This window comes from Neorhizobium petrolearium (genome assembly GCF_017873175.1).
Lineage (GTDB): Bacteria > Pseudomonadota > Alphaproteobacteria > Rhizobiales > Rhizobiaceae > Neorhizobium > Neorhizobium petrolearium.
The window spans coordinates 283098-398112 of sequence record NZ_JAGGJW010000005.1 but is presented as its reverse complement, the minus strand read 5'-3'; the positions used below and the strand labels follow the sequence as shown (position 1 = coordinate 398112).

105 protein-coding genes and 3 pseudogenes (2 of these 108 only partly in view) are annotated in these 115015 nt (G+C 60.8%); 72 read left to right on the top strand and 36 right to left on the bottom strand.

The features are described from left to right. A protein-coding gene (locus J2046_RS12350) for an anaerobic sulfatase maturase (RefSeq protein ID WP_210052113.1) crosses the window boundary here: on the bottom strand, window positions 1–519 show its 5' portion. Its footprint begins 852 nt before the window's first position; the window shows 519 of its 1371 coding nt (coding positions 1–519); the start codon lies at window positions 517–519; the stop codon falls past the left edge of the window. 68 nt (window positions 520–587) lie between these two features. Here J2046_RS12350 and J2046_RS12345 point away from each other — a divergent pair, with 68 nt between their 5' ends. Both J2046_RS12345 and J2046_RS12340 read left to right on the top strand, forming a co-directional pair. Then, on the top strand, window positions 588–818 hold the full coding sequence (locus tag J2046_RS12345; protein ID WP_210052110.1) for a hypothetical protein: 231 nt from the start codon (window positions 588–590) through the stop codon (window positions 816–818). Then, on the top strand, window positions 815–1768 hold the full coding sequence (locus J2046_RS12340) for a formylglycine-generating enzyme family protein (protein ID WP_210052108.1): 954 nt from the start codon (window positions 815–817) through the stop codon (window positions 1766–1768). Before J2046_RS12345 ends, J2046_RS12340 begins: the two co-directional genes overlap by 4 nt. A 34-nt stretch (window positions 1769–1802) precedes the next feature. Here the strand turns inward: J2046_RS12340 and J2046_RS12335 are convergent, their stop codons facing one another. Both J2046_RS12335 and J2046_RS12330 read right to left on the bottom strand, forming a co-directional pair. Beyond that, window positions 1803–3464, bottom strand: a complete 1662-nt coding sequence (locus J2046_RS12335) for a glycoside hydrolase family 3 protein (RefSeq protein WP_210052106.1) — start codon at window positions 3462–3464, stop codon at window positions 1803–1805. Window positions 3465–3516: 52 nt separating this feature from the next. Further along, complete coding sequence (locus J2046_RS12330) at window positions 3517–5346, bottom strand: sulfatase-like hydrolase/transferase (RefSeq protein ID WP_210052104.1); 1830 nt, start codon at window positions 5344–5346, stop codon at window positions 3517–3519. A gap of 245 nt (window positions 5347–5591) precedes the next feature. On the opposite strand from J2046_RS12330, the gene J2046_RS12325 reads away from it, so the two are divergent. Beyond that, window positions 5592–7100, top strand: coding sequence for an ABC transporter substrate-binding protein (locus tag J2046_RS12325; protein WP_210052102.1), 1509 nt, complete (start codon window positions 5592–5594; stop codon window positions 7098–7100). Between the two features lie 89 nt (window positions 7101–7189). Here J2046_RS12325 and J2046_RS12320 read toward each other — a convergent pair whose 3' ends face one another. Continuing rightward, entirely contained in the window at window positions 7190–8116 is a 927-nt protein-coding gene (locus J2046_RS12320) for a LysR family transcriptional regulator (RefSeq protein WP_210052100.1), read from the bottom strand. A gap of 203 nt (window positions 8117–8319) precedes the next feature. Between J2046_RS12320 and J2046_RS12315 the strand changes: the two genes are divergently transcribed. Genes J2046_RS12315 through J2046_RS12295 form a run of 5 tightly spaced genes read left to right on the top strand, consistent with a single transcriptional unit; the run spans window position 8320 to window position 15192 of the window. Then, window positions 8320–9258 carry an ABC transporter permease gene (locus tag J2046_RS12315; RefSeq protein ID WP_210052098.1) on the top strand — a complete coding sequence of 313 codons (939 nt, stop codon included), beginning with the start codon at window positions 8320–8322 and terminating at the stop codon, window positions 9256–9258. Further along, complete coding sequence (locus J2046_RS12310; RefSeq protein ID WP_210052096.1) at window positions 9258–11024, top strand: dipeptide/oligopeptide/nickel ABC transporter permease/ATP-binding protein; 1767 nt, start codon at window positions 9258–9260, stop codon at window positions 11022–11024. The genes J2046_RS12315 and J2046_RS12310 overlap by 1 nt, the downstream gene beginning before the upstream one ends. After that, on the top strand, window positions 11021–11836 hold the full coding sequence (locus tag J2046_RS12305) for an ATP-binding cassette domain-containing protein (protein ID WP_210052094.1): 816 nt from the start codon (window positions 11021–11023) through the stop codon (window positions 11834–11836). Before J2046_RS12310 ends, J2046_RS12305 begins: the two co-directional genes overlap by 4 nt. A 3-nt stretch (window positions 11837–11839) precedes the next feature. After that, window positions 11840–13621, top strand: coding sequence for a sulfatase (locus tag J2046_RS12300; RefSeq protein ID WP_210052092.1), 1782 nt, complete (start codon window positions 11840–11842; stop codon window positions 13619–13621). 26 nt (window positions 13622–13647) lie between these two features. Further along, window positions 13648–15192 (top strand): sulfatase family protein, encoded by a 1545-nt coding sequence (locus tag J2046_RS12295; protein WP_210052090.1) that lies wholly within the window; start codon window positions 13648–13650, stop codon window positions 15190–15192. A gap of 81 nt (window positions 15193–15273) precedes the next feature. Here J2046_RS12295 and J2046_RS12290 read toward each other — a convergent pair whose 3' ends face one another. Together J2046_RS12290 and J2046_RS12285 are read right to left on the bottom strand one after the other, a co-directional pair. Further along, a complete protein-coding gene (locus J2046_RS12290; protein WP_210052088.1) occupies window positions 15274–16272 on the bottom strand; it encodes an MDR family oxidoreductase in 999 nt (332 codons plus the stop codon). 29 nt (window positions 16273–16301) lie between these two features. Continuing rightward, on the bottom strand, window positions 16302–17057 hold the full coding sequence (locus J2046_RS12285) for a FadR/GntR family transcriptional regulator (RefSeq protein WP_210052086.1): 756 nt from the start codon (window positions 17055–17057) through the stop codon (window positions 16302–16304). Between the two features lie 327 nt (window positions 17058–17384). Between J2046_RS12285 and J2046_RS12280 the strand changes: the two genes are divergently transcribed. Together J2046_RS12280 and J2046_RS12275 are read left to right on the top strand one after the other, a co-directional pair. Beyond that, window positions 17385–20864, top strand: a complete 3480-nt coding sequence (locus tag J2046_RS12280; RefSeq protein WP_210052085.1) for an indolepyruvate ferredoxin oxidoreductase family protein — start codon at window positions 17385–17387, stop codon at window positions 20862–20864. 30 nt (window positions 20865–20894) lie between these two features. Then, a complete protein-coding gene (locus J2046_RS12275; protein WP_210052083.1) occupies window positions 20895–21872 on the top strand; it encodes a nucleoside hydrolase in 978 nt (325 codons plus the stop codon). Here the strand turns inward: J2046_RS12275 and J2046_RS12270 are convergent, their stop codons facing one another. From J2046_RS12270 to J2046_RS12255, 4 genes are read right to left on the bottom strand one after another with little or no spacing between them, the layout of a single operon-like run. Continuing rightward, on the bottom strand, window positions 21873–23978 hold the full coding sequence (locus J2046_RS12270; RefSeq protein ID WP_210052081.1) for an acetate--CoA ligase family protein: 2106 nt from the start codon (window positions 23976–23978) through the stop codon (window positions 21873–21875). A 10-nt stretch (window positions 23979–23988) separates the two neighbouring features. Further along, a complete protein-coding gene (locus J2046_RS12265) occupies window positions 23989–24798 on the bottom strand; it encodes an enoyl-CoA hydratase/isomerase family protein (protein WP_210052079.1) in 810 nt (269 codons plus the stop codon). Window positions 24799–24820: 22 nt separating this feature from the next. Beyond that, window positions 24821–25750, bottom strand: coding sequence for a pseudouridine-5'-phosphate glycosidase (locus tag J2046_RS12260; RefSeq protein ID WP_210052078.1), 930 nt, complete (start codon window positions 25748–25750; stop codon window positions 24821–24823). A gap of 37 nt (window positions 25751–25787) precedes the next feature. Further along, window positions 25788–26897 carry a carbohydrate kinase gene (locus J2046_RS12255; RefSeq protein WP_210052077.1) on the bottom strand — a complete coding sequence of 370 codons (1110 nt, stop codon included), beginning with the start codon at window positions 26895–26897 and terminating at the stop codon, window positions 25788–25790. A gap of 115 nt (window positions 26898–27012) precedes the next feature. Between J2046_RS12255 and J2046_RS12250 the strand changes: the two genes are divergently transcribed. The 10 genes from J2046_RS12250 (at window position 27013) to J2046_RS12205 (ending at window position 37858) form a co-directional block, all read left to right on the top strand. Continuing rightward, window positions 27013–27987 (top strand): isopenicillin N synthase family dioxygenase, encoded by a 975-nt coding sequence (locus J2046_RS12250; RefSeq protein ID WP_210052075.1) that lies wholly within the window; start codon window positions 27013–27015, stop codon window positions 27985–27987. Window positions 27988–28075: 88 nt separating this feature from the next. Continuing rightward, complete coding sequence (locus tag J2046_RS12245; protein ID WP_233469716.1) at window positions 28076–29104, top strand: ABC transporter substrate-binding protein; 1029 nt, start codon at window positions 28076–28078, stop codon at window positions 29102–29104. Window positions 29105–29191: 87 nt separating this feature from the next. Continuing rightward, entirely contained in the window at window positions 29192–30247 is a 1056-nt protein-coding gene (locus J2046_RS12240) for an ABC transporter ATP-binding protein (RefSeq protein ID WP_210052071.1), read from the top strand. Continuing rightward, entirely contained in the window at window positions 30244–31101 is an 858-nt protein-coding gene (locus tag J2046_RS12235; RefSeq protein ID WP_210052069.1) for an ABC transporter permease, read from the top strand. The genes J2046_RS12240 and J2046_RS12235 overlap by 4 nt, the downstream gene beginning before the upstream one ends. Before the next feature lie 4 nt (window positions 31102–31105). Continuing rightward, the gene (locus J2046_RS12230; protein ID WP_210052067.1) at window positions 31106–31888 is read left to right on the top strand and encodes an ABC transporter permease; all 783 of its coding nucleotides are present in this window, start codon (window positions 31106–31108) and stop codon (window positions 31886–31888) included. Between the two features lie 283 nt (window positions 31889–32171). Beyond that, window positions 32172–33188 (top strand): ABC transporter ATP-binding protein, encoded by a 1017-nt coding sequence (locus J2046_RS12225; protein WP_210052066.1) that lies wholly within the window; start codon window positions 32172–32174, stop codon window positions 33186–33188. Continuing rightward, window positions 33185–34252 (top strand): ABC transporter ATP-binding protein, encoded by a 1068-nt coding sequence (locus J2046_RS12220; protein ID WP_210052064.1) that lies wholly within the window; start codon window positions 33185–33187, stop codon window positions 34250–34252. The genes J2046_RS12225 and J2046_RS12220 overlap by 4 nt, the downstream gene beginning before the upstream one ends. Before the next feature lie 56 nt (window positions 34253–34308). Next, complete coding sequence (locus J2046_RS12215; RefSeq protein ID WP_210052061.1) at window positions 34309–35874, top strand: ABC transporter substrate-binding protein; 1566 nt, start codon at window positions 34309–34311, stop codon at window positions 35872–35874. A gap of 116 nt (window positions 35875–35990) precedes the next feature. Continuing rightward, window positions 35991–36950: an ABC transporter permease gene (locus tag J2046_RS12210; RefSeq protein ID WP_210052060.1), complete on the top strand. Its 960-nt coding sequence runs from the start codon at window positions 35991–35993 to the stop codon at window positions 36948–36950. A gap of 11 nt (window positions 36951–36961) precedes the next feature. Beyond that, window positions 36962–37858: an ABC transporter permease gene (locus J2046_RS12205; RefSeq protein WP_233469715.1), complete on the top strand. Its 897-nt coding sequence runs from the start codon at window positions 36962–36964 to the stop codon at window positions 37856–37858. 82 nt (window positions 37859–37940) lie between these two features. Here the strand turns inward: J2046_RS12205 and J2046_RS12200 are convergent, their stop codons facing one another. After that, window positions 37941–39530 (bottom strand): ABC transporter substrate-binding protein, encoded by a 1590-nt coding sequence (locus J2046_RS12200; protein WP_210052057.1) that lies wholly within the window; start codon window positions 39528–39530, stop codon window positions 37941–37943. A gap of 265 nt (window positions 39531–39795) precedes the next feature. Between J2046_RS12200 and J2046_RS12195 the strand changes: the two genes are divergently transcribed. The 10 genes and pseudogenes from J2046_RS12195 to J2046_RS12150 all read left to right on the top strand — a co-directional run bounded on the left by J2046_RS12195 (window position 39796) and on the right by J2046_RS12150 (window position 51456). After that, on the top strand, window positions 39796–41424 hold the full coding sequence (locus J2046_RS12195) for a GMC family oxidoreductase (protein WP_210052055.1): 1629 nt from the start codon (window positions 39796–39798) through the stop codon (window positions 41422–41424). Continuing rightward, window positions 41421–42479, top strand: coding sequence for an amidohydrolase family protein (locus tag J2046_RS12190; RefSeq protein ID WP_233469714.1), 1059 nt, complete (start codon window positions 41421–41423; stop codon window positions 42477–42479). The genes J2046_RS12195 and J2046_RS12190 overlap by 4 nt, the downstream gene beginning before the upstream one ends. 2 nt (window positions 42480–42481) lie before the next feature. After that, complete coding sequence (locus tag J2046_RS12185) at window positions 42482–43585, top strand: amidohydrolase family protein (protein ID WP_210052053.1); 1104 nt, start codon at window positions 42482–42484, stop codon at window positions 43583–43585. Window positions 43586–44256: 671 nt separating this feature from the next. Continuing rightward, a complete protein-coding gene (locus tag J2046_RS12180) occupies window positions 44257–45603 on the top strand; it encodes an extracellular solute-binding protein (RefSeq protein WP_210052052.1) in 1347 nt (448 codons plus the stop codon). Between the two features lie 70 nt (window positions 45604–45673). Further along, window positions 45674–46975 (top strand): carbohydrate ABC transporter permease, encoded by a 1302-nt coding sequence (locus tag J2046_RS12175; RefSeq protein WP_210052050.1) that lies wholly within the window; start codon window positions 45674–45676, stop codon window positions 46973–46975. Window positions 46976–46977: 2 nt separating this feature from the next. Beyond that, a complete protein-coding gene (locus tag J2046_RS12170) occupies window positions 46978–47820 on the top strand; it encodes a carbohydrate ABC transporter permease (protein WP_210052048.1) in 843 nt (280 codons plus the stop codon). Then, window positions 47820–48875 (top strand): ABC transporter ATP-binding protein, encoded by a 1056-nt coding sequence (locus tag J2046_RS12165; RefSeq protein WP_210052045.1) that lies wholly within the window; start codon window positions 47820–47822, stop codon window positions 48873–48875. Before J2046_RS12170 ends, J2046_RS12165 begins: the two co-directional genes overlap by 1 nt. Further along, a pseudogene (locus J2046_RS12160) lies at window positions 48875–49621 on the top strand (glycerophosphodiester phosphodiesterase); the annotation flags it as partial. The gene J2046_RS12165 and the pseudogene J2046_RS12160, both read left to right, overlap by 1 nt. Beyond that, the gene (locus J2046_RS12155) at window positions 49604–50617 is read left to right on the top strand and encodes a LacI family DNA-binding transcriptional regulator (RefSeq protein WP_210052192.1); all 1014 of its coding nucleotides are present in this window, start codon (window positions 49604–49606) and stop codon (window positions 50615–50617) included. The pseudogene J2046_RS12160 and the gene J2046_RS12155, both read left to right, overlap by 18 nt. Window positions 50618–50619: 2 nt before the next feature. Continuing rightward, window positions 50620–51456 carry an inositol monophosphatase family protein gene (locus tag J2046_RS12150; protein ID WP_210052043.1) on the top strand — a complete coding sequence of 279 codons (837 nt, stop codon included), beginning with the start codon at window positions 50620–50622 and terminating at the stop codon, window positions 51454–51456. Here J2046_RS12150 and J2046_RS12145 read toward each other — a convergent pair whose 3' ends face one another. After that, entirely contained in the window at window positions 51457–51753 is a 297-nt protein-coding gene (locus tag J2046_RS12145) for a DUF2218 domain-containing protein (RefSeq protein ID WP_210052040.1), read from the bottom strand. A 170-nt stretch (window positions 51754–51923) separates the two neighbouring features. On the opposite strand from J2046_RS12145, the gene J2046_RS12140 reads away from it, so the two are divergent. The 7 genes from J2046_RS12140 (at window position 51924) to J2046_RS12110 (ending at window position 57375) form a co-directional block, all read left to right on the top strand. Continuing rightward, window positions 51924–52958: a LacI family DNA-binding transcriptional regulator gene (locus tag J2046_RS12140; RefSeq protein WP_210052039.1), complete on the top strand. Its 1035-nt coding sequence runs from the start codon at window positions 51924–51926 to the stop codon at window positions 52956–52958. A 111-nt stretch (window positions 52959–53069) separates the two neighbouring features. Continuing rightward, the gene (locus J2046_RS12135) at window positions 53070–53738 is read left to right on the top strand and encodes an amino acid ABC transporter permease (RefSeq protein ID WP_210052037.1); all 669 of its coding nucleotides are present in this window, start codon (window positions 53070–53072) and stop codon (window positions 53736–53738) included. 12 nt (window positions 53739–53750) lie between these two features. After that, complete coding sequence (locus J2046_RS12130; RefSeq protein WP_210052190.1) at window positions 53751–54407, top strand: amino acid ABC transporter permease; 657 nt, start codon at window positions 53751–53753, stop codon at window positions 54405–54407. Window positions 54408–54458: 51 nt separating this feature from the next. Beyond that, window positions 54459–55262 (top strand): transporter substrate-binding domain-containing protein, encoded by an 804-nt coding sequence (locus J2046_RS12125; RefSeq protein WP_210052035.1) that lies wholly within the window; start codon window positions 54459–54461, stop codon window positions 55260–55262. A gap of 28 nt (window positions 55263–55290) precedes the next feature. Continuing rightward, complete coding sequence (locus tag J2046_RS12120) at window positions 55291–56070, top strand: amino acid ABC transporter ATP-binding protein (RefSeq protein ID WP_210052033.1); 780 nt, start codon at window positions 55291–55293, stop codon at window positions 56068–56070. A gap of 62 nt (window positions 56071–56132) precedes the next feature. After that, window positions 56133–57038: a 2-hydroxyacid dehydrogenase gene (locus J2046_RS12115; RefSeq protein WP_210052188.1), complete on the top strand. Its 906-nt coding sequence runs from the start codon at window positions 56133–56135 to the stop codon at window positions 57036–57038. 13 nt (window positions 57039–57051) lie between these two features. Further along, a complete protein-coding gene (locus J2046_RS12110; RefSeq protein ID WP_210052032.1) occupies window positions 57052–57375 on the top strand; it encodes a hypothetical protein in 324 nt (107 codons plus the stop codon). Window positions 57376–57445: 70 nt separating this feature from the next. Here the strand turns inward: J2046_RS12110 and kynA are convergent, their stop codons facing one another. Beyond that, complete coding sequence (kynA, locus tag J2046_RS12105; protein WP_210052030.1) at window positions 57446–58285, bottom strand: tryptophan 2,3-dioxygenase; 840 nt, start codon at window positions 58283–58285, stop codon at window positions 57446–57448. A gap of 220 nt (window positions 58286–58505) precedes the next feature. On the opposite strand from kynA, the gene J2046_RS12100 reads away from it, so the two are divergent. Genes J2046_RS12100 through J2046_RS12065 form a run of 8 tightly spaced genes read left to right on the top strand, consistent with a single transcriptional unit; the run spans window position 58506 to window position 66910 of the window. After that, complete coding sequence (locus J2046_RS12100; RefSeq protein ID WP_210052028.1) at window positions 58506–59540, top strand: ABC transporter substrate-binding protein; 1035 nt, start codon at window positions 58506–58508, stop codon at window positions 59538–59540. 1 nt (window position 59541) lies between these two features. Then, window positions 59542–60402, top strand: coding sequence for an ABC transporter permease (locus tag J2046_RS12095; protein ID WP_233469713.1), 861 nt, complete (start codon window positions 59542–59544; stop codon window positions 60400–60402). Further along, window positions 60399–61190, top strand: coding sequence for an ABC transporter permease (locus tag J2046_RS12090; protein ID WP_210052024.1), 792 nt, complete (start codon window positions 60399–60401; stop codon window positions 61188–61190). The genes J2046_RS12095 and J2046_RS12090 overlap by 4 nt, the downstream gene beginning before the upstream one ends. 8 nt (window positions 61191–61198) lie before the next feature. Then, window positions 61199–62266, top strand: a complete 1068-nt coding sequence (locus J2046_RS12085) for an ABC transporter ATP-binding protein (RefSeq protein WP_210052022.1) — start codon at window positions 61199–61201, stop codon at window positions 62264–62266. Window positions 62267–62268: 2 nt separating this feature from the next. Beyond that, the gene (locus J2046_RS12080) at window positions 62269–63216 is read left to right on the top strand and encodes an N-carbamoyl-D-amino-acid hydrolase (protein WP_210052020.1); all 948 of its coding nucleotides are present in this window, start codon (window positions 62269–62271) and stop codon (window positions 63214–63216) included. A 22-nt stretch (window positions 63217–63238) separates the two neighbouring features. Then, window positions 63239–63877 (top strand): helix-turn-helix domain-containing protein, encoded by a 639-nt coding sequence (locus tag J2046_RS12075; RefSeq protein WP_210052018.1) that lies wholly within the window; start codon window positions 63239–63241, stop codon window positions 63875–63877. Further along, a complete protein-coding gene (locus tag J2046_RS12070) occupies window positions 63874–65715 on the top strand; it encodes an adenine deaminase (protein ID WP_210052016.1) in 1842 nt (613 codons plus the stop codon). The genes J2046_RS12075 and J2046_RS12070 overlap by 4 nt, the downstream gene beginning before the upstream one ends. A 10-nt stretch (window positions 65716–65725) precedes the next feature. Continuing rightward, window positions 65726–66910, top strand: coding sequence for an alanine racemase (locus J2046_RS12065; RefSeq protein WP_210052014.1), 1185 nt, complete (start codon window positions 65726–65728; stop codon window positions 66908–66910). 125 nt (window positions 66911–67035) lie between these two features. Here J2046_RS12065 and J2046_RS12060 read toward each other — a convergent pair whose 3' ends face one another. The 6 genes from J2046_RS12060 to J2046_RS12035 form a co-directional block, all read right to left on the bottom strand. Next, the gene (locus tag J2046_RS12060) at window positions 67036–68934 is read right to left on the bottom strand and encodes a nitric oxide reductase activation protein NorD (RefSeq protein ID WP_210052012.1); all 1899 of its coding nucleotides are present in this window, start codon (window positions 68932–68934) and stop codon (window positions 67036–67038) included. A gap of 10 nt (window positions 68935–68944) precedes the next feature. After that, window positions 68945–69757 (bottom strand): CbbQ/NirQ/NorQ/GpvN family protein, encoded by an 813-nt coding sequence (locus J2046_RS12055; protein ID WP_210052010.1) that lies wholly within the window; start codon window positions 69755–69757, stop codon window positions 68945–68947. Between the two features lie 60 nt (window positions 69758–69817). After that, window positions 69818–71164 carry a nitric-oxide reductase large subunit gene (locus J2046_RS12050; RefSeq protein WP_210052008.1) on the bottom strand — a complete coding sequence of 449 codons (1347 nt, stop codon included), beginning with the start codon at window positions 71162–71164 and terminating at the stop codon, window positions 69818–69820. Between the two features lie 21 nt (window positions 71165–71185). Then, the gene (locus J2046_RS12045; RefSeq protein WP_210052006.1) at window positions 71186–71638 is read right to left on the bottom strand and encodes a c-type cytochrome; all 453 of its coding nucleotides are present in this window, start codon (window positions 71636–71638) and stop codon (window positions 71186–71188) included. A gap of 256 nt (window positions 71639–71894) precedes the next feature. Next, window positions 71895–72167 (bottom strand): cytochrome C oxidase subunit IV family protein, encoded by a 273-nt coding sequence (locus J2046_RS12040; RefSeq protein ID WP_210052005.1) that lies wholly within the window; start codon window positions 72165–72167, stop codon window positions 71895–71897. Between the two features lie 15 nt (window positions 72168–72182). After that, window positions 72183–72734, bottom strand: coding sequence for a cytochrome c oxidase subunit 3 (locus J2046_RS12035; RefSeq protein ID WP_210052003.1), 552 nt, complete (start codon window positions 72732–72734; stop codon window positions 72183–72185). A gap of 114 nt (window positions 72735–72848) precedes the next feature. Between J2046_RS12035 and J2046_RS12030 the strand changes: the two genes are divergently transcribed. Next, the gene (locus tag J2046_RS12030; protein WP_200883902.1) at window positions 72849–73004 is read left to right on the top strand and encodes a hypothetical protein; all 156 of its coding nucleotides are present in this window, start codon (window positions 72849–72851) and stop codon (window positions 73002–73004) included. 10 nt (window positions 73005–73014) lie between these two features. Next, window positions 73015–73698, top strand: coding sequence for an NnrU family protein (locus J2046_RS12025; RefSeq protein ID WP_210052001.1), 684 nt, complete (start codon window positions 73015–73017; stop codon window positions 73696–73698). A 65-nt stretch (window positions 73699–73763) separates the two neighbouring features. On the opposite strand, the gene ubiV is transcribed toward J2046_RS12025, so the two are convergent. The 7 genes from ubiV to J2046_RS11990 form a co-directional block, all read right to left on the bottom strand. Next, a complete protein-coding gene (gene ubiV, locus J2046_RS12020) occupies window positions 73764–74705 on the bottom strand; it encodes a ubiquinone anaerobic biosynthesis protein UbiV (RefSeq protein WP_210051999.1) in 942 nt (313 codons plus the stop codon). Between the two features lie 2 nt (window positions 74706–74707). Further along, window positions 74708–75685 (bottom strand): ubiquinone anaerobic biosynthesis protein UbiU, encoded by a 978-nt coding sequence (ubiU, locus tag J2046_RS12015; RefSeq protein WP_210051997.1) that lies wholly within the window; start codon window positions 75683–75685, stop codon window positions 74708–74710. Beyond that, window positions 75676–76185, bottom strand: a complete 510-nt coding sequence (gene ubiT, locus J2046_RS12010; protein WP_210051995.1) for a ubiquinone anaerobic biosynthesis accessory factor UbiT — start codon at window positions 76183–76185, stop codon at window positions 75676–75678. The genes ubiU and ubiT overlap by 10 nt, the downstream gene beginning before the upstream one ends. 318 nt (window positions 76186–76503) lie before the next feature. Beyond that, entirely contained in the window at window positions 76504–76977 is a 474-nt protein-coding gene (locus J2046_RS12005) for a hemerythrin domain-containing protein (RefSeq protein WP_210051993.1), read from the bottom strand. A 44-nt stretch (window positions 76978–77021) separates the two neighbouring features. Next, window positions 77022–77297 (bottom strand): DUF6522 family protein, encoded by a 276-nt coding sequence (locus tag J2046_RS12000; protein ID WP_210051990.1) that lies wholly within the window; start codon window positions 77295–77297, stop codon window positions 77022–77024. Window positions 77298–77357: 60 nt separating this feature from the next. Further along, window positions 77358–78020 (bottom strand): iron-sulfur cluster repair di-iron protein, encoded by a 663-nt coding sequence (gene ric / locus J2046_RS11995; protein WP_210051988.1) that lies wholly within the window; start codon window positions 78018–78020, stop codon window positions 77358–77360. A gap of 94 nt (window positions 78021–78114) precedes the next feature. Continuing rightward, a complete protein-coding gene (locus tag J2046_RS11990) occupies window positions 78115–79539 on the bottom strand; it encodes a UbiD family decarboxylase (protein ID WP_325169753.1) in 1425 nt (474 codons plus the stop codon). Here J2046_RS11990 and J2046_RS33810 point away from each other — a divergent pair. From J2046_RS33810 to J2046_RS11965, 6 genes are all read left to right on the top strand, one after another. Then, window positions 79495–79767 carry a hypothetical protein gene (locus tag J2046_RS33810; RefSeq protein ID WP_233469735.1) on the top strand — a complete coding sequence of 91 codons (273 nt, stop codon included), beginning with the start codon at window positions 79495–79497 and terminating at the stop codon, window positions 79765–79767. The two genes, J2046_RS11990 and J2046_RS33810, sit on opposite strands and share 45 nt — an antisense overlap. 48 nt (window positions 79768–79815) lie before the next feature. Then, window positions 79816–80007 (top strand): periplasmic nitrate reductase, NapE protein, encoded by a 192-nt coding sequence (gene napE, locus J2046_RS11985; protein WP_052182575.1) that lies wholly within the window; start codon window positions 79816–79818, stop codon window positions 80005–80007. 282 nt (window positions 80008–80289) lie between these two features. Further along, a complete protein-coding gene (locus J2046_RS11980) occupies window positions 80290–80577 on the top strand; it encodes a chaperone NapD (RefSeq protein WP_210051984.1) in 288 nt (95 codons plus the stop codon). Next, complete coding sequence (napA, locus tag J2046_RS11975) at window positions 80552–83056, top strand: periplasmic nitrate reductase subunit alpha (protein ID WP_210051982.1); 2505 nt, start codon at window positions 80552–80554, stop codon at window positions 83054–83056. Before J2046_RS11980 ends, napA begins: the two co-directional genes overlap by 26 nt. Next, the gene (locus J2046_RS11970) at window positions 83026–83517 is read left to right on the top strand and encodes a nitrate reductase cytochrome c-type subunit (RefSeq protein ID WP_210051980.1); all 492 of its coding nucleotides are present in this window, start codon (window positions 83026–83028) and stop codon (window positions 83515–83517) included. The genes napA and J2046_RS11970 overlap by 31 nt, the downstream gene beginning before the upstream one ends. Before the next feature lie 4 nt (window positions 83518–83521). Then, a complete protein-coding gene (locus tag J2046_RS11965; RefSeq protein ID WP_210051978.1) occupies window positions 83522–84226 on the top strand; it encodes a NapC/NirT family cytochrome c in 705 nt (234 codons plus the stop codon). Window positions 84227–84337: 111 nt separating this feature from the next. Here the strand turns inward: J2046_RS11965 and J2046_RS11960 are convergent, their stop codons facing one another. The 5 genes from J2046_RS11960 to J2046_RS11940 form a co-directional block, all read right to left on the bottom strand. Then, window positions 84338–86017, bottom strand: a complete 1680-nt coding sequence (locus J2046_RS11960) for an FAD-dependent oxidoreductase (RefSeq protein ID WP_210051975.1) — start codon at window positions 86015–86017, stop codon at window positions 84338–84340. A gap of 54 nt (window positions 86018–86071) precedes the next feature. After that, a complete protein-coding gene (locus J2046_RS11955) occupies window positions 86072–86377 on the bottom strand; it encodes a UBP-type zinc finger domain-containing protein (RefSeq protein ID WP_210051973.1) in 306 nt (101 codons plus the stop codon). A gap of 31 nt (window positions 86378–86408) precedes the next feature. Further along, window positions 86409–86780, bottom strand: coding sequence for a response regulator transcription factor (locus J2046_RS11950; protein ID WP_210051971.1), 372 nt, complete (start codon window positions 86778–86780; stop codon window positions 86409–86411). Between the two features lie 91 nt (window positions 86781–86871). Beyond that, window positions 86872–87513 carry a response regulator transcription factor gene (locus J2046_RS11945; protein ID WP_210051969.1) on the bottom strand — a complete coding sequence of 214 codons (642 nt, stop codon included), beginning with the start codon at window positions 87511–87513 and terminating at the stop codon, window positions 86872–86874. Next, complete coding sequence (locus J2046_RS11940) at window positions 87506–89116, bottom strand: sensor histidine kinase (protein ID WP_233469712.1); 1611 nt, start codon at window positions 89114–89116, stop codon at window positions 87506–87508. The genes J2046_RS11945 and J2046_RS11940 overlap by 8 nt, the downstream gene beginning before the upstream one ends. 341 nt (window positions 89117–89457) lie before the next feature. Between J2046_RS11940 and J2046_RS11935 the strand changes: the two genes are divergently transcribed. After that, window positions 89458–89976: a Dps family protein gene (locus J2046_RS11935; protein WP_210051967.1), complete on the top strand. Its 519-nt coding sequence runs from the start codon at window positions 89458–89460 to the stop codon at window positions 89974–89976. A 68-nt stretch (window positions 89977–90044) separates the two neighbouring features. Then, window positions 90045–91016 (top strand): alpha/beta fold hydrolase, encoded by a 972-nt coding sequence (locus tag J2046_RS11930; RefSeq protein ID WP_210051965.1) that lies wholly within the window; start codon window positions 90045–90047, stop codon window positions 91014–91016. A gap of 124 nt (window positions 91017–91140) precedes the next feature. Here J2046_RS11930 and J2046_RS11925 read toward each other — a convergent pair whose 3' ends face one another. Next, window positions 91141–92040 (bottom strand): LysR family transcriptional regulator, encoded by a 900-nt coding sequence (locus J2046_RS11925; protein WP_210051963.1) that lies wholly within the window; start codon window positions 92038–92040, stop codon window positions 91141–91143. 120 nt (window positions 92041–92160) lie between these two features. On the opposite strand from J2046_RS11925, the gene J2046_RS11920 reads away from it, so the two are divergent. The 6 genes and pseudogenes from J2046_RS11920 (at window position 92161) to J2046_RS11895 (ending at window position 98490) form a co-directional block, all read left to right on the top strand. Beyond that, window positions 92161–93093, top strand: a complete 933-nt coding sequence (locus J2046_RS11920) for a VOC family protein (protein WP_210051961.1) — start codon at window positions 92161–92163, stop codon at window positions 93091–93093. A 135-nt stretch (window positions 93094–93228) separates the two neighbouring features. Further along, a complete protein-coding gene (locus J2046_RS11915) occupies window positions 93229–93918 on the top strand; it encodes a hydrolase (RefSeq protein ID WP_210051960.1) in 690 nt (229 codons plus the stop codon). Between the two features lie 65 nt (window positions 93919–93983). Continuing rightward, the gene (locus J2046_RS11910) at window positions 93984–94271 is read left to right on the top strand and encodes a XapX domain-containing protein (protein ID WP_210051958.1); all 288 of its coding nucleotides are present in this window, start codon (window positions 93984–93986) and stop codon (window positions 94269–94271) included. Then, window positions 94271–96251 (top strand): annotated as a pseudogene (locus J2046_RS11905) (amidohydrolase). Before J2046_RS11910 ends, J2046_RS11905 begins: the two are co-directional and overlap by 1 nt. Before the next feature lie 200 nt (window positions 96252–96451). After that, window positions 96452–96895: a DoxX family protein gene (locus tag J2046_RS11900; RefSeq protein WP_210051956.1), complete on the top strand. Its 444-nt coding sequence runs from the start codon at window positions 96452–96454 to the stop codon at window positions 96893–96895. Continuing rightward, complete coding sequence (locus tag J2046_RS11895; RefSeq protein ID WP_210051953.1) at window positions 96892–98490, top strand: MFS transporter; 1599 nt, start codon at window positions 96892–96894, stop codon at window positions 98488–98490. The genes J2046_RS11900 and J2046_RS11895 overlap by 4 nt, the downstream gene beginning before the upstream one ends. Before the next feature lie 328 nt (window positions 98491–98818). Here J2046_RS11895 and J2046_RS11890 read toward each other — a convergent pair whose 3' ends face one another. Continuing rightward, entirely contained in the window at window positions 98819–99565 is a 747-nt protein-coding gene (locus J2046_RS11890) for a hypothetical protein (RefSeq protein ID WP_210052185.1), read from the bottom strand. Between the two features lie 569 nt (window positions 99566–100134). On the opposite strand from J2046_RS11890, the gene J2046_RS11885 reads away from it, so the two are divergent. The 9 genes from J2046_RS11885 to J2046_RS11845 all read left to right on the top strand — a co-directional run bounded on the left by J2046_RS11885 (window position 100135) and on the right by J2046_RS11845 (window position 110041). Continuing rightward, window positions 100135–100956, top strand: coding sequence for a DUF2092 domain-containing protein (locus J2046_RS11885; RefSeq protein WP_210051951.1), 822 nt, complete (start codon window positions 100135–100137; stop codon window positions 100954–100956). Continuing rightward, window positions 100953–101279: a hypothetical protein gene (locus tag J2046_RS11880; RefSeq protein ID WP_210051949.1), complete on the top strand. Its 327-nt coding sequence runs from the start codon at window positions 100953–100955 to the stop codon at window positions 101277–101279. The genes J2046_RS11885 and J2046_RS11880 overlap by 4 nt, the downstream gene beginning before the upstream one ends. A 280-nt stretch (window positions 101280–101559) precedes the next feature. Beyond that, window positions 101560–103506: a DUF3604 domain-containing protein gene (locus J2046_RS11875; RefSeq protein ID WP_210051947.1), complete on the top strand. Its 1947-nt coding sequence runs from the start codon at window positions 101560–101562 to the stop codon at window positions 103504–103506. Between the two features lie 144 nt (window positions 103507–103650). Further along, window positions 103651–103962 (top strand): hypothetical protein, encoded by a 312-nt coding sequence (locus J2046_RS11870; RefSeq protein WP_210051945.1) that lies wholly within the window; start codon window positions 103651–103653, stop codon window positions 103960–103962. After that, window positions 103956–104810: a peptidyl-prolyl cis-trans isomerase gene (locus J2046_RS11865; RefSeq protein ID WP_233469710.1), complete on the top strand. Its 855-nt coding sequence runs from the start codon at window positions 103956–103958 to the stop codon at window positions 104808–104810. Before J2046_RS11870 ends, J2046_RS11865 begins: the two co-directional genes overlap by 7 nt. Continuing rightward, window positions 104807–105796 carry a HupE/UreJ family protein gene (locus J2046_RS11860; RefSeq protein WP_210051943.1) on the top strand — a complete coding sequence of 330 codons (990 nt, stop codon included), beginning with the start codon at window positions 104807–104809 and terminating at the stop codon, window positions 105794–105796. Before J2046_RS11865 ends, J2046_RS11860 begins: the two co-directional genes overlap by 4 nt. A gap of 136 nt (window positions 105797–105932) precedes the next feature. Next, a complete protein-coding gene (locus J2046_RS11855) occupies window positions 105933–106706 on the top strand; it encodes a transporter (RefSeq protein WP_233469727.1) in 774 nt (257 codons plus the stop codon). Window positions 106707–106865: 159 nt separating this feature from the next. Beyond that, window positions 106866–108716: a mechanosensitive ion channel family protein gene (locus J2046_RS11850; RefSeq protein ID WP_210051939.1), complete on the top strand. Its 1851-nt coding sequence runs from the start codon at window positions 106866–106868 to the stop codon at window positions 108714–108716. A 182-nt stretch (window positions 108717–108898) separates the two neighbouring features. Further along, complete coding sequence (locus J2046_RS11845; RefSeq protein ID WP_210051938.1) at window positions 108899–110041, top strand: alpha/beta hydrolase; 1143 nt, start codon at window positions 108899–108901, stop codon at window positions 110039–110041. A 161-nt stretch (window positions 110042–110202) separates the two neighbouring features. On the opposite strand, the gene J2046_RS11840 is transcribed toward J2046_RS11845, so the two are convergent. Then, entirely contained in the window at window positions 110203–112005 is a 1803-nt protein-coding gene (locus tag J2046_RS11840) for a hypothetical protein (RefSeq protein WP_210051936.1), read from the bottom strand. A 960-nt stretch (window positions 112006–112965) separates the two neighbouring features. On the opposite strand from J2046_RS11840, the gene J2046_RS34235 reads away from it, so the two are divergent. Beyond that, window positions 112966–113190, top strand: coding sequence for an alkaline phosphatase family protein (locus J2046_RS34235; protein WP_325169750.1), 225 nt, complete (start codon window positions 112966–112968; stop codon window positions 113188–113190). 6 nt (window positions 113191–113196) lie between these two features. After that, on the top strand, window positions 113197–113829 hold the full coding sequence (locus J2046_RS34230) for a sulfatase-like hydrolase/transferase (RefSeq protein ID WP_325169749.1): 633 nt from the start codon (window positions 113197–113199) through the stop codon (window positions 113827–113829). Between the two features lie 14 nt (window positions 113830–113843). On the opposite strand, the gene J2046_RS11830 is transcribed toward J2046_RS34230, so the two are convergent. Both J2046_RS11830 and tnpC read right to left on the bottom strand, forming a co-directional pair. Then, on the bottom strand, window positions 113844–114140 hold the full coding sequence (locus tag J2046_RS11830; protein ID WP_210051934.1) for a hypothetical protein: 297 nt from the start codon (window positions 114138–114140) through the stop codon (window positions 113844–113846). Next, window positions 114140–115015, bottom strand: a pseudogene (gene tnpC / locus J2046_RS11825) (IS66 family transposase) (it continues 746 nt past the right edge of the window). The gene J2046_RS11830 and the pseudogene tnpC overlap by 1 nt, the downstream one beginning before the upstream one ends.

Sequence of the window (115015 nt, the reverse complement as noted above, 5' to 3'; positions counted from 1 at the left end):
ACTCAAGCCAACCAGGAACCTTTCCTGACGCAGGAATTGCCCCCAATCCGCATCCAGCAGCGTTCCATTCGTCTGCAAGGCGTTCGCGATGGTTCGGCCGGGAGGGCAGTGCTTCCTTTGCAGCGCAACGATGGTCCTGAAGTAGTCCAGCCCGAGAAGGGTCGGCTCTCCGCCTTGCCAGGCGAACCATATCTCCTTTTGTCCGATGCTGCTTTGGCTGGCAATGTAGTCACGGATGAAGGTTTCCAGAATATCCGGCGACATCCGAAACCGGCGTTCGCCGGGGTACAGGGCTTCCTTCTCCAGGTAATAGCAATAGGTGCAATCGAGGTTGCATTTGGGGCCGATGGGTTTGGCCATGACGTGAAACGCATGAGACATCGCGGGGCCTCGCGGATTAGGGGAGTTCCAGCTAGGGTTCCTCGCGAGGCCGGCTATCCGCCTATATCGAACGAGCCGTTTTTCGTCCTTGTCATTGCGCAAGTCCGAGCGAAATTTGGAGCGCGCGATTACCTCCATCGGACATATTCACCTGGCTTTTACGTTACGGGCGTTCATTTCAATGGACCGGGATAGGCTGGGGCGGCATGCCTTTCCTGCAGACCTTGTGCAATGCCCACGATGGGATAAACGTGTTCTGCATCGAACCTGCGACCCATGACCGCCTGCCGCGGAAGGAGTTGCGTGAGACGGGAACCCTGGCGTCAACGCCACGCGGCGGCTCGCACATGTTCCATCTCGAAAGCTTTTCCACCGCGGCAGGTAGTTTACTGAAAGTGCAGTTCGCCGGGATGGAAAAGTTCGGAAAGATACAATGAGCGGATGCTGTTCGGCCGTCAGCCGAAACAATGGAAACGAAGGATCGGGCGAAGCGCCGAAGGTTTCGTCGCGGGGCAAGGCGGGGGGGGTGATCGCAGTCAAGGGCGGCGAGACCTTCGTCGGTACCAACAACCCTGTCATCGCCGTCGACGGCGAGGGGCCGGAACGCAGGGTCACCATCAACGATTTCTTTCTCGAGGCCGAAACCGTTACCGTCGCGCGCTTTGCCGAATTCGTTGAGGCGACTGGCTACGTCACCGAAGCGGAGAAATTCGGCTGCGCCGCGGTGTTCATGGGATTGCTGAACGATCGGGAACTTGCAGCCAATAATGTCGCGGGCACGCCGTGGTGGGGGCGGGTGGACGGGGCGATCTGGAAGGCTCCGGAAGGGCCGGGCAGTTCGATCGAGAACAGGATGGATCATCCGGTGACGCAAGTGTCGTGGAATGACGCCATGGCGTTTGCGCACTGGGTCGGCGGGCGCCTTCCCACGGAAGCGGAATGGGAACATGCGGCACGGGGCGGCAATCGTCGCCGCCGTTATCCCTGGGGCGACGAAGAGCCGACGGACGCGAAAGTCTTCTGCAATATCTGGCAGGGCCGGTTTCCGCACCAGAACACGCTGGCGGATGGATTTTTCGGCACCGCGCCGGCGCGCAGCTTCACACCGACCGAGGACGGCTTCTACAATCTCGCCGGCAACATATGGGAATGGACGAGCGATCCGTTCCGCGTGCGATCGCTCACGCGCCAGGCGAAAATTCGCAATGAACAGGCAAAAAAGAGTGCCGACAAGCTGCTGAAGGGCGGTTCGTTTCTGTGCCACAAGAGCTACTGCTATCGATACAGGATCGCCGCCCGCATGGGCCTGTCACCCGACAGCGCGTCAAGCAATACCGGCTTCCGCATCGCCTATGATGTTCGGCCCGGTGAGCGTCGAGCAGGTTGATATCGCGGAAATCCCGCAGGGCGGTCGCATCCGCCTAGAACCTGGCATCCGGAGCGCCAGAAAAGGGATCGATGGGATTCTTCCGGTTCCACGGGCGTCTGCCCATGAGCGCCTCAAGCACCGCCTTCTGCATTGCCTCGTGGGTCGAGTAGGCGTTGATGTAGGTCGGCACTCTTGGGGCGTCGTAGAGGTAGTAGGGGAAGCCGAAGGAGATCATCACCGTCGGCAGCCGTGTCCAGGACCGCTTCATGGCCGCCCGGAAATCGCCGTGGAGCGAAAGCCAGTCGAGGAAAATGCGCCCGCGCGTCAGAAGCGTCTCCTCGCCGAAGAGATAGAGCACAAGATCCTGTCCTTCCGCATCAAGGAGTGTGCCGTACCGATGGAGGGTGATCTCGAACCCCTCGCTTGCCAGCATCTCCGGCAGCTTGAAGTCCAGCCGGGCGTTCTGCATGGGTTCGACGATCCCGCCGGATACGACGAGGATGCGCCGGTGTTTCGCAAGGTCCAGCGGCAGGGTGCCGGTGCGGTCCTTCACCAGCGTCGGGGCGCGCGCGAAAGCGTCTGCCGCCAGTTGTTGCGCAGCCGCATCGGTGATGTGCGCCGGCGTTTCGCCCCTCCGGTGCAGCCCGATCGAGGCCTTCAGCGCCAGGACCCGGGTCACCGCGTCGGCAAAGCGCTCGGCGGTGATGCGTCCGGAATGGACGGCGTCGCGCACGGCGGCGATTTCCGTTTCCGGATCGGAGGAAAAGAGCACCATGTCGCAGCCCCCCGCGATGATCTCGATCTTGGCCTCACATGGCGGCATGACGCCTGACAGGCCCGCCATCTCGCTTGCATCCGAGACGATGAGGCCGTTGAAGCCAAGTTCGCCGCGAAGCAGGTCGAGATTGAGTGCCGCCGAAATCGAAGCCGGCAGATAGGCTTCTTCTCCGGCGTCGGGATCGCGTTCGAGGATATAGGCCGGCAGCGCGATATGGGCCGACATGACCGACTTGACGTCATGGTCGATGGCAGCCTTGTAGAGTTTTCCGAAGGTCGCACGCCAGTCTTCCATCGACAGCGGATTGATCGTCGTGACGAGATGCTGGTCGCGCTCGTCATATCCTTCGCCCGGCCAGTGCTTGACGGTGGCTGCAACACCCAGCCGCTGGAAGGCACGCATCTGCGCCAGCGCGTGACGCTCGATGAGCGCCGGGTCGGAGCCGTATCCGCGGGTCGCGACGATCGGGCTGCGGAAGGCCGCATTGATGTCGAGGACCGGGGTGAAGGACCAGTTGATACCCACGGAGCGGGCCTCGCGCGCCATGAGGTCGGAGATCGCTTCGGTGAGCGGAACATCGTCCACTGCCGCGAGCGCCAGCGGATTGGGAACGGGCGTGCCGAAGGAAAGGCTCATGCGGGAGCCTTCGAGATCGGCGGACACCAGAAGCGGGATGTCGGCCTCCGCCTGAATGGCGGCCATATGCTCGCGTTCCGCCCTGCCGTCGGAGCCGAAGAAGCGGGTGATGCCGCCCGGCTTCAGGTGCCGAAGGCGGGCGGTTTCCGTCTGACGGTCATCGCCCTTGGAGTTCAGGTTGAAAAGCTGAGCGGCACGGGACGTTTCATCGAGGGCCTGGAACGTGCGTTCCACCCAGGCAACCGCTTCGCGATCGAGATTGAAGGGGGCTTTCGTCAGGTGATCCAAGGTGAGCGTCATGGCTATATCCAATCAAACGAAAAGTAGCGCATCTTACAGGACTTCATTGCGGCTATTGCCGGGTCGTGCCGGCCTTCTGCCTGCCCATCTGCCCTTCGGCATCGAGTCTGCTCCAGTCGAAGATCGTGTTGGTCGGCCTGTAGGTGCCGTCCAGCCGCTGGGCCAGATAATCGGAGGATTGGCGCAGATAGGTGTCTTCGTCATCATGCAGCGCACGCACGTCGGCGAGCGAGATGTCGGGGAATGGCGGCAACCAGGTCAACGCGTCGAGGGCCTGCAGCTTGATGCGCGGGTCTGGTTCCGTGCGGAGAATCCGCGTTATTTCGCTCACCCAATGACGGGCGTCCCCTGCATGACCGAGCGCTTCGGCTAGCGGGATGCGGATTTGTGGGTCCGGTTCCTTCGCATAGGCGGCCGCAAGGCCTTCGGGTAGAGGCTGCCCCGAGGAAGAAAGCATGAGCAGCCCCTTGGCGGCCCAATGGCGCAAGACCGGTGAGGGATGAGACAGCTTGCTCAAAAGGGTCGGCGCATTCTCCCTGTTTCGGGCAGCGGCGGCAAGCGCAAGGTCCATGATCTCCGCGAGCGGGTAGAGCGTTTCGTCCCGGCTCGCCTCCCAGGTTTCCACCGGGCTGTGCTCGGGAATGAAGCCGGTATCGTGTATGGCGAGCATATGCTCGTCCAGTGCTGCGCGGTGGTTCTGGATCAGGGTCTCGCACGCCGGATCATCGATCAGGTCGACCGTGGCGTCGGGATCGGAGTGCAGATCATAGAATTCCTCGGCCGGTTTTTGGCGCCAGAACTGCTTCTGCGCGGGGTTGAGCGTACCGGCCAGACGCGCCGCCTCATAGTCCTGATAGTGCGCGCCGAGCCACTCGAAGGCGACATATTGCCCGAGCATGCGGTGCGGCGTGTAATTGCGGATATAGCGATACCGCTCCGAACGCGCCGTGCGGCTGAGATCGTAGCGTTCGCCCATCCGGTCGCGGCCACCGAAGACATATTGGCGCGGCGCGGTCTTCGGCCCCAGCAGTGGCGTGCCATGCAGTCCCTGCGGACTATCGAGGCCGGCAATGGCAAGGAAGCTCGGGAAGAGGTCCACGAGCGATACCGGGGCACTGACATGCGTTCCGGCGGCATGCGGCATGAGGTGGCGCCATTTGGGCGGGACCCGGATGATCAGGGGTACGCGCAATCCCTCATCATAAAGATAGCGCTTGGAGCGCGGCAGGGCCGAACCGTGGTCCGAGAAATAGAAGATGATGGTGTTGTCGGCGAGGCCGTCGACCTCCAGGTCGGCCAGATGCTGGCCCAGTTCCGCATCCATGCGCGCAATGGCATTATACTGCCGCGCCAGGCTCTGCCGCATGCCGGGCGTGTCGGGCAGATAGGATGGCAGGGAGACATCCTCGGGGCGTGCGGTGCCGGGCTGTTCCTTGAAGGTGCAGGACTCGTGCGTCGTCATGCAGTTGAAGACGGCGAGGAAGGGCTTGTCATCGGGACGGTTGCGCCAATGAGCCGATCTGCTGGATTCGTCCCAGATTTCCGCCGGATCAACATCGCAATTGTAGTGGGTCTTGGCATTGTTGGTGCAATAATAGCCGACCTTCCGCATCTCGGCAGGGTAGGTCAGGAACTCGTTCGGGAGGTGGGCCAGCGCCTGCATATGCTGTGCTCTGGGGCAGCTTTCCGCATAGCGACCAGTCAGAATGGCAAAGCGCGAGGGTGCGCAGACCGGCGAGGTGCAGTTGGCCGTTTCGTAGACGACCCCGTCGCTTGCCAGCCGGTCAAGATTGGGCGTGTGTGCCAGCGTGTCGCCATAAGCACCAAGCCGGGGCGGGCAGTCTTCGCTTACGATACACAATATGTTCGGCCGATCGCCCATGCCTCCTCCTCCCGCTTGTCTTCGGCTATCTCGATATCATCGCCAAAACGTGGAGAGGACTGACAAAACACCCGCGAGCGATAAGCGGAATGCATAAGCCGCGACAAAAGGAGATATGAGTTTGATCTATCACTCAAGCTGTTCTTTGCATTTCTCGTTAATCGCGCCGGATGGTAAGCGAAGATGGAAAAGCCGGTCGCGAGGCTGATGGAGGTCGCACCGAGCAGGACGCCAAGGGAGGAAAAATGCGTAACATCGTGTTCGCGGCGGCTGTCGCGGCAATGGGTTCTGTTGCATCGGCACCGTCGGTTATGGCGCAGGTCGCAAACGACGACCAGACGCTGGCCATCGCAGCCATACTGGACAATAACAGCTTCGATCGCGCGCAGTTGATGATCGCCAATCAGATGCAGTTTTGGCAGCCCGTGCTCGACACGCTTCTGGTCATGCAGCCGGATGGCAAGGTCGTGCCTAACCTCGCCACCGCCTGGTCCTATAATGACGACCACAGCGTGCTGACGCTCACTCTGCGCGAAGGGGTGAGCTTTACGGATGGCACACCTTTCGACGGCAACGCAGTCAAGGCCAATCTCGACTATCTCAAGAAGGGTGCCGGCCAGAACGGCTTCATGGCCGCATTGATCTCCCAGGTAGAAGTGGTTTCGCCGACCGAAGTGCGCCTGTATCTCAGCGAGCCCGATCCCAGCCTGATCGACAATCTGACTGTGGTCGCCGGCGCGATGGCCTCGCCAGCCACTCTCGGCTCCAAGGACTTTGCGAACAACCCGATCGGTTCAGGTCCTTACATCTACGATGTCTCGGCTTCCGTTCCCGGCCGCCAATATGTCTATAACCGCAATCCGAATTATTGGAACAAGGGGGCGTTCCCCTTTGAGCGTGTCACCATCACGCCGATCAACGATCAGGTAGCTCGCCTCAATGCCCTTAAATCGGGTCAGGTCGACGCGGGCCTGGGAGAAGCGCGCACGGTCGCGGATGCCGAGGCTAACGGTCTCGTCGTGCAGCGCAACGACGTCAACTGGCTGGGCTTCATCATCGCTGACCGCGAAGGCAAGATTACGCCGGCGCTTGCCGATGTGCGCGTCCGCAAGGCGCTCAACATGGCCTTCGACAAGGCTTCGATCCTCAAATTCGTCGAATTGGGCTTCGGCCGCCTGAGCGATCAGATTTTCCCTACCGGCAGCAGCGCCTATGTTCCGGAACTCGACAAGGTCTATCCATTCGATCCGAAGGCCGCCCGTGCCCTTCTCGAAGAAGCCGGATACCGCAAGGGCTTCACCCTGGTTTTGCCGGAGCTTGCCAGTTTCGCGAGTTTCAATCCCATCGTCGAAAAACAGCTCAAGGATATCGGCATAACGGTGCAATGGGAGAAGATTGCTCCGAACGCAACCATCCCCGAGCTGCGGTCCGGCCGTTTTCCAGCCTACGTTTTCCAGTTCGGCTATCAGGGCACTTGGGCGGAGTACCAGAAATTCGGCTATCCGCATTCCGCCTGGAATACGTCCAAAGTTGCCGATCCGCAGCTCCTCAAGATGCTCGATGCGACGCAGCACGCGATCGGCGACGAGCAGATCAAGGGTTACCGGGATCTCAACCGCTATATGGTGGAAAACGCCTTCTTTGCCCCGTGGTATCGGCGCGACACCATTTATCTGACGAACAAGCAGACTGTCGTGAAGTTACATCCCACCAACGCTGTGCCACACATACGCGATTTCTCGAAGGCGGAATAGACGACCCTCCCAGGCAAACACGCCTTCGATAGTGGGCAGTCGGCAGCGACTGCCCATTTTCGTCTGGCGCTGGCAGCAAACATTCCGTGTCATACCTCGTTATCGAGGCCAAATCTGGTTCTGCACAGCTCGACCAGTGCTTTCATCGGCTCCCAATCCTGCAGTTCTGTGCGGAAGATCATGCCGATCTCGGCCGTGTTCCGCTTCAAGGGCAAGGGAACCGGAACGATGCGCGGCGCGGCAACGGCATGCACCGACAATTCCGGAAGCACGCAAAGGCAATCGCTTTGCTGCAGGATCGTAAGCACTGAAAGCAGGTTCTGGCACACAAAGCGGATATCCGGTGAACCGCCGAGATGTTCCGCTATCGTATGCTGCGTGATCTCGCGGTAGGCCGGCAGCTCGGAGTAGATAATCCACGGATACTCAAGAAGATCGGAAGCCGCAATGCCGCCATCTTGCCGGCGCGTGGCGAGCAGAGGATGATCCTCCCGCGCCATGACATGATTGGATACTTCCGTGAGCTTGATGCGGGCGAAGCGCTGACTGGTTCCCCCGTCATTGAAGACGCCGCCGAAGGCAACATCCAGCCTCCCCTCATGCAGATCCTGCAGCGTCTTGCCGAAGGTCAGGGTCGTGAATTCGATCAGAAGACGGGGGAAACGCTTTTGCAACTGGCTGAGCACGCCCGACAGAACGCCTGAGCGCCACACCGGTCCGCCACCTATCCGCATCACGCCCTTTTCGTCCATCGCTTCCGCGCGCAACTCGTGCTCGGCGATTTCCCAATAGCGCTCGATACGGCTGGAAACGGACAAAACCCGCTCGCCGAAAGCTGTCGCCTTCACGCCGCGTGCATGCCGCTCCACCAGCCGCTGCCCAAAATAGCTCTCCAACTGCGCGAGCGAGCGGGAAAGCGCCGGCTGGGTGATGTTCAGCTTTTCCGAGGCGCGCCGAAGGCTGCCTTCCTGAAGGATCGTGCGAAGACGGAAGAGATGGGTGATCTGGTCGAGCATGAAAGATATGCGCCTGCGTTATCACTGCTGATGCTTTTTGCATTATCGATGCATCGGTTCAACTGTTATCAATTCCTGCAAAAGACGCCCGATAAGAATTCGCAGGGCAGGAATGTGAGGAGGAGACAGACAATGAGATTCACCCGAATGCAGCATCCGCCCGGACGGGCGGCGCACCGCTCCCGGAAGGGGAGCTGATCGCAATGCTGAGGTATGTCTCAAAGCGCATCCTCTCAAGTCTTGTTCTTCTTGTGCTGGTGACGACGCTGACGTTCGCGATGGTATTCGCTGGAGCCGACAATGTGGCCCAGAACATCCTGGGGGAGAACGCCACCGACGCACAGATCGCCGCACTTGAGGTTAAGCTCGGGATCGACCGACCGCTTTACGAGCAGTACGGCGACTGGGTAGTCAATGCCGTCCAGGGCAATCTGGGCCAGTCCTGGACCATGGGAGAGAGCGTCTCACGGATCGTCTCGGGGAGGCTGACGGTGACCTTGTCCATGGTGACCGCGGCCGTCATCACGATTGGCATCATCTCCTCACTTCTCGGTATCACCGCTGCCGTGAAAGGCGGCTGGGCAGATCGGGTGATCCAGGTGCTGAGCGTTATCGGCTTCTCGCTGCCGAATTTCTGGCTCGGTCTCATCCTGGTCGTGGTTTTCGCGCTCAATCTCCGCTGGTTTCCGGCGACGGGCTATGTGGATTTTTCGACATCTCCTGTCGGCTGGGTCGCAGCGCTCACCCTGCCTGTTGCGGCGCTGGTGCTTTCCGGCATCGCCTCTGCCTCCCAGCAGGTGCGAGGCGCCATGATCGATGCGCTGCGCCAGGATTATGTCCGCACCCTGAGGGCCGGCGGCATCAGGCCGTCATCGGTGCTGTTCCGCCATGCACTGCGTAACGCCATGCCGGCGGCACTCACCGTGCTCTCCGTTCAGTTCATCGCCCTTCTGGGCGGTGCGGCCATCATCGAACGGGTCTTTGCCATCCCGGGCCTCGGGTCCGTCACAGTTCAGGCAGCGCTTTCCGGGGATGTTCCGGTGCTGATGGGCGTGGTGGTCACCATGATCATTCTCGTTGTGTTCGTAAACATCGCCATCGACCTCGCCAATGCCTGGGTCAATCCGAAGGTGAGGCTCTGATGACTTCTGCAACTCAACAACAATCCCCGGCGCCGCTCGCCGCCCGCGCCGGCCTGTTGCGCTCAGTGCTGATCAATCCGCTCGGGCTCGTCGCGTCGATCCTTCTGTCCATCGTCGTTATCACCGCCATCTTCGCACCGCTGATCGCGCCTTTCGCGCCCGACGACCTGCAGATATTCAAGGTCAACGCGGCGCCGGGAGACGGCTATCTCCTGGGCGGCGACGGATCGGGGCGCGATATCTTCAGCCGTCTCGTCTATGGGGCACGCAATACCCTGATAGGCGCGCTCATCGCGGTCACCGTGGCGGCCTTCGTGGGGGTGACGGCCGGCCTGTTCGCCGGCTATTTCGGAGGCCGGCGCGAGGTCGTCATGAGCTGGATTTCTGACGGCCTCATGTCCCTTCCGGCGCTCATCGTCCTGCTCGCCTTCTATCAATCGCTCGGCTCGTCCATCGAGATTTCCATGCTGGTCTTCGGCGTTATGCTGGCCCCGGGCTTCTATCGATTGACACGCAATCTGGTGAATGGCGTCAAGCACGAACTCTATGTCGATGCAGCACGCGTTTCGGGCCTCTCGGACCTGCGCATCATCGTCCGGCACATCCTTCTGGTCATTCGCGCGCCGGTCACCATTCAGGTTTCGGTCGTCGCGGGCATCTCGATCGTCATCCAGTCGGGTCTGCAATTCCTCGGTTTGGGCGATACATCCATTCCGACCTGGGGCGGCATGCTGCAGGACGCATTCGCCAACATGTTCGTGGTGCCGACAGCGATCTTATGGCCGGGTCTCGCCATTTCGGTGACCGTGGCCTCGCTTGTCCTCCTTGCCAATGCCATCCGCGACCGGCTGCAGCAAGGCAACCGGCCGGCGGCCGTCACAGGCCTGCCGGAAGCGATTGCCAAACCGGCAGCTGGAGCCGCACCGGTTGACAAGGATGTGTTGCTCGACGTGCGCGACCTGGTCGTCGGTTATCCTGATAAGTCCGGTTGGACGGAAGTCGTCAAGGGCGTATCGCTGACGCTGCGGCGCGGCGAGGTGCTTGGCCTGGTCGGGGAAAGCGGCTCGGGCAAGACACAGACGGCTTTTGCCGTGCTGGGACTGCTTTCAACGGGCGGCCGTATCCTCTCGGGTTCGACCTGGTTCGATGGCCGCGACATCGCCAATCTGCCCGAAGAGGACATGCGCAAGCTGCGCGGCAAACGCATCGCCTATGTGCCCCAGGAACCGATGAGCAATCTCGATCCGGCTTTCCGCATCGGCTACCAGCTGACCGAACCCATGGTCACCGTGCTCGGCATCTCGAAATCCGAAGCCAGGAAACGGGTGCTTAAACTCCTCGAGCGCGTCGGCATGCCAGATCCTTTGCGCACCTTTAGCGCCTATCCGCACCAGATATCCGGCGGCATGGCGCAACGTGTGCTTATCGCCCGCGCCATCTCCTGCAATCCGGACTTGCTCATCGCCGACGAGCCGACCACGGCTCTGGATGTTACGGTGCAGGCGGAAGTGCTGGACCTGCTGCGCGATCTTCAGGCGGAGATGAACATGTCGGTGATCCTGGTCACCCACAACTTCGGGGTCGTGGCCGACATCTGCCATCGCGTCTCGGTGATGAAAGACGGCAAAGTGGTGGAAACCAACGATGTCCGGCGGCTCTTCGCGGCACCTCAGCACGACTACACCAAAATGTTGCTCGGCGCCGTCCTCGACGACGTGACGCCGCGTGTCTACCAGCCTCGTTCCGGCAGGGGAGTTGCGGCATGACTGACGACGTCATCGTCGAATGCATCGATGTGAACACCCATTTCGGCGCGCTTCACATCCTCAAGAACGTCAATCTGACTGTGCGTGCCGGTGAAACGGTGGGACTGGTCGGCGAGAGCGGGTCCGGCAAGACCACCTTGGGCCGCGCCATTCTCGGCATCGGTCCGGTCAGTTCGGGGCGCATCCTGTTCGATCGGCAGGATATTGCCGGCGTCCCGCCGCGCGACCGCAAGGGTAATGCCGCCGCCATCCAGGCGGTATTTCAGGATCCCTATACCTCGCTCAATCCCTCGATGACCATCGAGGACATCCTGACCGAGCCGATCATCGCGCGCGGGCAGGCCGGCAAGGCCGAGGCCACCGCCAAGGTCCGCACCCTGCTCGACCAGGTGGCGTTGCCGAGTGATGCCGCCTTCCGCTATCCGCGCGAATTTTCCGGCGGGCAGCGGCAGCGCATCGCCATAGCCCGGGCACTGGCGCTCTCGCCACATCTCATCGTCTGCGACGAGCCCGTGTCTGCGCTCGACCTTTCCACGCAGGCGCGCGTCCTCGATCTCTTCATCGAGATTCAGGAGCGCACCGGCGTCGCCTATCTCTTCGTCAGCCATGACCTTGCGGTCGTCCGTCACATCTCTCACCGCGTCGCGGTGATGCGGGGCGGTGGAATCGTAGAATTCGGTGACTGCGATCAGGTCACCGCCAATCCGCAGCACAATTATACCAGGCGGCTCCTGCTGGCCGCTCCCGTGGCGGATCCCGTCCGTCAGGTCGAACGGCGCGCCGCGTTCCGCGCTCTGGCCATGGGGGCCTGATTCATGCGCGCCATCATCGTGATGTTCGACAGCCTTAACCGGCGCATGCTGCCGCCTTATGGCGACATTCAGACCCATGCCCCCAATTTCGCCCGGCTGGCGGCGTACACGGCCACCTTCGATCGCTGCTACGCCGGCTCCATGCCCTGCATGCCGGCACGGCGGGAACTGCATACCGGGCGGCATAACTTCCTGCACCGTTCCTGGGGGCCGATCGAGCCCTTCGACGACTCCATGCCGGAAATCCTCGCCAAAAACGGCGTCTATACCCACCTCGTCACCGACCACCAGCATTACTGGGAAGACGGCGGCGCGACCTATCATACCCGTTATTCCAGCCACGAATTCTTCCGCGGCCAGGAAGGCGATCTGTGGAAGGGCGTGGTCGCCGAAAATGACCGCAGGCGGCTGACCGACATCTTCCACCGCATGAGGAACCAGGACCGGATCAACCGGTCCTATCTGGCCGAAGAGGCCGACCATTCACAGACCCGGACGTTTGATGCGGGGTTGGAATTCATCAACACCAATGCCGGGGCGGACAACTGGATGCTCCAGATCGAGACCTTCGATCCGCACGAGCCTTTCTTCAGCTACGAACAATATCACCGCCTCTATCCCGAGGGCGAATCCGGCGACAGCCCGACTGATTTCGATTGGCCGCCCTATGCACGGGTGACTGAGTCCCAAGCCACCGCGGATCATGCGCGCCGTCGTTACCTCGCCCTTCTTTCCATGTGTGACCGCAATCTCGGCCGGGTCCTCGACCTCATGGACGAGCACGACATGTGGAAGGATACGATGCTCATCGTCTGCACCGACCATGGCTACATGCTGGGGGAACGTGGCTGGTGGGGTAAATCCGTCATGCCCTGGTATGACGAAACCATCCATACCCCTTTCTTCGTCTGGGATCCCCGTGTGGGCGTCGCTGGAGAGCGGCGGCAGGCGCTGGTCCAGACCATCGACATCGCGCCGACGCTGCTCGATTTCTTCGGCCTCCAGCCGACCGGGGACATGCTTGGTCGGCCTCTGCGAGAGACGATCGCGAGCGATCGTCCGGTGCGCGAGGCGGGACTGTTCGGCAATTTCGGCGGCCATGTCAGCGTCACCGACGGGCGCCATGTCTATATGCGCGCCTGTGTCGACCCGGCCAACACGCCGCTCATGGAACACACGCTGATGCCCACCCATATGCGATCGCGCTTCGAGCCGTCCGAGTTTGTTGAGGCCGAGATGATGCCGGGTTTCTCCTTCACCAAGGGCGCACCGGTGATGCGGATGCCCGGCTGGACCATGCGCGGCCCGGCCGATTACGGCACGCTGCTCTACGACCTCGAAACAGATCCCGGTCAGACCACACCGCTACGAGATCCGGCGCTGGAATTGCGTATGGCCCGCCTTCTCGTTCGGCTCATGCGCGAGAACGAGGCGCCGTCCAGCCAGTTCGAGCGTCTGGGTCTGCCAGCCGATGGCCCGGTGACGGAAGACCACCTTCTCGTGGAACGGCAATGGGCGCAGATCGAACTGGGCCAGAGGCGGGCGCCGACGGCGGCGGATTTCACGCCGGATGCCGTGATTGCGACGGTTCCCGTCAACGTTCTGCTGACGCAGGTCAGCACGCGCGAGATCATTGCCGACGCGCTTCCCGCCCTGCGTGGCGGCAAGGTTCCCGCCATCTTCGACGAAAAGACGCTGCTCGAGATCTCCGGCATGGTGCCTCATCTCGACAAGGATCGCCTCAATGCGCTGGAGGCTTTGCTCCGGACGGCGGTCCCGGCTTGATTATCTCTAGATCCGAAGAGTTCAACATGCGCCCGAACATCATTTTCATCATGAGCGACGATCACGCCGCTCGCGCGATCTCGGCCTACGGTGCCGGCCTGAACCGTACGCCCAACCTTGACCGCCTGGCCAGGGAGGGCATGCGCCACGACGCGGTCTATGTCACCAATTCCATCTGCACGCCCAGCCGTGCGGCCATCCTCACAGGCACCTACAACCATGTGAACTGTGTCACCACGCTCCATACGGAGATCGACAATCGTTTGCCCAATGTCGCCAAGAATCTGCGGCGGGGCGGCTATCGCACCGGCATATTCGGTAAATGGCACATGGGTGAGGGGCCCGCGCATAATCCGACCGGTTTCGACGATTGGGCCGTCGTACCGGGGCAGGGGGACTACTGGGACCCCAAGTTCATCTTCCCGGAGGGCAAGCGGCGCATCCCCGGCTACGCCACCGACATCATCACTGATCTCAGTCTCAATTTCATCGAGGAATCTGGGGACCAGCCCTTCTTCCTCATGTGTCACCACAAGGCGCCGCATCGCAATTTCGAGCCGCACCCGAAATATACCCATCTCTGGGCCGGCGAAGACATACCGCTGCCCGAAACCTTCAACGACGACTATTCCAATCGCGCGGCTGCGGCGGCGGCGGCCAAGATGCGCATTCGCTCGGACATGAACTATGAGGATCTCGGGCTGGTAACACCGCCCGGACCGGCTTCCAAAGTCGGTCCTTTGATGCTCGACTTCATTCCCTGGATGCGCAAGGTGCCGGATCTGCAACCCGGCGAAACCATCACCGTCATCTGTGCCGAAACCGGCGAGAACTTCACCTTCGCCGACCCGCAGAAGTTCGCGGAATTCAAGTACCAGCGTTACATGAAGCGGTATCTGCGCACGGTGCAGTCCATCGACGAAAATGTGGGGCGCCTGCTCGACTATCTCGATGAGAAGGGCCTCGCGGAGAACACCATCGTCATCTACACGTCCGACCAGGGTTTTTTCCTCGGAGAGCATGGCTGGTTCGACAAGCGGTTCATGTATGAGGAATCGCTGCAGATGCCGTTTCTGACCCGTTATCCGGCGGCAATCAAGCCTGGCTCGACCAGCAAGGATATCGCCTGCAATGTCGATTTCGCCCCGACCTTCCTCGATTATGCGGGCCTTCCCATTCCCAGCTATATGCAGGGCCGCTCGATGCGACCGGTGCTGGAAAGCAGAACGCCCGGCGACTGGGAGCAACTCACCTATCATCGCTACTGGATGCACAATGACAACATCCATGAAGCCTGGGCGCATTATGGTGTGCGCGACGAGCGCTATAAGCTGATCTACTGGTACAACGACGATCTCGGCCAGCTTGGAGCGCGCCCCAATGGTGCGCCGCCGGAATGGGAGCTTTTCGACTGCGAGAAGGACCCGCACGAACTGACCAACGTTGCCGGCGACCCTGCCTATGCATCAGTCTTCCGGCACATGCTGGCCAAGCTCGATGCCAAGATGGCCGAGATTGGTGACATGCCGGAACATGATAGTGCCTCGGTGCTGAGAGAACTGGCGACGTGACGGACATGGACGAAATGGCCGGGATTGTCGAAGATCTCATCGACGCTATGACCCTCGAAGAGCAGGTATTGCTGCTTTCTCTCATACAGCCATAACGTCGATCACCACCCGGCCGCGGATCCTGCCGGCGACGATGTCCTCGGCGAGCTGCGGCAGGTTGGACATAGGCTCGACTGTCGTCATGCTGTCGAGCTTCGCTTTGTCCAGGTCGCGGGCGAGCCGCGCCCAGGCGGACATCCGCTGTTCGCGGGTGGCGAAGACGGAATCGACACCGATCAGGGTGACGGCGCGCAGGATATGCGGCAACACGGTGCCGGGCAGGTCAGCACCGCCGGCAAGACCGCAGGCGGCGATCGCACCACCCCGGACGGTCTGTGCCAGCGCGTTGACGAGCGTGGTGGAGCCGACGCTATCGACGCCCCCGGTCCAGCGCTCCTTCTGCAATGGTCCGCCCTTTTCGGCGAGCGTTGCGCGATCGACGAAGTTCGTGGCGCCGAGCGAGGCAAGATAATCATGAGTTTCCGGCCGGCCCGTCGAGGCCGTGACGTTATAGCCGCGTGCTGCCAGAAGCGCGATCGCCACCGAGCCGACCCCGCCGGCAGCGCCCGTGACCAGGACCTCGCCTTCGCCGGGCTTGATCGTGCCCCATTTTTCGAGCGCGTCGACACAGAGCGCCGACGTGTATCCCGCAGTGCCGATCGCCATCGCCTGTTCCATCGAGAAAGCGTCAGGCAGAGGGATCAGCCATTCCGGCTTGACTCGCTGATAACGGCCATAGGCGCCCCATTCCGTCTCGGAAAGGCCCCAGCCGTTCAGTACCACCTTGTCGCCCGGCTTCCACTCGGGCGAGCGGGATTCGAGGACGGTGCCGGAGAGGTCTACGCCGCCCATCATCGGCATGCGGCGCGCGATGCGGCCCTTGCCCGTAATGGCAAGTCCGTCCTTGTAGTTCAGCGTCGAATAGGCGATCTCGACGAGCACGTCATGATCCGGAAGATCGGCGACCGAGATATCCCTGAAAGCGCCTTTCGGCTTGCCGTCGACGGCATCGATAACCATCGCTCTGAACGTCTCGGTCATGGCATCTCTCCGGTGTTGGATAGTTCGGATCAGGCAGAGGCCTGCGCGCCCTCGCGTTTGGCACGCGCTTCAAGGACGGCGGCATAACTTTCGCGCACATAGGCGAGCAGGCGGGCGAGCGCGTCCGCAGCCTTGACGTCTTCACGCTTGCGCACTGCATCGAGGATTTCCTGATGCAGCGAGGCGACATGACGGCGTTCACGCACGCGGAAGACGATCATGTTGGTGATCGGGATGAAGGCTTCGATGACGGTGTACATCATCAGCTTCAGAGGGCCGTTGCCGGTCGATTCCACCAGTGCCCTGTGAAAGCGTACATCCGAGGCGCAGAAATCCTCGTCGCTGATCGTCTCGTCCTGCTGGATCGCGATCTCGGCCTCCATGGCGGCAAGATCGGCCTCGCCGCGGTTTTCGGTGGCGAGTCGGCAGCACACGGTCTCCGTCTCCAGGCGTGCGGTGATGATCTCTTCGATGTCGAAGGCGCCGATGCCGACGAGCAAGGTTGCCGCACCGGTGATCGCCTTGGACAAGCCCTCCGGGTCGGGGCGCTTGACGAAATTGCCGCCAGCCGGACCGCGCTTGGAATGAATGAGGTTCTGGGCGGCGAGACGTTTCAGGGCCTCGCGGACGGTTGGGCGGGAGATGCCGAAGCTCTTCGCAAGATCTTCTTCGGTCGGCAGGCGTTCGTCCACTTTCAGGCGCCCGTCCAGGATCGCGGAGCGGATATTGTCGGCCACTTGTTTGGCAATGCCCGTGCGCACAACCTCGTCGTATTTGAGGATCACGTTGGCCTTCCCCGCGTTCTGGTTGCCTCTGCAGTTTCCAGTGATGCCACGACGCAGTCGAAAAGGCTACTGCTTTTTAAATATAGGTTTGACAAATAGCGGAATGGGAATAACTTTGCCTGCAAAGCCGAAAAGGCAAGGGGAATTGGATATGGGCGAGATCGTGTTCGGCCAGGCGTCGTGTCGTCGTCGTGGCAGAGAGTTCCCGGGAGGACCTGATTGTCTGACCATGTGAATCGCCTTCTCGCGCTGCCTGACGGAGTACTGGATGCCGCCACCCGGCTCTTCCATGCGCCAGCTTCGGTCGGACAAGTGGAGCAGGCCTAGATGTCGATCCATGCCGCGCCGGACACGTCCTCTTCGGCTCACAAGATCAGCCTCGATGATCGCTACACGCTGGAAAAGGGCCGTATCCTGGTCTCGGGCACGCAGGCGCTCATCCGCCTGCCTATGATCCAGCGCCAGCGGGACCTGGCGCGAGGGTTGAACACCGCCGGTTATGTCTCGGGCTATCGCGGCTCGCCACTGGCGAGTTTCGACCGCGAGATGGGCAAGGCGAAGAAATATCTCGACGCAGCGCATGTCAAGTTCCAGCCCGGTCTCAACGAGGACATGGCGGCGACCGCGGTCTGGGGCACGCAGCAGACCGGCATGTTCGAGGGCTCGCGCTATGACGGCGTCTTCGCCATGTGGTACGGCAAGGGGCCGGGCGTCGATCGCAGCATGGACGTCATTCGCCACGCCAATGCGGTGGGCACGAACCCGAACGGCGGCGTGCTGCTTTTGGTCGGCGACGATCACGGTGCTGTCTCCTCCACTCTGCCGCATCAGAGCGAGCACAACCTCATCTCCGCGATGGTGCCGATGTTGTCGCCCGCCGGTGTCGGTGAGTATATCGAATACGGCCTCCTCGGTTTTGCAATGAGCCGCTATTCCGGCGCCTGGATCGGCCTCAAGTGCCAGACGGAGATCGTCGAATGTTCGGCGACGGTCGATCTCGATCCGGACAAACTGGAGATCGTCATTCCCGACGAGATTTTTGCACCCGACGGCCTTTCGTTGCGCTGGCCGGACGGGCCGCATGCGATGGAATTTCGGCTGGAGCGCAAGATGCTTGCGGCGCAGGCTTTCGCACGTGCCAACCGGATCGACCGCACCGTCTGGGGCGACGGTGGAAAGGCAAAGCTGGGTATCGTTTCGACCGGCAAATCCTGGCTTGATCTCATGGGTGCGCTGACACTTCTCGGCATCGATGAGGCGCGTGCCGCCGAACTCGGGATCGTGCTCTACAAGGTCGGCCTGGTCTGGCCGCTGGAGCCGCAGGGCATTGCGGACTTTGCGTCCAGGGTCGATGAATTGCTGGTGGTGGAGGAAAAGCGCTCCATCCTCGAGGACCAGATCAAGGCGCTGCTCTTCAACCTGCCTGACGGCCGGCGACCGCGGGTGTTTGGCAAAGTGGGTGAGAGCGGCGGCACGCTTCTTCAGGCGATCGGCGAGATCGGCACCTTTTCGGTGGCGAAGGCTATTCTCTCCCGTCTCGGCGTTCTGGACGAAGCCTTGCAGGCCAAGGCGCGGTTTGTGGACGAGATGACGGCTGCGCTTGGTCTCGAGGCCACCGCGCTCAAGCGCGAGGCCTATTTCTGTTCAGGCTGTCCGCACAGCGTCTCGACCCGTCTGCCGGCGGGAAGCCGGGCTTCGACAGGCATCGGCTGCCACATGATGATCATCGGCAACGAGGGCCGCAACACCTCGAGCTTTACGCAGATGGGCGGTGAGGGCGGCTCCTGGATCGGGCTTTCGCCTTTTACGGACGAGAAGCACATCTTCGTCAACATGGGTGATGGCACCTATTTCCATTCCGGTGTGCTGGCGATCCGCGCTGCGATTGCCGCGAAGGTCAATGCCACCTACAAGATCCTCTACAACGACGCGGTCGCCATGACCGGCGGCCAGAAGCATGACGGCGACGTCACGGTGCCCGGCATTGTCGGGCAGATGCTGGCCGAGGGCGCAAGCCGTGTCGTCGTGGTCGCCGAACGGCCGGAGGTCTGGCAGAGCAACCTGCCCCGCGAGGTATCCATCCACCACCGCGACGAACTCGATGCCGTGCAGCGGGAGCTTCGCGAAATCCCCGGTGTCACGGTGCTGATCTACGACCAGGTCTGCGCCGCAGAAAAGCGCCGCCGCCGCAAGCGCGGCGCCTATCCGGTCTCGGACAGGCGGGCCTTCATAAACGAACTGGTCTGCGAGGGCTGTGGCGACTGTTCCGCCGTCTCCAACTGCATCTCGATCGAGCCGCAGGAGACGGAATTCGGCCGCAAGCGGCGTATCAACCAGTCGAGCTGTAATACCGATCTCTCCTGCATCAAGGGTTTCTGTCCGAGCTTCGTGACGGTGGAGGGCGGCAGCATCCGAAAGCCCACCGCAAAGTCGAAGTCCGTCAAGACCGACGACCTGCCACGGCCCGCCTTCGCCACCGACTTTGCAAAACCCTACAGCATGCTGCTGGCCGGTATCGGTGGCACGGGCGTCATCACGGTCAGTGCCGTCCTCGCCCAGGCGGCGTTGCTCGACGGGCTGGCTCTGGTCACGCTCGACCAGACCGGACTTGCCCAGAAGAACGGCTCGGTCATCTCGCACATCCGTCTGGCGAAGAACCCTGCGCAGATCCATGCGGCCCGCATCGGTCCCGGCGAGAGTGATCTCGTGCTCGGCTTCGATATCGTCGTGGCGGCACAGAAGAATTCGCTCGCCTCCTTCGCGAAGAACAAGACGCGTGCGGTGATCGACGATCATTTTGCCCCAACAGCCTCCTTCGTTAAGGACACGACGATCGATTTCCGGCAGGAGGCGACGCTGAAATCGCTGCGCCGTGCGGCTGGCGACGAGGCGGTCGAGACGGTACCGGCCACCGATCTCGCCACGGCCTTGATGGGGGACGCGATCGCATCCAACATGTTCCTGCTCGGTTACGCTTGGCAGCGCGGCCTCGTGCCGATCAGTCTGGCGGCGATCGACAACGCGATCGAGCTCAACGGGACGGGTGTCGCGATGAACCGTGCCGCGTTCGGCTGGGGCCGCCGTGCCGCTGTCGATGCCGAAGCTGTTGCTCGCGAGGCTGGGTTGGTGAAGGCTGAGCCGAAGACCGAGACGCTGGAGGAGATCGTCGCAAAGCGTGCCGCCTTCCTGACCGCCTACCAGAATGCGGCCTATGCCGAACGTTATACGGACCTCGTCGAAATCGCTAAAGATGCTGAAGCGCGGACGCGCGGCATGACCGGTTTTGCTGAGGCCGTGGCGAGGAATACCTTCAAGCTGATGGCCTACAAGGACGAATACGAGGTCGCCCGGCTGCATCGAGATCGCGGTTTCGAAAGGAAGCTCGCCGAACAGTTCGAGGGTGAATTCAGGATCAAGCATCACCTTGCACCGCCACTGCTCTCCCGCAGAATCGATTCGCGCACCGGCCACCCGGCCAAGATCGCCTTCGGCGGGTGGATCAGGCCTGTTTTCGCAGTGCTGGAAAGGCTGAAATTCCTGCGCGGCACCGCATTCGATCCCTTCGGCCGCACCGCCGAGCGGCGTATGGAGCGGCAACTGGTCGAGGACTATTTCGCGCTCGTGGCGGGGCTCGCCTCCGGGCTCGAAGCCGGCAATCATGCACTTGCCGTCGAGCTTGCCGGCCTGCCGGACATGGTCCGCGGCTTCGGCCCTATCAAATTCGCTTCCGTCGAGCGGTTCGAGAAGCGCAAGGCCGATCTTCTGGCGAAATGGCGCGCGAAGGAGCCGATTCCCGATGTCGCCTGACCGTTCCCCAAGTTTCCGAGAGTGACCAGCATGGTAGAAAAGATCATCATCGACACCGATCCCGGCCAGGACGATGCACTGGCCATTCTGCTGGCGCTGGCGAGCCCGGAACTTGAGGTTCTCGGCATCGTCGCCGCGGCGGGCAATGTGCCGCTGTCGCTGACCAATGTGAACATCCGCAAGGTCTGCGAACTTGCAGGCCGCACGGATGTAAAGGTGTTCGCGGGCTGCAGCCAGCCGATGTCGGGCACGCTGGTCACCGCGGAATACGTGCATGGCGCGACTGGCATGGACGGCGCGGACCTGCCTGATCCGGCGATGCCGCTGCAGGAGCAGCATGGCGTCGATTTCATCATCGAGACGCTGATGCACGAGCCGGCCGGCACGGTGACAGTCTGCACGCTCGGACCGCTCACCAATCTCGGCAAGGCGATGACCAAGGCGCCGGAAATCGTTGACCGCATCAAGCAGGTCGTGCTGATGGGCGGCGGCTGCTTCGAAGGCGGCAACATCACGCCGGCCGCCGAGTTCAACATCTATGTGGATCCTCAGGCGGCGGTCGTGGTATTTGGCTCGGGCGTGCCGATCGTCATGATGCCGCTCGACGTTACTCACAAGACGTTGACGACGCGCGCCCGCGTCGAGGCGATCCGGGCGATCGGCGGGCATTTTTCCGAAGTGCTGGTCGGCTGGCTGGATTATTTCGAGCGTTTCGACGTGGCGAAATACGGCAGCGAGGGCGGACCGCTGCACGACCCGAACGTGATCGCCTATCTGTTGAAGCCGGAGCTCTATTCCGGCCGGCTCTGCAACGTGGAGATCGAGACGGAATCGGAACTGACCAAGGGCATGACGGTTGCCGACTGGTGGGGCGTTTCCGGGCGACCGAAGAATGCGATATTCATGCGCGACGTCGATGCAGACGGGTTTTATGCCCTGCTGACGGAGCGTCTGGCGGGGATCGTCGCCCGGCAGGCTGAGCCGCCGGCAAAGCTGCGGCTCGTCTGATCAGGCCTTGTTTCGCGGGATGATCAGCGTATCGAGGATGCGCACGCCTTCGCCTTCCGGCAGCACGGCGACGGGGTTGAGGTCAATCGCTTCGATATCGTCGCCGTAGCGGGCGGCGAAATCGGAAAGTTTGACCAGCAGTTCGGCAAGCGCCTTCCGATCTGCTTTTGGTGCGCCACGGTAGCCCTCCAGCAGGGAGGCGAGTTTCGTTTCACCGATCATCGCTTCCGCGCGGGCAGGATCGATCGGCAGGAGATCGAAGGCCGAGTCATTGACCAGTTCCACCAGCACTCCGCCGATGCCGACGACGAGGCCCAGGCCGAAGGGCTCGTGGCGTACGATCCCGACCAGGGCCTCGACGCCGCCCATCACCATCTCCTGCACCGAGACGCCGCGCAGATCCGCATCGGGCGCATAGGCGCGGGCGCTCGCCATGATCGCGTCGAAGGCAGCGCATGCTTCCGCTTCCGAGCCAATGCCGAGCTTCACGCCGCCCGCCTCGGTCTTGTGGAGGATATCCGGCGACTCGATCTTCATCGCGACTGGAAAACCGAGCGTCTTCGCCGCTTTCGCCGCGGCATCGGCACTGGTAACAAGCCGTTCTTTCGGGACAGGCAGGCCCTCGGAGGCGAGCAGCGTCTTGGCTTCGCGCTCAGTCAGGGCGCCGGCGGAGAGGGGCTTTCTTTCCATTGCCGCTTTGCCGGGCCACGAAACGGTGTTGCTTTGCGCAATCAGGCCCGCAATCGCCGCCAAAGCGCTTCTCGTCCCGCGCAGGACCGGCACGTTTGGCAGTTTCTCCTCGACGGCCCAGTGGTGGCCGGAAGAGAGATTGCTCATGAAGACGACCGGCGCTTTGCCGGTTCCGGCATAGTCGGAGACCGCCTGGGCGATACCGAGATATTCGGAGGCGCAGAAATCGTCCAAGCCGGCCGGTGCGTCCTGCGCGGCGACGATAAACCTGATCGACGGGTCGTCGGCCAGCGTATGCAGCACGTCGCGGTAGATATCGCCGTTGGCGAAGACAACACCCGTCGTATCGAGCGGGTTCTGAGGGGTCGCGAAGGGCGGCAGCAGGGTTTTGATCTTGGCGGTGGTTTCCGGCTGCAGGCCGGGCAACGTGAGACCCGCCTCGTCTGCAATATCGGAGACGTGCGCAACGCCGCCACCGGAGACGCCGACGATGGCGACGCCTGGTTTTGTAGGGCGCCGCCCGAGGCTTAGGCAAAGTGTGGCCGTCTCCATGAAGCTGTCCATGTCCGGCACTTCGATGATGCCGACGCGCTTGAAGAACGAATGATAGGCCTCGTTGCTGCCGGCGAGCGATCCGGTATGGGCAGCGGTCGCCTGTGCTCCGCGCTCCGAACGGCCGGCGCGCAGCGCGATCACCGGCTTCCCCGCCGCGTGCATCCTTTCCATCGCCTGAGCAAGCTTTTCCGGCTCACGGATTGCCTCGATGACTATGCCGATGGCATTGGTTGCCTCGTCGGCGGCCAGGAAGTCGAGGTAGTCGGGAATATCGGTCGCGGCGCTGTTGCCGGAGGAGACGATGTGGCTGAGGCCGAACCGGCCGGTATTGCTGAGCGCAATCGTGCTGGCGCCGGAATGGGAGAGGATCGCAAAACGACCCCTTTGGAGATTGGTCGAGAGGCTCGATGAATATAGTGCGGCGCCTGAGCCAAGGTTGAAGAGGCCGAGGCAGTTCGGGCCGCAGATCGCCATGCCGTAACGTTCGGCAATGTCGATCAGTTGTCGCTGCCGCTCGCGGCCGGCCTCGTCCAGTTCGGCGAAGCCGGAAGCCAGCACGACGGCAGCCTTGACGCCAGTCTGGCCGGCCTCCTCCAACGCGCCGATGACCTTGTCGGCATTGATGCCGATCACGGCGACATCAGGTGCATCATCGAGTGCGGAAAGGGAGGAGACGGCCTTGTAGCCGAAGACCGTTTCAGCCTTGGAATGGACCGGGATGATCTGTCCCTGATAGCCGAAGTGCATCAGGTTCCTCATCACGAAGCCGGAAGAAGCGTCGGCGCGCTCGGTAGCGCCGACGACCGCGACGGATCGCGGCGCCATCAAGGCCCGCATCGCTTCCAGCGTATTGGCCGCCATCGGCGCGGCCTCAGTCGAGGCCCTTGAAGGGATTGTCGCGGAAGGCGAGGTATTCCTTTAGCGACATCTTGGCGAGATTCGCCATCCATTCGCGGCCCTGCTTGGTCACATGCAGCGCGGCGATCGCCTCGATATTGTACTGGAAGGACGGCATGAGACCCGCGACCATCTGCTGGTTGTTGATGGAGGCCTTGGTGTATTTCAGCGCCGGCACCGGCATGCGGGCGAGCTTGCGGGCCAGGTTCTCGGTCTTTTCCTTCAGCTGATCGGCCGGCACGACCTTGTTGATGAGGTGCATGCGCAGCGCTTCTTCGGCATCCACCATGTCGCCGGTGAACATCAGCCAGCGCACGTCACGGGTGGCAAGCAGCCAGGGCATCATCAGGGCCGGTGGGCCGGAATTATGGCGCACTTCCGGTTCGCCGAATTTTGCCGTGTCGGCGGCGATGGCGAGGTCGCAGGACATCATCAGTTCGAGCGCGCCGGCCAGCGCGTAGCCATTGACCGAGGCGATGACCGGGATCGGGGCGCGCCAGATGTTGAGCAGTGCCTCGGCGTTTTCGGTCATGTCCTCGCGCCAGAAGTCGATGTCCACATCGAAATCGCCGCCCTGCAGGTCATAACCGGATGAGAAGGCGCGGCCGGCGCCGGTAATGACCAGAGCGTTGACGTCGGGGTCATCGACGGCACTCTTCAGTGCCGCGTCGATCTCGCGGATCACCGTCTTGTTCATCGCGTTCATCTTGTCGGGGCGATTGATGGTGATCGTCGCGAACTTGTCGGTCAAATCCTTCTCGTACAGGATCGTCTCGTAGCTCATGGAAGTTCCCCTTATTTTTGAACTATTTGCCGGATTTCTTTAAAGCCGCATAGGCGACGGCCATCTTTGCAGCGAGCCGGGCATTGTTCTTCACCAGCTCGATATTCGCCTTCAGGCTTTCGCCCTTCGAAAGTTCGTTGATGCGGGCAAGCAGGAAGGGCGTCAGTTCCTTGCGTCCGATGCCTCTTTCATCCGCTTCGCGCACCGCATCGGCGATCGTGCCGTCGATGAATTCCGGCGTCAGTGCGGCGGCTTCCGGGATTGGATTGGCAATCAGCAAGCCGGTGCCGGTGCCGAGCTTGTGGTGCAGCGACATGGCTTGGGCGATCTCTTCCGGCGTGTCGAGCCGATGGTCGGCCTTGTAGCCGCTTTTGCGGGTGAAGAAGGCGGGGAAATCCTCGGTGCCGTAGGCGATGACCGGCACACGCTGGGTCTCCAGATATTCGAGCGTCTTGGCGATATCGAGGATCGACTTTACGCCGGCGCAGACGACGGCAGTCCTGGTGCGGCCGAGCTCGGTGAGGTCGGCGGAAATGTCGAAGGTCTGCTCGGCGCCGCGATGCACGCCGCCGACGCCGCCGGTCGCGAAGATGTCGATGCCGGCGAGATCGGCGAGCAGCATGGTGGCTGATACGGTGGTGCCGGCCGACTGCTTCTTGACCATGGCGACGGCAAGATCACGGCCGGAAGCCTTTACTACGTCCTTGGCCTGGGCGAGTGCATCGAGCTCGTGGCGTTCGAGACCGACGCGCAGTTCGCCATTTATCACAGCGATCGTCGCAGGCACCGCGCCGTTCTCGCGGATCACCGCCTCGACGCCAAGCGCCGTTTCGAGATTGGCGGGGTAAGGCATGCCATGGGTGATGATGGTCGATTCCAGCGCGACGACAGGACCGCCGGCAGCGATCGTCTCGGCGACTTCACGGCTCAGCTTCGGTTTCAGAAGGGTCATTGCGGGTATTCCTCGAATGGTGTTTTCGACCGGCCGCCTATCCGGCGAGACGGTGCATATTGGCTTCCAGGAAGCGTTCAGACAATTCAGTGTGGACGCTGGCGGGGGTTTCGGTGGTCAGCGTGCCAAGCAGCGCGCCGGTGCGTGCCGCCGTATAGATGTCTTCGCCGTGCAGGATGCGGTGAAGCGTGCCGGCAATCATCGCGTCGCCTGCTCCGGTAATGTCAACGGGCCTTGCCTGGACGGCCGGGAAGGTGCGGGCGCCTTCGGTGCCGGCGACGGCGATGCCGCGCGCTCCCATGGTGACGACCGCTTCGCGGGCGCCGGCCTCCTGCAGGGCAAGGGCTGCTTCTCTGGCGTCCTCGATCGTCTCATGTGCCTTGCGATGCAGGACAGCGTTCGCCTCGTCGATGTTCATGAACAGCAGATCGATGCCGGAAAGGTCTTTCGGCAGGCGAGCAGCCTTTGGCGTTGAAACTGCGTCGATCGCCAGCTTGAAGCGGGCACCCTGGCGCTTGGCGATCAAGGCGGCAATTGTCTCGTCCGGGAGGTTGCAGTCGCAGAAGACCCAGCTCGCGGCAGCGAGATGCGGCCAGATGCGCTCGAAATGCGGCGGCAGCAGCAGGTCGAAAATGCCCATGTCGGCGATGCCTAGCACCAGGTCACCCTTCAGATCGAGGATCGCGGCGTATTCCGCAGTCGGTCGCTCGGTCGTGGTGACCATTTGGCTGACATCGATGCCGCGGTCGCGCATGTGTTTCAAAAGCGCCCTTCCGCCCTCGTCGTCGCCGACGATGGAAACGAAGCTCGTCGTGGTGCCAAGGAGAGCGAGATTTTCCGCCACGTTGCGGGCGACACCGCCCATGGAGCGAATGCCGTCGACCGGATTGGAGGTTTCGAAAACGAGATCCGCCTTGGCGCGGTATTTGCGGTCGAGCACTGCGCCGCCGATGCACACCGCGCGCGTTTCGGCCGGCATTACATAGCCACGACCAAGGATATAACCCTTCTGCATGAGCTGGACGATGTGCGCAGCGACCGTCGAGCGCGCCAGCCCGAGCTGGGTGGCGATCTCCTGCTGCCCCGCGAACGGGTTGTCCTTGATGATCGACAGAACGGCCGCTTCCTGCGGAGCGAGATCATCCATCTCGTACATCATCCTTGCGGCGAGTGCCGTCTTGAAACTTCGTTATTTTTGATATGGACAACAACAGATGTTTTTGTCAACATCTGTTTGTCAGATGCGTTGATGGAGGAAGGCCATGTCCGTTTCAGGTGCCAATCCCGTATCGTCCGGCGATGCCGCACCCGGCATTCCGGTCATCGACGTCGGCCCCTTCATCCGAAACGAGGTGGGTGCTGCGGGCGTGGTGAAAGCCATTGAGGCTGCCTGCCGCGATACCGGCTTCTTTCTCGTCACGGGCCATGGCGTTTCAACGCAGGCGACCTCGCGGCTTTACAGTCTTGCGAGGGCCTTCTTCGACGAACCGCAGGAGTGGAAGAAGACGATCGGCCGCGGCACGGGCGTGATCGGCGGCGTCTCCTTCTCCCCGATCGCCGAGGAAGCACTGGCTGCGACGCTGGGATTGAAGACGCCGGGCGATTACAAGGAAAGTCTGAATTTCGGTGAGAATCTGCCGGGCGATATATGGCCAAACAAGCCCGAGGGGCTGGAGCTGGCGTTCCGCGGCTATTTCAAGGAAATGGAAAAGCTGTCGAAGCACATGCGCCGCATCTTCTGCCAGGCGATCGGGCTCGATCAGGATTATTTCGAACCGTCCTTCGAAAACCATCTCTCGGCGTTGCGCGTCATCAACTATCCGGAACAGAGCGAAGCGCCGTTGCCGGGCCAGCTGCGCGCCGGCGTGCATACCGATTACGGGTTCATGACCATCCTGCGTTCCGAAGCCTCTCCGGGCGGCCTGCAGGTGCGGAACCGCAATGGCGAGTGGCTGGACGCCCCGTCGATCGAAGGCGCCTATGTCATTAACATCGCCGACGCCTTCATGCGCTGGACAAATGACGAATGGGTCTCGACGCCGCACCGGGTTGCCAATCCGCCCAGCGGGTTCAAGGGCACGGCGCGCCGGCAGTCTATCCCGTTCTTCCTTAATCCGTCGAAGGATACGGTGATTGAATGCCTGAAGCCCTTCATCAAGGGCGGAGCGAAATACCAGCCGATCACCTATGGCGAATATATCGACCTCAAGACGAAACAGGCTTTTTCGAAAGGCTGAGCGCTGACCAAAAGCGTGCATAGAAGCGGAATACCGCCGGCACATATCGATCAATGATCGCAACAAGGGGAACTGCAAGATGATGGATATGACAAGACGGCAAACCCTTGCCGGAATGGGGGTACTCGCTGCGGCAGGCCTCATGGGCCTGCCCGCGCGGGCTCAAACGAAAACGCTGGTCGTGCCGACGCTCGGCGGCGTCTGGGAGCAATACTGGCGCTCGACCGTGGCGCCGGCCTTCACCAAGCAGAGTGGCGCAGCCGTGACGCTCGATGTCGGCAACGGCCGTGTCTGGGGCGCGAACCTGCGTGCCGCAGGCGTCGCCAAGCCGCCCTATTCGATCGTGATGACCAACGAGGTTTTCGCATCGGGCCTGCGCAAGGAGGGCTTTTTCGAAAAACTCGACCTCTCCAAGCTGCCGAACTATGCCGACCTCTATCCGCTTGCCAAGAAGACTGATGGCTGGGGTGCGATCGGCGCCGTATCGCCGATCGGCATCGGCTATCGTACCGACCTTGTGAAAACGCCGCCGAAAAGCTGGAAGGACCTCTGGAACAATCCGGAATTCAAGGGGCGGATCGGCCTCTACAATTTCGCCAACAGTGCCGGCAAGATGGAACTCCTGCTGTTCTCCAAGATCTTCGGCAAAGACCAGTACGACGTCGACGCGGGCTTCGCCGCGCTCGAAAAGCTGGGCTCCGTCATCCAGGTCGATTTCAACCTCTCCACCGGCCTTGCCTCCGGCGAAATCGTGGTCGCTCCTTTTGACTTCGGTGAAATCGCCCGCCTGAAGAAGCAGGGGCTACCGGTCGACTGCATCATTCCGGAGGAAGGCATGATCATGTTCGACCAGACGATCAACATCCTCGCCAACGCGCCCGAAAAGGAACTGGCCTATCATTATGCCAACTTCCTGTTGTCGCCGGAGGTGCAGGGCATGATGGCCAAGGAATTTTTCATCTCGCCGACCAATTCCAAGGTGGTGATCCCGGCAGAACTCAAGGCCGATGTGCCGATCTCCGGTGCGGACATGGACAAGATCCTCACCTGGGACTGGAATTTCGTCAACGAAAAGCAGGGCGAGCTTTCCGAGCGCTGGGCCAAGACGCTCAAGTGATTTTCCCCCGCTGCGATCATGGCTTGCCTCCGTGGCGGGCCATGATCGGCTTTTTCGGGTTTCTTGGCGAATTGAAAGTGAAGTTTCATGACAGAGGTTAGCATCGAAAAGCTGACCAAGGACTACGGGCAGGGGCCTGCGGTCAACGGCATTTCCATCAGGATCGCGGAAGGCGAATTCATCTCGCTGCTCGGCCCCTCCGGCTGCGGCAAGACAACGACGCTGAAGATGATCGCCGGGTTCGAGGATGCGACCGAGGGTGCGATCCGTTTCGACGGGCGCGACGTGGTGCATGTGCCGGTCGAAAAGCGTGACATCGGCATGGTCTTCCAGAACTACGCGCTTTTCCCGCACATGACAGTGGAGAAGAACCTCGCCTTCGGGCTGGAGATGCGGAAGATCTCCAAGGCGGAAATCCGCGAACGCATCACAAAGGTCCTGGACATGGTGCAGCTTGCGGGCTACGCGGAACGCTATCCGCGCCAGCTTTCCGGCGGCCAGCAGCAACGCGTGGCACTTGCGCGTGCACTGGTCATCGAACCGAAGATCCTCCTGCTCGACGAACCGCTCGCCAATCTGGATGCCAAGCTGCGCGAAGAGATGCGCGTCTTCATCCGCGACCTGCAACGCCGCGTCGGCATCACCACCGTCTACGTCACCCATGATCAGGCGGAGGCGATGACCATGTCGGACCGCGTCGTCGTGATGTTCGGCGGGCGCATCGCGCAGATCGGCACGCCGTCGGACATCTATGAGCGGCCCTCCAATCTGGAAGTGGCTGAATTCGTCGGCCAGGTGAACATCATCCGCGGCAAGGTGGGCAGCGGAACGATTTCGACCCCCTTCGGGAACTTGCCTGCTGCCGGCGCCTATGCCGACGGCACGGAGATCATGCTGGCGCTGAGGCCGGAAGCGGTCGAGCTTCTGCCCGTCAACTCCGGCACATCCGGCGTGCCGGCAAAGGTCCGGTCGAGCTATTATTCTGGAAGCCTTGTCGACTACCGGCTGGACCTTGCGGATGGCGCGACCGTCAACGTCCAGACCTTTCCGCGCACCCGGTTTGCCGATGGCGACGAGGTGCTAATCCATGCACCGGTCGACCGATTCTGGCCGCTTGGGCCAATACGCGGGACTGAAGCATGAACGTCGCTGCGAAGAAACGCTTCGGGCCGTTGCTTTTGATCGCACCCGCCGCGATCCTTATCGGCGTCTTTCTCGTTCTGCCCTATCTCAATATCGTGGTGATGAGCTTCCGCATGCCGGGGCAGGGGACGCCTTACGGGCCGGGCTTCACACTCGTCAACTACGGCAAGTTCTTCTCGGATATCTTTTATATCCAGCAGGTGGCCAATACGCTCTGGATCGGCTTCGTGACGACGCTGGCATGCCTGATCCTCGGCTATCCGGTGGCCTGGCAGCTTGCCCGCGGCAATTCGGCGTTTCGGGCCATGGGTTATGGCCTCGTGCTTTCGCCGCTGCTTGTCGGCATCGTCATCCGCAGCTACGGCTGGACGATCCTGCTCGGAAACAACGGCCTCATCAACCGCACGCTGATGGGCTGGGGCATCATCGACGGGCCGCTGCCGCTGATGTACAACGCGCTTGGTATCGTCATCGCGCTGGTGCATGTCTTCCTGCCTTTCATGATCCTGCCGATCATGAGCGCCATCCAGGGCATCGATCCGTCGCTCGAAGCCGCGGCCCGTTCGCTGGGAGCCTCGAAGGCTACGGCCTTCCGGCGCATCACCCTGCCGCTGTCGCTGCCAGGCATCCAGGCCGGCTCGATCCTCGTTTTCGTGCTGTCGCTCAGCGCCTATGTGACGCCGTCGCTGATCGGCGGCTTGCGGGTCAAGACCATGGCCGTGACGGTGGTGGACGCTTTGATCGACACCTTCCAGTGGCCGTTCGGCTCTGCGCTGGCGCTAATGCTGTCGGTGACCGGCGCGATCGTCGTGGTGGTCTTCGGGCGGCTGACAGTCATGAAGTGGAAGGCCTGAACCGATGTCGAAACCCTTCTTCACCGTCTATTGCCTGATCATCTACGCCTTCCTGCTGACGCCGATCGCGGTCGTTGTCATCGCCTCTTTCAATGCCGGCGCTTTCCTCACCTTCCCGCCGCAGGGCCTGTCCTTCCGCTGGTACGTGGTCTTCTTCAACAACGAGGTGTTCATGCGGGCGATCCGCACCTCGCTGTGGATCGCGGCCGTCACGATGGTGATCTCAGGCATCATCGGCACGACGGCGGCGATATTCTACGTCCAGTATTCCGGCCGGCTAAAGGAGGCGGTGCGCATCGCCATGCTGGCGCCGCTGCTCCTGCCGGAAGTGCTGACGGCGATCGCGCTGCTCTTCTTCGTCTATTCGATCGGCATCGGCACGCAGACCATGTTCGGCATGATCATCGGCCATGTCCTGATCACGCTGCCCTTCGTCTTCATCAACGTCTCGGCCTCGATGGAAAGTTACGATCCTTCCTGGAGCATGGCGGCACAGAGCCTCGGCGCAGGACGGTTCACGCGGTTCCGGCGCATCATGCTGCCGCTTATCAAGCCGGGCGTCATCGGGGGGTGCCTGTTCGCCTTCATCATCTCCTTCGATATCTTCACCATTTCCTTCATGCTGAAGAATGTCGGAACGTCGACGCTACCGATCCAGCTCTTCGATTATCTCAGGACCAACTTCACACCGGAGGCGGCCGCCGTCTCAACCTGCTCGATCGTGCTGACGCTGATCGTCGTGGTGATTTCGGAAAAGATGTTGGGACTGAGACTTCACCGCTTCTAAGCTAGCCGATACTCGAGGATCGGCGCTCTCTCATTTCCTCTGTTGCAAAGCCGCCGCACACTTTTGTGCGGCATGCTTCACGACAATTTTGATTCCGATCGCTCTGGGGCTTTCGCCGCCGTAAAACGTACTGTAGTGTATACATCACGAGGCTTTGGGAAGAGCCGGCCTGCGTATCAGGAACCCTGACGGGATCCCGGGCGTGATGGGGAAAAGCATAGCAGCCGCCTGCATTTCACAAGTTGATCGTGCGGGTGGTGGCCGATAGGGAGGATCAGGCCGTATGCAGCAGCTTGCCGAGTCGATGACGGCTGGCCAGGACGCGCTTCTGGATATCCAGAACCTGACCCTGTCATTGCGTGACCAGCAGGGTTGGGTCGAAGTTCTCAACAATATTTCGCTTTCGGTGAAGCCGAAGGAGATTCTCGGCGTGGTCGGTGAGAGCGGCTGCGGCAAGTCGATGACTGCACTCTCTATCCTCCGGCTCTTACCGCCGCGCGACTCCCGCCTGGGCGGCAAGATCATGTTCGGCGGCCAGAACCTCGTTTCCTGTCCGGAATCGCAGATGAATCGCATTCGCGGGCGGCACATCAGCATGATTTTCCAGGAGCCGATGAGCGCTCTCGATCCGGTATTCACCGTTGGCTACCAGATTGAGGAAACCCTTCGACGGCACTTCAAACTCGACCGCAGGGAGGCAGCGGAGCGCGCCGTCGCGGCGCTTGATTCGGTCGGCATCGCGTCGCCACGTCATGTCGCGGCACTCTATCCGATGAACCTTTCGGGCGGCATGCGCCAGCGCGTGATGATCGCCATGGCACTGGTCTGCGAGCCGCGCTTGCTCATCGCCGACGAGCCGACCACAGCCCTCGACGTGACGATCCAGGCGCAGATCATGGACCTGCTTTTAGGCCTTGCCGACCGCACAGGCACCGCAATCATGTTCATCACCCACAATCTCGGGCTGGTCGCACAGAGTTGCCATCGGATGGTGACAATGTATGCAGGACAGGTCGTCGAGAGCGGTCCGGTAAAGGACGTCATCGCCGGTCCCCGCCACCCTTATACGGCCGGGCTTCTGCAATCGATACCTGACAGCAACCGCCCACGCGGCACCCTGCCTTCGATCGCCGGCCGTGTCCCTTCGCTGCGTCACATGCCGAAAGGTTGCCGTTTCGGACCGCGCTGCACCTTTTCCGCCCAGCCTTGCGGACTCTCCCAGAGCATCGAAAACACCGGCCGAAGGGAAGTGCGCTGCAATCGTTGGGAAGAACTCGAATTGGAGAGGGTCGAAGCATGAACGAAGTCGTTTCGTCCGGCCAGACGGCCCTCAAGGCCGACAACCTGCATGTCAGCTTCGGCAATGCACGACGCGGCTCTCTTATCCGCGCCGTCGATGGCGTCAGCTTCAGCGTGCGCAAGGGCGAGATTTTTGGCGTGATCGGCGAGTCGGGTTCCGGCAAATCGACGCTCGGGCGCTGTCTTGTCGGTCTGCTCAGCCCAAGCGGCGGCGGAGTGCTGCATGGTGACGTCGACCCGTTCAAGTTTTCCCGCCGCGAGCTCAACCGGCACCGGCGAAAGTACCAGATCGTTTCGCAGGATCCGAATGCGGCCTTCGATCCGCGCATGACCATCCTTCAGAGCGTCTGCGAACCGGCGGACATAGCTGGCGAGGGGACGAAGGCGGAGCGACGCAAAAAGGCCTTTGCGATGCTGGATCGGGTGGCACTGTCGCCGGAGCTCGCCAACCGCTATCCGCATGAGATTTCCGGCGGCCAGAAGCAGCGTGCCAACATCGCGCGGGCGCTGATGCTCGATCCGACCGTGATCGTGTGCGACGAGGTGGTCGCGGCGCTCGACGTGTCGATCCAGGCCGACATGCTCAATCTCTTCTCCCGGCTGCAGGAGCAGCTCGGTCTCACCTATGTGTTCATCAGCCATGATCTGAGAGTGGTCAGCCACATCAGCGATCGCGTGGCGGTGATGTATTTCGGCAAGATCGTGGAATTCGGTCCTGCCCATGCCGTGATCGACACTCCGCTGCATCCCTATACGGAAGCACTGCGATCGGCAGAACCTGAGGTCAATCCCGCTGCAGCCGAAGCTCGGCAGAGAATCATCCTTCAGGGCGAGATACCGAGCGCGATCTCGCCGCCGAGCGGCTGCCGCTTTCATACACGCTGTCCGCGTGTGCGGGACATCTGTCGCACGCAGGAGCCCCAGCAGCGCGAGTTGCTGCCCGGACGCCATGTCGCATGCCATTTCGCCGAGGAGATGCTCGGGGAAAAGGAGAGGAGAGGTCTTGGTCCTGCGGGACGGAACGGCGCGGACCGAGGTGCTGCTGCCACGCAGATGCCGACGTGATGGAATGCTGATGTAGTGGCCAGGCACGGCCGGTCATGGATGATGGAGGAGAAGACGTGACCACTAGTCTATTTGGAAAGATGCCGGATCTTACCCGTCGCTCGCTGCTGGCCGGAACAGCCGCCGCAGGCGGCCTGGCCCTGTTGCCGGCAATGGCGCGCGCTCAGGAAGCGCAGCCAAGGTCGGGCGGGACGCTCCGGGCCGTAATCCCGTTCAACCCCGCCGCGCTCGATCCGCTGACGGGTCGCAACAACCCTGATTTCAATACTCTTTTGATGATGTTCGATGCGCTGATCGGTTTTGATCCGCAAACGCTCGAACTTCAGCCGATGCTCGCGACGTCGTGGAAGTTCACGGATCCCACCACGCTGGTTCTGGAACTTCGCCAGGGCGTCGAGTTCCACGACGGCACGCCGTTCAACGCCGAAGCGGTCGTCTTCCACCTCAAGCGCGGTATGGAATACGATCGTTCGAACGTGAAATCGGATCTTGCGGTCGTCAAGCAGGTCGAGGCCACCGGCCCGTACCAGGTTTCGATCGCGCTGAAGTATCCGGATGCCACGCTCCCCTCGGTCCTGACCGACCGCGCCGGTCTTATCGTGTCGCCTGCTTCGGTCAAGGCCGCGGCTGACGGCAATGTCGACCGCGCGCCGGTCGGCACCGGGCCGTTCAAGTTCGTGGAATGGCAGGACAACACGATCATCAAGGTCACGAAGAACTCGAACTATTGGGGAGAAGCGCCTTATCTGGACGGGATCGATGTCCGCATCGTCAACGAGTTCAACACGGCTGTCCGCACGGTAACGGCAGGTGAGTCCGACATCGTCCTCAACATGAGCGCGCAGCAGATGGCCGTGGCCAAGCGCGACCCTAACCTGGTCGCTGAAGCCACGCCGTCGATGATCTACTACACGGCCTTCCTGAATTATGGCCAGGGACCGCTGGCGGACGTACGTGTTCGCCAGGCAATGAACTGGGCGCTCGACCGGCCGGTGTTGAACAAGGTCCTCTGGGGCGGCCTAGGCGGCGGGCATTGCAGCATGTTCCCGTCGGGCTTCTGGGCGAATGATCCCGCGACTGAAAACTTCTATACGAGGGATCTCGACCGTGCGAAGTCCCTCCTGAAAGAAGCGGGTTTCGCAAACGGCATCCAGATCGACACGTTCACCTGGGCGGACCAGGCCGCAGTCCAGCGTCAGGAGGTTCTGAGTGCCCAGCTTGCCGAGGCGGGCATCCGGCTGAAGGTCACTCCGGCACAGCCGGCGCAGACGATGCAGTATTTTCTGACGGAGAAAAAGGGTCACATGCTGCTGACCCCGACGGGCGGCCTTCCCGATCCGGCAACCGCCTACGATCGTCAGTTTTCCGCAACGGCCTACCGCAACGCGGCCAAGACCGAATTGCCGGGCTATCGTGAACTGATGGATGAGGCCATGAGCACGTTCGATAACGCGAAACGCCAGCAGGTTCTCTACAAGATGCAGCGTTTCGTACTGGAGAATGCGCTTCACCTGCCGCAGTTCTCGTCGGCCGGCATCATCGTGCGCACGCCGAAGGTACACGGCTTCAATTTCAGCCTGTTGCAGCGCCCGCGCTTCCATAAAGTATGGATGGAGGCGTGAACCTCGGCAATACGACATCCCCACGCGGCGGCTTCGGGGTGTTGCGCGAAACTTGGACGGAGCGGGTTTGCAGGCCCGCTCCGCATCGGCGTCAATTGCGGATCGACGGAGTGTAAATGATGGACGGTGTCCTCGGGATGGTTGCGCGAAGGCTGATGCAGCTTTTGCCCGTGATGATCGTGGCGACCTTCGTGGTGTTCTCCCTCGTCTATCTAATGCCGGGCGATCCGGCCGTCATGATTGCGGGCGATTACGCGACGGCCGAACGTATCGCGGAAATCCGCCACATCTACGGCTTCGACCGACCGATGCTCGTGCAGTATTTCGCCTGGCTGGGGAGTGTTTTGAAGGGTGATCTCGGCCACTCGCTCTTTTCCAACGAAGAGGTTCTGCGGCTGATCTTCACGCGCTTGCCGCATACGATCCTGCTGGTTGTCTATGCGCTGGTCCTGGGCGCATTGATCGGCATCCCGCTCGGCATTCTCGCCGCCACGCGCCAGGGCACCACCCTCGACAAGATCATTACCAGCGTCGCCTCGCTCGGTGTCGCCGTTCCCAATTTCTGGCTCGGCATCATTCTGGTCACGCTGTTTTCGCTTGGCTATCGCTGGTTTCCCGCCACGGGTGCGGTTTCCTTCTTCGAAAAGCCGTTGGAAGCTCTCTACTACGCGACCCTTCCGGCGGTGGCGCTCTCGACCGGCGTCGTTGCCGTCCTGGCGAGACAGGTCCGCAGTGCGCTGCTCGAAGTGCTCGGCTCGCAATATATCCGCACCCTGCGCGCCAAGGGGCTAAGTTCGCGCTCGATCCTGTGGAAGCACGGGCTTCGAAACGTGTCGGCAACGATGCTGACCATTGCCGGCCTGCAGGTGAACCGGCTGTTTTCCAGCGCCGTCATCATCGAGGCGGTCTTCGCCGTTCCCGGTGTCGGCAATCTCATCAGCTATTCGGCACTTAACAAGGATTTCCCCGTCGTGCAGGGCGTGGCGCTCGTGCTCGTGCTGGTGGTGATCTTCACCAACCTTCTGGTCGATGTGCTGAACGCGACCTTTGATCCCAGAGTGGCGGCTTCGACATGACTGATGCGAACATGACTGCAATCACTGAAAGTCGTGCCGAACCGGCAACCCGGTCGACCCTTCCGCCCCCCAACCGCTTCCGGTTCTGGGCGTGGCTGTGGTCAGACAAGCGCGCGCTGATAAGCCTTCTTTATCTCTCGCTTCTCGTGTTGGCAGCGATCTTCGCGCCGCTGGTAGCGCCCTATCCGCCCAACGAGCAGAACCTGATGGACCTCCTGATGCCGCCGAGCGCCGAACATTGGCTGGGCACGGACGACCTCGGCCGGGACACGCTGAGCCGACTGATGTACGGCTCCTACAACGCGCTCTACGCCGCAAGCCTTGCCGTCGGCATCGGGGTTGCAATCGGTGTTCCGCTCGGGGTTTTCATCGGCTTCGTCGGCGGCTGGATCGACGAGCTCGGCAGCCGTATCATCGACGGCGTCCTCGCTTTTCCGCCGATCGTGCTCGCCGTTGCGGTCACCGGCGCGCTCGGCATCGGTCTTACCAATGCGATGATCGCGGTCGGCTTCGCCTTTGCGCCGGTGCTCGCCCGGACGATGCGGGCGCAGACCCTGGTGGTGAAGAACGCGCTCTACGTGGAGGCGGCAACCGGCTTCGGCGCCTCGCGTCTGCACCTGATCCTCCGCCACATCCTGCCCAATGCGATCCAGCCTGTGATCGTCGAGATTACCCTGATGCTGGCGGTGGCGCTCCTGGCGGAGGCGGGCCTGAGCTTCCTCTCGCTCGGCGTCCAGCCGCCGGAGTCGAGCTGGGGCGGCATGCTGGCGCGTGCCTATCACTATGTGGAAGTGGCGCCGGCGCAGATGTATGCACCGGGTTTCGCCATCCTCTTCACGGCGCTCGCGTTCAACACGCTCGGCGAGTCGATCCGCGTGCTTCTCGACCCGACAATCAAGCGGCGGTGAACGTTCTCTCTAAGGCCAGACAGTAAACGGCCCGGCCTTGCGACCGGGCCGTTTACTGTTGTTGGCTGATGCCGCGTCGAGATCAGGCGTTCTGGTCGAGCCATACGCGGTGGAATCGCGGCGAATGCAGCCGGTCGTAATGCCAGTCCTGGACCTTCTTGTTGCGGATCGACATGGCCGCCGACGTGACCAGTGGCAAGTGCAGCGCCTGCTCCACGACGAAGCGCTGCAGGGCGGCGAAGGCGGCCTTGCGCTCTCCGGCATCGGCCGAGGCGCCTGTCGCATCCAAGAGTTTGCGGAATTGCGGATCTTCCACTTTGCCTGCGTTGAACTGGCCGCTCGCACCGAAAAGCCGCTCATAGGTCTGGCTCGGATCGAGCCAACCGCCCTGCGGATTGAGGATCATCGAACCCTTGCCCTCGATATAGAAGAACTGGTTCACCACCTGAGGAGGCGAGGGCGTGACCTTGAGGCGGATGCCGACTTGCGAAAGCTGGTTGCCGACCAGTTCGAGGCGCTGGATCGACGTCTGGTCCGGCCAGCTCCAGGTTTCGACTTCGAGGCCGTTCGGATATCCGGCCTCCGCCAGCAGTTTGCGGGCCTTTTCCGGATCGTGCTGGTAGAAATTCGCCGTGCCGGCATCGACTGCCCAGAAGTCCTTCGGGAACATCGTCGAGGTCGGCTGCCCCAGGCCAAGCATCAGAACCTTGTTCAGTTCCTCCCGATTGATGGCGTAGTTCATCGCCTGCCGGACCCTGATGTCGTTGAGCGGCGGCTTGGCGAAGTTCATCATCAGCGTGAAGAAGATCATCGAAGGATTGGCCTCGGCGGTGAGATCCGGCATGCGGCGTGCGGTGGCGATCTGCTGCGCGGCCATGTTGAGCGCCAGATCGGTCTCGCCGGCAGTCACCGTGCGGGCGGCCGTGTTCAGTTCGTTGATGATGCGGAAGTCGATGCCGTCGAGATAGGGCAGGCCCTTCTGCCAGTAGTCGGGGTTCCTGGCGACCTTGATGAGCGTATTGTCCTGCCATTCAACGAACTTGAACGGTCCGGTGCCGACAGGATTGCGGTCGACATTGCCGTTGGCCGCAGCCTGGATGGAAGCGGGTGACACTATGCAGCCGACGCGCCCCGTCAGGATTGTCGGCAGCGAGTAGTTCGGCTGCTTGAGCTTTATCGTCACCTGGCCCGAGCCGGTGGCTGCTACTGATGCGACCGAGACCAGGTCCGACTTCACGTTGGAGCGCGGATCGTTCATCGAACGGTCGAGATTGAACTTCACGGCTTCGGCGGTGAACGGTGTTCCGTCATGGAATTTCACACCGTCGACAAGGTTGAGCACGAGCGTCTTAGGATCGGTGAAGGTCCAGTCCTTCGCCAGCATCGGCTTGAGTTCGAGCGTGGCCGGATCGAACGCGATCAGTGCGTCGAATATCGCATACAGCGCATTGAAGTCGGGCACGTTGCGCCCGGTGATCGGGTCGAGTGCGGCCGGATTGAACGGCATCGCAATGCGCAGCGTGCCGCCCGGGCTGGGCTGTGACGCTTGAGCGAACGTCCGTCCAGGCAACAGCATCGCGCCGCCCAGCACTGCACTGGACGCAAGAAGCGTCCTTCGATTGATCCCGCTGCCGTTGATGATGGACGATCTTGCGTCCTGCTGCTTGCTCATCTCCTGGGCTCCTCCCCATGAAACAGATTGATGAAATAGATAGATGTCAGGCAGGCATGCGTGCATACATGATTGTCGCTTGGCCGGCTTCCTCCTCCGACTCTGCAGCACTCTGCCGATCGCAAATCTACAACAGCACCTTTCCTGTGTATACTTTTTGCGTGAAGTTTTGACGCAAACAGCTTCCTTCCGACGGGGGCGTGTGCCATGATTATACGGGAGGCTGCGATGGCATTGCCGGTCGCAGGAAATGGAGGAGTGAAGCATGGGCGCGTTCGAGCGTTCCCGGACCTACGACTATATCATCGTGGGCGGCGGCACTGCAGGCTGCGTGCTCGCCAACCGCTTGTCGGCCGATCCGTCAGTTGAGGTGCTGATGATCGAAGGCGGCGGTGAGGGGCGTGGCTTCTATGTCGACATGCCGCTCGGTCTCGCCTTCCTGATCGGCAGGCCGCAATACGACTGGCTCTATAAGGGCGAGCCCGAGCCCTATCTCGAAGGGCGCCGGATGCCCTTGCCGCGCGGCAAGATGCTCGGCGGCAGTTCCGCCATCAACGGCCTGATCTATGTGCGCGGCCATGCCTACGACTACAATCAGTGGGCGCAACTTGGCAATCGCGGCTGGTCGTGGGAGAGCGTATTGCCCTATTTCAAGCGTTCCGAAGCTTTCCATCACCCGAGTTCGGAGGCGCATGGCACGGAAGGTGAATGGTCGGTTTCGGATCCCAACGTGCGGTGGGAAGCCCTGGTCGCCTATCGCCAGGCGGCGATTGAGCAGGGTATTCCAGCCTCGGACGACTACAATTCCGGCGACAACGAAGGTGTCGCCTTCTTCGTCGCCACCATCAAGAATGGCGTGCGTCACTCCACCGCGCGGGCCTTTCTCCAGCCGATCCGCCACCGCCGCAACCTGACCGTTGTCACCAATGCGCTCGTCGACCGCGTGACCTTCGACGGCAGGCGCGCGAGCGGCATCACCTTCAGCATCGATGGACAGAGCCAGGAGGCGAAGGCCGGGCGGGACGTCATTTTGTCGGCGGGAGCTTATGGTTCTCCGGCCATACTCGAGCGATCGGGCGTCGGTTCGCCGGACGTGCTGTCAGACGCCGGCATCGAGGTGCTGCACGGCCTGCCGGGCGTCGGCGAAAATCTGCAGGACCACTGGCATATCCGGGTGCAGCATCGCCTCCACAACACCCATACGCTCAATACCCGTGGCGGGACGCGCCTCGGCCGAATGCTGCTCGGCATGCAGTATCTTGCGACAAAGAGGGGACCGCTCGGCGGGTCGCCGACGCTGCTCGGCGCCTTCATCAAGACTTCGCCGGATGCGCCGGCTCCCGATATCCAGATCCACGTTTCAGGTTCCACGTCGCCCAGTTTCGGCGGTGCGATGCATCCGTTTCCGGGAATTACCTCGTCGGTATGCATCCTCAGGCCCGAGAGCCGTGGCCATTGCCATGTCGCGGATAGGGATCCTTCGGTCCAGCCGCGCATCCTGCATAATTTCCTGAAGGAGGAGGCGGACCGGGAGATTGTCATACGCTCGGTCGAGGCGGTCCGGCGCATTGTCGCCAGCTCGGCCATGGATCGTTTCGAGCCGGAGGAAATCCTGCCGACCGCTGCCGTGCAGTCGCGGGACGAACTGCTCGACTATGCGCGCCGGACCGTCAACACCACCTTCCATCCCGTCGGCACCTGCAAGATGGGCCGCGATCGTATGGCGGTGGTGGATGACCGGCTGCGGGTCCACGGTCTCTCCGGCCTGCGCGTCGTCGATGCCTCGATCATGCCCACCATTGTATCAGGCAATACCCAGGCCCCGACCGTCATGATTGCCGAGAAGGCGGCGGATTTCATCCGGGAAGAAAGAACGGGAGTGCAGGCTGCATGAACATGTCCAGAGTACAGACTGCCGGCGCGATCGACTGCGACGTCCATCCTCCGACGCCGCGCCGCGCGGACCTGCTTCCCTATCTCGATGACTATTGGACAGAGATCGTCACATCGCGCGAAGTCGACGTGCTGGAACTGATGGGCTATCCGGAGCGCACCCGCCCCTACATGCGGCCCGGCTGGGAGTGGACCGACGATCCGCTCACGCAGATGCAGAAGAACCTGCTCGATCCGCTCGGCCTCGAATGCGCCATCCTCAACGTCGTATCGGGTGCGCATGCGCTCTTCGACCCCTATCTCGCGGCCGCGATCTGCCGTGCCACCAACGACTGGCTCGCCGACAAGTGGCTCGATCGTGATCACCGGCTGAGGGCGTCCATGCTGGTGCCGCTCCAGAATGTCGAAGCCGCTGTCGAAGAGATCGAACGGAGGGCCGGCGACAAGCGCTTCGTGCAGATCCTGACGCTTGCCATGACCGAGCTTCCGCTCGGCCGCCGCACCTACTGGCCGATCTACGAGGCGGCTGAAAGACACGGGCTTCCGATCGGCATTCACGCGGGCTCGAATTTCCGCCATGCGCCCAGTCACAGCGGCTTCCATTCCTTCCTGATCGAGGACCATGTCGTGCAGCCACAGGGCTTCTCGACCCAGGTCGCGAGCCTGATTGCCGAAGGGGTCTTCACCAAATATCCGAACCTGAAGACGGTGCTGATCGAATCCGGCGTCACCTGGATGCCGGCCCTGATGTGGCGCATGGGCAAGGATTGGCGCGGCACGCGCATCGAGGTGCCGTGGGTCAAGGATGCTCCCGGCGATATTATCCGCCGGCATGTCCGTATGACATCGCAGCCTTTTGACGGGCCGGACGATATCGAAGACGTGGCCAAATCGCTCGACCATCTGCTGAGCGATGATATGCTGCTGTTTTCCTCGGACTACCCGCACTGGCATTACGAAGGAATGGACGTGCTGCCGGAGGGCTTGCCGGAAGCCAAGTTGAACAAAATTCTCCGCGACAACGTTCTTGCTACATATCCGAGGCTTGGAGATTGATCATGGAAACTCCCGTACTCGAACGTGCCGAGGACAAGGCCCAGGCGCTTGGCGTGGTGGACTGCGACGTGCATCCGGCCTTTTCCCGGCCAGACCAACTCACCGATTATCTACCTGAACGTTGGAAGACCCATATACGTGATTATGCCGTTCGCTCGGCAAACCCGCTCTACGGCACGCTGCCCTATCCGCGCATGACGCCGGGAAACGGCATGCGCCGGGATTCCTGGCCGCCGAACGGTGGTCCGCCGGCTTCCGACCTCGCCTTCCTGCGGGAGCAGCTGCTCGACCAGTGCAATATCGATTACGGCATCCTGCAGCCGCTCGCCGCCGGCAGCATGGCCTTCAACCAGGAGCTCGGCGCGGCGCTATGTGCAGCCTTGAACGACTGGCAGATCGACAAATGGGCGGGGCCGGAGCCGCGCCTGAAAGCCTCCATCTGCATCGCTCAGGAAGATGCGAAGGAAGCAGTCGCCGAAATCGACCGGCGCGTCACCGACCGCCGTTTCGCGCAGATCGCCATGCCGCCACGCACGATGGAGCCATGCGGCCGCCGCCGCTACTGGCCAATCTACGAGGCGGCCGAGCACTACGGCCTGCCGATCGGGCTCCATACCAGCGCCTTCGGTTACCGCCCGAACACACCGTCCGGCTGGACCTCCTTCTATCTGGAGGAGCACTATGCGGCTTCCAACAGCCTTCAGACCGTGCTGACCAGCATGATCCTCGAAGGCGTGTTCGAACAGTTCCCGAAGCTGAAGATCGTGCTCGTCGAAGGCGGCTTCTCCTGGCTGCCGTCGCTCGTCTGGCGTCTCGATCGCGAATGGAAGCGCATAAAGAGCGAGGTGCCGCATGTGAAGCGCAAGCCATCGGAATATGTGCGCGAGAATTTCTGGTACACGACGCAGCCGATCGAGGAGCCGGAAAACAACCGGCATCTTCTCGATATCCTGCGCTGGATCGGTGTGGATCGGCTGATGTTCTCGACAGACTACCCGCACTGGGATTTCGACGATCCGCGCTATGCCTTCAAAGTGCCGCTGACGCCGGCAGAACGTTCTGCCATTTTCCGCGACAACGCCGTGAAGCTGTTTGGCCTGCAGTAAGCACCACGCAGAATAACCATCCGGGGCAGAGCACCCCATGCCGTGCGCTGACGATGCCGGAGCCGCGAAACTGCAACATGTCCTCCTTCAGGCTTTTGCGGGGGACGCATCCGGCAGGCAAAAAAGAAATCCTCCTCTGATTTCAAGAGGAAGGTCACTTAGACAGCTCTGCTTCGTCCACGTCTGATTTCCGGCATTTATCCTGACGGTGTCATCGGGCAGGGAGCCGGGTCGCGAACCGGTTCATCCACGGGGGGAGATCCGGCGTCCGGTGATGGTCGTTCCACGGCAGGGGACGCGCCGTCAGGGCGCCAACCACCGGAAGACGAGGTTTCCATCCCGGAAACCGCTTCTCCGGAAAAGCCAAAGCGATCGGGCAGGCGGACGAGCCTGACATCAATATCACCTTATACCAACTGCCTGCCCATCCCACATGGACCGGGCCGCGGCGGAGTTTTCCTCCGCAGCGGGCATTCGTGCTGCGTGCAGATGGAGACAGCACAGTTCCCCGAAGGAAATTTTGCACACGCGTACATTTTGTCATCCGGGTGTTATGAGGCGCCTCTAAACCGGCCTCGTTGTGATGATCTTCAGCGCTTCTTCAGACCCAAGGGACGACGGTCGCTTGAGGCCCGGGGAGGCAGCCAATTCACTCTTCGGGGAGTTAACCGATGACTGTTCTTCCGATCCTGAAATCCGCCACGCTCGCAGCCGTGCTGCTTGCTTCGACCGCTGTTTTCGCATCCGCCAGGGATGTCACCATTTCCGTCTGGTCCGGCGGTTCCGGCCCAAACGACAACTACCGCACGGATGCCTTCGACATCGCTGCCGATATTCTCGAACGCGAAGCCGCCATCCGCGGCGAGGAGCTCAACATCATTATCCAGAAGACTCCCTACAACGGCTGGGAAGACTTCAAGCAGGCCCTGACGCTTGCCGCCGAAGCCAAGAAGGCGCCCAACATCGTCGCCACCGGTCATGAGGACATCGGCCCCTGGGCCCAGTCCGGCCTCATAGTTCCGGTCGAGGACTTCATCGACCTCGATAGCTGGCCGATCAGCGACATCTATCCGAATCTGATGGAGATCGGCTCCTTCAACGGCGCCGTTTATGGCATTCCACAGGACGCCGAATCCCGTCCGATGTTCTTCTGGAAGCCATACATGAAGGCGATCGGCTATACCGATGCCGATATCGACGCGCTGCCGGTAAAGGTCGAGAAGGGTGAGTATACGCTCAAGAACGTGCTCGAAGACGCCAAGAAAATGCAGGACAAGGGCCTCGTGCAGGCCGGCTACGGTTTCTATCCCCGCACCAACAACGGCCCGGATTACTGGCAGTTCTACACGTCCTTCGGTGGCGTGATGGAAGAAGAAGGCAAGCTCGTTTTCGACAAGGCCGCCATGAAGCGTACCTACCAATATTTCGCCGACCTCGTGAAAGCCGGCGTCACCAAGAAGAACCATATCGGCATGCCGGGCGACCAGTGGTGGAAGGAAGTCGCCACCGGCAAGGCCGGCATCTGGCACGGCGGCACCTGGCACTATGCCCGCCTCGTCAACCAGGAAGGCCTCAAGGATTTCTTCGGCAACGTCCAGTTTACGCTGATCCCGGCTGGTGAAGGCGGCAAGGCCAATACGCTTACCCATCCGCTCGTCTATCTGCTGACATCAGGCCATACCGAAGAAGAAACGCAGATCGCCGCCGATCTCATCAAGATCGCATCCGAGCCGCGTATCAACGCGCTGCATGCGATCAAGTCGGCCCATCTCGGCATCTCACCGTCCGAAACCAAGGTCGACCTCTATGCCGGGGACCGCTGGGCCTTTGAAGCCACCGAGCGCCTTCTGCCGCATGCCAACGCCATGCCGAACAATGCGGATTTCGGCAAATACTGGACGATCATGTGGAAGAACTTCGAAGCATCCTGGACCGGCGCCAAGACGGCCGATGCCGCGGTTAATGATGCCGAAAACGAGCTAAAGTCGACGCTCGGCTACGCGATCATCATCCGCTGATTGAAGGCGCACGCTGAAACGGCAGGCGGCGTTTCGCTCCGCCGCCTGCATCCTGTACCGGGGTTTTTCCATGAGAACGTCACGAACGCTCGGGATGATGATGATCGCGCCCGCGGCTATCATGATCTTCCTCTTCTTCCTGATGCCGGTGGGTCTCACCGCCATTTTCGCCATGACCAGTATGAGCACCGCGACCGGCATTTCCGGCGGTGTATGGCAGGTCACGCAAGGTGCGGTGAACCGGTTGGAGGGCGACATGCCGGCGCTTGCGGAAGGTATTGCCCAACCGCGCTTCGTGGTCGATGAGGAAGGCCTTGCCGCACTCGAAGCCCTAAAGCTGAAGCCGGGCTACGTGATCGAATTGCGCGCCGAGCACGTGGGCGAGGTCTTTCCGTCGCGGCGCGAGGCCGAGCGTGTCATCAAGGCGCTGAAAGACCGACCTTCGACCCGCGAGGTCAAGCAGATTTCCGATCTCTTCAACCGCTCCGTCCTCAATACCCGCTTCGAGAGCCGCGAGGCGCTGGTCAGAAGTCTGGAGAAACTCGGTTTCAAGTTGACGCCGGAAGAACGGGACAAGGTGGCAACCGCCACCTATACCGGCTGGGTCTGGACGACCGACAATTTCCGGATGATCGGCAACTCGCCGGACATGGCGCAGATATTCCTGAATACCGCCTTCTATGTCGCGGTAACGCTGCTGCTGTTCAATGTCAGCTACGCGCTGTTCCTGGCGGTCACCACCCATTACATGCCGCCGACGACGGCATCCGTCTTCCGCGCCATCTGGCTTTTGCCACGCATCACGCCGGTCGTCATCTATGTGCTGATGTGGAAATGGCTCACCTGGGACAACGGCTTCCTCTCGCTGTTGATGGGCCAGTTCGGCGTGCCGCCGAAGAACTACCTGCTCGACAACAGCTATAATGCCTGGTTCTTCGTGATCCTGATCAATGGCTTCATCGGCGCGTCGATGGGCATGCTGGTCTTCTCGTCGGCCATCAAGGCGATCCCCGAGACCCAATTCCATGCGAGCGAGGTGGACGGCGCCAGCCGCTGGCAGCAGATCCGCTACATCATCCTGCCGCAACTCCGCTGGCCGATCCTGTTCGTCACCTGCTACCAAACGTTGTCGCTACTCGCCTCATTCCAGGAAATTCACCTCTCGACCCGCGGCGGGCCGGGGAAGGCGACCGAGGTCTGGTCCCTCGCCGCCTTCCACACCGCCCTCAACAACTATACCGGCAACCTGGAATACGGGCTGGGCGCTGCCATGGCGCTGGTGCTGGTCGTGGTAGGGCTCGTCCTGTCGCTCATCTACCTGCGCGTCTTCCGCTACGATACGCTGATTTCCAAGCCGCTGATCGAGGATTGACAATGTCAGAACAGAGCAAGGTCTCCGCCAATTTCTCGAGCCTCCCCGTGATCCTGTTGCTCGGCCTCGTCAGCCTGCCGCTGGTGCTGATGTACGCCTATCTTCTGCTCGATACGGTGAGCAATTCCGAAGCCGGTTCACTCATCCCCAGCGAGTTCACGCTGGAACATTGGAGCTTTCTCTGGCAGATGAAGCCGGGCAAGCCAAACATCTGGCTCGTCACGCTCAACACCTTCATCTTCGCAAGCTGCATCACGGCGGTCATCCTGATCGTTTCCTCCATGGCCGGCTACGTGCTGTCGCGCCTGAACCTGCCGGCTCGCGGCTTTTTCCTCGCCGGTGTCATGGTGCTGCATGCCTTCCCTTCGGTGACGCTGATCATCGCGATCTTCATCGTCCTCCAGTATATCGGCCTCTACAATTCGCTTGTTGGCGTCATCCTGGTGAAGTCGGCGATCGACCTGCCGCTCGGCATCTGGCTGATGAAGGGGTTCTACGACACCGTGCCGTGGGAGATTGAGATGGCCGGCATCGTCGACGGCGCCTCTCGCTTCGCGGTCTGGCGCAGGCTCGTGTTGCCGCAGATCAAGCCGGCGATCATGGCGCTCGGCCTCTTTTCCTTCCTGACCGGCTGGAGCGAGTTCATCCTGCCACAGGTGCTGGCGCCAGGCGCGCACGTGCAGGTGCTGTCGGTCTACCTTGCGAGCCTGATCGCCGACGACAATAATTTCGATTTTGCCACCTTCAAGGCCGTAGGCGTCTTCTACGTCATCCCGGTCCTGATCCTTTACGTCTTCTTCCAGAAGCATCTCATGAACATCTACGGCGGAGGCACCAAGGGCTGATGCGTATTCTGCTCGACAAATTTTCGAAAAGCTTCGGTGCCACCAAGGTCATCGAGGACATGGACCTCAATGTGGGGTCCGGGGAGATGCTGGCGCTGCTCGGACCGTCCGGCTGCGGCAAGTCCACGACGCTGTTTGCCATCTGTGGCATCCACCGGCCGACCTCCGGCCGCATCCTGTTCGGCAACAGGGACGTCACCAGCCTCTCGAGCCAGGAGCGCAACGTCGGCGTCGTCTTCCAGTCCTATGCACTCTACCCGCATATGACCGTGGCGGAGAATATCGGTTTTCCGCTGACCGTCCGGCGGATGACCGCGGCCGAGATCAACAAACGGGTCGCGGAGATCGCGGCACTCGTCCATATCGACAACCTGCTCGACCGCAAGCCGTCGCAGCTTTCCGGCGGTCAGCAGCAGCGCGTAGCACTCGCCCGTGCGCTAATCCGCCGCCCGGACGTGCTCCTTCTCGACGAACCGCTCGCCAATCTCGACGCCAAGTTGCGTCTCGAAATGCGCTCGGAAATCCGGCGCCTCCAGAAGGAAACGGGCATCACCGCCATCCTCGTCACCCACGACCAGGTGGAGGCCATGTCGATGTGCGACCGTATCGCCATCATGAAGGCGGGCGAGATCGTCCAGATCGCCACGCCGTCGGAAATGTACAACGATCCGCGCACGGCCTTCGTCGCGGGCTTCCTCGGAAACCCGCCGATCTCCTTCCTCACGGGCAGGGCGAAGCAGGGGGCTTTTGCGCTGGATGATGGCGGCCTGAAGCTGCCGCTCGCGGCCCTTTCCGGCATCCCGGATGGTACGGCACTGACGCTCGGCATCCGCCCCGAGCATTTCGGTATTGGCGGTGACGTGCCGGTTGAAGGCAAGGTGACCTTCGCCGAAACGCAGGGCCGTGAAAATCTCTATGACGTGGTGCTGCCGGACGGTTCCGCGCTGCGCTCGATCCAGCCGGCGCGCAGCGACGTAAAGCCGGGAGACAGCGTGCGCTGGAGCCTCGATAGCAAGGCGGCTCTCGTCTTCGGCGAAGACGGCCGGAGGCTCTGATCATGCGGGATTTGAGCGCCCTTTTCCGCAAGTTCGGCTGGCCGGAACACAGGGGGAAATTGCCTTTCTGCATCGGCCACCGGGGCGCCAGCGGCCATGAGCGGGAAAACACGCTCGCCGCCTTCCGCCGGGCTGCCGAACTCGGCGCCGAGATGTGGGAACTCGACACGCAGATGACCGCCGACGGCGTCGTGGTCGTCTCCCATGACGATCATCTGGAACGCGTCTTCCAGAAGGACCTTCACATTTCGAAGATGACCTTCGCGGATCTGCGCGAAGCGGTTCCCGACGTGCCGAGCTTTGCGGAAGTGGCAGCCCTCGGCCGCGAGACCGGCTGCGGGCTTTATATCGAACTCAAGCGGCCGGGTACCGGCCCGCTCTGCTGGCGGCACCTGAAGGAGATGGGGCAGCGTTTCGCCTGCCTCGGTTCCTTCGATGTCGCCCAGGTGCGCGAGCTACGCGACATGGGCTGCGACTATCCGCTCTCGGTACTCGTCCGCGTCGGAGCTGATCCGCATGCGCTCGGCGAGGAATCCGGCGCCGATATCCTGCATCTCTGCTGGGAGCGCGCGAGCGACTCACCGCAGGAATTCGTCACCCGGGAACTGATCGAAAGAGCCTTCGCCGACGGTAAGGAACTGGTGCTCTGGCATGAGGAACGGCCGGATGTACTGAAGGACATCATGGCGCTGCCGGTCCTCGGCATCTGCACTGACTTGCCGGACCTGATGCGCCCGAAGGAAGGAAACGGCCTTTCCCGCGAGCCCCGCCGGGTCACGTCCTTCGACGTGGCGCGTGCGGCGGGCGTTTCCCGTGCCGCCGTGTCGCGTGCCTTCACACCCGACGCCAGCGTCTCGGAAAAGACCCGGCAGAAGGTCTACCAGGCGGCCAAGGAGCTCGGCTACCGGGTGAATTATCTCGCTCGCAGCCTGACCAACAAGCGGTCGGATTTCGTGGGCCTGGTCGCCGCGGGGCTCGACAACCCGTACCGTACCCAGCAGCTCGAACATCTGGCGCGCGCGCTGATTGCCCGAAACTATCGACCGATCCTGCTGCCGACCTCGGAGGAGGCCGATAGCGCGACCGTTATCGGGCAGTTGCTGCATTATTCCGTCTCCGGCGTCATCGTCACCTCCGACGCACCGCCATCCCATATCTTCGAGGAATGTGCTGTCGAAGGCGTGCCGATCGTCCTGATCAACAAGGGTGAGGACTTCCCCTTCGTCGATCGAGTGGTTTCCGACGATCGCATGTCGGGCTACACGGCCGTCGATCACCTCATCGAAACCGGTGCGAAGAAGCTCGCAGTAATTGCCGGCAAGACGGTCTCCTATTCATCGCGCCGTCGGGCCGAGGCTTTCCAGAGCCGCTGCACAGGTCTTGGAATCGAGGCGCCACTGATCCCGGTTGCGATCAACGATTACCGGCACGGCCACGAGGCGGCGGAAAAGCTGTTGGACATGGGCATAGACGGCGTCTTCTCCGTCAACGACTACATGGCCTGCGGCGTGCTCGATGGACTCGCCAAGGCGGGCCGGGGCGACGGATCGGTCAAGGTCATCGGCCACGACGACATTCCCCAGGCAAGCTGGAGCGCCTATGAACTCACCACGTTCCAGCAGCCCTGTGACGTGCAGGCGGAACAGGTGATCGACCTGCTCACCAGCCGCATGTCCGAACCGGATGCCGTCGCGCGAGTGGAATTCACCCCCGTGACCCTGATCAAGAGAAGAAGCGCATAAAAATGTCGTTGCAATTCGAGAGTTCATCCCTTCGGGCTCGATGCGAGGCGGCTGCCGCGATCGCGCGGCAGGTCGGCCAAGATACAGCTCGCTTCCGGCTGGAGGCGCTGCCGGACGCGTTGGGAATCGAGAACAAGGGACCGCAGGATTTCGTGACGATCGCCGACCGCCGCTCGGAAGAGGCGATCCGCAACGCCCTGCTGGCGGCCTTTCCGGAGGATGCCTTCATGGGCGAGGAGGGGGGCGGGCAATCCGGCGAGAGGGGGACCTGGGTGGTCGATCCGATCGACGGCACGACGAATTTCATCCGCGGCTTCCGCCATTGGGGCGTGTCGATCGCCTTCGTTGCCGGCAGTGAGATCCTGATCGGCGCCATCTACGATGCAGCGCAAGACAAGGTGTTCCACGCGATCCGCGGGGAGGGCGCCTTCAAGGAAGGCCAGCCGATCGCAGCCGCGAAGACTATGGACCCGGCCCAGGCAATCGCCGTCCTCGGCCACTCGCGCCGTACCGATTTTGAGGATTACATCGCCGTCTCACGCCGTCTCTACGAGCGCGGCATCGATTACCGCCGAATGGGGGCGGCGGCGATCGGCCTCATCCGTGTCGCGGAGGGCATTTCCGATCTTTATTACGAGCGGCACCTCTCGGCCTGGGACATGCTGGCCGGCGTACTGATCGCAAAGGAAGCCGGCGCGACAGTCGCCGTGCCACCGCTCGACCGGCTGCTTCACCGCGGCGGGCCGGTGGTCGCATTTGCACCCGGTCTCGGGAATGAATTCTCCTTCCTGATCGAGATGGAAGGGCTTTTGGCGGCACACCAGGACGGGGGAGCCTGATCAGGCGGCTATGACCTGGTTCCAGGCAAGTGGGGCCAGTTCCTCGCGGAACGCGAAGCGGACCAGATGGGATTCGATTACCTCTTTTGTCCGCGAGAGCTGCTCCTCGTCGGGCGCGGTGGCCGTCACCGTCAGGCCCGCGCCATCCGCATCGAGAATGCCCTTGCCCATCGCAAACGTGCATTCGCCGTGTGTCGGGGTAAAGCTCACCTCGATCTTGTGGGCGAAATGTTTGCAGAGCTGCTGGAGATATTTCGAACCATGTTCGGTTTTCACGGCGGCAGTCGCCTGAAGCATGTGGATCTCCTTTATATGATTTTATTTCTCCACTTATAGGCGGTGGCGTAGCGCCTGTCATCTCCTGAGCCGATCACGAAATCCGGATGGCTTGACCGGCGCCATCCCGAGGTCGGATTATAGGAGAAGAGCCCTATCCGGGTTCCCGTCACCTCTGCTAAGTGAAGTTCATGCCATCTGACGACCGAAAGAAAAGCCGTGTCACGCTTCTCGATGTGGCGCGGCACGCCAATGTCTCGCGCGCCACCGCTTCACTCGTGATCCGCAAGAGCCCGCTGGTCGGTGCTGAAACGCGGGCACGCGTCGAAGCCGCGATGCGAGAGCTCGGCTATGTCTACAATATGGGGGCGGCTCGGCTTCGTGCGGAACGCAGCCACACGGTCGGCGTGATCGTCCCGAACCTCACCAATCCGTTCTTTGCGGAACTCCTGTCCGGCATCGAGGCCGTGATCGATTCAGCCGGCATGGTCGTGATCCTGGCAAACAGCGGCGATCTTGTCGAACGGCAGGACATGGTCATGCGCCGCATGCGCGAACACGGCGTCGACGGCGTCATTCTCTGCCCGGCGGCGGATACTGCGCCGGAATTCGTCGAACGTATCGGTGAATGGAACCTACCGCTTGTGCAGCTGCTTCGTCATGTTTCGAAAGATGTCGATTATGCCGGGGTGGATTATGCCGCTGGCATGCGGCAGGCGGTGGATTACCTTGCGTCCCTCGGCCATCGCAAGATTGCCTTTGCTGTCCACGGGCCGATCCATTCAGCCTATCTGGAGCGTATCGAGGGCTTCCGGGAAGCCATGGTCTCACGCGGTTTCGATCCGGGCATGATCATCCGGGTTCCATACCAGACGGCAAGAATTCCTGGCTCGGCTCATCTGCTTTTCGACAAGGCAGAAAAGCCCACGGCGGTCATCTGTTTCAACGACGTCGTGGCCCTCGGTCTGTCAGCCGGGCTTCACGACCTCGGGCGGGAAGTGGGTGAGAATTTTTCGCTGGTCGGGTTCGATGACGTGGCGGAAGCCGAGGTGATGCGTCCACGCCTCACGTCCGTCTCCACCGGCCCGGTGACGATCGGGGAGAACGCCGCCCGGCTTCTGCTCGACCGTCTCATCGATCCAATGCTCCCACCTCGCAGGGTTGTGAAGGAAACGCAGCTTCATATCCGCCAGTCCTGTGCACCGCTCGCCGTGACCACCCTATAATAAACACCCAAGGGTGGTTGACGCCCGTTGGAAAAGATTTTAGATCGATCTAAATGGGCGTGCGCCACAGAGGAGTGGACCCCGTTCGACAATGATTGGGGAGGTCCCAAGTTGTACAATTTCAACTTCGAGCCCGTGTTCTCGGGCTTCGATCAGCTCTTGCTCGGCGCTTGGCTGACGATCCAGCTCTCCTGCGCGGCGATGATTCTCGGCCTGATCGTCTCGGTTCTGTGTGCGGCCGGCAAGACTTCCGGGGTTGCGCCGCTGCGCTGGCTGATCGATGCCTATATCGAGGTCATCCGCAACACGCCCTTTCTCGTGCAGATCTTCTTCATCTTCTTTGGCCTGCCGTCGCTCGGCCTGCGCCTGACGCCGAACAGCGCGGCACTTCTGGCGCTTGTCGTCAATTTCGGCGCCTACGGCACCGAGATCATCCGCGCCGGCATTGAATCGATCCAGAAAGGGCAGGTTGAGGCGGGCACGGCACTCGGTCTCTCCAAGCTGCAGATATTCCGCTATATCATCATGAAGCCGGCGCTGCGCACCGTCTATCCGGCGCTGACCAGTCAGTTCATCTACCTGATGCTGACCTCCAGCGTCGTCTCGGCAATCTCGGCGGACGACCTTGCGGCCGCCGGCAACGACCTGCAATCGGCGACCTTTGCGAGCTTCGAGGTCTATATCGTCGTCACGCTGATCTATCTCGCCATGTCCGTCGGTTTCTCTGCGATCTTTTCGGCGATCGAGAAGGCCGCCTTCAAATATCCGTTGAGCCGGTAGGGGTAGGATATGCTGATCAGACCTTTCGGCTGGAACGAATTCTGGATCATCGTCATCGCGGCGCAATGGACGATCGCGCTCTCGGCGATCGCCTTTGCCGGCGGCGGTATCGGCGGTCTCGTCATCGCACTGGTGCGTGTCTCCGATTCCAAATGGCCGCGTCTCGTCGCAACGGGCTTCATCCGCGTCTTCCAGGGCACGCCGCTGCTGATGCAGCTTTTCCTGGTCTTCTTCGGGCTCAATATCTTCGGCCTCGGCATCAACCCCTGGATTGCCGCTGCAATCGCCTTCACGCTGCATGCGAGTGCATTTCTGGGCGAAATCTGGCGCGGCTGCATCGAGGCAGTGCCGCCCGGACAACGGGAAGCGGCGACGGCGTTGGGCCTACGCTACTACAATCGCATGCGCTACATCATCCTGCCGCAGGCTTCCCGCATCGCGGTCGCGCCCACGGTCGGCTTCTTGGTGCAGCTCATCAAGGGCACGTCGCTTGCGGCGATCATCGGCTTTACCGAGCTCACTCGCCAGGGACAGATCATCAACAACGCGACCTTCAGCCCGTTCCTCGTGTTCGGAACGGTCGCCGCGGTCTATTTCGTGCTGTGCTGGCCGCTTTCGGTGCTCGCGCGGCGCATGGAAACCAGATTTTCCCGGGCGACGACACGCTGACGGGACCCGAGCCGGCGGGAGGAAGCCGGCATAACAGAAAGGGTAGGAAAAATGAACATTTCCAGACGCATAGTAGTGGCCGCGATCGGTGCAGGCCTGATGATGGGCGCGATGGCCTCGACGGCCGCGGCGCAAACCGTCGAAAGCATCAAGGCTGCCGGAACGGTCAAGATCGGCATGTTGGTCGACTTCCCGCCCTTCGGCATCATGAACACCGGCAACGAGCCGGACGGTTATGACGCGGACGTCGCCAAGCTGCTCGCCAAGGAATGGGGCGTGAAGCTGCAGATCGTTCCGGTCACCGGCCCGAACCGCATCCCCTACCTGCAGAGCAACCAGGTCGACCTGCTCGTCGCCTCGCTCGGCATCACCGAGGAGCGCGCCAAGAGCGTCGATTTCTCCGAACCCTATGCCGGTATCTCGATCGGCGTCTTCGGAGCCAAGGACACTGCCGTTTCCAAACCGGAGGACCTTTCCGGCAAGACGATCGGTGTTGCCCGCGCCTCGACGCAGGATACAGGAGTGACCAAGATCGCGCCGAAGGATGCCAAGATCCAGCGCTTCGATGACGACGCCAGCGCCGTGCAGGCCCTGCTGTCCGGTCAGGTGGAATTGATCGGTGTGTCGAACGTCGTCGCCGCTCAGATCGAGGCTGCCGCTCCGGGCCGTTTCGAACAGAAGCTTCAGCTCAGCCAGCAGGTGCAGGGCATTGCGGTGCGCAAGGGCTCGGCTGAGCTGTTGACGGCTGTCAACACCTTCATCGACAAGGTCAAGGCCGATGGCGAACTCAGCAAGATTCACGAGAAGTGGCTCGGCACGCCGCTGCCGGATTTCGTCGCCAACGCCAAGAAGTAAAAAGTAGAGATTGAAGGGAGTTCCTCGCATGAATGAGGTTACAGCAAACGCATCGGCCGCAGCCAGGCGGGGAGCTTCCGATCTGGCTGTGAACATGGAAGGCGTCAACAAGTGGTATGGCGGCTTCCACGCGCTTAAGGATATCGAGCTTTCGGTCAACCGGGGTGAACGGATCGTCATCTGCGGCCCGTCCGGTTCCGGCAAGTCGACGCTCATCCGCTGCATCAATCAGCTCGAGACGATCCAGAAGGGCCGGATTGTCGTGGACGGCCACGATCTCACCGCCGGCGGAAAGAATGTCGATATCGTGCGGCAGGAGACCGGCATGGTCTTCCAGCAGTTCAATCTTTTTCCCCATATGACGGTCCTGGAAAACTGCACGCTAGCGCCGATGAAGGTGCGCGGCATTTCCCGCGCGGATGCGGAAAAGACCGCCCGCAAATATCTGGAACGGGTGCATATTCCGGAGCAGGCGGAGAAATATCCGGCCCAGCTTTCCGGCGGCCAGCAGCAGCGTGTGGCGATCGCCCGGGCGCTCTGCATGAACCCAAAGATCATGCTCTTCGACGAGCCGACCTCGGCACTCGACCCGGAAATGGTCAAGGAAGTGCTCGACACGATGATCGACCTCGCGAAAGAGGGCATGACCATGCTTTGCGTCACGCACGAGATGGGCTTCGCCCGCCAGGTCGCCGACCGGGTGATCTTCATGGACCGCGGCGAAATCCTCGAAATGGGCACGCCGGACGAGTTCTTCGGCAACCCGAAGAACGAGCGTCTCAAGACCTTCCTTGGCCAGATTTCCTGAGCCGCAGCCATTCAAGATACGGAGTTCCGGACGTGAAACCAGATATCCTGCTCGTAGAACCGATGATGCAATTCATCGAGGATCAGCTCGAGGCGGCCTACACGGTGCGCCGGATGTACGATCCGGCACAGAAGGCGACGCTGGAAGCGGCACTGCCGAATATCCGCGCGGTCGCGACCGGCGGCGGCACCGGACTTTCCAACGACTGGATCGAGAAGCTGCCTTCGCTCGGCGTCATCGCCATCAACGGCGTCGGAACCGACAAGGTCGATCTGAAATTTGCCCGCAGCCGCAATGTCGACGTGACCACGACGCCCGGCGTGCTGACCGACGATGTCGCCGATCTGGGCATCGCGCTGATGCTCGGCGTGCTGCGCCATATTGCCAGGGGTGACGCCTTCGTGCGCGAGGGAAAGTGGGGCAAGGAGGCTTTCCCGCTCGGCACGAGCCCGAAAGGCAAGCGGGTCGGCATTCTCGGCCTCGGCCAGATCGGCAAGGCCTTCGGCCACCGCGCGGAGGCCTTCGGCATGGAGGTGCGCTATTGGAACCGTTCGCCGGTCAAGGACACGGCCTGGAAGTCCTGCGCCTCGCCGGTGGCGCTGGCGGAAGACAGCGACGTGCTTTGCGTCATCGTCGCGGCGAATGCTGAGACCCAGAACATTGTCAATGCCGAGGTGCTGAAGGCTTTGGGACCGAAGGGTATTCTGATCAATATCGCGCGCGGCAGCGTTGTCGACGAGGACGCGCTGCTCGTAGCGCTGAACGATGGCACGATTGCCGCCGCCGGTCTCGACGTCTACCTCAATGAACCGCGTATTCGCGAAGACTTCTTCACAGCCCCGAACACCGTGCTGATGCCGCATCAGGGCAGCGCAACCTATGAGACGCGGGTCGCCATGGGCAATCTCGTGCTTGCCAATATCGCTGCCCACTTCGCCGGTGAAAAGCCGCCGACCACCGTGAACTGAGCCGGAGAAAACAATGATCATTCGACAGGCCTTTTTTGAAGGCACGATCCATGCCGGCAAGGAAGAAGAGTTCAAGACCTACGTCGCCGATAAGCTGATGCCGCTGTGGCTTTCCTTTCCCGGCGTGAGGGAGGTCCGCGTGCTCTACAATATCGAGCGGGATGAAGGCGCGCCGCGCTATCCCATGGTGCTATCCACCATGTATGACAGCCGCGAGGCGCTCACTGCCGCGCTCGAATCTCTGGTGCGCTACGAAAGCCGGGAAGTAACCAAGGGCCTGCTCGAAATGTTCGACGGCCGCATTCATCACCACGTCTTCGACCTCGCCCTGAACTGAACACCGGCGCGCCGCCTTCCGCGCCCGGTTATGAGGCAAGGAGAGGGAAGCCGCCTGAGGCGACCCTCGGCTACAAAACGGTGCGCACCCGCCAGAGTTCAGGGAAGAGTTCCACCTCCAGCATCTTCTTCAGGTAGTGGGTGCCGGATGTGCCGCCCGTCCCGCGCTTGAAACCGATCACACGCTCGACCGTGGTGACGTGGTTGAAGCGCCATCGGCGGAAATAATCCTCGAAGTCGACGAGCTTTTCCGCAAGCTCGTAGAGTTCCCAGTATCGGCCGGGAGCGCTGTAGACCACCCTCCAGGCCTCCAGTACCTTCTGGTTCTCGCTGTGCGTCATGCGCCAATCCGTGCGAGCCCCATCCTCGCCGATATCGAAACCGCGCCGGGCAAGCAGCATCAGCGCTTCGTCGTAAAGGCTTGGCTGTGCAAGGATGCCTTCCAGCATGGCGATGATGTCCGGCCGGTGCGAATGCGGACCGAGCATTGCGAGGTTGCGGTTCCCGGCCAGGAATTCGATCGCGCGATACTGATAGGACTGGAAACCAGAGGACTTGCCGAGCGAAGCGCGGAATTCGGTGTATTCGCTGGGCGTCATGGTGCGCAGCACGTCCCAGGCATTGTTGAGCTGTTCGAAGATGCGGGCGACGCGCGTGAGCATCTTGAAGGCCGGCTGAGGATCGTCGCCGCGGATCGCGGCGATTGCCGACGTGATCTCGTGGATCGCAAGCTTCATCCACAGCTCCGAAGTCTGGTGCTGGATGATGAAGAGCAGTTCGTCATGCGCCCCGGAAATCGGCTTCTGCGCATTGAGCACTTCCCCGAGGTGCAGATAGTCGGAATAGGACATCTGTTCGCGGAAGGACATTTCCGCGCCGTCTTCGGCAGGATCGTAGGGTTTTGTGCTCATATGCGCGGCATCTCTTGTGTCTGGCAGTTCCAGGTCCCCTTGTGCCGGAGGTTTCGGCAAATATCCACCGATTTGATCGACGGGCTGGCTATCTGTCCATGCTGTCAAAAAATGCCTATATTTTGGGCTGGCATGGGGCTTGTATAAAAAATCACTCCATGTATGATTTTCCAAATCGAAAATTATTTTCCAAACCGATAACGGAGAGGGGTTGAGATAGATGTCATCGATGGTTTCCTTGATGCGTATGGCCGCATTTGTGACGGGCATCGCGCTGCCGGTTTTCGCCAGCGCGCAGGAGAAGCTCGTCATCTCGGACTGGGGCTATGCCAATGATTTCCTCGTTCCGAAGGTCTACGAACCCTTCGAAAAGGCCAACAACGTCAAGATTGTCATCGAGACTGGTGGGGCACCGGAACGCCTGAACAAGGCCCGCATCCGCGGCGGTGTCGATATCATTTACCTGACCGACAAATTCTCCCAGATCGGCATCGACCAAGGGGCCTTCGACAAAATCGACGCCTCCAAGCTCGCGAACTTCGATGAACTCTACGACGCCGCCAAGCACCCGCAGGGCGATTACGGCCCGGCTGTCACCTTCGGCCGCTACGGCATCGTCTACGACAAGACGCGCACCGCTACGCCGATTACGTCCTGGTGCGACCTGTGGCGGCCGGATTTCAAGGGCGCCATCGCGATGCCCGGCTTCAACACGACCGGCGGCCCGTCCGTCGTCATGATGGCAGCGAAATGCGCCGGCACCGATGCCTTCAGCGATCCTGATGCGGCCTTCAGGAAGATGGCGGAGCTGAAGCCGAATATCGTCAAGACCTTCAGCTCCGGTTCGGAACTCACCAACCTGCTCTCCACCGGCGAGGCCTTTATCGGACTCGCTCAGGATTATGCCTTCCCGGCAATCAAGGCCGCCAATGCGAATATCGGCTGGGCCGAGCTGAAGGAAGGCGACTTCGCCATGATGAACACGATCAACATCCCGGCCAATTCGAAGAACAAGGAACTGGCGCTGAAGTTCATCGACTGGCAGATCAGCAAGGATATCCAGCAGATCTCCTCGATTGCCCTCGGTGGCGGCCAAGGCCCCGTCAACAAGAATGTCGAGCTGACGCCCGAACAGGCCTCACGCCTGGTTTATGGCGAAAAGGCGGTCACGAGCATGCAGACCAATCCGTATGAGAAGCTGCTCGCGGTCAATGCCGACTGGGAAAGCCGCTGGAACACGGTGTTCGGGCAGTAATTTGTCGCACAGTCCGTCAATCATCCGGCGTCTTAGCGTCATCGGGCCATGGGTGCTGGTTCTGCCGGCGTCCCTGGCCCTCCTGCTGCTGCTCGTTCTTCCCGTGGCCGGCACGCTGATGGAGAGCTTCGGCAATCCGAAGGGGATCTGGGAGAATTACCGGCTCTTCTTTTCCAGCAGCTATAACCGCGCCGTTCTGATCCGCAGTTTCTGGATCGCGCTCCAGGCAACCGCCGTGTCGCTCGTCGCCGGCTTCTTCGGCGCCTACATGATCGCCAATTCCCGCCCGGGCCTGAAGCGGGTGCTGCTGATCGTCTCGGTCTTCCCGCTTCTGACCGGCGTCGTCGTGCGCTCCTTTTCCTGGATGGCGATCCTTGGCCGCAACGGCATCGTCAATACCGCGCTCATACAGCTTGGCCTGATCGACCAGCCTCTCAGCCTGCTTTTCACGCAAGGTGCGGTGATCGTGGGCCTCGCCTATCTCTTCACGCCGCTGATGATCCTGTCGCTGGTCGGCGTGCTCGAGACCATCGAGGACGACCTTTATCTCGCCGCCGAATCCCTTGGCGCCAGCCCTTTCGGCGTCTTTCGCCAGGTCACGCTGCCGCTGGCGGTGCCGGGCATGATCGTCGGCTCCGTGCTCGTCTTCACCGGCAGCCTCGCGACCTTCGTAACGCCGCGGCTTCTCGGCGGCGAGCCGCAGATGACGCTGGCGACGCTCCTCTACCAGAAGGCCATGATTTCCTTCGACTGGGAGGCGGCCAATACCATCGCCGCGATCATGATGGCCGTCACCATTCTCTGCGTTTTCCTGATGGGCTGGCTCGTCCGGCGCGCCACATCCGCGAGGGTTGCGCAATGAACCGCCGCAAGCTCCACCCGCTGATGCAACTCGCCGGCTGGCTGGTGATGCTGTTCCTGATAGGCCCCGTGGTGATCGTGCTCGGCACCTCGGTCAGCGACACCACCTATCTCGCCTTTCCGCCGAAAGGACTGACGCTGCGCTGGTTCGAAAACGTCTTCGCCCAGGACAGCTTTCTGTCGACCTTCGCCATCTCCATGCAGGTCGCGGCGGGCGGCACGCTGCTGGCGCTGGTGCTCGGCCTTGCGGCAGCCTATGCGCTCGCCCGCTACCGCACGACGATCCCGGCCTGGTACGGATCGGTCTTCTTCCTGCCCTTCTTCATCCCGGAAATCGTCTTCGGCTTTTCGCTGTTGAAAACCCTGATCGTGCTTTTCGAGCTTCCGGTCATGCCGTCACTCATCCTCGGCCATGCAATCCTCTGCCTGCCCTATATGGTTCGGGTCATCGGCGCGAGTCTTGCAAGCTTCGACTTCTCGATCAAGGAGGCCGCCGTCAGCCTCGGCATGCATCCGGTGCGCGCCTTCTGGACGATCGTGCTGCCCAATATCCGCTCAGGGATGATCGCCGGCGTGGTGCTCGCCTTCATCACCTCGCTCAACGACATGGCGGTGGCGCTGTTCCTGACGGGGCCTGGGATTTCGACGCTGCCGATCGAGGTCTTCACCTATGTCGAGCAGTTCTTCGACCCGACGGTCAGCGCGGTTTCAGTGCTTCTGATGGCGGTCACCACCATCGTCATGATCCTGATCGAGCGCAGCCTCGGGCTGTCCAAGACCATCAAATAGGAGCCGAAATGGCCGATCACGCCGTTACATTGGATAATGTCGTTGCCCATTATGGTCGCACCCAGGTCCTGCACGGATTGAACCTTTCCGTCGGCGAAGGCGAACTGGTCTCGCTGCTCGGTGCCAGCGGCTGCGGCAAGACGACGACACTGAGGCTGCTCGCCGGCTTCATTCAGCCGACCAGCGGCGCCATCACCGTCGCCGGGCGCGACATCACCGATCTTCCTCCCCACAAGCGGGATGCCGGCATCGTCTTCCAGAACTATGCCCTGTTTCCGCATCTGACGGTCGCGGACAATGTCGGCTTCGGGCTCAAGCAGCGCAGGGTGCCGGTCGCCGAGCGCGAGGCCCGCGTCAAGGCCATGCTCGCCCGTGTCGGCCTTGCCGACTATGCCGACCGCTTGCCGGCCGCGTTATCAGGCGGCCAGCGTCAGCGTGTGGCGCTCGCTCGGGCACTGGTGATCGACCCGCCGCTTCTGATGTTCGACGAGCCGCTCTCCAACCTCGACGCCAAGCTTCGGATCGACATGCGCGTCGAGATCCGCGAGTTGCAGCGCGCCAACCGCCGCACCGCGATCTACGTCACTCATGACCAGGAAGAGGCCTTTTCGATCTCGGACCGCGTGGCGATCATGCATGCCGGCCGGATCGTCCAGCTTGACACGCCGGAAGTCCTCTACACCCGCCCGGTCAATGCCTTCGTGGCGCGTTTCGTCGGCTTCGACAATCTGCTGCCCATGACCGTGATCGCCCGCGACGGTGACGCGGTCACCGTCGAGACGGTCGGCGGCACACTTCTCACGCTATCGCTGGGCATGACCGGTCCGCTCCCCGATCGCTTCCTGGTCGGCGCCCGGCCGGAAGGGCTGGAAATCGTCTCCGCGGGACCGGAAACGATCCCGGGCAAGACCCATACGCGTTCCTATCTCGGCCGCGCCTACCAGTACAAGGTCGATACCGCGCTCGGCGTACTCACCGCCAACGCGCCGCTTGCCCACGACCACGGGCAGGACAGCGCCGTCGGCCTGAGGCTGAATTTCGAACATTGCTGCATCCTGCCGTACGAGGAGAACTGACCATGGCGCGCTCGATGGTGGTCGCGGCCGCACAAACGGGGCCGATTGCAAGACAGGACAGCCGTAAACAGGTCGTCGCGCGGTTGATCGCGCTTTTGCAGGAAGCGGCGGCCCGCGGCGCCGAACTGGTGGTCTTTCCCGAACTGACGCTGACGACCTTCTTTCCCCGTTGGCATCTGACTGATCCAGCCGAGATCGATGCCTTTTTCGAGCGCGAAATGCCCGGACCGGAGACGCTGCCGCTCTTCGAGGAGGCAAAACGCCTGCAAGTGGGTTTCTATCTCGGCTATGCCGAGCTTGCCGTCGAAGAGGGCAGGACCCATCGCTACAATACCGCCGTCCTCGTCGACCGGGCCGGCGCGATCGTCGGCAAGTATCGCAAGGTCCATTTGCCGGGCTGGGACAGGCCGCAGCCGGACCTTCAAGCCCAGCATCTTGAAAAATACTATTTCGAGCCCGGCAATTACGGCTTCCGTGTCTGGAAAACAATGGGCACGACGATCGGCATGTGCATCTGCAACGACCGGCGCTGGCCCGAGACCTACCGGGTGATGGCGCTGAAAGGTGCCGAGATGATCCTGGTGGGCTACAATACGCCCGATGACCATACCGGCAATTTCGATTTCGACAGCCTGACGCTGTTCCACAATCAGTTGTCCCTGCAAGCGGGCGCCTACCAGAACTCGACATGGGTCGTCGCCACCGCCAAGGCCGGACTAGAGGAGGGCTCGAACCTGATCGGCCAGTCGATGATCGTCGCACCGTCCGGGCAGATCGCGGCAATGGCGACTTCCACGGAGGATGAAGTTGTTGTGGCAAAGTGCAATCTCGATATGGCGGCCCTCTACCGCAAGACGATCTTCGATTTCGCACGCCACCGCGAGCCGGACCATTATCGCCTGATCGTCGAAACCAGGGGGCCGATTGCGGGCGCAGAGAACGAGACCTGAAAACGGGAGGGAGGAACCCGGAATGAATGATCCAGGACAACATGCGGCGCCGACAAACGACGATGCAGCCGCCGTCGCGCGTATTCTGTCGGACCTCAGGAAGGCGAACAACTGGACGCTGTCCGAGGTTTCCAGGCGAACCGGCGTCTCCATTTCGACGCTGTCCAAGATCGAAAACGGCCAGAGCCGCCCCGCCTACAGCGTGCTGACCCGTCTTGCCTCCGGCCTCGACATCGATTTTGCCGACCTGCTGGGCGGCGAGCCGCCGCAGGCGCGCTTTTCCGGCGCCGCCCGCGCCATCACGCGCGCGGGCAGGGGCAAGCATTTCGGTAGCGAGATGGGGCTTTACGAAATGCTGGCGACCGATCTTGCTGCCAAGTCACTGCAGCCGATGGTCATCGATATCCAGCCGCGTGACGACGACAGTCCGAGCGTCAGGAGCGCCCACTCCGGCGAAGAATTCGTCTATGTGCTTGAAGGCGATGTCGTTTTCGAGATGAATCCTTATGCGCCCGTTGTGCTCGCAGCCGGCGATTCCGCCTATTTCGACGCGGCGATGGATCACGGTTTCTATGCGGTCGGCCCGAAACCCGGCCGCATCCTCTCCATCTGTTTTGCCGGTTCGGCACCGAAGCCGACGGAAAGCCTGGAAGCAAAATGATAAACGCGAAATCCGAAGTCCTTATCCGCCAGAAGCTGACGCTCGTCGCCCTCGGCAAGGCCCCCGCCGATCGCATCCTGCGTGTCGGCAGGCTGCTCGATACGGCAACCCGCACCTGGGCCGAGAACCAGGAAATCGTCATCAAGGGCGATCGCATTGCCTATGTCGGCCCGGCCGGTTCCTGGCCGGGAACCGCCGATGCCATCGTGGACCGGCCGTCGCTGATGGCCATCCCGGGGCTCGGCGAAGTGCACAAGCATATCGAAAGCTCGCACCTGACGCCCGAATGGGAGGCGGCGCTGGTTATGCCCCGCGGCAATACATGGACATGCGAGGCAAGCCACGAATTCTCCAATGTGCGCGGCTCCCGCACACTCGAATTCTGGATGGCTGCGCGCCAGCACGGCTCGCCGCTCAAGATCTTTCCTCTGCCCGGCTCGGCGGTGCCGCCAACGGCCTATGAACATGGCGGCGGCTGGTTCGGCTATGACGAGCAGAAGGCCTTCCTGAAAGACAGCCTGATGGTCGCCGGGTTGGACGAGGTCATGGACTGGCCGGCCGTGTGGAACCCCGAAAACGCATCTCACGCGCGGCTTTGGAGCATGATCGAGGCCACGTTCGAGGCGCGCGGCGTCGTCGAGGGCCATGCCGCCGGGCTGAAGGATCTGCCGACCATCAACGCCTTCGCGGCTGCCGGTCTCGCCTCTGACCATGAGGCATGGACCGCTGAGGAGTTCTGGGACAAACTCTCCCACGGGCTCTTCATGGAACTTCGTCCGCATTCCATGCCCGACGTCATCAAGGGCCTGCTTCAACGCGGCCTTTCCGACTGGTCGCAGATCGCCTTTGCCACCGACGACCGCAGCGCTTCCGAAACCCTGCAGAAGGGCGCGACCGACTATAATGTCCGGCTCGCCATCCAGTCCGGCCTTGCACCGGAAATCGCCATCCAGTGTGTTACCATCAATCCGGCGCGGCACATGCGCCTCACCCCCTGGGTCGGTTCGATCGCTCCGGGCCGTTTCGCCGATATCGCGCTGCTCTCGGACCTCGAGAATTTCGAGATCGCCGAAGTCTGGGCCGACGGCAGGCAGGTCTCGAAGGGCAGGGACTATATTCTGCCCGTGCCGCATATCGACTGGCCGGAATGGGCACGCAATACGGTGCAGATCGGTGGCGAGCTCACGGCCGCGGATTTCGCGATCGAGGCTCCCGCCGGCCGTACCACGATGATGGCGGCCGTCTTGCGGCCCTTCCATTGGGAAGACAGTTTCCTCACCTACGAACTGCCGGTGGAAGAGGGGAGGGTTCAGCGCGATACGGACCGAAACATCACCAAGTTCGCCATCGTCGACCGCTTTTCCGGCAAGAAGTCGCTTTCGAAAATGTTCTGGGCGGGGACGGGACCGCGCACGCCCGATTGCGCGCTGGCAAGTTCTCTCGCCCATGACAAGCACAATGTCTGGTGCGTCGGCTCCTCCGACGAGGCCATGGCAATCGCCGTGAATGCGCTTGCCGAAATCGGCGGCGGCTGGGCTCTCGTGCGGGGCAACAAGGTTGTCGCCACGGTGCGCTACGAAGTGGCCGGGCTGATGTCGTCCCGTTCGGCGGAAGACCTGGACGCTGACATGCAGCGTCTCTATGCCGAGGGCGACAAGATCGACTGGATGTTCGAGCCCTCGTCCTCGCCGCGGTGGTGGGCAGGCTTTCCCGAGCGGCTGGCCTTCGCCACGCTTACATGCGCGCCCTGGCGCTGGGTACTGGTGGCGCCTTCCGACGACGTGCCGCAAGGCCTCGTCAATGTTGCCACCGGCGAAACCCATCCGATTGTCTGGTAAGGAGGGCGCCATGCACGACCCATTGAATGTTTCAGCCGATGGCGTGCGGAAAGCCTTTGCCGGTGCTGAAAACCTTCAAACGCCTTGCGTCGTGGTCGATGAACCGCGGCTCGACGCCAATATCGCCCGCATGCAGTCGATCGTTGATAACCAGGTGGAACTGCATCCGCACATCAAGACGCACAAATCGGTGGCGCTTGCCAGGCGGCAGCTTGCGGCCGGAGCCCGTGGCATCACCGCCTCTCATGCCGCCGAAGCCGCCGTTTTCATCCGGGCGGGTATTTCGCCGGTCACCGTCGCCTATCCGCTGGTCGCGTCAAGACAAGTCGTTGGCCTCTTGAAACTTGCGGCCGATCACGATGCGGAATTGCGCTTCATCGTGGACAGCAGCTTCGGGCTTGATGTCCTGGAACAGGCCGCGGCCGAGACGGGCAGGGCAGGCGGCGTGTTCCTCAAGATCGACGTCGGCCTGCACCGCTGTGGCGTCGATCCGGAGAGCTCCGAAAGCCTCGTGCAGGCGGACAGACTGGCGCGCTCCAAGCACCGCTTCATGGGGCTGCTCTCCCATGCCGGACACGCCTATGGCGCCGGCAATCCAGACGGCGTCCGCAAGGCCGCGACTGACGAACGCGAGACACTGCTGCGCTTCCGCGAGGCCTTGCGTGGCAGCGGGATCGACGTGCCGCGCATCTCGATCGGAAGCACGCCGACGATGCTCTGCAATGACGGCTTTGAGGGCATCGACGAAGTCCGGCCCGGCAATTACGTCTTCCTCGATCTCACGGCCGTCAGGCTCGGAATCGCCACGCGCTCGGAGATTGCGCTGGCGGTCGCAACAACGATTATTTCGGCCAATCGCGACTTCTATATCATCGATGCCGGTTCGAAGACGCTGAGTTCCGATCTCGGCCCCCACAGCGTCGGTACCGGCACTGCCTTTGGGGAAGCCTGGTCGGATGAGCTCGAAACACCGTTGATCGTCACGCGGCTCTCCGAAGAGCACGGCATGGTCGCGCGCGGCGCGACCGATCTTGCGATCGGCGACCGGCTGCTCATCTATCCGAACCACTCCTGCGTCGTCGTCAATCTGGCTGCCGGGTTGCACCTTGTCGGCGGAGGAGAACAGCGTCGGCTGGCCATTGATGCCGCCGATAACCGCATACGCGCCCAAGGCGATGGCGAAGATCGGGATTAGCATCCGAGGCCTATCGGAACAGAACGGCAGACCATTTCGATAAGGCGGCGTAGGCGCTGGTTCTGAGTGGAGAGGTGGAGGTTCGGCAATCCGCCGCGGCCGAACCTCTGCGCGGCCGGGTCTCCCTAACCCGTCAGGCCGCGATAGATGGCGGGCAAGGCTGCCGGCAGCTTCGAAATGTTCCCGACAACCGCATAGCCGTTGCGGCCGAACATCGTCGGCAGATAGGATTTTGCGTCCCTGTCCACGGTTACGGCGAACACGTTTACACCCTGGCGGCGCGCTTCCTGCACGGCGCGGCGACTGTCCTCCAGCGCGAAACGGCCCTCGTAGTGATCGATGTCGTTTGGCTTGCCGTCGGTCAGGACGAGAAGCAGGCGCGTCCGGTTGGGGCGTTTTGCCAGTTCGGAGGTCGCATGTCTCATGGCGGCTCCAAGGCGTGTGTAATATCCTGGTTTCAGACCGGCGATGCGATCCTCGACACCCGGAGAAAGCCGTTCATCGAACCCTTTTACGGTCTCGATCCGCACCCAGGAACGGCGTCGCGACGTGAAAGTCAGGATGGAGTGATCCGTGTCGCAGCCGGTCAAACCTTGCGAGAGGACGAGAAGTGCTTCCTTCTCGACGTCCAGGACCCGTCGGTTATCGATCCACGCGTCGGTGGAAAGGGAGACGTCGACGAGGATGGTGACCGTGAGATCGGGGCTGCGCGGCTGACTCGTGATGTGGATACGGTCCGTGCCCTGTCCGCCGGCCACGAGGTCGGTCCGGCGCCGGACAACCGCATCGAGATCGAGTTCCCCTCCGTCAAGCTGCGATTTGAGGAGTTCCTGCCGGGGGCGCAGGATCTCGAACTGCTTGCGGACCTTCCTGACCAGTGCCTTCGTATCGTCGGACATTAAAAGGCGATCGCCGGAGGCCGCGACCGGAACGGCGAGAACCCGGCAATGGTTCTTCAGATAGGCGGCCTTCCGATAATCCCATTCGGGATAGGTCAGATCGGCGGCGATTTCCTGGAGGTCGACCATTTCGGGCGGAAGGTCGAGATCGAAGCGGAAACGGGATGACGGGCGCTCCCGCCGATGCCCGAGGACCATCTCGTCGAGATCCTCGGCAGCCTTTCCATCCTCATCGGGCGTATCGTCGGTCGGCCGGTCGACATTGACCATTTCGGCCATTGCCAGGATCTTTTCGAAACGGTTGAGGATGAAGGGGCTCCGGTCGGAACGCTTCTCGTCTTCGCGCTCCCGTTGGGCACTAAAACGGCGTCCTCCATTCGATCCTTGCGGATCGCCGAGCGGGGCTTCCGAATCTGTGGCCGAGGAGCGGCTTTCTTCCTGCTGGAAGAATTCCGGCCAGAGCGGCACATCCATCATCGGCTGATAGCCCGGCGGGGCATGGTGCGGGAATATTGCTTGGGGCAGATCGTCGGGCAAGCCAGCGCCGGTGCGAAGAAGGCTCACGATCCTGTTTTCCAGAAGCTGTTCGACCGCCGGAAGCTTGCCGCGATGGCGTTCCGCAAGTGTTGCCGCGCAAAGGCGCCGATAGGCCGGACGCAGCCCGGGGAAAGCGGCTAGGGCGGCTTCCACGTTGGTCGTGGAAAGGTGCAGCCGCTCAAGATCGCGGATAAGGGGATCGGTCGACGTGGGCTGTGCCGCCGGCAGCATGGCCACGGCGGCGGTCAACCAGATGAACAGCTCGCGGTTGAGGGTGCGATCGGGAAAGAAGTCGATGACCTCCGGCAGCATTGCCCGTGCAAAATCCCGGCCGGACCGGGCAAGCCGCTCCTCGCCCAGCCCGACGAGCTGGCGAAGCTTCAGCCGATGTTTGGACGTGCGCTGATGGGCAGCAACGAGCTGGACGGCGTGATCGCCGCCGAAGCCGCGGAAGCAGGAGGCGAGCATCGGCTTGATCTCGTCCAATGCGACCGCGTGCTCCGGATATCGCGGCGTGCTGCGCGTCTGGCCGACCAGCCGATGCCAGGCCTTGCCGACGGTTTCTTCCAGTTCGAGGAAGTCCAGCATTGATCTATCCTCAAGCTACGACCGCATTTGCGACTTCGAACAGTGCCGCGCGCACATCCGGATCATCTGTCAGTGGCTCGATCAGGGCGGCACGGATCGCGTCACGCGGCTTCAGGCCGCTTTCGATGAGCGAGGCGCAATAGACAAGCAGGCGCGTCGAAACGCCTTCTTCGAGATCGTGTCCCTTGAGCGCCCGCAGGCGGTGGGCGAGGGTAACCAGCGGCACGACATGCCGCTCCGCAAGGCCGCTTTCTGCCGCAACGATTGCGACCTCCTGTTCCCGGGGCAGGAAATCGAATTCGATAGCGATGAAGCGTTGCTTGGTCGAAGGCTTCAACGTCTTGAGAATATTCTGGTAGCCGGGATTGTAGGAGACGACCAGCATGAATTCCGAGGGGGCTTCCAGCACTTCTCCCGTTCTTTCGAGAGGCAGGATGCGCCGGTCGTCCGTCAGCGGGTGGATGACGACGGCGACATCCTTTCTCGCCTCGACGATCTCATCGAGATAGCAGATACCGCCGCCACGGACCGATCTCGTCAGCGGCCCGTCGACCCATACGGTCTCGCCGCCTTTCAGAAGGAAGCGGCCGGTCAGATCGGCGGCCGTCAGATCGTCGTGGCAGGAGACGGTGGAGAGCGGCAATTCGAGCCGTTCCGCCATATGGCTGACGAAGCGGGTCTTGCCGCAGCCGGTCGGGCCTTTCAGAAGAAGCGGAAGCTGCCGCTTCCATGCCGTCTCGAACAATTCGCATTCGTTTCCTGCAGGAACGTAGTGAGGGACCTGCCCGGCATCTGCGGTTTTGACCTGAGGGTTAGCTTTCATTGGGGTGTCCTTGATCTTTAAAGGGGGAGCAGCTCCATCGGGAGATGGAGCCGCATCGCATCATTCGGCCGGCTGGATGCTTGCGCTGCCCGCAAGGTCTTTCTCGCGTCCAGGGACGAACAGAGCCCAGAGGAACATCAGCGCGGAGATCAGCACGAAGACACCCGAGCCGAGGCGGACCCAGTAGAAGATCGCCAGCTGGTCCTGGACATCCATGTAGCCTTCGCCCAGGACGCGCTGGAGATGCACCTGGAGGACGCCCGCGAAGGTCAGCGCGAAGGTCATCACCGACATGGCGGTGCACATGATCCAGAAGCTGACGATCGAGAGCCACTGGTTATAAGGGCTGCGACCCCGGATCTCCGGAACCGCGTAGGCCATGACGGCGAGGTTCAGCATGACGTAAGCGCCGAAGAAGGCGAGGTGGCCGTGGGCCGCGGTGACCTGCGTGCCGTGGGTGTAGTAATTGACCGACGACAGCGTATGCAGGAAGCCCCAGACGCCCGCTCCGAAGAAGGCCATGACCGAGCAGCCGATCGACCAGAGGAGGGCGGCGCGGTTCGGATGCTTGCGGCCGGCTTTCCAGGTCATCACGAACGTGAAGATGACCATGGTGAAGAAGGGCGCCACCTCAAGCGTCGAGAAGAGCGAGCCGATCCACTGCCAGTAGCCCGGCGCGCCGATCCAGTAGAAATGGTGGCCGGTGCCGAGAATGCCTGAGAACAGGGCAAGCCCGACGATGACATAGAGCCACTTCTCGACGACCTCGCGGTCGATGCCGTTGAGCTTGATCATCAGGAAGGCGAGGACCGAAGCCATGATCAGTTCCCAGACCCCTTCGACCCACAGGTGAACGACATACCACCAGTACATCTTGTCGAGAGCCAGATTGGCGGGGTTGTAGAAGGCGAACAGGAAGAAGATCGCGACACCCCAGAGGCCGAAGACCAGGATGTTCGTAACGACCGTCTTGCGACCTTTCAGCACCGTGAGTGTTACGTTGAACAGGAACATGAGCGCCACCACGACAATGCCGACCTTGATGACGAACGGTTGTTCGAGGAACTCGCGGCCCTCATGGATCTTGAACATGTAGCCGACGACGGCGACCGCTGCGGCAATCAGGAAAATCCAGAACTGGGCGATAGCCAGTTTCGGGCTGAAGAGTTCCGTCTCCGTCTCCTCGGGCAGAAGGTAGTAGGTCGCGCCCATGAAGCCGATGAGCAGCCATACGATAAGCGCGTTCGTATGGATCATGCGTACGATGTTGAAGGGCAACAGTTCCGAGAGCGTGTTCGGCAGGACGTAGATCGTGCCCGCCAGAACGCCGAACAGGACCTGAGCGATGAAGAGGCCGAGCGCGCCGTAGAAATACAGCATTGCGACCTTTTGCGTCTGATATTTCATGTGTCTTTCCTTCCCCTCAGATCAGCCGGCATCGTTCGGCGGCCAGTTCTGGGTCTTGATCTTGCTGGTCCATTCGAGGAAGTCGGCCAGATCGTCGAGTTCCTGTTCCGTCAGATTGAACTGCGGCATCTGCCGCCTGCCTTCGATGCCGCTCGGTTGTGCGGCCATCCATGCTTTCAGGGTGGCGCGGGCGGTGTCCGGATCTGTATCGCCGCCCCAGCGCTTCCACACATTGCCCACTTCCGGCGCGAAATAGGCGCCTTCACCGAGAAGCGTGTGGCAGTTGATACAGGAGTTCTTCTCCCAGACGTGCTTGCCGTGCGCGACGGAATCCGTCAGCGTGGCCTCGTCCGTGGAGGTGGTTCGCATGTAGTAGTGGCTGTGGGCGGTGAGCCCCAGAAAGATTGCGAAGAAGAACGCGGAGCCGCCGTAAAAGACGTTGCGTGCCCCGGTCTTCGTGAGGCGTTCTGCCATCCTGATGTCCCCTATGTGCGGATGCCTTTGGCAAATTCGGGAGTCGAGCCGCAGATGCGGACGATGGCCCGTGGGAGCTTCTATGCGGGGATTCCGGGATGGGTTCTTTGCGCTTTCCCAAACAAAAAGTCGGAGCTTCGAGAGACCGCGATCTCAAAAGGCGAGGGCCGGCTTTCCCTGGCGCCGGTAGGGAGCAACGACGAACGCGCCTGCGGGTCAGGGCACGCACCGGCTTGAGAGTGGAGCGGAGGTTTGCCTAGAGAACAGCCGCCAGCACGACCTTGCCCAGGGAGAGAGCCGCGAAGAACATCGGCCAGATCATCAGCGCACGGGCCAGAAGAGGCCGCGTCCCACGCAGGCTCATGAAGTCGAGCACGATGAGCCGCGCTTTCGCGACCGTCATGACCAGGATGACGGTGAACGCGATCATCGGGATCGCCTCCTGCTTCCACTGGGCCGCGATCAGCGCGCCAACGATGCCGAGCATCAAGACCCAATTCGCGCTGCCGAAGAGTTTCGAATCGTTCATTCCGGCCTCCCGACCCTAGCTCAGATAGATCAAGGGGAACATCACCAGCCAGACGATGTCTATGACATGCCAGACAGTCGTCAGGATGACGATTGTCGAGCGCTCCAGTCTGATCGCCGCCAGCACGAAAAGAGCCGCTACGAAAGCCACATGCGCCAGGTGGAAGCCGGTGATGAGAAAATAGAGTTCGAAAAAGGTTTGAAGGTTCTCACTGCCGGCAGCTGTCCATTCGGAACTGTACTCGACGAATTTCAACGCCACGAAAAGGAAACCCAATGCCGCGGCGAGCAACAGGAAGAGGCGCTGTCGGCCGGGTTTATCCTGCGAGTTCGCGGCCAGCGCCGCCTGCCAGCTGCTCGCCAGGAGCACGACGGTGTTGAATCCCGCCAGCCGAGGGGTGAGGTGGAGCTTTGCAAGCGCAAAGCTTTCCGGGTGAAGCATCGACATGATGAGATAGCCGATCAGCAGGATGCCGAATGCTGCAAGTTCCCCCCAGACCAGGACCCAGAGAAGAAGGTCGCTGCCTTCGTCCGCCTCGTCGGGCGCCGGGATTACCGCCATTCTCATGTCTCCGTTATTTTCCGGGCAGAAGATGAAGGCAAATCAGGCGCCGCTCTTTGTCATATCGCAAAGAAACGAGAGATGGAGGGCTTAGGATCAGGGCAAAACCAAGGATTTGTCATGTCTGATGCTCAAATCGGCCTCGTGATGGCCGCTCCGATCATTGTCATATTCGCCATCGCGCTGAAGCGCATGGGGGTGCTGCAGGGGTACAGCTCGCTGGCGGCAGTTGTCTTTTCAGTTGCCATAGCCGGCGTTCTCTTCTGGCAACAGTAGCAGTCCTGCCATGCCGGAGTTCCTGTTGGCGTTTACGGCGTTCATCGCCCTGCACTCCATACCGGCGGTGCCGCGGATCCGTGGCACGCTGATCGAATGGATGGGGCACGGAAGTTATATCGCCGCCTATTCCGTCGTTTCCACCGCGGCTCTTGCCTGGCTTTTCCTTTCCGCCCTGAGCCTCGATTACGTGGAAGTCTGGCAGCCGGAGCCATGGCAGGCCTGGTGCACGCTCCTGCTCTCGCCGATCGGGCTATTCCTGGTTCTGGCCGGCCTTTTCAGCCGGAATCCCTTTTCGATCTCGTTCAGGAAGAAAGGTGAACCGGACGCCATCGTGGCCGTGACGCGCCATCCGGTTCTATGGGGTTTTCTGTGCTGGTCGATCGGGCACATCCCGCCCAACGGAGATCTGCGTTCGCTCCTCCTGTTCGGCGGCTTCGCCGTCTTCTCTGCCGGCGGGTTCCTCATGCTCGAAAGAAGGGCGCGTCGCGCATCCGAAGCCACATGGCCGGTGGCCTCTTCGCAAAGTTCCGTCATTCCCTTCGCGGCAGCCATCAAAGGGCGAACCAGGCTCAGGATCGACAGGCCGATGGCCGTGGCCATCCTTTTCACCGTCGTGCTTGTCTTCTGGCTTCTTGCGGGAGGGCATGCCGCCCTGATGGGCGCGGATCCGCTTGTTTTCCTTCGAGCTTGATCACGTTCTGACGAGGCGCGCTTCAGCCGTCGATCCTGGTCGCCTCCTCCGCTTATGCTAATAAGTTAGCTCAGGTCTGCGCCGTGGGCCGTATTGCGGGCACGGGCGACCCATGCAGCTCCTTCGCGTGCATGATGAAAACCGTTCGACAAGGGTGCCATCGGATAGATTTCGCGCAGCAGCGCGATCGCCTCGTCTGCATCCAGCGTGTCATCGAGCACGGCGCGATAGAGCTTTGCGACCGCCACCATGTCGCAATCCTGGGGCGACAGGCGGATGGCCGAAACGCCGCATGCGGAGAGGCTTGCGAGTTCGCCCAGGAGCGCCTGACAGGTATGGGAGACGGTCTGCACTCCGTTCAGCGCGAGGAAAGACTGACGGTCAAGGGTTTTCACCGGCAGGCCGTCCGGGTCTTCTCCGCACACGAACTGGCAATTGTCCTTGATCCTGCCCTTGGATCTGGCATGCGCGCATCGCGCCGAAATCGCGAGCGGCATGCGGCCGAAGGCGAACACCTCGAATGCGATCCCGGGATCGTCGGCAATGATCTTCTCGACGGATGTGAAAGGCAGTTCCGGTGGCAGACAGATTGCGGTCGCACCGCGGTCAGCGAGCAGTCTGGCTGTCGCTGCATTGTAGACATTGACCAATGGGCCGATGCTGTGAGGCCTGCCGTTCAGCAGTCCCAGGGCGGAAAGGTCGTTGGCTTCGATCAGATGCTCGCTGTCGGCGATCAGTTCCCGGATCTGCCGGCTTTCCCGCTCCAGCGTGACGAGTGACAGCGTCGACAGAACCACCTTCTTTCCGGCCGTTTCAAGCCGCTCGATCACCTCGGCGATATGGGGTTCGATGAAATGCTGGCGCTTGGAGCAAACGGTCTCGCCTATCACCACGCGATCCACCGGCGCTTCGTCGGCGATGCGGAAATGAAAATCGCGCCATTTGGGGCCATCCCAGAGATAATAGACAGGCCCCATCGTCAGGGAGGGCGGGACGGTGCGGCTCATGCTCATCTCCAGCGCTTCTCATAGGCGCCAGACGTGGTCTTCTGGCCTTCGCTCAGGTTACGCAGGCCGGCAAGCAATGCGGCTCGCTTGGCAGGATCGGCCGACAACGCCCTCTTCAGGGTCGACACGACTTCGGCGACATAGGCCTTGCCGCGCTGGCGGCCTTCGATCTTCAAAGCGCTGACACCCGCGGCGGCAAGCGCATCGATCTCGCCCATCACATCGAGAGAAACCGGGTCCTCGAAAGCATAGGCGCGGCTGTCGGCGATATCGAAGCGGCCCTTGCACAGAGTGGGGTAGCCGGCCGCCTCGCCGGCGGGGAAGCGATTGATGGTGTAATCACCAAGCTCCGAAACCAGTTCATTGCCTTCCTGACGGTACCGCACGTGGCTTGCCGGCGAGCAGACGCCGTTCATGTTTGGCGATTTTCCGGTGGCATAGGAGGATAGAGAACAGCGCCCCTCTGCCATGACGCAAAGCCCGCCGAACACGAAGACCTCGATCTCGCAACGAATCTGCGGTGCAATGCGGGCGATGTCGGCGATGGTTAGCGTCCTCGGCAGGACGACCCGCCTGGCATTGAACGCATCGACCAGAAAATTGATCGCATCCGCGTTCGAGGCGGAAGCCTGGACCGAGACATGCAGCCGCTGTTCGGGATAACGCTCCGTCACATGCGCCATCAGGCCGAAATCTGCGAGGATCAAAGCATCGGCGCCGAGCGCGACCGCATCGGCGGCAGCGCGATACCATATCTCCTCGTCCCCGGCGCGCATGAAGGTATTGAGGGCAACAAAGGTCTGCGTGCCATGGCGGCGGGCATAATCGATCGCCGTGCGCAATTCGTCGCGACTGAAATTGAGGCCGGGGAAATTGCGGGCATTGGTCTCGTCACGAAAGCCGCAGTAAACGGCGTCGGCTCCTGCATCGACGGCCTCGCGGAAGGCCGCGGGCGTTCCGGCCGGGCAGATCAGTTCCATGCGGAGACCTCATCGGCAAGTGCTCGACGGCGAATGTCCTCGGCCATCTTTCCGAAGACCGGAGCGAGAGGACCGGCGAGGGCCGACAGGTCGCGCGGCAGGTCGATATCGGCGTCGTCGAGCGCATTCCGCATCGCAAGCATGGCCTCCATGTCTCCTGTGATGGAAAGATCGCGCGAGAAGAACAATGCATCGGCATCGCAACGGCCTTCGAGCAGTGCAAGCAACATGAAGAGCGGCCCTTCCACCGAGGCATCAACCGCGCTTCGCATTGCCGACTTTCTGATGACGCAGATCGCCGGCCGGGCCGGCTCCACGATGAAGGCGAGCGGTAGGTCGCCCGGCAGAAAGGCGAAGCGTTTCGCCTTGTGCTCCCCCAGCCGTTCGAAGAGATCCGGATGCTCCTTCAACAGCCGCTGGAACAGCATTCCCGTCGCTCGTTCAATCGCCGCAAGCGGCATGTAGTTCAAGGGAATGGCGAGCAAGCGGGGAAATTCCATATTGACACATCCTGCTGAAATGCGGACCTAGGCTATCGACTGCAGGAGGGGCGGTGTTTGAGCTAGCGCAAAGACAAACGACAGTTCCGGTCGAACGGGTTTCGGCTCATGGCTCTGCCGATCCGCAAGCAAGATTTGCCAATGGGGTGCGGATAGTTTTGCCCGGCGGCTCAATGCCGGATTGTTTGCGCTGCGGCAAGCGAGACCGAGAAACTGAGGGCACAGCTCGGCGCGTTTCAGACCGGAGAGGAGATCGGCTCCGATATAGGAAGACGTGCCGCGGCGTGAGGGGAACTCACATCACGGAGGCGAGCCTGGCTAGGCGAGAACTTCGCGACCTTCGGCCTCCGCGACCAGAAGTGCTTCGATGATCAGTTTTTCGGAAAGGACGTGTCTGCGGACGCTTTCCAAGAAGCCCTGGAGCATGTAACGAACGGCCTGTTCAGGCGGGATATCGGGCCTTTCTGCCATCGCTTTCAGCATGAGCGATACCTCCTCGCAGGTCAGCACGTCACAGCGGTGCTCGGCTTTCAGTCGCTCGATCAACGTGGCGGCGAAATGTGAGCCGGCATTCCTGTCGAAATCCGGGAACAGGATCCGTTCCTCCACCTGATGCGTCTGCTGCAGAAGCGGAATCATGATCTGCGACGCGCGCAGACAGGCCTCGCGGTCCACGTCCGACGGGAGCGCAAAAGCAATCTCTTCCAGGACGAGGCAAAGCGCCATGAGAGCTTCGTGATTCCTTTCGAGCTGGGCGAGAGCATGCGCGTTCAGGTTTGCGTCTGCAGGCATATTCATTCCCTCATTGTCACCAGGAACGGGAGGTTGCATCGGCGTCAGGGCCCGCGAACCCGGCCTCCTCCGCGAACGAACGTCATGGCTTCGTCCCGGACCTCGCCTTCGTCGCTCAGGATGGCGCGCCACAGGCGGTTTCCAAGGCGAACGCTGAGGCGGCAGGTCCCGATGTCCTCAGCTTCGCCACGCTCGACCATGCTTTTCACGAGACCTTGCCGGATTCTCCGCCGGAAGTCGTCGCCTGATAGCCCGAACCGACCGGCGAGTTCACCGGATTCCAGTATGAAGTCCCCGTTCGGGCCCCGTTCGATATGCATCGCTTTTCCTTCGTCGATGATATTGAGGCGGGATCTACCGCTTCAACGCGCTTTGACATTCTACGACACGGTTTCAAACCGTGGGAACAGCACTTCGTTCTCGAGATGCATATGGACGACAAGGTCGTCGGTGAATTTGCGCAATCCCGTATAGAGCGCCGTCCAGGATCTGCAGGCACCTTCCGGCAGGGCAAGGCCGTGCGTCACATGCTCGATGGCCTGCAGATGCTGTGTTTCATCTTCATGCTCGTGCCGCATTTCGGAGATCGGATGGCTAATCATCGGGCTGCCGCCGCGCTGCATCATCGGAAAGAGTACCTGCTCCTCCCTTTTCATATGACCTTCCAGTTCGTCTCGCAGACTTGTCAAGGTTTCTGAAAGTCCGATCGGTGCGGAAGGGTGAGCGGCATGCACCCGCTCGACTTTCTGGGCCAGAGGGATAAGCCAATCGAGCTCTTCGCGATGCGCGGCGTGATACCTGCTGAGGATGTGCGCAATCAGGGCCAATGTTTCCTGCGGCGCATCCCGTCCCGATGCCTGTTCGAGGGCCTCCAGATCGGCGATCAGGGCCGCCGGCGCAAGGCCTGCCTGTTCGGCCGCCATGGACAGAGGTATGTCGCCGCCGCAGCAGAAGCTGATGCCGTGACGGCGAAAGATTTCAGCGGCGCCCGGCAGTTCCGTGGCGAAGGCGGCGACCGTCTTGTCCGGGTTAATTCCACTCATGATGTACTCCTCGTCGATGATGATTTCAGGATTGCGGTGAGGCCGGTTTGTTCTCTCGCAGGTGCCGCTCGCAGGTCTGCAAATGATCGGGTTGTCATGGCGAGACCTCGCCGAGGCCGAGGGACGCCCATATGCGGTCGACCTTTCCGACAACTTCAGGGGACATCTTGAGAACCTTGCCCCATTCCCTCGCTGTTTCGGAACCGATCTTGGTCGTGGCATCCAGCCCCAGCTTGCCACCGAGCCCGGGCTGCGGAGAGGCAAAATCGAGGTAATCGATCGGGGTTTTATCCACCATCATGAGGTCGCGGCTGGCATCGAGGCGGGTGGAAAGCGCCCAGACGATATCCGGCCAGCTTCTGACATCGATGTCGCGATCCACCACGATGATCAGCTTGGTATAGCTGAACTGCGGCAAGATCGACCAAAGGCCCATCATGATCCGTCGGGCATGCCCCGGATAGCGCTTGTCGATCGAAACGACCATCGCCCGATATGAACAGGCCTCCGGCGGGAGCCAGAGATCATGGATTTCGGGGAACTGGCGCTTGACCAACGGGATGAAGAGCTCGCTCATGGCTTCACCGAGCCTGGACGGCTCATCCGGGGGACGGCCGGTATAGGTGGAGAGATAAAGCGGATTGCGGCGCATCGTGATCGCCGAAAGGGAAAGAACGGGAAAGGCCTCGACGGCGTTGTAGTATCCCGTGTGATCTCCGTAGGGGCCCTCTTCAGCCATTTCGGCAGCGGAAACCAGACCCTCCAGGACAATTTCCGCCTCTGCGGGAACCGGAAGCGGTACAGAGAACGCCGGCGCGATCTCCTGTCGCCTGCCTTTCAACAGGCCGGCGAAATTCAACTCGCTCAGGTTCTCCGGCAGCGGCATGACGGCAACGAGGATTGTTGCCGGATCCGCACCGATGACGACCGCCACCGGCATGTCGCAGCCGAGCGCCTGCCACATACGGTGGTGTCTTGCGCCACCGCGATGGGCAAGCCAGCGCATGATCAGGCGGTCCTTGCCGAGCTTCTGCATCCGGTAGATGCCGATATTGATATCCGTCGGGTCGTCCGGCGCGCGCGTGATCACCAATGGCCACGTAATGAGGGGGGCGGGCTCGCCGGGCCAGCACGACTGGATCGGCAACCGGTCGAGATCAATTTCCGTGCCTTGCCAGACGATCTCCTGGCAAGGCGCGCGAGATGTCGAACGGGAGTTCAGGGCGAGGGCGGCTTTCAGAAGCGGGAGTTTCTGCCACGCCTCACGGACCGATTTCGGCGGCTGCGGTTCACGCAATTCACTCAGGAAAGCGGCAAGTCCCGCGATGCCGCCTGCCTCAAGCCCAAGGCCCCATTCTATTCTCTCGCGTGTCCCGAACAGATTGGCGAGGAGCGGGATCGGCTGGACGTTGCCGGAAGCATCGACCGGCTTTTCGAAGAGCAGCGCCGGCCCCTGATCCATGAGAACCCGGCGATGGATTTCGGTGATCTCATGGACCAGCGATACGGGTTGAGATATCCGCTTCAGCCGTCCTCTGCTTTCCAGAAAGGCAACAAAATCCTGAAGATTGGCGTAGCGGCGGGGAACTGGGACATCGGCTTTCATCCCCGCCAGATTCAGAAGAAAAAAACAGATGTCTTTGCGCTTGCGCAAATAGGCCAAGGCAAAGAGATGCAGACGAGTAACGGCAGGCATGCATTCGGTAACCAAAAGGCAATGCGCATTTCAGTTTTGGCTTTTTTTTGAGCGATTCAATGGTAGATTGCATAAAAAGTGCGCAGCATGGAGGATTGATTGGTCAATTTTTCCACGGAGCAACTCAAGGATGGGGCGCCAAAATCCCGCAGGCGCGCTGAGCTTTTAACGTTTGTCATCCTGGCCTTTGGCATCTGGCCTATCGTCGCCGTTGGCGTGGTCGGCGGATACGGCTTCCTGGTCTGGATGTACCAGATCATAAGCGGCCCTCCTGGTCCCCCCGGTCACTGAGGCTCGGCATGCAGGATCGTCGCCTCACCCGATACCGTATCCTGCCAGACAGGGTAAAGTCAGACACGGGCGCCCGACCTCGAGGTTTTGGCACCCGCTCGTTCCATGCAGACACGGGCTTCGGCGTCCTGGCCGAACGATGTCCTGCCGAGGTCATTGGCGCCTGGCCGGCACGCGGTGATCTGCTCCTTCCGGATAACGACAACGAAGCCGTCACCGGTTGCAATGCAGGCAAGGCGTCTGCCCTGTCGGCGCGATGCGCATGGAACCGGGGGATATCCGATGTCTGAAGGGAAGCAGCGCTACTACGTGTCCAGCGCAGTGATCGTGATGAAGCCGCAAGACCAGGAACGCGTTCGCTGGGCGATATCCGAGATGCGCGATGTCGAGGTTCACGGCGTTCAGGACGGCAAGATGGTTGTCGTCATCGACGGCTATAGTAGCGGCCAGTTGGGTGCGACTTTGTCGGCAATCTCGGCGATTGACGGCGTGGTCGCCGCGAACATGGTTTTTGAACATTCCGAAGAGCAAGAGGGTATCGCAGATGAAGGGAGAACTGACGCGGCGTGATCTTATCAAGGCGCATGCGGCAGGCATTGCCGCTGCGACCGCGGGGATCGTCCTGCCGGCAGCCGCTCAACCTGTTCCGGGCGGCGTGGAGGCGCTGGAGATCAAATGGTCCAAGGCGCCCTGTCGTTTCTGCGGAACGGGCTGTGGCGTCATGGTCGGCGTCAAGGAAGGCCAGGTTGTCGCCACCCATGGTGACATGCAGGCGGAGGTCAACCGCGGCCTGAACTGTATCAAGGGCTATTTCCTTTCCAAGATCATGTATGGTGAGGACCGGCTTACCCAGCCCCTGCTGCGCAAGCGGAACGGCCAATACGCCAAGGACGGCGAATTCGAGCCCGTCAGCTGGGACGAGGCCTTCGACGTGATGGCCGAGCAGTGCAAGAAGGTTCTGACGGAAAAGGGACCGACCGCTGTCGGAATGTTCGGCTCCGGCCAATGGACCATCTTCGAAGGTTATGCCGCGACCAAGCTGATGCGGGCGGGGTTCCGCTCCAACAATCTCGACCCCAACGCCCGGCACTGTATGGCGTCCGCGGCCTATGCGTTCATGCGCACCTTCGGCATGGACGAGCCGATGGGCTGTTATGACGATTTCGAAAACGCAGATGCCTTTGTGCTTTGGGGTTCGAACATGGCGGAGATGCATCCGATTCTCTGGACGCGTGTGGCGGACCGGCGGCTCGGCCACGGCCATGTCAAGGTTGCCGTGCTTTCCACCTTCACCCATCGCAGCATGGATCTCGCCGACATACCGATCATCTTCACGCCCGGGACGGATCTCGCCATCCTGAACTACATCGCAAACCACATCATCACCAGCGGCAAGGTCAACGAGGAGTTCGTCCGCAACCATACGACCTTCATGAAAGGCGTGGACAATATCGGCTATGGCCTGCGCCCCGAGGACCCGCTGGAACTCAAGGCCACCAATGCCGGCGACCCCACCAAGACGGAGCCGATCGATTTCGACGCCTTCAAGAAATTCGTTTCCGACTACACGCTCGAAAAGACCGCCGAACTGACCGGGGCCGATCCCGGCTTTTTGCAGCAGCTTGCCGAACTTTATGCCGATCCGAACCGGAAGGTCATGTCGCTCTGGACCATGGGCTTCAACCAGCATGTCCGCGGGGTGTGGGCCAACCAGATGGTCTACAATCTCCATCTGCTGACCGGCAAGATTTCCGAGCCTGGAAACAGCCCCTTCTCGCTCACGGGCCAGCCGTCCGCCTGTGGAACGGCTCGAGAAGTCGGCACCTTCGCGCATAGGCTGCCGGCCGATATGGTCGTCACCAATCCCGAGCACCGGCATCATGCGGAAGAGTTGTGGAAGCTTCCCGAAGGCCTGCTTCCCGACAAGCCGGGGTATCATGCCGTCCAGCAGGACCGCATGTTGAAGGACGGCAAGCTCAGCTTCTATTGGGTGCAGGTCAACAACAATGTCCAGGCAGCCCCGAATACCAAGAACGAGACCTATCAGGGTTACCGCAACCCGGACAATTTCATCGTCGTCTCCGATGCCTATCCGACGATCACGGCGATGTCGGCAGACCTGATCCTGCCCGCCGCCATGTGGGTGGAGAAGGAGGGAGCCTATGGCAATGCCGAGCGCCGCACCCATGTCTGGCACCAACTGGTGCAGGCTCCGGGCGATGCGCGGTCCGATCTTTGGCAGATAGCGGAGTTTTCAAAGCGCTTCACCACCGACGAGGTTTGGCCCGCGGATATATTGGACAAGCACCCCGATTATCGTGGCAAAACACTGTTCGAGGTGCTGTTCCAGAACGGACAGGTCGATCAATTCCCGCTCAGCGAAATCGATCCGGACTATGCAAACAATGAAGCCAAGGATTTCGGCTTCTACATACAGAAAGGGCTGTTCGAGGAATATGCCTCGTTCGGGCGGGGTCACGGTCATGACCTCGCGCCCTACGACCGCTACCATCAGGAACGGGGTCTGCGCTGGCCCGTCGTCAATGGGCAAGAGACCAGGTGGCGCTATCGGGAGGGCTACGATCCCTATGTGAAGCCGGGCGAGGGCGTACGCTTCTACGGGCGACCGGACGGCAAAGCCGTGATTCTTGCCGTTCCCTATGAGCCGCCCGCCGAGTCTCCCGATGGTGAATATGATTTCTGGCTGGTAACCGGTCGCGTGCTCGAACATTGGCATTCCGGATCCATGACCATGCGCGTGCCGGAATTGTACAGGGCCTTTCCCGGCGCCCGCTGCTTCATGAATGCCGACGATGCCCGAAAGCGGGGCATCAATCAGGGCGCCGAAATCAGGATCGTCTCCCGGCGCGGTGAAATCCGGTCCCGGGTGGAAACCCGCGGGCGCAACCGTATGCCGCCGGGCGTGATCTTCGTGCCCTGGTTCGACGCCAGCCAACTGATCAACAAGGTCACGCTTGACGCCACCGATCCCATCTCCAAACAGACGGATTTCAAGAAATGCGCAGTCAAGATCGTTCCAGCCGTCTGAGCTTTGGTTCCTTTCGAATCGTAGTCACGGCCTTTGCGGTCGCGTTCATGGCGACGCTTGCCGCAGCCCAGATAGTCCCGCAATTGTCGGGACCGTCGCAGGCCATGGAGACGGTGCCCGCCCGCCCGATGCCCAAGTGGAACGTGGACGACATACGCAAGATGCGGGCATACCCCGATCAGCCTCCGGTCATTCCGCACTCGATCGAAGGCTATCAGTTGTCGGTCAACACGAACCGCTGTCTTTCCTGTCACAAGCGGGAGTTCACGGAAGGGGCGGGCGCACCGATGATCAGCGTCACCCACTACATGACGCGGGAGGGACAGATGCTCGCGGACGTCTCGCCGCGCCGCTATTTTTGCACGGCATGCCATGTTCCCCAGGCGGAAGTGAATCCGCTCGTCGGCAACACGTTCCGGGACATGAGCCAGATGGGTGTCGAGCATCTGGGGGGCAAATAGGGTGATGGGACGGATAAGAAATCTTGCGGCGTGGATATGGAAGATCCTCACCACGCCGGCGGGCACTCTGAGCCTTGCCTTCCTGACACTTGGCGGTTTCGTCGGCGGGGTGATCTTCTGGGGCGCGTTCAACACCGCGCTGGAGCTGACCAATACAGAGAAGTTCTGTACCGGATGTCACGAGATGCAGGCGAACGTCTACGAGGAACTGACGCGGACGATCCATTTCTCCAACCGGTCCGGCGTGCGCGCATCCTGTCCCGATTGCCATGTGCCGCATAACTGGACAGACAAGATCGCGCGCAAGATGCAAGCTTCCAAGGAGGTATGGGGCAAGATCTTCGGCACCATCAACACGCGCCAGAAATTCCTCGACGAACGTCTGCGACTTGCGCAGCACGAATGGGCTCGGCTGAAGGCCAACGACAGCCTCGAGTGCCGCAACTGCCATTCTTCGATAGCCATGGACCTTTCGAAGCAGACCGAACGCGCCGCGGATATCCACACGCGATATCTCCTGAGCGGGAGGGCGACCTGCATAGACTGCCATAAAGGCATCGCTCACGAACTGCCGAACATGCAAGGCGTCAACCCGGGATGGCAGATGCCCGATGAGCTGGAAGGCGAAGTCCTTCCCAGTGCTTCCGCGGTGGATGACCTGCGGCGGGCGATGGATCAAGCCCACTCCGGTCTGGCAAGCATTGAATGAGGGAAAAGGGGGAGCGGCCTCCCTTTCAAGCTGGATACCTGTCAAGGAGCGACTTTTTCGAGCCGCCAGCAACTCCCTGCGGATCGTTTGTATTCGTGGAGGGGCCGCATCCTAGCGTTTAACCTGGGTATTCATCAAACTCAGGGCGGCGTGGATCTGGGAGACGACGGCAGCACCTTCCCCGACCGCGGCTGCGACGCGCTTTGTCGATCCGGCCCGGACATCGCCAATGGCAAAGACGTTCGGCACGCTGGTTTCGAGCGGTGGCGGCTTGCGGGTGAAGCCGCAAAGCGTATCGAAGGATTGGCCGGTGACGATGAAGCCCTTCTCATCAGACTGCACGCGGTCGCCGATCCAACCCGCGTTGGGATCGGCTCCGATGAAGAGGAACAGATGGTGAAGCGGCAGCTTCTGTTCGCTGCCATCCAGCCGGTTGCGCACGGTAGCGGACGTGAGTCCCGTGGCGCGATCACCATCGATCGCCTCCACTTCGCAATGCATGTGCCACACGACATTGGGCAGGGCTTTAATGCGATCGATCAGATATTGAGACATTGTCTCTTCCAGCGCGCGCCGGACGACGAGATGCAGCTTTTTCACCTGGGGTGCAAGAAAGACGATGGCTTGGCCGGCCGAATTACCGCCACCAACCAGCGCCACTTCTTTGCCGGCGCACAGCCTTGCCTCGATCGGCGAGGCCCAGTAGGAAATGCCGTTGCCTTCAAAGGTCGCGATATTGGCTACGTCTGGCCGCCGGTATCGGGCACCGGAAGCGATGACCACGCTGCGGGCGTGCACGGCCTTGTCGCCGGCAAGGTCGAGTGTCAGTGCTCCGGCACCGTCCGCTGGCGGGACCAGGCTGTTGACTTCGACAGGCAGGACCAGTTCGGCGCCGAACTTCAGGGCCTGGTTGTAGGCGCGACCTGCCAGAGCTTGGCCTGATATGCCGGTTGGAAAGCCGAGATAGTTTTCGATCCTCGACGAGGCCCCAGCCTGTCCGCCGACCGAGCGCTCGTCGATGACGATGACGTCGAGGCCCTCGGACGCGGCATATACTGCAGTGGCGAGCCCGGCCGGGCCGGCGCCGACCACGGCGACGTCATATAGCTTACCGGGTATAAGCTCCGGGGTCATACCCAGGCAGGCGGCAGCTTCTGTATCCGTCGGGTTCTTCAGCACGGTGCCATTGGGGCAAACCATGAGGGGCAATTCGGAGCTGAGCACACCCAAACGCTCAATCAGGGCACGGCCTTCGCTATTGGTGGAAGCATCGAGCACGATATATGGAAAGGCGCTGCGGGCGAGAAAGCCCTGCAGGCGCGACAGCGCGGCGTTGCCCGTAGCACCGATCAGAACCGAGCCGGCGCCGGCATCGATAAGGCCGACGCGGCGCAGGATGAAGGCGCGCATGATGATTTCCCCGATATCGGCCGATCCGATCACCAGGGCGCGTAGATGCGCTGAATCAAAGGGCAGGGCGACGCAACCCTCAGCTCCGGCACGCGCACCAGCCAGCGTCGGACGACCCGACAATTGGTTAACCTCGCCGGACAACTGGCCGACCCCATGCGTGATGATCGGTGCCTCACCGGACAGCCCTTCGTGGCGGAACACATCCATCGAGCCATCAAGCACCAGCCAGGCGGGTGCCGCGTGATCGCCGACTTTATAGACGAACTCGCCAGGCGCGAAATGCCTTGGCTCACCACTGGCGAAGCGCCTGGCCGTCTGGAGTTGGTGGGAATTGAGCACCGGAAACATCTGATGCTGGCGCGCGCTGAGATCTGCCATAACGTCTCCGATTCGTGATGCCACTGGAACAGTGCTACCGAGTTCAGGAAGGTGTCAGTAGTATCTAGGTATGGGCCCGCGCTGGGGTGTCTGATCCGGCAAGTCCACGACCATCTCATCAACATAGCACCAGCCCCAGCCTTTCGGCGGGTCGTAGCCTTCGATGATCGGATGACGGGTGGCGTGGAAATGTCCGGTCGCATGGCGTCCAGGGGACTGGTCGCAGCAGCCGACATGACCGCATTCGCGGCAAAGCCTGAGATGGAGCCAGACCTGTCCGGTCTTGAGGCACTCCTCGCAGCCAAGCGTCGTGGGGCGAACTGGGCGGATGGTGGACGTGTGAGAGCAGTTGTGGGCCATGCTTTTGCTCCTGGATAACATCGGCATATCTTCAGTGCTTCAGCGCCTGTTCCAGACACCGCACCAATTGGTCGAAGTCGACTGGCTTGCCGAGAAAGGCAAAAGCGCCGCCGTCCATCGCAGCCGCCCGCGTTCGTTCGTCCCGATAGGACGTCATGAAAATCATTGGCGGCTTGGGTGCATTCTGCGAATTCAACACCGCCTGCAATTCGATGCCGCTCAGGCCCGGCATTTTGACATCCACGAGCATGCAATCGATCGCAGCGCGATCATCATCGGCGAGGAAAGCTTCCGCCGAGCTAAACAGTCGGCTCCTGTAGCCGCATGACAAAACGAGATCGTCAAGGGCTTCGCGGATCGACTGATCGTCGTCAACGATTGCTATGACTGGTTTTCTGGACAATTTTTTGGGCCTTGCCACATCAATTCAACTGCCCATCATATACGACTTACAGAAAGGGCCTTGTACCATACAAGTGTCTAGGTTTTTGAATTCAAAGCCCCAGCAACTCGGCCTTGCGCACCAGATCCGCCACCGAGCGCGCCTCCATCTTGCGCATCACATTGCCGCGATGCAGTTTGACCGTGATCTCGCTGATGCCAAGGTTGAAGGCGATCTGTTTGTTCATCAGGCCCTTGACCACGGCCGCCATAACTTCATGTTCGCGGGGCGTCAATGTACTGGCCAGCTTGGCGACAGCATCATTGGCTGCAGATTGCAGGCGGACTTCCCGGTCCTTCTTAAACGCCGCCGCAACGGCATCAAGAATGTCCTGGTCCCGGAACGGTTTGGCGAGGAAATCGACCGCGCCGGCTTTCATCGCGCGCACACTCATCGGTATGTCGCCATGGCCGGTCATGAAGATGATCGGCATCTGGTTGCCGAGCTTTTCCAGATGCAGCTGGAAATCCAGGCCATTCGCACCGGGCAATCTCACGTCGAGCAGGATACAGCCCGGTCGTTTGAGATCGGCATTATCGAGCAGGTCCTGCGCGCTTTCGAAGGATGTCGCATCCGTGCGGGTCGACAGGAAAAGATCGACCAGCGCCTCGCGTATAGAGGGGTCGTCATCAACGATATAGACGACGGGTGTGTCGTTTGCCGGGGCTTTTGCAGACTTCTTGGCGTCATTCATCGAGGGCCTCGATCGGTACGATCATTTCGAACAGGGCGCCGCCTTCGGCGTGATTGCTGGCGGTCAGGGCGCCGCCACGGGCTTCCAGCATGCTGCGGCAGATGGCAAGGCCCATGCCGAGGCCGGTGTCCTTGGTGGTGTGAAACGGCTTGAACAATTTCGCGAGGATGTCCGCGCTGAGGCCAGGGCCGCTGTCATGAATGCGGACTGCCACAGTTTCCGCAGCAGCCGGTTCGATAAAGACCGAGATCCGCCGCAGTTCGTCCGGCGTCTCGCCCATGGCCTGGATGGCATTCGTGATAAGGTTGATCAACACTTGTTGCAGCTCGATCCGGACGGCACTGACGGGGGATATGTTGGATGCTGTGCGGGTCTCGAACGTGATCCGGTTCCTGGCAAGCTCGCCCTCCATCAGCGCACGCGTCTCTCCGACCAGATCGACCAGCGACACCGGCTCACGAACCGGCGCCCGCTTGCCGAGCATGGACCGCGTGCTCTGGATGATGTCGCTGGCGCGCTGGCTGTCGCGCGCGATGCGCTCGGCCGAGCGGGCAACAGCCTCGAGATCCGGCGGGTCACGATCGAGCCAGCGCAACAGGGTCTGGGCGTTGACCACCAGCGCACCGAGCGGCTGGTTGAGTTCGTGGGCGAGTGACGCCGACAGCGCGCCGACGGTTGCCGCGCGCGATGCCAAAGCCAGTTCCGCCTGAGCCTCGAACAATGCCTTCTGGGCCAGTTCGCGCTCGGTAATGTCGAACATGCCGACGATAACGCGGTTGAAATTGGCGGGGTCTTCCGGGAAGCCGACAGTCAGCAGCACATGCTTGTGGGTGCCATCGCTGGTGATGATGCTGCCCTTGCCCTCAAAATGTGTTTCATTGTTAAAAATTGCCACGATGAGTTCAAGAAAGGTCGCATCATTCTGGGCAATGAAGCGGCGCATCGAGCTGGCATTTTCGCCGCTCGCATTGCCGAGCAGTTCGAGTGCCGCCGCGTTCGCGGCCACGGTCGGGACGCGGGTGATACATTGTTCAAGAAAGTCGGGATTCGCCCTGACATGAGCGCCGAGGTCTTCGACGCCATCGGCCTTGAGCGCCATCAGCATAGTCCGGACCTGCGAATAATCGCGCTCCCAGAGAGCAACGCGACTCTGCTCGAAAATCGTTCGGTAGCGTTCTTCGCTGCTCTGCAGAGCCACATTGAATTTTACCAGGTCCAGGCGGGCGCGCTGGTTGCGGATGATCAAGGCGCAGGTGATCAGCATCGCGGCGACCGCCACTGTCAGACGCAATGTTGCGGCGAGGTCGGCTTGCAGCCCATGGGCGACTGCATAGGAGAATGCTGCCAGGCCGATGCACATCGCCGTCAGCGACAGCGTTCCCTTTTCCGTCAGGGTTTCTGCCGACAGAAGCAGCGTGATGACATAGAGGGTCGCCAGCGCGCTATGGATGTCGGTGAAAGTGTCGAGATAGAAAACCGTCGCTGTAAGGACAACAGCGAACGAAAGAATGCCGATCTCATGGCGTGCCGGCAGACGCCGTTTCGGGTTCACAAGAGCGAGCGATCGCAATGCTTTCCCCCACTTGGATTTCAATGGCACCATCAAGCCATTCCGGTCGATAAAAAGCAAACGCAATGTCGAATATTGCCGTGCAAACTCAATCTCATACGTCCTTAAAAGAAAGGCCATCCCAGGTGGCTGGGATGGCCTTAACCGGATCGCGACATCCGAGGTTCAGGGGAGGGGATGCCTGAACCGTCAGGGCCATGGTGCCCAGCCTGTCTTCTTGGGAGGGGATCGAAGACGCATTATGTGTAGCTTCAGCGGTCGCCTGGCGAAACTATACCAAGGTGTGGGTTCGCCTAGCCAAGCATTGGATATTGTGGTCTGGCGTCGTCGTCTAAAAAGTCTCCAACAGCCTGCACCCCCCAATGGAGACCGTCATGGACCGCACGCTTACTGAAAAACATCGCAAGTCGCCTCTCGCAACGCCGACAACTCTGAGCTCAAATGCAACAACGGATATCGCCGGTGCATTGACCGCGCTGCTGGCGGATATCTTTGCGCTCTATCTCAAAACCAAGAACTTTCATTGGCATATGAGCGGGCCGCATTTCCGCGACTATCACCTGATGCTCGATGAGCAGGGCGAGCAGATCTTTGCGATGACCGACGACGTCGCCGAGCGGGCTCGCAAGATCGGCGGCACGACGATCCGTTCGATCGGTCATATCTCCCGGGTACAGCGGCTCCTCGACAATGATGCCACCTTCGTCACGCCCAAGGACATGTTGGCTGAACTTCGCAATGACAATCTCATGCTGGTCTCGCTGCTGAAGGAGACACACGAGCTCTGCGATGAACATGGTGACATCGCCACAGCGAGCCTGATTGAAAACTGGGTGGATGAGGCCGAGCGTCGCGCATGGTTCCTGTTCGAAAGCACTCGCGACGCCGAGTGACCTCTTCGAACCTTTCAAGGAGTCGTGCCGGCCAGCATCGAGCCGGATCGAAAATATCGGAGAGACCGATGACATATGACTTTGCTCTTTCTCGCCGGCAGGTCCTGCTGACCGGCACCACCATTTCTCTGGCCTTGGCCGTGCCGGCCCTGGCTTCGGAAAAGAAACCTTCCCTCAACCCAAAAGGACTTGAACCAATGACGCATAACTTTGTAACCACCAAGGACGGCGTTGAAATCTTCTACAAGGACTGGGGTCCGAAGGACGCGCAGCCGATCGTCTTCCACCATGGCTGGCCGCTGTCGTCAGACGACTGGGACACACAGATGCTGTTCTTCGTCTCCAAAGGCTATCGCGTTGTTGCCCATGACCGCCGTGGCCACGGCCGCTCAGCCCAGGTCTCCGATGGTCATGACATCGATCATTACGCTGCCGACGCCTTTGCGGTCGTCGAGGCACTCAATCTCAAGAACGCCGTTCATATCGGCCACTCAACCGGTGGCGGTGAAGTTGCCCGCTACGTCGCCAAACACGGCCAGCCTGCCGGCCGCGTCGCCAAGGCGGTTCTCGTTTCCGCGATACCTCCACTGATGCTCAAGACCGCCGCCAATCCGGAAGGCCTGCCGATTGAAGTTTTCGACGGTTTCCGTTCCGGGCTTGCCGCCAACCGGGCGCAGTTCTTCCGCGATGTCGCGGCCGGTCCGTTTTACGGCTTCAACCGTGAAGGTGCCAAGGTTCAGGAAGGCGTAATCCAGAATTGGTGGCGCCAGGGCATGATGGGCGGCGCGAAGGCTCACTACGACGGTATCAAGGCTTTCTCTGAAACCGACCAGACCGAAGACTTGAAGACGATTACCGTTCCGACGCTTGTCCTGCATGGCGAAGACGATCAGATCGTGCCGATTGCGGACTCGGCGCTGAAGTCGGTCAAGCTCCTGAAGAACGGCACGCTCAAGACTTATCCCGGCTTCCCGCACGGTATGCTGACCGTCCATGCCGATGTGCTGAATGCCGATCTGCTGGCCTTCGTCAAGGCATGAGGCAAAGGTTTGGCCGCGGTGGAATACCGCCGCGGCCAGCTCGAACCGCCAGCCGCCAGCGCGCTACCGCATCGGACGTGGTGCTGGCGAGCGTTCCGTCCGCCAGTTTAGCGCATGCGATTGCTCAGCCGAGCATCACCATATGAGCCGCGACCTGCTCCTCGAAGAATTTCGAAAACGAGGCGATGCGGGGCGGCAGTGCCTGATAGGGGGGGTAGTAAAGCGTCAGCCACAGATCCGGCGGCGCCCAGCCACGCATGATGTGGATCAGCCGTCCCGTTCTCAAGTGTTCCGAGATGTGAAATCCCGGCAGCATGGCAACGCCGGCGCCATCGGCGGCCATGTCAGCAAGAATTTCGCCGTTGTTGGCGCTGAAGGCCCGACCGGCCGAGATTGTCATACTCGATCCCCCATCCGACAGCACCCAGTTTTCCCGGCGGCTCTCGCCGCTATAGGCGAGGCAATCGTCGGGTGTCAGCTCGCTGGGATGCTGCATATCGGCGAACCGGCTTCCGGGTGCAGCGACGAGGATGCGCGGCACGACACGGATCTTTCGCCAGATCGTGAATTTGTCCGATGGTTGGGACGAGATGCGGATTGCCAGATCATAATCGTCATCAACGATGTTTACGAACCCGTCTGACAGGGAGATCTCGAAGCTCATCTTCGGATAAAGCTGTCGAAAGCCGGAAAGGATTGGCGGCAGCACTGCCTTGCCGAACCAGGTCGGAGCGCTGATCCGCAGACGGCCCTGGTCCGCCTTATGGGCATTGCGGACGTCCTTGCGGGCGGTTTCAAGTGCCTCGACCGCCGGCTGGATCTGCGCGGCAAAAACAGCCCCATCGGTCGTCAGCGATACCTGGCGCGTCGTGCGGACGAACAACTGGACACCAAGATCGTCCTCCAGGGCTGCGATTGCTCTCGTCACGGCGGCCGGGGTCATGTCGAGTTCGCGCGCGACCTGCGCAAAATTGCGCTTCTCGGCGGCCAGCAGGAAGGTTTTCAGGGCTTTATAGTCGTTCATCTCGATTATTGCAAAATCGGCAATTCATTCGACAGGAATATTGCAATTCCGCGGCGCGATCAATCCGGTTACTCCTTTGTCCAACGAAACGGACATCGGCAGCGCAGAAAGGCACGGGCCATGATCAAGGACATCAAGGGACTGCATCACATCACTTCGATGGCGTCAGATGCACAGCAGAACAACAGGTTCTTCACGGATACTCTCGGCCTTCGGCGGGTGAAGAAAACCGTCAACTTCGACGAGCCGAGCGTCTACCACCTTTATTACGGTGACGAAAAGGGCACGCCCGGCACCGTCATGACGTATTTCCCCTTTCCCAACATGATGCTGGGTCGCCCGGGGGTCGGCGAAGTCGGCGAAACCCAGTTTTCCGTTCCCAGAGGGTCGCTTTCCTTCTGGAACGAGCGCTTTGCCGCCCAGGGTGTCGGCGGGGTCGAGGCAGATACCGTGTTCGGCGCCAATCGCCTGCGCTTCATCGGTCCTGATGGTGATGGTTTCGCTCTCGTTGAGACCACCGACGACAACCGACCGGCCTGGGTCGGGGAGGGTATTTCGGAAGAGGTTGCCGTTCGCGGCTTCACGGGTGCCCGCTTCAACCTGCACGATACGGCTGCGACCGAAGAACTTCTTCGCTTCATGGGCTATGAGCGAACTGAGGCCGAGGGCAACGTCACCCGCTTCATCATTCCCGGAGGCAACGGGGCAGACAGGATAGACCTTGCCGCGCTTCCGAAGACGCCGTTTGCCCGCCAGGGCGCCGGCTCGGTCCACCACATTGCTTTCGCCGTCGAAACCCGCGAGAAGCAACTCGAGGTGAGGAAGGCGCTGATGGATACCGGTTACCAGGTGACCCCGGTCATCGATCGCGATTATTTCTGGGCAATCTACTTCCGCACGCCGGGTGGCATCCTGTTCGAGATCGCTACCAACGAACCTGGTTTCGACCGGGACGAGGATACCGCGCATCTTGGCGAGGCACTCAAGCTGCCGAGCCGCTACGAAAGTTTCCGCGCTCAGATCGAAGCCAACCTCGTTCCGATTGCGGCGTAAGATCGAGGTTTCGAACCTCATCAAGACAGAACTTTACCTTTCGACACGGCTGACTGGCGCAGGCAGCCGACCGCCGAAGGCGTCTCAAATCCAACCGCCGCTGATCGGCACCACACATCAAGAAGGAGAACCACAATGTCGAAGCTCGAAGTCCTCACCCCGGCCAACAGCCAGCTCATCTTCATCGACCAGCAGCCGCAAATGGCTTTTGGCGTTCAGTCGATCGACCGCCAGACGTTGAAGAACAACGTTGTCGGCCTCGCCAAGGCCGCCAGGATCTTCAACATCCCGACGACGATCACCACGGTCGAGACTGAAAGCTTCTCCGGTAACACCTTTCCAGAACTGCTGGCGGTCTACCCGGAGAACGACATTCTCGAACGCACCTCGATGAACTCCTGGGACGACCAGAACGTCCGCGATGCGCTGGCGAAGAACGCCGCTGACGGCCGTAAGAAGATCGTCGTTTCTGGCTTGTGGACGGAAGTCTGCAACACGACCTTCGCGCTTTCCGCTCTCCATGATGTCCCGGATTACGAAATCTACATGGTCGCCGACGCCTCCGGTGGCACTTCGTCCGATGCCCACAAATACGCGATGGATCGCATGGTGCAGGCCGGCGTCATCCCGGTCACCTGGCAGCAGGTCCTGCTTGAGTGGCAGCGCGACTGGGCACGCAAGGAAACCTACGATGCCGTTACCAGCTTGGTGAAGGAGCACTCGGGCGCCTACGGCATGGGCATCGATTACGCCTACACCATGGTTCACGGCGCGGAAGAACGCGTCAAGCACGGCAAGCGCATCGGCCCGAACCCCGCCAAGTAAGGACCCGAACAGACCGCTCCGATAATCCCGTCGGAGCGGCCTTTCCGTAATCGTGGAGATATCCCATGAAAGTCTATTTCTTCTCTCTCGGCGCAGGCCTGCTTGTCGGCATCGTCTATAGCCTCTTAAACGTCCGCTCGCCTGCACCTCCGGTCATCGCTCTCGTGGGTCTCCTCGGCATTCTCGTTGGCGAGCAGATCCTCCCGCTTGCAAAGACGCTCTGGAGCAAGGAGCCCGCCGCCGTCTCGTGGCTCCACCAGATCAAGCCGCACATGTTTGGTCACCTTCCCAAGGGTCGCGACCGTATTGATGTTGCTCACCGCGTGGATGCCCGAGTAAAGGAGCAGAGCTGATGACGACACGTCGAACTTTTCTCGGAGGGGCGTCGAGTTTGGCGTTTTCGAACCTCTTCTCAACGGCGAAAGCCACCGATCCCAACCAGACTGGAGTAGACACCATGCATCCCGACCTGATCCTGCACAACGGTCGCTTCACGACCCTTGACCGGAGGAACCCGAACGCGACCGCGGTCGCCATCAAGGACGGACTGTTTCTGGAGGTCGGCTCCGATAGTGAGATCATGGCTCTAGCCGGATCCGACACGAAGATTGTCGATCTCAAAGGCAAGCGTGTCCTGCCCGGCCTGATCGACAACCACACCCACGTCGTGCGCGGTGGTCTCAACTACAACATGGAACTCCGCTGGGATGGCGTACGCTCGCTTGCCGATGCCATGGATATGCTCAAACGCCAGGTGGCGAATACGCCCGCGCCGCAATGGGTGCGCGTCGTCGGCGGTTTTACCGAACACCAGTTCGTCGAAAAGCGCCTCCCGACCGTCGAGGAGATTAATGCGATCGCGCCAGATACGCCGGTCTTTCTCCTGCATCTCTACGACCGGGCACTTCTAAACGGCGCTGCCCTGAGAGCCGTCGGATATACCCGCGACACGCCGAATCCGCCGGGCGGCGAGATCACCCGTGATGCCGACGGAAATCCGACCGGCATGCTGCTGGCAAAGCCGAATGCTGGCATCCTCTATTCGACGCTTGCCAAGGGACCCAAGCTACCTTTTGATTATCAGGTCAATTCCACGCGACACTTCATGCGTGAACTCAACCGGCTGGGTGTGACCGGTGTCATCGATGCCGGAGGCGGTTTCCAGAACTATCCGGACGATTACGAGGTGATCCAGAAGCTCTCTGACGACGGTCAGATGACGGTTCGGCTTGCCTACAACCTCTTTACCCAGAAGCCCAAGCAGGAGAGAGGACTTCCTCAACTGGACGAGTTCGGTCAAATACAAGCAGGGCAACGACTATTTCCGGCATAATGGCGCAGGCGAAATGCTGGTCTTTTCCGCGGCCGACTTCGAGGACTTCCGTCAGCCGCGTCCCGATATGCCGCCGGAGATGGAAGGCGAGCTGGAAGAAGTCGTCCGCGTGCTTGCCGAAAACCGCTGGCCCTGGCGTCTGCATGCCACCTATGACGAAACGATCGCGCGCGCCCTCGATGTCTTCGAGAAGGTCAACAAGGACATTCCGCTCGAAGGCCTGAACTGGTTCTTCGACCATGCCGAAACCATCTCCGAGCGTTCGATCGACCGTATTGCGGCGCTGGGCGGCGGTATCGCCACCCAGCATCGCATGGCGTATCAGGGCGAATATTTCGTCGAGCGTTATGGCCATGGCGCGGCGGAGGCGACACCCCCGATCGCGCGGATGCTGGAGAAGGGCGTGAAGGTCTCCGCCGGCACGGATGCGACCCGCGTCGCCTCCTACAATCCGTGGGTGTCGCTGTCGTGGATGATCACCGGCAAGACCGTGGGCGGCATGCAGCTCTACCCGCGCGCCAATTGCCTCGACCGCGAGACGGCACTCAGGATGTGGACGGAGAAGGTCACCTGGTTCTCCAACGAGGAAGGCAAGAAGGGCCGTATCGAAAAGGGCCAGTTCGCTGACCTGATCGTGCCGGATAAGGACTTCTTCTCCTGCGCCGAGGACGAGATCTCCTTCCTGACTTCGGAGCTCACCATGGTCGGCGGTCGGATCGTCTATGGTGCCGGCGACTTCAAGGCGCTCGACGAGAACGACCTGCCGCCCGCGATGCCAGACTGGTCTCCTGTCCGAAAGTTTGGCGGCTACGCGGCCTGGGGCGAGCCGCAGGGTGCAGGTGCTCGCTCGCTACGTCGCACAGCGATTTCGACCTGCGGATGCACCCATGACTGTGGTGTTCATGGTCATGACCATGCGGGAGCGTGGACATCGAAGCTTCCGATCGCCGACCTCAAGGGCTTCTTCGGCGCACTCGGCTGCTCATGCTGGGCAGTTTGAGTTCGGCTGGTCATTAACGATGACACCGGATGGGCAGCGTCTATCAGTGCCCATCCGGCTTCATGCTACATCTATTGCGTAAAGTGCAATTAAATCGAAACAATTGATGCAATTGTTGGCGTGAATGGTTCCCGCCAATATCGCTCCATCAGAAAACGCAGCGCCGCCCTCATTGGCGGCCAAGATTGTCGGAGCCAACAATGACTGATCAGTGTCCTTCCACAACGCGCCGCCAGACATTTCTCGCAGAAATCGTCGGGGCGCCCGTCACTCGGACTGCAGCACTTCTTGCACTCTGCGCCGCCTACATCCAAGGGCCGCTCACCAAGATCTTCGATTTCAACGGAGCACTGGCCGAGATGGAGCATTTCGGCCTTCATCCGGCAGCCGCATTTGCTGTTGTTGTCATCGTATTTGAGCTCACGGCCTCCGCGATGGTGGTCTCCGGCTTCCTGCGCTGGGTGGGCGCTCTGGCGCTCGCCGGTTTCACTCTCCTGGCGACACTCATCGCCCTTCGTTTCTGGGAACTTCCGCCCGGCATGGACCGCATGATGGCGACCAACGCTTTCTTTGAACATCTCGGCCTCGCCGGTGCATTCGTCATTGTTACCGCAATCGATCTAACGAAGGGAGAAGGCAAATGAGTGCCGCAAAAACGCCAGCGAGCAGCTTCGCTCCCCTTGCGCAGCCGGTCTTCGCAGTTCTATGGGCCGCCACGGTTCTCGGCAATACCGGCAGTTTCATGCGCGATGTTGCGAGTTCGTGGCTGATGACGGACCTGTCCGTTTCGCCGGCAGCCGTCGCCATGGTTCAGGCTGCAGGTACGCTGCCGATCTTCCTGCTCGCCATCCCGGCCGGCGTGCTGACCGATATCCTCGATCGCCGCAAATTCCTGATCGCGGTCCAGCTTCTGCTTGCATCCGTCAGCATCGGTCTGATGGTTCTGGCGCATACGGGGATGCTTTCCGTCAGCGCCCTGATCGGACTGACTTTCCTCGGGGGCATCGGCGCTGCACTGATGGGACCGACCTGGCAGGCAATCGTGCCTGAACTGGTCAAGCGCGAGGATGTCAAAAGCGCCGTCGCACTCAACTCGCTCGGGATCAACATCGCCCGATCGATCGGCCCGGCGGCTGGTGGTTTACTTCTTGCTGCCTTCGGCGCGGCCCTCACCTACGGCGCGGACGTTGCCAGCTATATCGTCGTTATTGCCGCGCTGATCTGGTGGCCGCGTGCCAAGAACGCCAACGATGCACTCGCAGAAGGCTTCTTCGGTGCCTTCCGGGCCGGTCTTCGCTACACCCGGGCCAGCCGTCCGCTGCATGTCGTCCTGGTGCGTGCTGCCATCTTCTTCGCGTTTGCGAGTGCTGTCTGGGCACTCCTGCCGCTCGTCGCGCGTCAATTGCTCGGCGGAGATGCGAGCTTCTACGGCATCCTGCTTGGTTCGGTCGGGGCAGGGGCTATCGGCGGTGCATTGGTCATGCCGAAGCTGCGTGAACGTTTCGATGCAGATGGTTTGCTTCTGGGTGCGGCTGTCGTCACCGCCCTTGTAATGGGAACCTTGTCGCTTGCCCCGCCAAAATGGTTTGCCATTGTCGTCCTGCTGTTCCTCGGCGGCGCCTGGATTACCGCGCTGACCACACTCAACGGTACAGCTCAGGCTGTGTTGCCAAACTGGGTGCGCGGCCGTGGTCTTGCCGTCTACCTGACTGTTTTCAATGGCGCGATGACGGCCGGCAGCATCGGCTGGGGCGCCGTCGGCGAAGCGGCAGGCGTACCGGGTACCTTGCTGATCGGCGCCGCCGGGTTGCTCGTCGCAGGTTTCATCATGCATCGCCTGAAACTGCCTGCAGGCGACGCGGATATGGTGCCGTCGAACCATTGGCCCGAGCCGCTCGTGGCAGAACCGGTGGCCCATGACCGCGGCCCGGTCCTGATACTCATCGAGTACCATGTCGAAAAGCATCACCGCACCGCTTTCCTGCATGCATTAGACGAACTCTCCCAGGAACGTCGGCGCGACGGAGCGTATGGCTGGGGCGTGACCGAAGACTCTGCTGATCCGGAAAGAATGGTCGAATGGTTCATGGTGGAATCTTGGGCGGAGCATCTTCGCCAGCACAAACGGGTCTCCAATGCCGATGCAGACCTGCAAGGCAAGGTACTGGCCTATCATACAGGCCCGGAAAAGCCGGTGGTAAGGCACTTCCTGACGATCAACAGGCCTGGCAAAGCCTGATCGAAGACCGCAGTCCGCAGCAGGGAGAGGGGCGCAATGCCCCTCGGACCGGGCAAAGCAAGCCAGGCCCTTGTCGGTCGACCGAAGGCCAACAGTTCGCTTGATCGCTCTACTGTTGTTTCATTCCCCCGCGATGGCGGCTCTCGCTATCCTATGGTTCCTCCATCCCAGCCAGATCAGGGCGGGTGCCAGATCCTTCGGCGCACGCGCCTCGTTGAGACGGCGCGGCGCGGCAAATACGTCCTCTGCAGCCTGACGAGCGAGGCAGAGGTGGTGGGGCTCATCGAGGCGCCGGGTCGCAACTTGCCCGCCTCCTGCTGGAATTGCCCTAGAACCGCAAGGCGAGGCTCAAGATAGGCCCCTGCTGGATGACGTCGAAAACGAACCCGTCATCGCTATAGTCCACACCTGCCGCCCGATATCCCGCGATCATCGAGAATCTTTCGTTGAAATTGTAGCCGAGGGCCAATGCGACGTCCCAATCGAGATCGGCTCCGCCTCCTCCGACAAGGCCCCAGCCGGTTATGTAGACTTCGGGCGTTATCGAATAGCGACCGCGAATGCCGGCCAATCCATCCACCCAGGTTGCGCTATCACTGCGCTCCACGCCGTCAAGGAGGCCGCCACTAAACGAAATCGTGGTATCGACGGACCATACCTTGATACCGGCCACGATGTCGAGATAACCGAATGAATCCGCCAGAACGGAATAACCCGCGCCGACCAATCCGGTAAACATCTCCGTCGCAACCTCGACGTCCGAAGCCAATATGCCCAACGGAGTTGACGCCCCCACAGAGAGCTTCGCGTATTCGATATCTCCAATAATGCTGAAGCGGTCGTATCGCGCTTCACCCGCTGCCATGGCGGCGAAATCAAGATGATCGAGGACGTCGCCAAAATCGGCGTCGATATGAACGCTTGGCAGGCTGAATTGTGCAGTGTCGCCGGAAATACTCGTGCCCCAGAAATAAGGTGCGAAAGTGAACGTCCAGCCATCCTGCGCCTCGACCATGTTGGGATCCTGCGCCAGGAGGGGCGTGACGTCGGCCGCTCGGCTCGCCGTGCCAGCCATCAGATAGCAAGCGAGAGATATTCCAAATACAAAGTAGTTTGGCAAGCTTATCTCCTTTGTTCGCGGTGATCTCCCCGGGTAATCTACTTATCTTAATTGCGAAGCGCGAATGTTTAAATACTAATGATGATTTTGTCGGTTTCAATTGATCTTTACACAAAAGACAGCTTATTTTTGTATAATACATCAAGATGAACCTGTATGATACATTGCGGTATCGCCGATAAATTTGTAGGGAACTGGTGCCGCAAATTTTCTGGCTCTCGTTGCCAAGTATCTTCATCCGGTGGACTCGCTGGTGTCGTGGCACCGAGAGAAGCGGCATGATCGATATGGTGGCGAGCGTCGAACCGAGGGTGCGTCTGTTTATTAGTCCCCATGCCGGCGGTTTTCCCAAGGCAAAGGCGCCAGCACTCTTCCAAGTCAAGGCTCCGAAGTCGTCGGTGCGGATCCCTGTTCAGCGATACCCGAATCTACAGGATGCTACAGGGCTCCGCCACATCGTGGGCAGCCTGGCGTGATAGGGAAAGAATAGCCGCATAGAAAAGACTGTTTCAGGCGAGGAAGTCATGAGGGACACCCGGATATGTTGCGGTCGTTCGAATGGGCGAAACCATGCAAGGCCTCATCTTCTTGTTCTTGCGACGTTGCTTGCCTTGGGGTTGTCCTGTTCCCCGGCATCAAGCCAAAGCGCGATCGATGGGGATGCCGACAAGCTATTGCACGCGATGGCGTCTTATCTCGGTGGGTTGAAGACGCTGAGCTTCGACTACGATACCGACCAGGAGATCATTGATCGATGGGGGCAGAAGCTGCAGTACAGCGCCTCGGGTGCGGTGATGGCATCGCGGCCCGACAAGCTGCACGTAACGCGGAAAGGTCCTTATGCCGACGTTGAAGCAACGTTGAACGGAAAGCTCATTTTTCTCTACGGCCGCGGGCTCAACATATTCGCCCAGATGGAAAACCCAGGAACGACCATCGATACGGGACTTGAGGAATTCCGCATATCGACAGGACTGGACGCTGCGGGTGCCGATCTGCTGTCGGCTGATCCCTACGCAGTCCTCACCGAAACAGTCGATGAAGGAAGTTTCGTCGGCACGGCTTTTGTCGGTGGCGTGGAATGCGACCATCTCGCTTTCCGCACGGAAATAGTCGATTGGCAGATCTGGATACGCAAGGGCGAGCAGCCGGTGCCGGTCAAATATGTGATCACCTCCAAATGGGTGACCGGAGCGCCGCAATACTCGGTGCGGCTGACCAACTGGAATGTCGAGCCCAAACTCGACGAGTCGATATTCACGTTCTCTCCGCCCGCTGGTGCGAAGAAAATCGAGCAGATCGGTTCCGATGTGATCGGCGATATCACTCTGGAGGATGCGCAATGAAATCGGTAGGTCGGTGCCTGTCGGCGGCAACACTCATCTGCGGCCTGATGGCGGCGGATTACTGGACGAACGGCGCCGTAATCCCTGCGGATTTCGTGGTCTCCGATGCACAGGCGAGAGTGGGCAGGCCAACCACTCCCGGCAGCGTTGCGGGCGTGGCGCGCCGAACCACCCGTCGCGTCGTGCGCCGCTCCACCATCTATGTTGCGACGCTGCCAAGGGGTTGCTCAACCGTCGTTATCAACGGCGTTTCCATGTGGTCTTGCGCTGGAGCATACTATCAATCCTATGGTGGGCGTTATGTTGTCGTCTATGTCGACTGATGCGGGATGGTTTGCGCGAAACCAAGAGATCGAGCGTCTCCTCGACGCTGTTTCGAACGGAAGCGTTCCCGGCTATCGCGTTGACAGCAGGAAAAGCAGATTCGGAAGTCTGCTGTGCAGCATTTGTACTTTCCGGACGGGTTTCTGTGAATTTACTTTATGAAAATAGATCGTTTTATCTAAATAATGTTATTGTAGGGAAGTAATATTCGGTTGACTGATGTAATAACGATTATTTTATGATAAAATTACTAAGTCTTGTGTGGTAATGGAGGAAGACATGGTGGAAATATCAACGATCAGGGTTCTCTTGACCGCTGTCGCCTGCTCCTGTCTTGGCCTGCCCGCTCTTGCGGTGGATGCCCGCAGCGACGTCGGCACCCTCGATCAGGCGAAGGCGGAGAAGGTCTTCCCCGGCAAAAGGCCTTATTCACCCTATGCCGATCGCAGTTTCCCGACCCGACCCTTGTTCGGAGATACCCATCTGCACACGGCTGCATCCTTCGACGCTGGCGCATTCGGCGCGCGATTGACGCCGCGCGACGCCTATCGCTTTGCACGAGGTGAGCAGATCATTGCATCTGGCGGAGAGCCGGCCAGGCTGTCGCGGCCGCTCGACTTCCTGGTTGTGGCTGACCATTCCGACAATATGGGCATGTTTCCGGACCTGTTTGCCGGCAAGGCCGAGGTGCTTTCCGATCCGCAGGCCAAGACCTGGTACGATATGATCAAATCCGGGCGGGGAGGAGAGGCTGCACTGCAGATCATCATGAGTTTCAGCGCCGGGACGCTGCCGAAGAGCATGATCTATGGTCCCGAAACGCGGCCCTACAAGTCGGCATGGCAGGATACGGTCAAGGCGGCGGAAGAATACAACGATCCAGGCCGGTTCACGGCCCTCATTGGTTATGAGTGGACTTCGAACACGGGCGGCAACAACCTGCACCGCAATGTGATCTTGCGCGACAATGGCGATAAGGCCGAGCAGATCGTGCCTTACACGACGATGAAACCGCTCGGCAGCGACAACCCGCGCGACCTCTGGAAATGGATGCAGGCCTATGAGGACAAAACGGGAGGGAGCGTGCTCGCCATTGCCCATAACGGCAACCTCTCCAACGGCATCATGTTTCCGATGATCGAATCCTTCACCGGCAAGCCGGTGGACAAGGAATATGTGGAAGAGCGCGCAAGGTGGGAGCGCCTCTACGAAGCGACCCAGACAAAGGGCGATGGGGAAACCCATCCCAGGCTTTCCCCCAATGACGAGTTTGCCGATTTCGAGACCTGGGATTTTGGCAATCTGGACGCGAGCGTAGCCAAGAAGCCGGAGATGATCGAGTTCGAATATGCACGGTCGGCGCTGCGGAACGGTCTCAAGCTCGAGGCCGAACTTGGCACCAACCCCTACAAGTTCGGCATGATCGGCAGTTCCGACGCCCATACCGGGCTTGCCGCGATGGAAGAAGACAATTTCTTCGGCAAGACAACGCCGCAGGAACCGAGCCCCGAGCGGCTTACTGCCACTTTCGTCAGTAATCCGCAGACCAATATCAAGGTCATGGATTGGCAGGTGAGCGCCTCCGGCTATGCCGCCGTATGGGCAGCCGACAACACTCGTGAAGCGATCTGGGACGCGATGCAGCGTAAGGAGACCTACGCCACCACCGGGTCGCGCATGATGGTTCGTTTCTTCGGCGGTTTCGATTTCGAGCCGGCGGACGCTTCAAACCGCAATCCGGGCGCCATCGGTTATGGCAAGGGTGTGCCGATGGGAGGCGATCTCGGGCCGGCCCCGGAGAATAAGGCGCCCAGCTTTCTCGTCGCAGCTTTGAAAGACCCCATAGGGGCCAATCTCGACCGGTATCAGATCGTCAAGGGATGGCTTGATGACAAGGGTGAAACCCATGAGCAGGTCTATAATGTGGTATGGGGTGGTGACCGCAAGCCCGATGCCGATGGCAAGCTGCCATCGGTTGGCAGCACTGTCGACGTCGGGAACGCGACCTGGACCAACACGATCGGTGCACCGGAACTGATTGCGGTCTGGACTGACCCGGATTTCGATCCGATGCAAAAGGCCTTCTATTATGGCCGCGTGATAGAGATTCCGACCCCGCGCTGGACTGCCTATGACGCCAAGCGCTTCGGTACGAAACCGCTGGAAGGGACTACGATGACGATGACGGAGCGCGCCTACACGTCGCCCATCTGGTACACGCCCTGAGGGTGAGGTGCTTCTGTGTGGCTTAAGCGGGGAGTGTCGGTATTGCGGATCCTGCCAACTCGCTTCGGCGGGGCAAGCGAGCCGCGGCTCCTTGCCGGAGCCTTGCCCGCGGGCGACGCGGTCATACTCGGCCGGCAGGCCCCCATGGGTGCAATTGTTCCGGCGGCAGCTATTGCCGGTCTGGCGATCGGTCTCGATTCCGCCCCGATGGATGCGAGCGACCGGGACGGACTGGTCGCCTTTGCAGGCCAGGCTTGCGGTGTCTTCTGTGTCGCGACGATTGTCACAGGCCTGACGATTGGTCAGACGAAAGAATGGCGACGCATCGGCGTGCGTATCGCTGGTTCATGGATTTCCGCCGTTTCAGCCCTGGTGCCTACACTGTCTCTCGTCGCACATGCACAGCATGAAGCATGCGCGATTGCCTGGGTGCGCGGAAGTGCTGCGTCATGGTGAAGCGACTTCTGAAGGAACCGCTCGTTCATTTTTTTCTGATTGCCCTTGCCATCTTCGCGATGCATGGCGTTGTCGGCGACAAGAGTGTGCCGGCGCCGGACGTGATCGTTGTCACGGCCTCGAAGATCGAGCAGATGGGCTCGGTCTTCACCAAGACCTGGCAGCGGCCGCCGACGGGGCGTGAACTGAAGGGCTTGATCGACGATCATGTCAGGGAAGAGATTCTTGTTCGTGAAGCGCTGGCACTCGGGCTCGACAAGGATGACACGGTCATCCGACGCCGGCTGCGTCAGAAAATGGAATTTCTCGTCATAGACGAAGCCGATGCGCCGGTGCCGACGGATGCGGAACTGAATGTCTATCTGAATGCGCATCCCGGCGCATTCGAGACCGATCCGATGCTGGCTTTCCAGCAGGTCTTCCTCAACCCCGAGCGGCAAGGCGACGCGATTGCCAGGAACGCCGCTTCCACCCTGGAGGCGTTGGCGACGGTTCCTTCAACGGATCCGGCTTCCCTCGGCGATGTCACGCAGCTTCCGCCGGTGGTGGAATTGACCGGCAAGACAGCAATCGCCCAGATGTTTGGCGGCGAATTCGCCGAAGCGCTCGACAAGGCGTCCGTGGGCCAATGGATCGGTCCTGTCGCCTCCGGCTTCGGCCTTCACCTGGTTCGGGTGACGGAACGCAAGCCGGGTCGTTTGCCGGCACTCGGCGACGTTCGCGCCGCGGTGATGCGCGAATGGGCGAATGACAGACGCGTCGCGCTCGAAGACCGTCGCTTCGCTGAGCTTCTCAAGCGCTATGACGTGACCATCGAGAACCTTGCCGTAGCGGGGATCGTCCCATGATGCGATTCGGCACCCTGCTGGCAATCCTCTCGCTGGCATTTGTAGCGTCACCGGCGGCTGCTCACGAGATGCGGCCGGCCTATCTCGACATGCGGGAAACCGCACCCGACGAATTCGCCCTGGTCTGGAAAGTGCCGGCGCAGGGCGAGATGCGCCTGGGGCTTTATGTGCGTTTGCCGGACACTTGCAGGGCGAACGCCAAGCCCCGCAGATCGATCGAGGGCGGCGCCTACATCGAGCGCTGGAGCGCTACTTGCGAGGGTGGGCTGAAAGGCAAGGAAATCGCCATCGATGGCCTGCGCTCGACGATGACCGATGCCCTGGCGCGCATCGCCCACCGGGACGGTACGACGGAGATCTCGCGCCTCAAGCCGGAGGCGGCCACCTTCATCGTCGCGGACGCGCAGACCAGCCTCGAGGTGGCGTCGACCTATTTCCGTTTGGGCGTCGATCACATCCTCTCCGGCTTCGACCATCTGCTGTTCGTTTTCGCCCTCTTTCTGCTGATCCGCGATCCCGTGATCCTGATCAAGACGGTAACGGCTTTCACCATCGCCCACAGCATTACGCTGGCCGGAGCGTCACTGGGATATTTCAGTCTGCCGCAGAAACCGGTGGAAGCGACGATCGCACTCAGCATCGCTTTCGTCGCCAGCGAATTGGTCAAGATGAAGCCGGGCAGCAAGCGCCTTTCCGAGAGCTATCCATGGCTGGTCGCTTTCGCTTTCGGACTGCTTCACGGATTTGGATTTGCCGGTGCACTAAAGGAGATCGGCCTGCCGCAATCCGATGTACCGCTCGCCCTTTTGACATTCAATGTGGGGGTAGAGGTGGGCCAGCTATTGTTCCTGACCCTGGCTTTCGTCCTGTTGCGGGCGGTCATCGGCTTGTTCAGCATCTCGTTCGCTTTGCTGCGCACAGCTTCCGGCTATCTGCTCGGCGCGATTTCTACATTCTGGCTGGTGGGGAGGCTGGCCAGCTTCTGACCATGAAATGCGACCGCCGGCCGCTCGTTTTTAAAAACTGAGGAACGACACGCAATAGCAGCAAAAACGAACCAGGCCCTGGAGGGGAGCCATGCGACCTGCATCAGAATTTTCAATCGCAGCCTGCGCATCCGTCATGATTGCGGCTTTGGCCATCGCCGGCCACGCGGCGGCTCAGGAGGGAACTCAGGAACTGGCCAAGCAACTTTCCAATCCGATCGCGTCGTTGATAAGCGTGCCCTTTCAGTTCAATTATGATCACGGTTACGGACCTGATGATGGTGACAGGGGCTTAGTCAATGTGCAGCCTGTCATACCGTTCTCCATCAATGACGAGTGGAACCTGATCTCCCGGACAATCGTCCCGATCACCTGGCAGAACGATATTGCCGGGCCATCGGGTGAGCAGTTCGGACTAGGCGACGTGGTCCAGAGCTTTTTTCTATCGCCGGTCAAGCCGACGGAGGGCGGTATCGTCTGGGGCGTCGGTCCCGTCTTCCTTCTTCCGACGGCAACCGACGACCTGCTGGGTGGCGAAAAATGGGGCGCCGGCCCGACGACCGTCGCCTTGAAGCAGAGCGACGGATGGACCATCGGAGCGCTTGGCAATCACATCTGGTCATTCGGCGGAGACGGCAGCCGGCCTGATGTCAACGCGACGTTCCTGCAGCCCTTCCTCTCATACACGACGCCCGACGCGTGGACATTCACACTCAACAGCGAAAGCACATACAACTGGGAGGACGATTCATGGTCTGTCCCGGTCAACTTTTCGGTTGCAAAACTTATCGTGCTGGACAAGCAGCCGATCAGCTTGACCGCCGGTATCCGATACTGGGCGGAAAGCCCCAAGGGTGGGCCTGAGGGCATAGGGTTCCGGCTGGGGCTCACCCTGCTGTTCCCGAAGTAGATTTGGAAGGCGCCGGCCGGCCGCCGCAGTTCCGTTGTGCGTCGTTTTAACGATCCTATACGAGGCGACAGTGCGGGCGCCAGCCAATACGTCGACCCCCTTTTGTCTGGAGACGATCACACATGATTGCTGCTGGAGCGCCATTGGAGGACCCGGGGAATGGATGAGAATACTTCGAGTACCGGTCTTGCCTTGCTCGTTATCCGCCTGCAGTTGCTTGTCGAGCAATTCATGGAGGGCTTGCATGCGCGATATCTGGCGTGGTTGGCGGCGCCTGCGGAATATGAAGAATTCCGTGCGTCCTTAGCAGAAGCGTCGACATCCGCCTTCGCACTGGGATCCCAGATCGTTTTGATCGTCTTGCTCGTTGCTGTTCCACTTTTTCTTGCCGGTCGGCGGATCCAGAAAAGTACCGGTACAGCTTGGCGCCGCTTGTTTTTGTTGGCGGCGTCAGCGGCAACCGCTCTGGCAATCGGTTTCCTGGTTGCGCGAGCAGTGGCAACCCAGGGTCTGCCGCAGCAAACTCTCCAGCTTTGGGCCACATCTACCGTTGCGGGATGGATGGTGCTTGTTGCGCTGCACTGGTTGTTGCTGCCGTCGGTGCCCCGGGACTTTCGCCTTCGGCCGGGTCGCTTGACCGTATTTGTGCGCGACCTTTCCTTCCCTGTGATATGGGCGGTCACCGGGCTGGCGCTCATATCCACGCTGCGGCTTTGGAGCGCCGGTGCCGGCCTGGTAGACCTGTTGGGAACGGGACTGGTGGCCGTTCCGACGCTGATCCTGTTTGGCGGTGCTGTTTGGCGCCATAGGCGGACGCTTGCCGGAGCAGTGGCCGGGCCTCGACCTCGCGCCGCCTGGCGCAGTCGCTTCGCGCGATCATGGCCAGCTATAGTGATCGGCTTCATTATCTTGATTGTCGCCAACGCGCAGTTGGCCCGAACGCTGGGGGTCGCGCTTCCAGGCGGCGCGGTGATGATGACGGCTCTCGTGGTGATCGCGACGCCACATCTTGATGCGATCATCTGGGATTGGGGGCAACGCGGTCTGCAATCACCGAACATCTCCGCCGTGGCCGCTGCATGGCGACAAACGGCACGTTTTGCCGTCCTGATCGTCATGCTCGCATCATTGGGCGCGCTATGGGCAACACCCCTGGCGGTAGGGTTCGGCATAGATTTGAGGCATGTCGCGTTCGATGCTTTCAAGGTCGCCTTGATCGGGATGTTTACCGCGTTCTGCTGGAACCTGATCGGCACTTCGATCGAGCGGGTGTCGCGGGCGGATCAAATGGCTGCCGCCGACCATGCTGCGCCGGGATCCAACATGCCAAGTTCGCGGCTGGGCACGCTTGTTCCGCTATTCGGCTCTATCGGCAAGTCGTTGATCGTCGCTTTCGCGATCCTTTCCATGCTGGTGACCGTTGGCGTCAACGTATGGCCGCTGATCACCGGCCTGAGCTTCTTCGGCCTGGCCGTCAGCTTTGGTGCGCAGGCCCTGGTCAAGGATGTAGTCTCAGGTCTGTTTTTCCTGATCGACGATGCCTTTCGTTATGGGGAATACATCGAAACGACCGGGGCAAAAGGCACGGTCGAGAAAATCTCGATCCGCTCCGTCTCCCTGCGTGGCTCCCGCGGTCCGATAGCAACCGTACCCTATGGCCAGATGGGAAAGATCCAGAACTTCAGCAGGGATTGGGTCATCGAGAAGATCGCCCTTCGCGTTGCCATGGAAACCGACACCGAGTTGGTGCGCAAGATATTCAAGACGATCGGAGAGCAAATTGCAGCCGACCCGGAACTAAGCCCGAACCTGCTGCAGCCCTTGAAAAGCCAAGGCTCGACAGAGGTGGAAGACGGCACTCTCATCGTCAAGGCGAAATTCATGGCAAAGCCCGGGACGCAGTTCCCGATCCGGAAGGCCGCCATGAAGGCAATACTGCAAGCGTTCCGGGAAAATGGCATTCGTGCCGTTCCCAAGCCGTTCAGCGGCGATATCGAGCAGAGGGTTTGAGCACCGCGGGAAAAATCGGGATCGCAGGACGGCTCATTCCCTTTTGGCATCGAGTATTCAAAAGGAGATATCGTTTGGTCGAGAGTTCCATCGGTCGTCGTAATTGTACCCCACGGCGCGCCGGTCCTGGATATATCGCACTGCCTGCAAGCGAGCGGACGTGCCGCGAAGCTGTCGGCTCCATGCGGAAGCGTGCGAGCCAGGTCGTCGCTCTTCTGGTCGGCCTGGCTGTTGCCGGATGTGCGGGACGTCCCGAGGGTGTTCTTACCCCGATCGCCGCCGGCCAGCAGTCGGCATCGACCGTGACGATGCTGGTTGCCACCAGTCGAAAGCCATCAGGTGATTCCGCGACCCTGTTTTCAGGGGAACGCAGCCTGACGCTATCGTTGACCGACATCACCATTTCGATTCCACCGCATCGGTCCTCCGGTACGGTGCAATGGCCAAAGAAGTTGCCGCCTGATCCGGGCAAGGAGTTTGCGGTCGTCAGGGCGCAGAATGTGGAGCGAGGCACCGAGGCGCGCAAATGGTTTCAGAAGTATAATAAGATGGGACACGTTCTTGTCTTCGTCCACGGGTTCAATAATCGCTACGAGGATTCGGTTTTTCGCTTTGCACAGATCGTGCACGATGCCGATGCGGAGGTCGTTCCCTTGCTCTTTGCATGGCCGTCCCGTGCAAATGTGCTCGACTACAACTATGACAAGGAAAGCACGAATTTCTCGCGCACGGCATTGGAGGAGGGGCTCGGGATCATTGCGGAAGACCCTACGGTGAAGGAGGTAACCGTCATGGCCCATTCTATGGGCACATGGCTGGCGATGGAATCGCTGAGGCAGATGGCTTTGCGTGACGGAAGGGTCGCCGCCAAGATAAAGAATGTCATCCTCGCCTCGCCGGATCTCGACGTCGACGTCTTTGGGCGCCAATGGTGGGAACTTGGGGAAAACAAGCCGAAGATCACCATTTTTGTGTCGCAAGACGACCGGGCGCTCAAAGTGTCGCGGCGGATCTCGGGCGGAGTCGACCGGGTAGGACTGATCAATCCTGCAGCCGAACCATATCGTACCAAGTTGGAAACTGCCGGAGTTACGGTGGTGGACCTCACCAGGCTCAAGACCGACGATTGGCTCAACCACGGCAAATTCGCGGAGAGCCCTGAGGTTGTGCAGTTGATCGGCTCACGGCTGGTAACGGGACAGACCCTCACGGACTCGGATGTCGGTATCGGCGAGACTGTCTACCGCGCGGTCGATACGGTGGGCAGGGTTGCGGCGACGACAGTGGCCGCTCCGATCACTCTTGTAGATCGCGGGAGACGCTAAAGAATCTTCGACCTGATTAGTTGCTGCCTGAATCAAGATTTATAGTATAAGGTGAATGTTGTATATGTTGAGTAGAGGATATATTATCTGCCGGTTGACTTCCGCGTCGAGCGGCAAGTAGGCTATGTTCGGGCGAAGAGGGCATTTAACATGGAATGGGCTCATTGGCCTGCCGAGGCAAGCGATGCGCTTCGAAACGACAGGCCGGCCTTGCGAATACCATCCAGGAAGTGCGCTTTGTCGCTGTCGGAGAAGTTTCGCTTTTTCAATTCGGCGTCGATCTTGTCCAGAAAGTCTGATTTCGTGGCGTAGAAGCGGCCCGCGCTTGTTTGCGCTTCTTTCATCATTCCACTCTGAGCATAGGTTGCCGCGGCGATCAGGTGCGGCAATGGATTGTCGACGTTTTCGACACGACGAATGAGATCTGCCGCAATGGCATAGTGTCCGAGCAGATAATTAATCATCGCCAGTGACGTCAGGTAGTAGTTGGCGTTGCTGGGATTGTCTGCGAGCGCCTTCTCGATCAGGGCCGCTCCCTCTGCCAGGGAGCCCGATGCGGCCAGACGAATGCCGAACTCGCCGGTGAGTTCCATGTCGTTCGGATTAAGGGCCAATGCCTCGCGCCCCGTCTGTAAACCCATCTCGACATTGTCCATCAGGAAATAGATTGTCATCAAGGCTTGTTGAGCCCGAATATTGTTCGGATCAAGTGAGATTGCGGTACGTGAGGCCGCAAACGCGCGTTCCAGAGAGGTCGGGTCTTTGGGGACATCGCTGGGGCCAAAGCGCTCCTCATCCAGGAGAACGGCGGCCAGCAAAGCCCAGGCCGTGGCATACTCGGGAAACCTCTCCACGGATTTCTCAAGACAGCTCAAAATATCAGGGCGTCGGCTCCCATCGAGCTGTTGCCTGTAGCCGTAGTAAGACATCAGGCAGGTATAGGCCTCGGTGTCGCTGCTGGAAGTCGACTTCAGACGCACGAAATTTTCACGAGCGATGACTCCATACGCTTGGCCGATTTCCGTTGCGACCCTGTCGGCGACATATTTCTGGAAGTTGACGGGGTTCCCGACGTCGACCTCACCATCATAAGTTCGAGTCCACAGAACTTCTCCACTTGATCCATCCAAAAGGTTCACTATCAGGTGGAGATGGGTTCCCGAGGTATGTATGGACCCGCCCAGGTCAAAGATACCGCCGCTGGCCGGAACTTGTTCATAAGTCTCCTTTGTAGGCGCGGTGATTACGATTATATCCTTGAATCTGGCGAGCCGACTTGCAATTTCAGCAGACACTCCGCGGGCATATACCGTCGAATGATCCTTGATGCCAAGATCTTCGAACTCTCTGATAAACACCCGCGGCGCATATTCGACATAGCTGGCCGGCTGGTCCGATGCATTCCAATTGTAATAACCTGTTGCACCCACGGCCAGGGAAGCGGCCAGCGCTCCAAGTATCGTCATCTTCCGGTTCAGGTGGGGAACTTCAGCTTGCGCGTCAGGTCGTTGTCCGGACTCATTGGCGGCCCGTGAGCCGCCCGTGTTCTGTGTCAGGCGCCGAGCGAAGCGCGGTATATAGCAGCCTTTTGGAACGCTGATGAGAATGGGATCCGCTTGGCCAGCGATCAGATAATAACGCTCAAGTGCGCGGCGGATTCGACCCGCCTCAATGCGGACAACCGGATCGTTCTGAGCATCGAATGATTGACTGCGGCCAAATACCTCGATTGCAATGGAGTAGGCCTTTATTCGGTCTGACCTGCCTGCAAGCGTCTCATCCACCAGATATTTAAGGAACTTCTTTGCACGGTCGGGAACGGCAAGTTCTTCGCTTGCCAGGATGCGATCCAGTTGATCCTTTACATCAAGAACGAAGCGCTCTGGCTCCAGCGTATCCTCCAGAACGAAACCAGCCAACGGCGCAGCGCCGAGTAAACGGACTGAGGGACCGTGCTCCACCATGTTCGCTGCCCTCCCTCGAATAGCCAATTCACGTCGGCTATGATAGGCAGCACCATCTTACGAAAGTGCAGCCTTTATCCTCCTGTCGTTTCTGATGCCTTACTTTAGCAATCTCTGCAATTAGGAAATATCCTTACTGCCCGATGTCTGAGCATTACGAGGCGAGTCTTTCCGCACCTGCTTCGGCACGCCATGGCTACGAAACTGCTGTAGCTCGACTTGGATATCAGCGACGTGCAGCGCTGGCTGAAGGAACGGGTTCCCGCTATGATAAGTTTGGTGCGATTTAGGCTCGTACGGCTGACCGTCTCCATTCGTGGCATCCATCCCCACAGCACGGTTCCGGCGGAGAATCCTCCAGTTCACCCCCCTCATCAAAGGCAGCCAAAGAAGCATAGGCCAGGCCCCGCAGTTCCGACGGCACCGCCAAGCCTTCGGCTCCCGGATGAGGCCGTGCCTCTGATTTTCGAAGGCGTAGACCTTCTTCTTGTCAGCCTTCATGACGACCACCAGCCAGTTGCGGCGCTCGGTCCCAGGAGCAACAGAACGAAAGCGACGAGAAGCGAGGCAAGGACCGCATCTATGTTTCGAGACTGCCTGATCATGGGACTTCTCCTATGGAGGTACGCGTTTAACACGGCGGAAGCCCACATGGCTTGCAATGCGCTTGGCGAGCACGGCTGGTTGCCTAAAACAGCAGAGCGCAAATGTCGAAAATGTACATGACTGATCACCGCTGGTTATCTCCTCAGTACCGGGAGCGATTATGCGGGCGATGATCTTTGCCTTAAACGGGTAGCAGGGAGGACCCTCATGAAAACGATCTTCGTCCTTTTTGACTCGCTCAACCGCGACGCTCTTGGCTGTTATGGCGGAACCGGCATCGCCACGCCCAATTTCGACCGGTTCGCCGAGCGCTGAGTTACCTTCGACAGACACTATGCCGGCTCGCTGCCCTGCATGCCGGCACGGCGCGATCTGCATTCCGGCCGGCTTAACTTCATGCACCGCTCCTGGGGACCTCTGGAGCCATACGACAATTCGTTCGCGCAGATCATGAAGCGGAAGGGCGTCTATACCCACCTGATCACCGATCACCTGCACTACTTCGAAGATGGCGGGCATGGTTTTCACACGAAATTTTCGAGCTACGACTATATCCGCGGGCAGGAATACGATCCTTAGGTTCCGATGGTCGCGCCGCCGCTGGACATGATCGCCGAGAAATTCGACCAGCGGCATTACAATGTCAAAAAGCCGAGCAAGCGGCTGCAGCATGCGATCAACCGGACTGAGATGCAGCAGGAGCAGGACATGCCCGGTCCGCGCTGCTTTGCCTCGGCCTTTGATTTCCTTGACCGCAACCGGATGGCCGACAATTGGTTCCTGATGCTCGAATGCTTCGATCCACATGAGCCTTTCCATGCGGCGGATCGCTTCAAGGAACTGTATGCGACAGGTTATCAGGGCAGTATCCTGGACTGGCCGCATTACGACAGGGTGGCCGAAAATCCGGAAGAGATGACCGAAATCCGCGCGAATTATGCGGCGCTTGTGGCGATGTGCAACGACTATTTCGGCAAGCTGCTCGACTACATGGACGAACACCATATGTGGGACGACACCTGCGTCGTGCTGAGCACCGACCATGGGTTCCTCCTGTCGGAACATGGTTGGTGGGGCAAGATCCGCATGCCCTATTACGAAGAGATCTCCCATATTCCGCTGATGATACATCACCCGGATTTCAAGAACCGGGCAGGAGAACACCGGCTGAGCCTGACCCAGACCGGCGATCTGATGCCGACCTTCCTGGATTTTTAGTAACCGGCCGATTGCTACCGCGGAGATTTTGCTTTGATGCGGGCGATGAGTTCTTCGTCGTCGATAAAGCTGTCGAGGAAGTCGTTCCATTCCTGAGTTGAGCGGCGAGCATAGGAGAACATTTGTTCCAACTCCTCCATGCCGTCGTCTGTCAGGGCGGTGATGGATTCGTCCTCACCGTTATAGACGCTGATGATACTGCCGTAGGTCAGGTTGTCATCGTTGCTGACGATCGCCTGGAGAAGCTCCGGATCCTCGCCAAGAATTTCGGCAACGTATTTGATGGTGCGGACATAAGTGACTGTTGCCATCAGGCCGCCTCGGCGCAGATGACGGCAACAGGTGACCAATTCCAGGGGAGCAGTTCGTCGAGGCGATTGATCTTGTGATCGTGGATACGATCGAGCACATCGGCCAGATAGGCCTGCGGATCGAGGCCATTCATCTTGGCCGTTTCGATGATCGTCATGGCACGCGCCAGTGTCTCCGCACCGGTGTCTGCGCCGGCAAAGAGCCAATTTTTCCTTCCAATTCCAACCGGGCGCAGGGCTCGCTCAGCAGCATTGTTGTCGATCGCGACACGGCCGTCCTCCAGGAACAGGCAGAATGATGGCCACCGACTCAGGCCATAGCGGAAAGCTTGCGCCAGATCGCCCTTGCCCGGAATGCGGGTCAACTGCGCCTCGGTCCAGACGCGCAAGGCTTCGACTTTTGCCTTGCTGTGCTTTTGACGCGCGGCGAGGCGGATATCGGCAGGCTGACCCACAATCTCACGTTCAATGTCGTAAAGCGCGCCGATACGGTCGAGAGCCTCGCGTGCGATCTCGGATTTATTCGAGGTCCAGATATCGTGGAAGTCGCGTCGCCAGTGTGCCCAGCAGGCCGCCTCACGGAAGCGGGATGTCCCATCCCCTCCAGGATCATACAGCTTGCCATAGCCTTTGTAGCCATCAGCCTGAAGGATGTCGCTTGTCTGTTCGAGGTGACGGTGTACGTGCTCTTCCTTCCAGTCGGGGGCGAAGTAATAGACCGCACCCGGTGGAGCCACACCCGCCCAGGGACGTTGATCGCGGACATAGGCCCAGACCTGCCTTTCTTCACGCCTTTGCCCAGCCCCTTATCCCGCAGCGAACGATCGAGCACCCGGATCGGGGTGTCGTCGGCATGAAGAAGGTCACTGCCCATG

Bases quoted from the DNA above. Each gene is read 5' to 3' on its own strand.
- J2046_RS11895 (WP_210051953.1), top strand. From the start codon at position 96,892: ATGAGTGCCGCAAAAACGCCAGCGAGCAGCTTCGCTCCCCTTGCGCAG.
- ubiV (WP_210051999.1), bottom strand. From the start codon at position 74,705: ATGAGCCGCACCGTCCCGCCCTCCCTGACGATGGGGCCTGTCTATTAT.
- J2046_RS12035 (WP_210052003.1), bottom strand. From the start codon at position 72,734: ATGAGAATGGCGGTAATCCCGGCGCCCGACGAGGCGGACGAAGGCAGC.
- J2046_RS11880 (WP_210051949.1), top strand. From the start codon at position 100,953: ATGAAATCGGTAGGTCGGTGCCTGTCGGCGGCAACACTCATCTGCGGC.
- J2046_RS12220 (WP_210052064.1), top strand. From the start codon at position 33,185: ATGAACGAAGTCGTTTCGTCCGGCCAGACGGCCCTCAAGGCCGACAAC.
- J2046_RS11945 (WP_210051969.1), bottom strand. From the start codon at position 87,513: ATGAATGACGCCAAGAAGTCTGCAAAAGCCCCGGCAAACGACACACCC.
- J2046_RS12175 (WP_210052050.1), top strand. From the start codon at position 45,674: ATGAGAACGTCACGAACGCTCGGGATGATGATGATCGCGCCCGCGGCT.
- J2046_RS12305 (WP_210052094.1), top strand. From the start codon at position 11,021: ATGACTGACGACGTCATCGTCGAATGCATCGATGTGAACACCCATTTC.
- J2046_RS11930 (WP_210051965.1), top strand. From the start codon at position 90,045: ATGACATATGACTTTGCTCTTTCTCGCCGGCAGGTCCTGCTGACCGGC.
- J2046_RS12155 (WP_210052192.1), top strand. From the start codon at position 49,604: ATGCGCCCGAAGGAAGGAAACGGCCTTTCCCGCGAGCCCCGCCGGGTC.
- J2046_RS11890 (WP_210052185.1), bottom strand. From the start codon at position 99,565: ATGGCTGGCACGGCGAGCCGAGCGGCCGACGTCACGCCCCTCCTGGCG.
- J2046_RS12235 (WP_210052069.1), top strand. From the start codon at position 30,244: ATGAACGTCGCTGCGAAGAAACGCTTCGGGCCGTTGCTTTTGATCGCA.
- J2046_RS12300 (WP_210052092.1), top strand. From the start codon at position 11,840: ATGCGCGCCATCATCGTGATGTTCGACAGCCTTAACCGGCGCATGCTG.
- J2046_RS12040 (WP_210052005.1), bottom strand. From the start codon at position 72,167: ATGAACGATTCGAAACTCTTCGGCAGCGCGAATTGGGTCTTGATGCTC.
- J2046_RS11865 (WP_233469710.1), top strand. From the start codon at position 103,956: ATGGTGAAGCGACTTCTGAAGGAACCGCTCGTTCATTTTTTTCTGATT.
- J2046_RS12265 (WP_210052079.1), bottom strand. From the start codon at position 24,798: ATGAGCTACGAGACGATCCTGTACGAGAAGGATTTGACCGACAAGTTC.
- J2046_RS12225 (WP_210052066.1), top strand. From the start codon at position 32,172: ATGCAGCAGCTTGCCGAGTCGATGACGGCTGGCCAGGACGCGCTTCTG.
- kynA (WP_210052030.1), bottom strand. From the start codon at position 58,285: ATGAGCACAAAACCCTACGATCCTGCCGAAGACGGCGCGGAAATGTCC.
- napA (WP_210051982.1), top strand. From the start codon at position 80,552: ATGAAGGGAGAACTGACGCGGCGTGATCTTATCAAGGCGCATGCGGCA.
- J2046_RS12165 (WP_210052045.1), top strand. From the start codon at position 47,820: ATGCGTATTCTGCTCGACAAATTTTCGAAAAGCTTCGGTGCCACCAAG.
- J2046_RS11980 (WP_210051984.1), top strand. From the start codon at position 80,290: ATGTCTGAAGGGAAGCAGCGCTACTACGTGTCCAGCGCAGTGATCGTG.
- J2046_RS34235 (WP_325169750.1), top strand. From the start codon at position 112,966: ATGCCGGCACGGCGCGATCTGCATTCCGGCCGGCTTAACTTCATGCAC.
- J2046_RS12030 (WP_200883902.1), top strand. From the start codon at position 72,849: ATGTCTGATGCTCAAATCGGCCTCGTGATGGCCGCTCCGATCATTGTC.
- J2046_RS12205 (WP_233469715.1), top strand. From the start codon at position 36,962: ATGACTGCAATCACTGAAAGTCGTGCCGAACCGGCAACCCGGTCGACC.
- J2046_RS12185 (WP_210052053.1), top strand. From the start codon at position 42,482: ATGGAAACTCCCGTACTCGAACGTGCCGAGGACAAGGCCCAGGCGCTT.
- J2046_RS12195 (WP_210052055.1), top strand. From the start codon at position 39,796: ATGGGCGCGTTCGAGCGTTCCCGGACCTACGACTATATCATCGTGGGC.
- J2046_RS12270 (WP_210052081.1), bottom strand. From the start codon at position 23,978: ATGGCGGCCAATACGCTGGAAGCGATGCGGGCCTTGATGGCGCCGCGA.
- J2046_RS12230 (WP_210052067.1), top strand. From the start codon at position 31,106: ATGTCGAAACCCTTCTTCACCGTCTATTGCCTGATCATCTACGCCTTC.
- J2046_RS12335 (WP_210052106.1), bottom strand. From the start codon at position 3,464: ATGACGCTCACCTTGGATCACCTGACGAAAGCCCCCTTCAATCTCGAT.
- J2046_RS12250 (WP_210052075.1), top strand. From the start codon at position 27,013: ATGTCCGTTTCAGGTGCCAATCCCGTATCGTCCGGCGATGCCGCACCC.
- J2046_RS12210 (WP_210052060.1), top strand. From the start codon at position 35,991: ATGATGGACGGTGTCCTCGGGATGGTTGCGCGAAGGCTGATGCAGCTT.
- J2046_RS12090 (WP_210052024.1), top strand. From the start codon at position 60,399: ATGAACCGCCGCAAGCTCCACCCGCTGATGCAACTCGCCGGCTGGCTG.
- J2046_RS12315 (WP_210052098.1), top strand. From the start codon at position 8,320: ATGCTGAGGTATGTCTCAAAGCGCATCCTCTCAAGTCTTGTTCTTCTT.
- J2046_RS12150 (WP_210052043.1), top strand. From the start codon at position 50,620: ATGTCGTTGCAATTCGAGAGTTCATCCCTTCGGGCTCGATGCGAGGCG.
- ubiU (WP_210051997.1), bottom strand. From the start codon at position 75,685: ATGGAACTGATCTGCCCGGCCGGAACGCCCGCGGCCTTCCGCGAGGCC.
- J2046_RS11855 (WP_233469727.1), top strand. From the start codon at position 105,933: ATGATTGCGGCTTTGGCCATCGCCGGCCACGCGGCGGCTCAGGAGGGA.
- J2046_RS12125 (WP_210052035.1), top strand. From the start codon at position 54,459: ATGAACATTTCCAGACGCATAGTAGTGGCCGCGATCGGTGCAGGCCTG.
- J2046_RS12050 (WP_210052008.1), bottom strand. From the start codon at position 71,164: ATGAAATATCAGACGCAAAAGGTCGCAATGCTGTATTTCTACGGCGCG.
- J2046_RS11920 (WP_210051961.1), top strand. From the start codon at position 92,161: ATGATCAAGGACATCAAGGGACTGCATCACATCACTTCGATGGCGTCA.
- J2046_RS11965 (WP_210051978.1), top strand. From the start codon at position 83,522: ATGGGACGGATAAGAAATCTTGCGGCGTGGATATGGAAGATCCTCACC.
- J2046_RS11850 (WP_210051939.1), top strand. From the start codon at position 106,866: ATGGATGAGAATACTTCGAGTACCGGTCTTGCCTTGCTCGTTATCCGC.
- J2046_RS12200 (WP_210052057.1), bottom strand. From the start codon at position 39,530: ATGAGCAAGCAGCAGGACGCAAGATCGTCCATCATCAACGGCAGCGGG.
- J2046_RS11960 (WP_210051975.1), bottom strand. From the start codon at position 86,017: ATGGCAGATCTCAGCGCGCGCCAGCATCAGATGTTTCCGGTGCTCAAT.
- J2046_RS12100 (WP_210052028.1), top strand. From the start codon at position 58,506: ATGTCATCGATGGTTTCCTTGATGCGTATGGCCGCATTTGTGACGGGC.
- J2046_RS12070 (WP_210052016.1), top strand. From the start codon at position 63,874: ATGATAAACGCGAAATCCGAAGTCCTTATCCGCCAGAAGCTGACGCTC.
- J2046_RS12345 (WP_210052110.1), top strand. From the start codon at position 588: ATGCCTTTCCTGCAGACCTTGTGCAATGCCCACGATGGGATAAACGTG.
- ric (WP_210051988.1), bottom strand. From the start codon at position 78,020: ATGAGTGGAATTAACCCGGACAAGACGGTCGCCGCCTTCGCCACGGAA.
- J2046_RS12025 (WP_210052001.1), top strand. From the start codon at position 73,015: ATGCCGGAGTTCCTGTTGGCGTTTACGGCGTTCATCGCCCTGCACTCC.
- J2046_RS12145 (WP_210052040.1), bottom strand. From the start codon at position 51,753: ATGCTTCAGGCGACTGCCGCCGTGAAAACCGAACATGGTTCGAAATAT.
- J2046_RS11970 (WP_210051980.1), top strand. From the start codon at position 83,026: ATGCGCAGTCAAGATCGTTCCAGCCGTCTGAGCTTTGGTTCCTTTCGA.
- J2046_RS11955 (WP_210051973.1), bottom strand. From the start codon at position 86,377: ATGGCCCACAACTGCTCTCACACGTCCACCATCCGCCCAGTTCGCCCC.
- J2046_RS11860 (WP_210051943.1), top strand. From the start codon at position 104,807: ATGATGCGATTCGGCACCCTGCTGGCAATCCTCTCGCTGGCATTTGTA.
- J2046_RS11875 (WP_210051947.1), top strand. From the start codon at position 101,560: ATGGTGGAAATATCAACGATCAGGGTTCTCTTGACCGCTGTCGCCTGC.
- J2046_RS11935 (WP_210051967.1), top strand. From the start codon at position 89,458: ATGGACCGCACGCTTACTGAAAAACATCGCAAGTCGCCTCTCGCAACG.
- J2046_RS11830 (WP_210051934.1), bottom strand. From the start codon at position 114,140: ATGGCAACAGTCACTTATGTCCGCACCATCAAATACGTTGCCGAAATT.
- J2046_RS12280 (WP_210052085.1), top strand. From the start codon at position 17,385: ATGTCGATCCATGCCGCGCCGGACACGTCCTCTTCGGCTCACAAGATC.
- J2046_RS12110 (WP_210052032.1), top strand. From the start codon at position 57,052: ATGATCATTCGACAGGCCTTTTTTGAAGGCACGATCCATGCCGGCAAG.
- J2046_RS12325 (WP_210052102.1), top strand. From the start codon at position 5,592: ATGCGTAACATCGTGTTCGCGGCGGCTGTCGCGGCAATGGGTTCTGTT.
- J2046_RS12320 (WP_210052100.1), bottom strand. From the start codon at position 8,116: ATGCTCGACCAGATCACCCATCTCTTCCGTCTTCGCACGATCCTTCAG.
- J2046_RS12115 (WP_210052188.1), top strand. From the start codon at position 56,133: ATGATGCAATTCATCGAGGATCAGCTCGAGGCGGCCTACACGGTGCGC.
- J2046_RS11910 (WP_210051958.1), top strand. From the start codon at position 93,984: ATGAAAGTCTATTTCTTCTCTCTCGGCGCAGGCCTGCTTGTCGGCATC.
- J2046_RS12245 (WP_233469716.1), top strand. From the start codon at position 28,076: ATGACAAGACGGCAAACCCTTGCCGGAATGGGGGTACTCGCTGCGGCA.
- J2046_RS12190 (WP_233469714.1), top strand. From the start codon at position 41,421: ATGAACATGTCCAGAGTACAGACTGCCGGCGCGATCGACTGCGACGTC.
- J2046_RS12060 (WP_210052012.1), bottom strand. From the start codon at position 68,934: ATGCTGGACTTCCTCGAACTGGAAGAAACCGTCGGCAAGGCCTGGCAT.
- J2046_RS33810 (WP_233469735.1), top strand. From the start codon at position 79,495: ATGGATTTCGGTGATCTCATGGACCAGCGATACGGGTTGAGATATCCG.
- J2046_RS11940 (WP_233469712.1), bottom strand. From the start codon at position 89,116: ATGGTGCCATTGAAATCCAAGTGGGGGAAAGCATTGCGATCGCTCGCT.
- J2046_RS12275 (WP_210052083.1), top strand. From the start codon at position 20,895: ATGGTAGAAAAGATCATCATCGACACCGATCCCGGCCAGGACGATGCA.
- J2046_RS12310 (WP_210052096.1), top strand. From the start codon at position 9,258: ATGACTTCTGCAACTCAACAACAATCCCCGGCGCCGCTCGCCGCCCGC.
- J2046_RS11915 (WP_210051960.1), top strand. From the start codon at position 93,229: ATGTCGAAGCTCGAAGTCCTCACCCCGGCCAACAGCCAGCTCATCTTC.
- J2046_RS12180 (WP_210052052.1), top strand. From the start codon at position 44,257: ATGACTGTTCTTCCGATCCTGAAATCCGCCACGCTCGCAGCCGTGCTG.
- J2046_RS12085 (WP_210052022.1), top strand. From the start codon at position 61,199: ATGGCCGATCACGCCGTTACATTGGATAATGTCGTTGCCCATTATGGT.
- J2046_RS12260 (WP_210052078.1), bottom strand. From the start codon at position 25,750: ATGACCCTTCTGAAACCGAAGCTGAGCCGTGAAGTCGCCGAGACGATC.
- J2046_RS11870 (WP_210051945.1), top strand. From the start codon at position 103,651: ATGGGTGCAATTGTTCCGGCGGCAGCTATTGCCGGTCTGGCGATCGGT.
- J2046_RS12290 (WP_210052088.1), bottom strand. From the start codon at position 16,272: ATGACCGAGACGTTCAGAGCGATGGTTATCGATGCCGTCGACGGCAAG.
- J2046_RS12140 (WP_210052039.1), top strand. From the start codon at position 51,924: ATGCCATCTGACGACCGAAAGAAAAGCCGTGTCACGCTTCTCGATGTG.
- J2046_RS12045 (WP_210052006.1), bottom strand. From the start codon at position 71,638: ATGGCAGAACGCCTCACGAAGACCGGGGCACGCAACGTCTTTTACGGC.
- J2046_RS34230 (WP_325169749.1), top strand. From the start codon at position 113,197: ATGGTCGCGCCGCCGCTGGACATGATCGCCGAGAAATTCGACCAGCGG.
- J2046_RS12080 (WP_210052020.1), top strand. From the start codon at position 62,269: ATGGCGCGCTCGATGGTGGTCGCGGCCGCACAAACGGGGCCGATTGCA.
- J2046_RS12005 (WP_210051993.1), bottom strand. From the start codon at position 76,977: ATGCCTGCAGACGCAAACCTGAACGCGCATGCTCTCGCCCAGCTCGAA.
- J2046_RS12000 (WP_210051990.1), bottom strand. From the start codon at position 77,297: ATGCATATCGAACGGGGCCCGAACGGGGACTTCATACTGGAATCCGGT.
- J2046_RS12255 (WP_210052077.1), bottom strand. From the start codon at position 26,897: ATGGATGATCTCGCTCCGCAGGAAGCGGCCGTTCTGTCGATCATCAAG.
- J2046_RS11840 (WP_210051936.1), bottom strand. From the start codon at position 112,005: ATGGTGGAGCACGGTCCCTCAGTCCGTTTACTCGGCGCTGCGCCGTTG.
- J2046_RS12170 (WP_210052048.1), top strand. From the start codon at position 46,978: ATGTCAGAACAGAGCAAGGTCTCCGCCAATTTCTCGAGCCTCCCCGTG.
- J2046_RS11925 (WP_210051963.1), bottom strand. From the start codon at position 92,040: ATGAACGACTATAAAGCCCTGAAAACCTTCCTGCTGGCCGCCGAGAAG.
- J2046_RS12055 (WP_210052010.1), bottom strand. From the start codon at position 69,757: ATGAAAGCTAACCCTCAGGTCAAAACCGCAGATGCCGGGCAGGTCCCT.
- J2046_RS12240 (WP_210052071.1), top strand. From the start codon at position 29,192: ATGACAGAGGTTAGCATCGAAAAGCTGACCAAGGACTACGGGCAGGGG.
- J2046_RS11845 (WP_210051938.1), top strand. From the start codon at position 108,899: ATGCGGAAGCGTGCGAGCCAGGTCGTCGCTCTTCTGGTCGGCCTGGCT.
- J2046_RS12075 (WP_210052018.1), top strand. From the start codon at position 63,239: ATGAATGATCCAGGACAACATGCGGCGCCGACAAACGACGATGCAGCC.
- J2046_RS11900 (WP_210051956.1), top strand. From the start codon at position 96,452: ATGACTGATCAGTGTCCTTCCACAACGCGCCGCCAGACATTTCTCGCA.
- J2046_RS12295 (WP_210052090.1), top strand. From the start codon at position 13,648: ATGCGCCCGAACATCATTTTCATCATGAGCGACGATCACGCCGCTCGC.
- J2046_RS12120 (WP_210052033.1), top strand. From the start codon at position 55,291: ATGAATGAGGTTACAGCAAACGCATCGGCCGCAGCCAGGCGGGGAGCT.
- ubiT (WP_210051995.1), bottom strand. From the start codon at position 76,185: ATGGAATTTCCCCGCTTGCTCGCCATTCCCTTGAACTACATGCCGCTT.
- J2046_RS12340 (WP_210052108.1), top strand. From the start codon at position 815: ATGAGCGGATGCTGTTCGGCCGTCAGCCGAAACAATGGAAACGAAGGA.
- J2046_RS12065 (WP_210052014.1), top strand. From the start codon at position 65,726: ATGCACGACCCATTGAATGTTTCAGCCGATGGCGTGCGGAAAGCCTTT.
- J2046_RS12330 (WP_210052104.1), bottom strand. From the start codon at position 5,346: ATGGGCGATCGGCCGAACATATTGTGTATCGTAAGCGAAGACTGCCCG.
- J2046_RS11885 (WP_210051951.1), top strand. From the start codon at position 100,135: ATGAGGGACACCCGGATATGTTGCGGTCGTTCGAATGGGCGAAACCAT.